This window comes from Cereibacter sphaeroides 2.4.1 (assembly GCF_000012905.2).
Classification (GTDB): Bacteria; Pseudomonadota; Alphaproteobacteria; order Rhodobacterales; family Rhodobacteraceae; genus Cereibacter_A; species Cereibacter_A sphaeroides.
The window spans coordinates 37501-150293 of sequence record NC_007494.2 but is presented as its reverse complement, the minus strand read 5'-3'; the positions used below and the strand labels follow the sequence as shown (position 1 = coordinate 150293).

Here is a 112793-nt window from a genome sequence, read left to right as displayed (position 1 = left end):
AATGCCGTCGGGCGCACCGCGCTCGAGCTGGTGCCGAACCTCGAGCGGCACTGGATCGAGATCTATGCCCGCGTGGGGCTGGGGGGCGAGACGCTGCGGTTCGAGCTGCCGTCGGATGCGATGGGCCGCTGGTTCAACGTCTTTGCCGCGCCGCTCGCAGCCCCCGGGCGGTTCGCGCTCGTGTTCAAGGATGTGACCGACCGCCGCCGCAGCGAGGAAGCGCTGCGCGAGAGCGAGGCGATGTTCCGCTCGCTCACCGAGGCCATGCCGCAGCTGGTCTGGTCCGCGCGGCCGGACGGCTCGTGCGACTTCTTCAACCGCCGCTGGACCGACTGCACCGGGGCCAGCACCGAGATGGCGATGGGCGACGGATGGCGGGCCTTCTACCACCCCGACGACCAGCCGGCCATCGACCGGCTCTGGCCGAAGGCCCTGCGCACGGGCGAGCACTACGAGATCGAATACCGGCTCCGCCACCGCGACGGCAGCTACCGCTGGATGCTCGGCCGCGGCGTGCCCGTGCGCGACGAGGCGGGCGGGATCCTGCGTTGGATGGGCACCTGCACCGACATTCACGACCTGAAGCTCGCCCATCAGCGCCAGCAGATCCTGCTGGGCGAGATGGAGCACCGCGTGAAGAACATCCTCGCGCTGGTGCAGGCGGTGGCGCGGCAGACCTTCGGCCGCATTCCCGAGGCATCGAGCGCGCTGGAGGCCTACGGCGGGCGGCTGCAGTCGCTGGCCGGCGCCTACAGCCACCTCAACCACGAGAACTGGGAGCGGGCCTCGCTCCGCCACATCGTCGCGACCTCGATCGGCGGCTGCGGCGCGCGGGCCGAAGCCTGGAGCCTCGACGGGCCCGAGGTGATGCTGCCCCCGCGCTCGGCGGTCCCCGTCTCGATGGCGGTGCATGAGCTCTGCACCAATGCGGTGAAATACGGCGCGCTCTCGGTGCCCGAGGGCCGGGTGACGATCCACTGGAGCCTCGGACCGGGAGACCGCCTCACGCTCGTCTGGGCGGAGGCGGACGGCCCGCATGTGGTGCCGCCTGCGCGCGCGGGCTTCGGGATGCGCATGATCGAGACGGTGCTGGCGGTCGAGGCGGGAGGCACCGTCCGGCTCGACTTCCGCCCCGAAGGGGTACGCTGCGAGATCGAGGTGCCCATCCGCCCCGAGCCCGGGCTGCGGGTGGAGTGAAGCGGGCGGCTGCGCCGCCCGCCTTCCGTCAGGCGCCGGTCAGGCCCGGCTTCAGCACCACCTTGGTCCACTCGTTCTGGTTGAAGCGGAAGTTCTCGTAGCCCCGCGCCGCCTCCTCGAGCGGCAGGCGGTGCGAGATCAGGAAGGTCGTGTCGATCTCGCCCTCGCCGATCCGGCGCAGAAGCTCCTCGGTGTATCGCTGCACATGGGTCTGGCCGGTCTTCACGGTCAGGCCCTTCTCCATCAGCGCGCCGAGCGGAAACTTGTCGAGGAAGCCGCCGTAGACGCCGGGCACCGAGACGCGGCCGCCCTTGCGCACCGCAAGGATCGCCTCGCGCAGCGCGTGGCCGCTGTCCGCGCCGATCCCCACGCGCTGCTTCATGTTGTCCATCAGCGTGTCGGGCATGAAGCCATGCGCCTCCATCCCCACGGCATCGATCACCGCATCGGGGCCGAGGCCCCCCGACATCTCCATCAGCGCCTCGAGCACCTTCGTGCGCCGGAAGTCGATCACCTCGGCCCCGAGCCTGCGCGCCAGCGCCAGCCGCTTGGGATATTCGTCGATGGCAATGACCTTGCCCGCCCCCATCAGCAGGGCCGACTGGATCGCGAAGAGGCCGACCGGGCCGCAGCCCCAGACGGCGACCGTGTCGCCCTCCTCGATCCCGGCATTCTCGGCGGCCATCCAGCCCGTCGGGAGAATGTCAGACAGGAACAGCACCTGCTCGTCCTCGAGCCCGTCCGGGATCACGATCGGTCCCACGTCCGAATAGGGCACACGCACATATTCCGCCTGCCCGCCCGGATAGCCGCCCGTCAGATGCGAATAGCCGAACAGCCCCGACACCGCATGGCCATAGAGCGGCTCGGACAGGTCCTGCTTCTCCGCGGGGTTGGAATTGTCGCAGGCGGAAAAGAGCTGATGCTCGCAGAAGAAGCACTGCCCGCAGGAGATCGTGAAGGGCACCACGACCCGCTGGCCCTTCTTCAGCGTGCTTTTCGGCCCGGTCTCGACGACGCGGCCCATGAACTCGTGCCCGAGGATGTCGCCCGACATCAGCCCCGGGATCACCCCGTCGTAGAGATGCAGATCCGAGCCGCAGATCGCCGTGGCCGTCACCTCGATGATCGCGTCGCGCGGATTGACGATCTCGGGGTCGGGATGGGTCTCGACGCGGACATCGTGCTTTCCGTGCCAGGTGAGTGCGCGCATCGATCAATCCTTCCGGTTGCGGGAGGTGGCGATCTCGCCGGCCTCCATCAGCATCTTGAAGCGGCGCAGCTCGCGCCGCCCCTGCATCGCGGGCGCGAGACGGAAGAGCCGCGCGATCAGCCGCCCGGCCTCGCCGCCCGCGGGGACATAGGCCACCACCGCCTCGACCTCGGTGCCGCGGCCCGCCGGGGCGTCGCGGAAGGTCACGGCGCCCTCGGCCCGCACGTCCGATCCGTCCGTCGAGCGCCAGGCGATCAGCCGGTCCGGCACTTCCTCGACGATCCGGGTCTCGAGCGTGATCTTGCGGCCGAAGGGCGCGGCAAGGGTCCAGCGGCTCACGTCGCCCACGACGGTGACATGCTCGACGCTCTCCATGAACTGCGGCAGGTTCGAGAAGTCGCGCCAGAAGGCGAAGAGCTCGGAGCGCGGCCGGTTGATGGTGACGGTGCGGCCGGTGGGCATGGTGGCCTCGGGATGGCGGGCGACCCGGTCGGGTGCGTCGTCGTTCGGGCGGAAGACGACGGGGTTCTCCCGCGACCGGCTGACCGCCCAGGCGGCGGCCCCGGCGGCAAGCCCGGCTCCGGCGAGGAGCGCGAGCGTCCGGGGCTCGGGGCCGGTCCGGGGGGTGCGGTGCAATGGCATGACGGATTTCCCTGACTGTGGCTTCGGCCGGCTTCCGCCGACGAGGCCCGCAACCGGAGAGCGCGGGATAGGTTCCCGCCGGCGGCCCCCGAAGAATCCTTGAGCTCGCGACCGGCCAGGCGCATCTTGCCGCGATGCGACCGGGCCCGGCCTCCTTCGGCACCACCCACAACAGGCTTTCGGCCTGTCTGGTCTCGCTGGTCCTCGCCGTCCTGCTGGTGCTGCTGCCGCCGCAGAGCGCGCGGCCTCTGCCCGGCGCTGCCGCCTCGCAGTCCGACACGCTCCGCGCGCTCCAGAGCCTCGAGCCCGCCCTCGCTCCCGCAGGGCGCAGCGACAGGCCGGTGCTGCCGGGCGGCGCTCAGCCGGCCCATGGCACGCCCCGGGCGGCGCTGCCGCCGCCGCCTCCCGGCCGCCGCGCCGCAGCCGTTCTCGCGCAGGCAGGCACCGCGCCGCAGCCGTTCGCCCGCGCCTTTCAGGCCCGTGCCCCTCCGAACCGTCCCTTCGCGATCTGACCGCGACCGGCCGCCCGCAAGGCGCGGCCCTTCCAGACGTTTCAGGAGTTGACCATGCTCAACAATATCGGCCTTCCCGGCCTTCTCGTCATCGCAGCCGCCATCATCGTCCTCTTCGGCAAGGGCAAGGTCTCGTCCATGATGGGCGAGCTCGGCCGCGGCATCTCTGCCTTCAAGCAGGGTCTGCAGGACCCGCCGGCCGAGCCCGCCGCAGCCGAGCCGCCGCGCGAGATCAAGGACGCCTGATCTCCGGCACCACGCCGATTTCCGATCTTCCACGGGCAGGCCGAGCCCTGCGCCCCAAGGGCGCAGGCCCGCGCATGCCCGGCTCAACGCACAGGACATGCCATGTCACTCGACCCCGCAGCCCTCGGCGGGCTGCTGCCGGCTGCCGGCGCCCTCACGCTGCTTTTCCAAGGCGGCAGGCGCAGCCTGCAACGCCGGGCCGACCGCCGCGCCGCGCGCTCGGCCGATCCTCGGGCCCCGGCGCCCCCCCCGTCCGACGCCCCGACCCCTGCTCCCGAGACCGAGGCTTCCCGCCGGGCGCGCCGGGAGGTGCTGCTGCACTGGATCCTTCTGGTGCTGGGCCTCGGCGCGATCTTCGCGCTCGGGAAACTGATCTGAAAGACGGCCGGCACCCGCCGGCCGATCCACCTTCCATCATCTTTCGTATGTAGTTTCACGGATTTCTTGAGCGCTCCGGCGGAATCGACGATGAACGCAGCACGTTCCCTGCAGGACGGTTCGGAGATCCGCCGGACGGGCCAGGCTGCCCGTTCCAGCCCCTCGACCGGCAGGTCAGCGGCGCCCGTGGGCCGTCAGGAGGTGAGTATGGACAAGCCCCGTGCGCCTGCCTCGTTCTCGGCGCAGCTTGTCGCGGCCATCCTGTTCGCCTGCCTCGTGGCCACGCTGTCGGTGCTCTTTCTGAGTTCCACGGCGGTGAACGCGGTCGATGCGGATGCCGAGGCCCGACAGATCCGCTTCGCCCAACGCGCCCTCCTGCGCGAGACCCGCGAGCTTCTCCAGCAGCAGCAGGCTTCGACGGTCTGGGACGAGTCGGTGGTTCATGTCCGCGCCGGCGACCGCGACTGGATCGACTCCAACCTCGGCACCTGGATGCATGAGGAATACGGGCAGGACGAGACCTACATCGTCGATCCGGCCTCGCGGATCGTCTATGTCGCGCGCGAGCGGGTGACCGGGCAGCCCGGCCCCCGGGCGACCCTGCCGCCGGCCGTCGAGGAGATGGTCGAGGAGATGCGGCCGATGATGCGCGCGGCGACCCGCAACCGGGCCGATTCCACGGCCGATGTGGCCGACCTGTCGCTCAGCCGCTTCGTGCTTCTGGGCGGCAAGCCCGCGCTGGTGAGCGTGGTACCCATCGTGCCGGACACGCCCGCGGTGGTGCAGGCGGCAGGCACGGAATATCTGCATGTCGCGGTTCAGATGGCCGATGCCGACATGGCCGCGCGCCTCTCGAACACCTATGAGTTCGACCGCGGCTCTTTCTCGGTTCAGCCCGGACCCGAAGACCGACTCTCCGTGCCGCTGCGCGACGGGGCGGGGCGGCCCATCGCCTGGTTCGTCTGGCGGGCAGACCGCCCCGGGCACCGGATCGTCGATGAGATGCTGCCCGTGGTGGGCCTGTTCGCGGCCTTCGGCGCCGCCCTTCTGACCTGGCTCCTGCGCACGCTCTGGACCGCGTCGCGGCGGCTGCACCAGAGCGAGGAGGAAGCGCGCTATCTGGCGATGCACGATCCGCTGGCGGGCATCCCCAACCGCACGCTGTTCGAGGACCGGCTGGATCAGGCGCTCAAGGCCGAACGACGCGGGGGTCCGCCGGTGGCCCTGCTCTGCCTCGACCTCGACCGGTTCAAGGCGGTCAACGACACGATGGGCCATCAGGCCGGCGACGAGCTCATCCGGCAGATGGCGGCGCGGCTGCGCTCGCATGTCCGCGAAACGGACACGGTGGCCCGGCTCGGCGGCGACGAGTTCGGCGTGATCCTGATCGGGATGGCCAGCGACGAGACGCTCGGACGCTATTGCAGCGGCCTCGTGCATCTGCTGGCGGCCCCCTGCGACCTCAAGTGCGGGCAGGTCCAGATCGGCGCGAGCATCGGCGCCGTGCGCGCGGCCAGCGTGGACGGCGGCAGGGAGGCCATCCTGCGCAGCGCCGACACGGCTCTCTACCGCGCCAAGGCCGAGGGGCGCGGACGCTACTGCATCGCCACGCCCGAGATGAACGACATCTTCCGCCGCCGCCACGAGATCGAGCGCGACCTGCGCGAGGCCGTCGCCGAGGGCGGGCAGATCCATGTGCTCTACCAGCCCATCTTCGATGCCGAGGAACGGATCGTGGCGGCGGAGGCGCTGGTGCGCTGGAACCACCCGATCCTCGGGCAGATGGGCCCGGAGACCTTCCTCTCCATCGCCGAGGAGACCGGCCTGATCGATCGGATCGGCCACCATGTCCTCGAACAGGCCTGCATCCTTGCCGCCACCTCGGGCATTCCGCGGGTCTCGGTCAATATCTCGCCGGTGCAGCTGCGCCAGGAGACCTTCGCCGACGAGGTTCTGGCGGTGATGGCGGCGCATTCCCTTTCGGGCGAACGGCTCGTGCTGGAACTGACCGAGAAATTCACGCTCGACGCGGGCCCTGCGACGCTGGCCAATCTGGCACGTCTGCGCGCAGCGGGCGTGTCGATTGCGCTCGACGATTTCGCGACCGGCCAGTCGCTCCTGCGCTATGTGCGCGACTACCAGATCGACACGATCAAGATCGACCGCTCCTATGTGGCGCGGCTCGGCACCGGCGACGGCACCGACCAGATCGTGCGCGCGATCCTCGACCTCGGCCGCGCCATGGGCATCGAGGTCACGGCCGAGGGGGTCGAGCGCGCGTCCCAGCGCGAGGCGCTTCTCGGCATGGGCTGCCACGGCTTTCAGGGCTATCTGCTCGGCCGGCCGATGGATCCGCTGCGGCTCGCGGCGCTGAGCGCGCGCAAGGGCGTCGCGCAGAAGAGCGCCTGACCGAAGCGCCGGAACCGCGGCCGTCCCCCGCCGTTCCCTTTCCGCGCGCGCTCGCCACGGGGAGAAGGACCAGGGATGACGGCAGGGACGGCAGTCCGGAGATCGGCGCGAGAGCAGGCGCCGAAGGCAGTCTGCGCATGATCGGTCTTCTCGAACCTGCGATTCCGCATCTCAAGGCGCTGCACATCGCCATGCTCGTCCTGTGGTGCGGCGGCCTCTTCGCCCTGCCGCTCATGCTGAGCCTGCATGACGATGCGATCGGGCAAGCCGACTATTCCCGCGTCCGACGCGCGACCCATTACGGCTATACGCTGGTGGTGACGCCTGCCGCGGTGGCGGCCATCGCCAGCGGCACGGCGCTGATCTTCCTGCGCGAGGTCTTCGTGGCCTGGATGTTCGCCAAGCTCGTCTTCGTGGCGCTGCTGGTGGCCTTTCACGCCTGGGTCGGCCACACGCTCGTCAGCGTGGCCGAGACCGAGGGCACCCATCGCCCGCCCGCGGCCCTGCTGCCGCTGTTCCTGCTCCTTGTGCCGGTGCTGGGGATCCTGACGCTGGTCCTCGCCAAGCCCGATCTGGGCCGGATCCCCCTGCCCGCCTGGCTCGAGACGCCGAGGGAGCTTCAGCTTCCCTTCGACGTCCCCAGCCGATAGTCGAACACGAGCTTGCCCCCATGCCAGCCCGCCGCCGAGACCATCACCACACCGAACGCCGAGAGGAGCAGGCCGTAAGGCAGCACCGCCTCCTCGTAGCCGCCGAGCCGGTAGCCCCAGTTCGCCCCGAGCACCGACAGAAGCGCCACCGCGATGACGAAGTGGGTCCAGGCGGCGGCGCGGGCGCGGATGCCCGGCACCATCAGAAGCTCGGTGGTGCCCGTGACGCCCGCGGCGAGGCCGAACAGGAAGGCGGTGCCCGCAGCCCAGAGCGCCGCCCGCGCCCAGAAGATGTCGCCGGACAGCCAGTAGAGCACGTCCGCGCCGAAGGTGCAGAAGGTCAGCGCCACCGGGAAGGCCACGGTCATGGCATGGGCCGGGTGGCCCCAGATCGCGATACGGCTCTCCGTCTGTTCGAAATCGGGGCTCGAGCTGATCGGATCGATCAGCGTATTGTCCTCGGTCTGCACCTGCTTGTCCGTCATCGGCTCCTCCGCGGCTGGCTGTTCCTCCTCACAACGCCGATCCTGCTCTCCGGTTGCGCCGAGGATCTGTCGGCCGTTCATCCCGCCGGGCCCGCGGCCGAAGTCATCGCGCGGCTGTGGTGGGTGATGCTCGCGGGCGCCACGGCCATCTTCCTCTTCGTGACGGGGCTTCTGGCCCTCGCCATGCGCCGCAGGCCGGGCGGCGGCAGCGACCGGCTCTGGCTGCAGGGGCTGGGGCTGGCTTTCCCGCTCACCGTGCTCGCGGCCCTTCTGGCTTACGGGCTGACGGTGGGCGAGGCGCTTCTGCCCCACGACCATCCCGAGCGGGTGACGGTGCGGGCCGAGGCACGGCAATGGGCCTGGCGCTTCGGCTACGAGGACCGCCCGGGCCTTCAGACCGAGGACATCCTCCATATCCCGGCCGGCCGGCCGGTGGACGTGCAGATCACCAGCGCCGACGTGATCCACAGTTTCTGGGTGCCGCGGCTGGCCGGCAAGATGGACGCCATCCCGGGCCATGTGAACCTGCTGCGGATCGAGGCGCGCGTGCCCGGCGACTATGCCGGCGTCAGCGCCGAATTCAGCGGACCCGGCTACCGCACCCACGCCTTCACGGTCCGCGCGCACGATGCCGCCGACTGGCAGGCCTTCCTCGAGGCTCCCTCTCCATGAATGCCCTGCGCCGACACCGCCTCCTCACGCGGATCTGGGCCTCCGAGCCCGGCTGGCGCGGCTGGTTCACCACCGTGAACCACACCGATCTTGGCCGGATGTTCCTCGGCGCGTCGGTCGTCTTCTTCCTGATCGGCGGCATCCTCGCCATGCTGATCCGGGCGCAGCTGGCCAGCCCCCGCTCGGCCTTCGTGGGCGCCGAGACCTATGCGCAGCTCTTCACGATGCACGGGACCATCATGATGTTCCTGTTCGCGATCCCGATGTTCGAGGGGCTCACGATCTATCTGCTGCCGAAGATGCTGGGGTCGCGGGATCTGGCCTATCCGCGGCTCTCGGCTTACGGTTTCTGGTGCTATGTGCTGGGCGGCTCGATGCTGATCGTGGCGCTGCTGGCCGGGATCGCGCCCGACAGCGGCTGGTTCATGTATCCGCCGCTGGCCTCGACGCTGGGCTCGCCCGGGATCAATTCCGATTTCTGGCTTCTGGGCATCACCTTCGTCGAGATCTCGGCCATCGCGGCCGCGGTCGAGATCGTGGTGACGGTGCTGCGCTTCCGCGCCCCCGGCATGTCGCTCGACCGGATGCCGATCTATGGCTGGTATGCGCTCGTCACGGCGACGATGATCCTCACGGGCTTTCCGCCGCTGATCCTCGGCTCGATCCTTCTGGAACTGGAGCGCGCCTTCGGCCTGCCCTTCTTCCAGGTGGCCGAGGGGGGCGACAGCCTGCTCTGGCAGCACCTCTTCTGGCTCTTCGGCCATCCCGAGGTCTATATCATCTTCCTGCCCGCCGCGGGGGCGATCTCGACCATCCTGCCCGTGATGGCGCGAACCGAGCTCATCGGCTATCGCTGGGTGGTGGCCGCCGCCATCTCGCTCGCGGTGCTGAGCTTCGGGCTCTGGGTCCACCACATGTTCACGACCGGCATCCCCCACATGGGGCTTGCGCTCTTCTCGGCCGCCTCGACGCTCGTTGCGGTGCCGACGGCGGTGCAGCTCTTCGCCTGGATCGGCACGCTCTGGCGCGGCACGCCCGAGATGCGGCTGCCGATGATGTGGATCCTCGCCTTCTTCGCCACCTTCGTGATCGGCGGGCTGACCGGCGTCATGGTGGCGGTGGTGCCCTTCGACTGGCAGGTGCATGACACGCATTTCATCGTGGCCCACCTCCACTACGTCCTCGTCGGCGGCTTCGTCTTCCCGATGCTCGCCGCGCTCTACTACTGGATGCCCCATGTCACCGGGCGGAAGCGGTTCTTCCGGGTGGGCGACGTGGCCTTCTGGCTGGTGACGGTGGGCTTTCACGCCACGTTCCTCGCCGTCCACTGGGTAGGGCTCCTCGGCCAGCGGCGGCGGACCGAGACCTACGAGCCCGGCCAGGGATGGGAGGTCATCAACCTCATCTCCTCGATCGGCGGCTTCGTCATGGCGATCGGCTTCGCGCTGGTGATCCTCGACGTGGCGATGAACGCGCTGGTGGCCGTCCGGGGCAGCCGCAATCCCTGGCGCGCGGGCACGCTCGAATGGGCGATGCCCACGCCCGCGCCCGCCTACAATTTCGCGAGCCTGCCGGAGGTGAGCGGCCGCGATCCGCTCCATGCCGATCCCGACCTCGCGGTGAAGATCGCCAGGGGCGCCTTCTACCTGGGCGAGCCCCGCAACGGGAGGCGCGAGACGCTGATGGTGAATGTGGCGACCGGGCGGCCCGCGAGCCTCGTCGTCTATCCCGGCAACAGCGCCCTTCCCTTTCAGCTCGCGCTCGTGACCGGGCTCTTCTTCCTGGGGATGCTCCTGAAGACCTACTGGCTGGTGCCGCTGGCGCTGGTCGGTGTGGCGGCGCTGGCCATCCGCTGGGTCTGGACCAATGCGCCCGGGCGCGACGAGGGTCCGCAGCCGGTGGGCCTCGGCCTCAGCCTGCCCCGCGACGTGGCGCAGAGCCCCGGCTGGTGGGGGTCGCTCTTCCTCTTGCTGGCGAACGGCACGCTCTTCGGCTCGCTCATGTTCGGCTATGCCTTCCTCTGGACGGTGGCGCCGAACTGGCCGCCGCCCGCATGGCTCGCGCCCTCGGGGCTGCAGGGCGCGCTCCTCCTCGCGGGGGCGGCGAGTGCGCCCCTCCTCGTGCGGCTGGCGGACCGCACACTCCGGCGGGGAGGCTCGCCGCAGGCGGGGCTTGCGGGGGCGGCACTGGCGCTCGGGGCACTTGCCGCGGCGGCGGGGATGCTCTGCCTCGCCCTGCCTGCGCCGCAGCGGCATGCCTATGACGCGACCGTCTGGGTCATCGCGGGCTATACGGGGTTTCATGCAGGCCTGGCCCTCCTGATGACGCTGGTCGTGATGGCGATGCAGGCCCGCGGCAGGCTCTCGGCCGCGCGGATCTCGCCCTTGCGCATCCTCCGGCTCTGGACCGACTGGGCGGCCTTCGCGGGCCTCGTCGGCGTTGCCGCCGCCCTCCTGCCGGGGCTCGTGGCATGAGCGCCATCCTCCGCATCGCCTTGCCCCTCACGCTCTGGCTCGCGGGCTTCAGCGCGGTCTACGCCCTGCATGGCCTCGTCTGCTCTGGCGGCTGGCCCGGCGGACGCCCGCTCCTGATCGCGGGCGGGGCCGCGGTCCTCGCGCTCCAGCTCGCGCTGCTCCTCGCGCTCCGCTCACGCCGCTTCGGCGATCCGACCCCTTTCGTGCGCAGAACCAGCCTCCTCCTCGCCATCGTGGGGCTTGCAGCGACCCTCTGGACCCTGATCCCGGTGGCCGTTACCTCGACCTGTCTGCCGCCCGGCTAAAAAACTTCGGATATTTTTCGCTCTCGCGGGATGAAGGGGCGGCGCGGCTCCGTATATCCGGCAAGATGCGCGAAACAGATGAGATCCTGGCCGAACTGACCCCGCTCCGGCGCTACGCCCGGTCGCTCACCCGCGACGAGGCGGAGGCCGAGGATCTCGTGCAGGAGGCGCTCCTGCGTGCGCATGAGCGGCGGGCGAGCTTCCGGCGCGGCAAGGGGCTCAGGGTCTGGCTGATGTCGATCCTGCACAACCTCTTCATCGATGCGCTGCGCAGCCGCCGCGCCCGCGAGCGGCGCGAGGCGGCGGCGATGGAGGCGGCGCCTCTGTCGCACCCCGCCTCGCAGGAGAGCGCGGTGCGGCTGGCCCAGATCCGCGAGGCCTTCGCGCGCCTGCCCGAAGAGCAGCGCTCGGCGCTGCATCTCGTGGCGATCGAGGGGCTGTCCTATGCCGAGGCCGCCGAGGTGCTCGGCGTGCCGCAGGGCACGCTCATGTCGCGGATCGGCCGGGCGCGTGCGGCGCTCCGGGCCTTCGAGAACGGAGAGGCGGCGCGCCAGCCGCTTCGGGTGGTGGGAGGACGCGATGCGGACGATGCATGAGCCGGTGACCGAGCTCGACCTCGTGGCCTATGTCGACGACCAGCTCGACCCGTGGCGCCGCGTGGCGGTGGAGCGGCATCTCGCGACCGATCCCGAGGCCGCGGCCCGGGTGATGGCCGATCTGCAGGCGCGCGACGAGCTGCGCCTCGCCTTTGCCGAGCCGCTGCCGCACGAGGCACCCGAGACGCGGGCCGCCGCACGGCGCCTCGCGCGCGGGCTGGGGCTCGACCGGATGCTGGTGCGGCTGGCGCCGATGGCGGCGGTCCTCGTGCTGGGCGGCATGATTGGTGCGGGCGTCGCCGGCCTCGGGCCGCTGCGCGTGCCGCAGGTGGTGGCCTCCGAGCCGCCGCCCGAATTCATCCAGGCCGCGCTCGAGGCGCACGAGGCGGGCAGGCTCCGGCTTTCGATGCAATCGCAGCCCGCGATGCCCCGGCTCGACGCGGCCGAGATCCGCGCCAAGACCGGCATCCTGCTGCCCGGCCTGCCCGGCGACTGGCAGGTGCAGGACGTGCAGATCTTCCCCTCGCCGCAGGGCCCCAGCGTCGAGATGGCGCTCGAGACGCCCGAGCTCGGGCGGCTGTCGCTCTTTGCGGTGCGGCCCGGCAGCTTCCGCGTGGCGCTGCCCGACGAGATGCAGGCGAGCGGCCTCGAGGTCGCCTGGTTCCAGATCGGCGAAGTGGCCCATGTCCTCGTGGCCGAGGCCGCCCCGCCGGATGCCCTGCGCGAGGCCGCCGAAGGCCTCTCGCGCACGCTTTACTGACCATCCCCAAGAGACGGAGATCCCCGGATGAATCCCGCCCCTCACGGCCGCAGCGCCGGTTTCGCGCGCTCCACCGCTGTCTATGACGACGGCCTGCGCGCGCATATGCTGCGCATCTACAACTACATGGGCCTCGGGCTCGCGCTGACGGGCCTCGTGGCCGTCCTCGTCGCGGCCACCCCCGCCATCTATGTGCCGATCTTCTCGACCCCGCTGAAATGGGTCGTGATGCTGGCGCCGCTCGCCTTCGTCCTGTTCCTGTCCTTCCGCATCGAGGCCATCTCGGCGGGCACCGCGCAGATGCTCTTCTGGGCCTTCTGCGGTGTCATGGGCCTGTCGCTCGCCTCGATCTTCCTCGTCTTCACCGGCACCTCGATCGCGCGCGCCTTCTTCGGGGCGGCGGCCATGTTCGCCGGCATGAGCCTCTACGGCTACACGACCAAGCGCGACCTGAGCCAGTTCGGCAGCTTCCTGATGATGGGCCTGATCGGCGTCATCCTGGCCAGCGTCATCAACCTCTTCCTCGGCTCGTCCGCGCTGCAGTTCGCGATCTCGATCATCGGCATCCTCGTCTTCGTCGGTCTGACGGCCTGGGACACGCAGGCGATCAAGCTGCAATATGCCGAGCATCAGGACAGCGAGACCTCGCAGAAGCTCGCCGTCATGGGGGCCCTGTCGCTCTACCTGAACTTCATCAACATCTTCCAGCTCCTGCTCTCGCTGACGGGCGAGCGCGAGTAACCCTGCCAGTCACAGAGGATCCTCATGGACCATAACGACCGTCAGGCCATCGAAGGCCTGTTCCAGAAGCTCGCGGCCGTCGAGCAGTCGGCGCCTGCCCGCGACGGCGAGGCGGACGCCTTCATCGCGGACCGGATCGGCCGTCAGCCCGGCGCGCCCTATTTCATGGCGCAGACCATCGTGGTGCAGGAACAGGCGCTCGAGCAGGCGCAGGCCCGGATCGAGCAGCTCGAGGCGCAGGTGCGTCAGGGCGGCGCGCAGCAGGGCGGCTTCTTCGGCAAGCTCTTCGGCGGCGCTCCGGTGCCGCCCGCGCCGCAGCGCCCGGCGGCCTCGCCCTTCGGATCCCGCGGGCAGGCTGCGGCCGGTGCGTCTCCCTTCGACAACCGCGCGCCGGGCGCGGGCTCGCCCTTCGGCAACCGGCCGGCGGGCGGCGGCTTCCTCGCCGGCGCGGCGCAGACCGCGATGGGCGTGGCGGGCGGCGTGCTGCTCGCCAATGCGGTGGGCAGCATGTTCGCGGGCGAGGCCGAGGCGGCCGAACCCGAACCCGAGCCGGAAGAGGACATGGGCTTCGACGACGCGGGTTTCGACGACAGCGAATTCTGACCTCCCCCCTTCGCGGGGCTTCGGGGCGCGGCCGGATCTCCGGTCGCGCCTTTTCCTTAGGGCCAGCCTCCGCGTCGATGCCGGGCGGGCGGGTTCCCCGCCGCAACAGGAGCCGCGCACGCAAGCGTGACGGCACGGCGGGGCGGTGGCGTTGACAGCCCCGTCGCCTGCCCGGACAGTCGGGATCCGGGCGCAGGCCGCCCCCGCCCAAGCCCAAGCCGGAGCATCCGATGCGCGCCCTTGTCCTTCCGCTGGCCCTGCTTCTGGCGCTTGCGCCGCATCCCGCCCCCGCCGAAGGGCCCGCGACCGATCCGCTGACCATCGCCAACACCTACGGGCGGGCGCTGGCGATCCTCGGCCAGCAGCAGGCAGTGGCGATGCTGGCCGCCGCCATCGAGGACTCGCGGCGTCAGGCGCTGGCCGAGGGCACCGCGGCGATCCCCGAGGCGATCCGGGCACGCCTTGCGGGCCATGTCCCCGCCCAGGATCTCGAGATGGTGCGCTGGCGGGTGGGCGGCGGCACCGACCTGTCGCTCCAGCGCAACGCGATCCTGCACGGCAATGCCTCGGCGATCACGCTGGGCGAGGTGGTGGTCTTCGCCGACGAGGGCGAGGCGCTGGCCAACGCCTCGCTCTGGGCCCATGAGCTGCGCCATGTGGGCCAGTATCGGGAGTGGGGCGTGCCGGGCTTCGCCCGCCGCTACCTCGCCGATCATCAGGCGGTCGAGGCCGATGCGGTGGCCTTCGCCGCGGCCTTCGCAGGCGGGCCTCCGCCCCTCACCCTGCCCGAGCGCGCCCGTCTCTCCCCGCCCCGCGCGCCGTGGTAAGGAGGCCCAGGAACCACCGCCCCCCGCAGAGACGGAGGGGCGTGGATCGGAACCGGCTCCGGCTCAGTCCGTAACCTTCTTCACGAACTGCGACTTCAGTCCGATCTGGCCGATGCCGGGGATCTTGCAGTCGATGTCATGATCGCCCGCCACGAGGCGGATGCCGCGCACCTTGGTGCCGACCTTGATGACCGAGGAAGAGCCCTTCAGCTTCAGGTCCTTGATGACCGTGACGGTATCGCCGTCCGCCAGCGGATTGCCCACGCTGTCGCGGATCTGCACCTCGGCGCCGGTCGCCTCGGGCGACCATTCGTGCCCGCATTCCGGGCAGGCGAGAAGCGCATCAGCCTGATAGGTGAAGCTCGAGGAACATTCGGGGCAAGGTGGCAGCATGTCGGTCATGACGCGCCTATAGACCCACGACGGCCGGCTGACCAGAGCCCCTCGCGCCGCAGGGGGAGAGGGGCGCCTCCGGGGTGCGCTCCCCGTCGCAGCTCGTCCCCTCCGAGCCCACCGGCGCCGGCATCGCAGCTTTGCGCCCCGGGCGCGCTCGCCGCACCACACTCGCAGCTTTGCGCCGCAGGACACTCTTGCTCACCGTCGCGGCTTTACGCTCCAACTCCGTTGGCACCGCCATTGCGTCCTTGCACCTCCGGGCCCCTCTCGCACTGCCGTCGCATGCCGCGCCTCGGGGCGCTCCTCCCCGCCGGCATATCCATCGCCACGTCGTGCCCTCTGCCGTGCTGCGGCCGGCCTGCCCCTGTACGGCACGCAGCCCCGGTCTATCTTCCGTCAAACGCTGGGGAGGAGGCGACATGGATCAGGTCACGGGCGGCTGCCGCTGCGGAGAGGTGCGCTTCGTCGCGCGGGGTCGGCCCTATCGCGTGGGCCTCTGCCACTGTCTCGACTGCCGGAAGCAGCATGGCGCGCTGTTCCATGCCTCCGCGATCTTCCCGGCCAGCGCCGTCTCGGTCGAGGGCACGCCTTCGGACTACAAGGGCCGCGCCTTCTGCCCGCGCTGCGGCTCGCAGCTCTTCGGCCGCTCCGAGGACGAGATCGAGATCAACCTCGGCGCCCTCGACGCCCCGGATCTCTTCCGACCCACCTACGAGCTCTGGACGATCCGGCGCGAAAGCTGGTTGCCACCCTTCCCGCTGGCCCATCACTACGAGCGCGACCGCCCCACCGCAGGCCGGCACGAGGAGTGAGCCCCGGCGCGGTGGCCGAACGAGCGCGACCGCTTCACGGCGGGCCGGCACGAGGAGTGAGCCCCGGCGCAACGGCCGAAGGGGTGCGGCCTCCCCGAGCGTCGGGCGGCCGGTCTTTCCCGCTGGCGCGACAGGCGCCGGCAGCGAAGCGCCCGGCCTGCGGCGCGCGGCCCGAGCGGCAGGCCAGCCGGATCCCGCAGGCGCCGCCTTCGCAGGCAGACCGTGCTCCTCCCCTTGACGCTGGCCGCCGCCTCGGCCCACCTAGACGCAACGAAGGAGGACGGGATGCGTATCCTGCTCGTCGAGGATGACCCCGGCCTGGGTGGGGCCATCCGCGACCAGATCAGCGCCGAGGGCCATGCGGCAGACTGGATGACGGGCGTCGAGGATGCCCTGGCCTCGGTCGCGACCACGGCCTACGATCTCGTGCTGCTCGACCTGAACCTGCCCGACGGGAGCGGGCTCGACTTCCTGCGCGGGCTCCGCGCCCGGAAGGAGACCATGCCCGTCATCATCCTCACGGCGCGCGACCGGGTGACGGAGCGGATCGCGGGGCTGAATGCGGGCGCCGACGATTACATGGTCAAGCCGTTCGACCTTTCCGAACTGTCCGCCCGGATCGGTGCCGTCTCGCGGCGCTATGCCGGCAATCCCAGCCCGCGCCTCGCGCTCGGCCCGCTGGAGGTCGACATCGCCGACCGGCGGATCGACGGGCCCGAGGGCGAGGTCACGCTCTCGCAGCGCGAATGGGCGATCTTCGAGGCGCTCGTGAAGCGGCCGGGATCGGTCGTCTCGAAGACCCAGCTCGAGGAAACGCTCTACGCCTTCGACGCCGAGGTCGAAAGCAACACGATCGAGGTCTATGTCAGCCGCCTGCGCAAGAAGCTCGGGCGCGACCGGATCGAGACGCGGCGCGGCATGGGCTACCGGCTGGTGCGGGAATGAGCCGACCGCGCAGCCTGCGGCGCGAGCTCGCGCTGGGGCTGTCGGGCGCGATCGTCCTGCTCTGGACGGTGGCCACCCTGTCGGCCGCCTATGTGGTGCGCGAGGAGATGGGCGAGACCTTCGACAGTGCGCTTCAGGAGACGGCCGAGCGTCTGCTGCCGCTTGCGCTGTCGGACGGGACCGACGACACGGCCCCGGTGCCGCGCCGGATCGCGCGCGCGGGCGAGCATGGCGAAAACCTGACCTGGGTGGTGCGGGATGCGGAAGGGACGGTGCGGCTCTGGTCGCCCGACGCCCGTGCCGAGACCTTCGCCCAGCCCGTGCCGGCCGGCTTCTCCACCAGCGGGCGTCACCGCTTCTACGCGGTCTCGGATCTCAGCGGACGCTGGACGCTCTCGATCGCCGAGCCGCTCTCGAACCGGCGCGAGGCGGTGCGCGAGACGCTGGTGGCCTTCGTGGCCCCGATGCTGCTCCTGCTGCCGCTGATCCTGGCGCTGGTGGTTTGGCGCACGCGGGCGGCTCTCGCGCGGCTGGGCGATCTCTCGCGCGAGGTGCAGGGGCGCGACGAGACCGACCTCAGACCTCTGGCCACGCAGGGACTGCAGGCCGAACTTCTGCCGCTCCGCGACGCGGTCGACCGGCTGATGGCCCGGCTCGGGCGCGCCATCGCCGCCGAGCGCGGCTTCACCGCCAATGCCGCGCATGAGCTTCGCACGCCCATGGCCGCGGCGCTGGCTCAGGCCCAGCGGCTGATCGTCGAGGCGCCCGAGGCGCTGCGGCCCCGCGCAGAGCGCCTCGAGCAGGAGCTGAAGCGGCTCGCGCGGCTGGCGGCCAAGCTCCTCGAACTGTCGCGCGCCGAGGGCGCCGCGGTTCTGGCGGAGACGCCGCAGGATCTGGCGCCGATCCTCGAGATCGTGGTCGACGATGCCCGTCACGGGCCGGAGGGCCTGCGGTTGCGCGACGAGATCGGCGCGCTCGAGGCCCGGATGGATCCCGACGCCTTCGCCATCCTCGCGCGGAACCTGATCGAGAATGCGCTGCGGCACGGCGAGGGCGCGGTCGAGGTGACGCTGGGAGCGGAGGGGCTGCGGGTGACGAACGGCGGGCCGGCGCTGGCGCCGGACCTGCTCGCGCGCATCCCGCAGCGCTTTGCCCGGGGCAGCAGCACGCGGGAAGGCTCGGGGCTGGGCCTCGCCATCGCCGCGGGCATCGCCCGGGGCGCGGGCTGGCGCCTCGCGCTGACCTCTCCGATCCCCGGCCGTCCCGACGGCTTCGAGGCGCGTGCGATCCCGCCTCAGCCGAGGATCGCGTAGGCGACGAAGGCCACGTTCGCCAGAATGAGGCAGAGAACGGCGAGCGAGCCCAGATCCTTGGCGTCGCGCGCGAATTCCGCCCAGCCGGGCGCCAGGTGATCGACCACCACCTCGATTGCGGTATTCAGCGCCTCGGCCGCCACCAGCAGCAGGAAGAGCACCGCGGCCCCGAGGATTTCGGGAAAGCTCGCGCGACCGGCAAGCAGCAGCGCGAGCCCCGCTGCCCCGCCGGCCAGCTCGTGCCGGAAGGCCGTCTCCTGCAGCAGCCGGCGCAGGCCGGCCAGCGAATGACGGGCCGAGGCGAGGAGATGGCGGGCGCCCTGAGCCTGCGGAGGCCGGGGCAGATCGATGCGGTCGGTCATGGGCGGGCCCTCAGGAAGCGGAAGCGCGGCAGGACGAGACACGGTCGAGGCTCGTGTCGCGCACCTCGGTGCGGATGTCCATCAGCCCGAGCACCGAATGGAACAGGTTGTCATGGCTTGCGGGCTCGGCCGCATGCGCCTGCAGGCAGCCCACATCGAGGCGCATGGTCGACCGGAACGCCTCGGAGAGCCACATCACCATCGGCACATGGGTCTGCGTGTCGGGCGCCATGAAGCGCGGCGCGCCATGCAGATAGAGCCCGTTCTCGCCCAGGGACTCGCCGTGATCCGAGACATAGACCAGCGCCGGGATCACGCGGTCCTGCGCGGCCAGCCGGTCGATCATCGCGGCGAGGATATGATCGGTGAAGGCCAGGCTGTTGTCATAGGCATTGCGGATCTCCTCGTCCGTGCAGCGCGAGAATTCCGCGCTCTGGCAGGCGGGCGAGAACCGCTCGAAGGCCTTGGGGTAGCGCAGGTGATAGGCGGGCCCGTGGCTGCCGATCTGGTGCAGCACCAACACCGTGTCGTCCTTCATGCCGGCGAGCGTCCGGTCGAGGAGCGGCAGGAAGGCCGCATCGGTGCATTCGCCCTCGCCGCAGGCATCCACCGTCTCGGGCACCCGCGCCGACGGCAGGCGCGCCGCGATGTCCTTGTCGCCCGTGTTGTTGTCCCACCACTCCACCGCCACGCCCGCATGGGCCAGCACATCGAGCAGGTTCTCCTGCGCGAGGCCCTTCTCGTGGCTGTAGCCCTTGCGCGTGAGGTTCGAGAACATGCAGGGCATCGACACGGCCGTCGCCGTGCCGCAGCTCTCGACGTCGGAGAAATTCACCACGCCGCGGGCGCGCAGCTTGGGCGTCGTGTCGCGCTCGTAGCCGTTCAGCCCCCAGTTCTGCGCCCGCGCGGTCTCGCCCACCACGAGGACGGTCAGAACCGGCTTCGGCGCCGCCGCGAGGAGCGGCCCCTTCTGCGCATCGGTGCCAAGCGCCGCCACCGTCAGATCGTGGGTGCGCACGCGCAGCTTGGCATAGCGCAGCGCCGAGCCGAGCGGCATCGCGGGCTGCCAGGCCGACACCAGCTCCTTGTGCTCGCGCAGGACCGCCGAGAGGGTCTTGAAGTCGGCCATCACGAGACCCGCCCCGAGGGCGAGCGCCATGACCGCCGAAAGCCCGCTGCGCGCCGCCGCCCGCCAGCCGCCCTCGCGCACGGGCAGGCGCAGCACGACCAGCGCGGGCAAGAGGCCGAAGATCGCCAGATGGATCAGGAAGCCCGGCGTGACGAGATGGCGCCCCTCGGACAGCGTCGTCGTCATCACGTTCTCGATCATGTCCCGGTCCATCGTCACGCCCAGCCGATCCTGGAAGTAACCGGTCGCGGCGCCCAGCAGCAGCAGCAGCGCCAGCATCGGCCGGCGCAGCGGCCCCGTCCCGAACAGGGCGACGATGAAGAAGGTGAGCGCCCAGATCGCCGTTCCGAACAGCAGAAGCTCTGCCCCCGGCCCGAAGATCCCGAGCGCACGGGCCCAGAAGGTCGCATTGTCCGCGATCAGCAGGAAGCTCGTCACCGCAAGATTGATCTGGAAGACGGAGGGAAGCGCGCGACCCCGTGCGGGAGCCGTTGCCGGAGCCCGGCCGACGCTGAGCGGAAATGGGAACATGTGCTGAGACCTCTTGCCCGTTGCGCCCCGGCTATCGGCGCAAGCTGACAACAGGCTGAAATGTCGCAGTGTCGCCCTGCGCGACCGAGGCCCTGGCTCGTCGGCCCCGCCGGGCGATGCGGCGGGGCCTTCCACAGCGGGGGCCGGAGGCATGCGACATGGATGAGCCATCATCGCGGCCGGACCCAGCGGCGGGCAATATGGCGGAGAGGAGAGAGCCCCCTGCGGAAGGACGGACGCAGTCCTGCGGGATACCTTCCGGCCGCGTCCGGATCCTCTCCATCGGGCGGAGAGCGTGAAGCGCCCTAAGCCTTCCGGCCAGGGCCTGCGGCAAGAGCTTTCAGCGGCCCAGCCGCCGCACGATCCAATGAAGCAGCCCGCGCCCGGAGGCGCACAGCCCCGCCGCGACCCCTCTGTGGCGCGAACCGGCGGCGGGCTCCTGCGGCGCGAGCGGCGGAAAGACCCTCAGCGCCTTCGCGCGCGCCCTATGAAGGGCATGCGCCGTCGTCCCGTTTCCGACCGGCATTCCGACACTATCACTCATCAAGGAATCCCTTATCAGTATGATAAGAAAGAGCCAGTTCCCCACGGCCGTCGCAACATGTCCATAAGTGGCGGCGGCGGCGCGGGCGCCTTCTGTTGCGAGATCCGGGGCGGCGTTGTGCCGATCCCCCTCAGCCCGGGCGAGGCTACTCAGCAGTTCCTTTCCGAGGCGGACCGGACGGAGCGCCACGCCACCGAGCGGGCGGGGCCTGCGCCAGGCGGCCCGGGAGGCGGAAAGACATGCCGCGCGGGCTGCCTGGCGCCGGCGCCGGCCCGTCGCTCCGCCGCGCGCGTCGGCCCGACGCCTCTCGGTCTGCCCGGGAACCGTGGCGGCTTGGCCCCGTCTCCTCCCTTCCGCACAGGCAGGGCAAAAATCCCCGAGGCAGCCTACAATTTTAAGGCTCTGGTGCCGTTACTCTTTCCGACCACCGCCGGATGAGGCGGAACCCCGGATGATGAAGGCCTCCATGAAACTGACCATAAAGATCAAGCTCGCCATGACCTTCCTTCTGGTGTTCCTGCTCATGGGGGCAGGCACCATCTTCGGGCTCCTGGACCTGCGCTCCGCGAACCAGACGCTGCGGTCCATCGTGGACGTCCAGGCCGCCCGGGTCGAGGCCGCCAGCCGGCTCGAGATCCAGCAGAGCGAGTTCAACGTGGTGCTGCGCGATTATGTGACCGCCCCGACGGCGACCGAGCGCGCCAAGCTCAAGCAGGACATCACCCGGATCCGCGCCGATATGAGTGCCAGCATCGAGCGGCTCCAGACACTCGCGGATGCCGAGGGAGAGAAGCTGATCGCCGCCTATGCCGATCAGCGCAAGGCCGCCGCCGCCTTGAACAATCGGGTCTTCGCGCTGGCGGACGCGGGCGATGTCGCCGGCGCCTCCCGCCTGCTGGCGGGCGAGTCCCGCGCGGGCATGGTGAAGCTCGCGGCGAACCTCGAGACCTTCCGCACGCTCTACAAGGACCAGATGACCGAGGCCACGGCCGAAGCGGATCGCGAGCTGACGGCGAGCCTTGTCAACCTGTCGGCGCTCGCGCTGGCGGGCATTCTCGCCGGAACCATCGCGGCTACCTTCCTCATCCTCTCCATCGGGCGCAGGCTCGGCCGGGCGCTGGCGCTGTCGCAGCGCGTCGTGCAGGGGGATCTGACCACCCTGGCCGAGGAGCGCGGCTCGGACGAGATCGCGCAGCTCCTCAAGGCCAACAACGCCATGATCGTGAAACTGCGCGAGGTTCTGGGGCGGGTGTGGCTCGCCACCGACCAGGTGGCGGCGAACAGCCAGACCATGGCCGCCACCTCCGAACAGCTGTCGCAGGGCAGCAGCGAACAGGCGGCCTCCACCGAAGAGGCCTCGGCCTCGGTCGAGGAGATGGCCGCCAACATCCGCCAGACCGCCGACAGTGCGGGTGAGACCGAACGGATCGCCGCAAAATCGGCCGAAGATGCGCGGGCCTCGGGCGATGCCGTGCGCGAGGCGGTGGCAGCGATGGCCTCCATCGCCGACCGCATCCTCATCGTGCAGGAGATCGCGCGCCAGACCGACCTTCTCGCCCTCAATGCCGCGGTCGAGGCCGCGCGGGCGGGCGAGCACGGGCGCGGTTTCGCCGTCGTGGCCAGCGAGGTCCGCAAGCTCGCCGAGCGCAGCCAGGCGGCGGCGGCCGAGATTTCCGCGCTGTCGGCGCGCACCTCCGGCGTGGCGGCCACGGCGGGCGAGATGCTCCAGCGGCTCGTGCCGGACATCGAGCGCACGTCCGGCCTCGTCTCCTCGATCTCCGTCGCCTCGCGCGAACTGTCGACGGGGGCGCAGCAGGTGGCGCTCGCCATCCAGCAGCTCGATCAGGTCACCCAGCAGAACAGCACCGCCGCTGAGGCTCTGGCGAGCGGGGCGGGTGAACTCTCCGTCGAGGCGGACCAGCTGAAGGAGGCGGTGGGCTTCTTCCGCACCGGAGAGACACAGGCCCCGGTCGCGCCGCAGACGCGCGCAGTTGCGCCGCACGCACGGCCTTCGGCGCGCGCCGTGCCTCAGCCGTCCCTGCGGCCGGTGCGGTCGTCCAAGGGCTTCGACTTCGACATCGGCGAGAGCGAGTTCGACGAGCTCGACGCGGCCTTCCAGCGCGCGGGCACCCGCTGAGGCCACCCGGTCCGGGGGGCCGCCCCGGTGGGCGGTCCGCTCCAGGCGATGCGCTTCGGGCCGGGCAAACGCCGCACGCCCGGCCGGTGCGGCCGGGCGCTCAGCTCGTCTTTTCGGAGGCCTTCCGGCGCGGCTTCGGCGCGGCGGGCTTCTTCTCGCCCTTGGCGGCCTTGTCTTCCCCCGACGTGCCCTCCCCGGCCTCGCCTCCCGCGGCCTCGGCCTTCGTCCGGCGGGCGCGCGGCGCCTTCGGGGTCGCCTCGTCACCGGCGGCCGGTTCGGCCTTCGCCTTGCGCGCCCGCGGCGCCTTCGCGGCAGGCGCCGGCTTGTCGTCCGCGATCTCGGCCTCGGCGCGCAGCCAGTAATCCTGATCGCGTCCGGCCGGCTGGCCCTCCGCTTCCCAAAGCTCGTAGGCCCGTTGGCGGATGCGGGCTTCGCGGTCGTCGCTCATCGTCTCTTCCCTCCGGTCATGGATCGTTCGAGGCTCCTGCCTCGGGGCTGGCTCGAGGCAGATTAAGAAGATTTCCGGCGCCCTGCCAAGCGCCGCGCCCGCTTCGGCCGCCCAAACGACGGACCGGGGGCGCGAGATCATGCAACTGCTTCGCAAAGCGGCGGTTCCCTCCGGGCCTGCGGGAAGAGCCTCCCGCGGGCCTCTGCGATCCGGCCTCCCGATCAGAGGTCACGTCCGGTCTTCCGGCTCCCGCCTCCCGATCAGACTTCCCGCCCGCCGTTCCGGCCTTCCCGCTCCAACCTTTCGCCCGGCCGCTCCGATCCGGCGTGCCCGGCCGGCCGCCTGTTCGAGCGGCACACTCTTTGCGGGGACGTCCCGGTTCAAGATCCGGCAGCCGCGCCGCGGTCAATCCCTCAGGAGGCCCACGCGGTGCGCAGGTTCTGGTAATCCGCGACGGTTTGGCGCATGGCTGGGACGCGCAAGCCCGTCGCCCGGCGCGCGGTCCTGTCCGGGCCGCGCCCTCCCGGCCCAGCCAGCCGCCCCCGTCCATTCCGCACGAAGGCTCCGAGATGCTCCGTGACTTCTTCACCTATTACCGGCCGTGGCTCGGCCTCTTCTGGCTCGACTTCGGCTGCGCCATAGCCTCGGGGCTGCTGGAACTTGCCTTCCCGCTTGCGGTGCAGGGCTTCATCGACCGTCTGCTGCCGCAGGGCGACTGGAGCCTGACCATCCTTGCTGCAGCGGGGCTTCTTGCGATCTATCTCGTGAACACCGGGCTCATGGCGATCGTGACCTACTGGGGCCACATGCTCGGGATCAACATCGAGACCGAGATGCGCCGGCGCGCCTTCGAGCATCTCCAGAAGCTCTCGTTCCGCTACTTCGACCGGGTGCGGACCGGCAAGCTCGTGGCGCGGGTGACGCGCGATCTCGAGGAGATCGGCGAGGTGGCCCACCACGGGCCCGAGGATCTCTTCATCGCGATCATGACCTTCATCGGCGCCTTCCTCCTGATGCTCGCGATCAATGTGAAGCTCGCGCTTCTGACCGCGCTGGTGGTTCCGGCCACGGTGGCGCTCGTCTCGATCTACGGCGGCCGCATGACCGCGACCTGGCGCGCGATCTATGCGCGGGTGGCCGACTTCAACGTGCGGCTCGAGGAGAATGTGGGCGGCATCCGCGTGGTGCAGGCCTTCGCCAACGAGAGCCACGAGAAGGCGCTCTTCGCCCGCGACAATGCCCGCTACCGCGACACCAAGCTCGCGGCCTACCGGGTGATGGCCGCCTCGCAGGCGCTGAACTACATGGGAATGCGCTCGGTGCAGGTGATCGTCATGGTCGCGGGCGCGGCCTTCGTGCTCTCGGGCGAGCTGACGACCGGGGGCTTCGTGGGCTTCCTGTTGCTCGTCAGCGTGTTCTTCCGCCCGCTCGAGAAGATCGCCGCCGTGATCGAGACCTACCCGCGCGGCATCGCGGGCTTCCGCCGCTACCGCGAGCTGCTGGACACCGAGCCGGAGATCGCCGATGCCCCCGGCGCCCGGCCCGCACCCGCCCTGACCGGCGAGATCCGCTTCGAGGGGGTGGGCTTCGGCTATGACCAGGGCCGCCCGGTGTTGAGCGGGATCGACCTCTCGGTGCGGCCCGGCGAGACCCTGGCCTTCGTCGGCCCCTCGGGGGCGGGCAAGACCACGCTTCTGGCGCTCGTGCCGCGCTTCTACGACCCCGAATGCGGCCGCATCACCATCGACGGCATGGACCTCACCGACATGACGCTCGAGAGCCTGCGCCGTCGGATCGGCATCGTGAGCCAGGATGTGTTCCTGTTCGGCGGCACGCTGCGCGAGAACATCGCCTACGGGCGGCTCGAGGCGACCGAGGCCGAGATCCGCCGCGCGGCCGATCAGGCGCAGCTCGGGCCGATGATCGCCGCCCTGCCGGAGGGGCTCGACACGGTGGTGGGCGAGCGCGGCGTGATGCTCTCGGGCGGGCAGAAGCAGCGCGTGGCCATTGCACGGGCCTTCCTGAAGAACCCGCCGATCCTGATCCTCGACGAGGCGACCTCGGCGCTCGACACCGAGACCGAGCGCGAGATTCAGGCGGCGCTCGACGCGCTAGCGGTGGGGCGCACCACCCTCATCATCGCCCACCGCCTGGCCACCATCCGCCACGCCGACCGGATCGTGGTGATGGAGGCGGGCCGGATCGTCGAGGTCGGCACCCATGCCGAACTCGCCACGAGCGGCGGGCGCTACGCGCGGCTCTCGGCCGCCTGAGCCGCCGCCGCCCGAGGTCCCGCACGACCCGGGCGGCGCAGGATCTGCGCGGGCTACCGGATGTTTCTGGATCACGCCGCCCCGCGGCTCGCCGCTCTCGTGGACCCGATCCGCCAGGGTCGCCCGGCTTCCGACATCCTGCGTGGTGCGAAGGGCTGACGGCGCGCGGGAGAGAATTCCATCCGCCTGCGGCAAAGGCCGCAAAGGCAGGCAAATCGTCTCCGCAAAGCCACTATTCCGGAAGGAAAGGCCAGCTACGCCAGAAAATTCCGGTCAGCCGGTAGACATTCCCCCCCGGTTCCGCCAGAAGAGCCGCCTTGCGGCGCGCTCCCTGCGTGCCGCGCCCTGCAATTTGCCCTGCGCGGGAACCGCGAAGCTGCGGCTGAGGTTCCCAGAGCTCTCGCGACGACATTCCGCGTGCCCGGGAGAATTGCGCGCCACCGGAGGGACCTCAGCGGGCTTTGGCCTCCGTCCCTTCGCACGACCGACATGACCGGAGGGACCGACCGATGGCCGATGCCACGATAAGAACCGAGCCGCTGCCCGAGGAGGCGATACCCGCCCCCGAAGGCCCCACCCAGATCATCGACACCGACTACGAGATCGGTCAGGACAACATCAGCTACCGACGACGCTTCGTCTTCGAACTCGACATCCACAACGTCGTCTTCAGCGTGTCGGCCCTGACCATCGTGGCCTTCACCTTCCTCACGCTGATGTTCCAGACCACGCTCGGTCCGGTCTTCGCCGCCGTCCGCGACGCGCTGACCTCGAACCTCGCCTGGTTCTTCCTGCTGGCGGGCAATGTCTTCGTCCTGCTCTGCGTCGTGCTGATCTTCCTGCCGCTGGGCCGGATCCGGCTGGGCGGACCCGACGCCACGCCCGACTACAGCCGCCTCTCGTGGTTCTCGATGCTGTTCGCGGCCGGCATGGGCATCGGCCTCATGTTCTACGGCGTGTCCGAGCCGCTGGGCAACTACACCGCCGCCTTCACCGGCCCGGTGTTCGAGAACGGCGTGCGCACCGACTGGTCGCCGCTCAACGGGGCGCCCGGCGATACCGAGGCCGCCCGGCGTCTCGCCATGGCGGCCACGATCTTCCACTGGGCGCTGCACCCGTGGGCGATCTACGCGGTCGTCGCCCTCTCGCTCGCGCTCTTTGCCTACAACAAGGGCCTGCCGCTGACGCTGCGCTCGGTCTTCTATCCGATCTTCGGCGAGCGCGTCTGGGGCTGGCCGGGCCATGTCATCGACATCCTCGCCGTCTTCGCCACGATCTTCGGCCTCTCGACCTCGCTCGGGATCGGCGCGCAGCAGGCGGGGGCCGGGCTCGACTTCCTGTTCGGCCTGCCCTCGACCGTCGGGGTGACCGTCTTTCTCGTGATCGTCATCACCGGCATCGCGACGGCTTCTGTCATCGCGGGCATGGACAAGGGCGTGAAACGCCTGTCCGAGGCGAACATGGCGCTGGCCTTCCTGCTGCTGATGTTCGTGATCCTCGTCGGGCCCACGCTGCAGATCGTGCGCGGCTTCTTCCTGAACCTTCTGGCTTATGTGGAATATCTGCCGGCGCTGTCGAACCCGTTCGGGCGCACCGACGACAACTTCCGCCACGGCTGGACCGCCTTCTACTGGGCCTGGTGGATCAGCTGGTCGCCGTTCGTGGGCATGTTCATCGCCCGTGTGAGCCGCGGCCGCTCGGTGCGCGAGTTCCTGATCGCGGTGCTGCTCATCCCGTCCATCGTCTCGACGATCTGGATGACCGCCCTGGGCGGCACCGCCATCAGTCAGGTGGTGAACGAGGGGCTGAGCTCGGTGCAGGATGCAGCCCTCGAGATCCAGCTCTTCGAGATGCTCTCGCACCTGCCGCTCACGCAGATCACCTCGATGATCGGGATCGTGCTGGTGATCGTCTTCTTCGTCACCTCGTCGGACTCGGGCTCGCTGGTGATCGACACGATCGCGGCGGGCGGCAAGGTCAATGCGCCGGTGCCGCAGCGGGTGTTCTGGGCCACCTTCGAGGGGCTGGTGGCCATCGCGCTCCTGCTCGGCGGGGGGCTGGCCGCGCTGCAGGCGATGGCGGTCTCAACCGGCTTCCCCTTCACCATCGTGCTGCTCGGCGCCTGCTACGCCCTGATCCGGGGTCTTGCGGCCGAACCGCGCTGACAGAAACCGGCGCGCCTTAAGGGGCGCGCCGGATGCTCTTCCGGGCGCCCGGCGCTCAGCCCTTCCCAAGCGCCGCGATGAGCTGATCGAGCACCGCGGTCATGGCCCGGTAGCCACCGCCCGCGACATAGACCTCGGCCGGATCGAGATAGATCACCTGACCCTTCTTCCAGGCCTTCGTGCCCGCCACCAGCGGATTGTCGAGCACGGCCTGCGCGGACGCGCCCTCGGCGCCGATGGCCGCGCCACGGTCCACCACCAGAAGCCAGTCCGGATCGGCCTCGGCGATGAATTCGAACGAGACCGCATCGCCGTGCGTCGCGGCGGCAAGGCCCGCCACGGCCTCCGGCAGGCCCGTCGCCTCGTGGATCCAGCCGAAGCGAGAGCCGCGCCCGTAGGCCGACAGCTTCGGCCCGTTGGTCAGCAAGACCAGCGCCGTCCCCTTCCCCTCCGCCGCGGCCCGCACCTCCGACAGCCGCGCCTCGAGCGCCGCATCGAGCTCCGCCGCCCTCGCTTCGCGCCCGAAGAGCCTGCCATAGGCCTGAAGGCGCGCGCGGGCGTCGGTCAGCAGATCCGGCCCGATGGTCATGTCGAGCGTGGGCGCCACCCGCTCGATCTGCGCGATCTGCGGGGCCGACCGTCCGCCCGCGATCACCAGATCCGGCGCGAGCATCGACAGCGCCTCGAGATCGGGCTCGAAGAGCGTGCCGACCGGCGCCGCCTCCTTCGCCGTCTCCTGAAGATAGGGCACGAGCACGCGCTCGGGCGTGCCGGCGGGCGTGATGCCCAGGGCCACCAGCGTGTCGAGCGCGGCCACGTCGTAGACGGCCACGGTCTCGGGAACGGCTGCGACAGAGACCGGCCCGCGGGCGGTGTCGATGGTGGTTTCGGCCACGGCGGGCAGGGCAAGGAAGAGGCCCGCAAGCAGGCCGGAGGCGAAGCGGATCACTGGGTCGATCTCCTGTTTCGGGGTCCGGCGTGTGGCTCGGCACATGGCTTCACGCTCTGCCGGAAGGCATAGGCGCTTGCGTCCGGCCGGTCCAGCCCGTACCAGATAGAAAAACTCAGGAATACTGCATGATCTCGACTGCCCGCCTTGAGACGCCCAACGCCTCGAAATATCTCCAGCAGCTCTGCAAGCATTTCGCCCACAAGGTGGAGGTCCGCTTCGACGAAACCGAGGGCCACTGCGCCCTGCCCCCCGGCCCGGCGGTCCTTCGGGCGGACGCGGACGGGCTGACGGTGCAGGTCGAGGCCGAGGATGCCAAGGGCCTGATCCAGGCGCGCTTCGTGATCGATTCCCACCTCGTGACCTTCGCCTTCCGCGAGGGCTTCACCGGGCTCGACTGGAGCCGACCCTGAGGCCCCGCGCCCGTCCCTGACGACAGGCGGCCTTGACCCGTCCCCCGCGGCCCCTAGCCTTTCCGGCCTGGGGCGCGCGCATCCGCCCTCGGAGGGCGGACAGGACGTGACACGGCTCATCCTCGTGCTGGGCGACCAGCTCAGCGACGATCTTCCGGCGCTGCGGGCGGCGGATCCGGCCGCAGATCTCGTGGTCATGGCCGAGGTGATGGAGGAGGGCACCTATGTCCCGCACCATCCGCAGAAGATCGCCCTGATCCTGGCCGCCATGCGCAAGTTCGCCCGCCGCCTGCAGGAACGCGGCTTCCGCGTGGCCTATTCCCGGCTGGACGATCCCGACACCGGACCCTCGATCGGGGCCGAGCTCCTGCGGCGGGCCGCAGAGACCGGCGCCCGCGAGGCGGTCGCGACCCGGCCCGGCGACTGGCGGCTGATCGAAGCGCTCGAGGCCATGCCCCTGCCCGTCCGCTTCCTGCCCGACGACCGGTTCCTCTGCCCGGCAGACGAGTTCGCCCGCTGGACCGAGGGACGCAAGCAGCTGCGCATGGAGTGGTTCTATCGCGAGATGCGCCGCAGGACCGGCCTCCTGATGGAGGGGGACGAGCCCGCGGGCGGGAAGTGGAACTTCGACACAGAGAACCGCAAGCCCGCGGCGCCCGACCTGCTGCGTCCGCGGCCGCTGCGGTTCGAGCCCGATGCCGAGGTGCGCGCGGTACTCGACCTCGTCGAGGCGCGCTTTCCGCGCCATTTCGGGCGGCTCCGCCCGTTCCACTGGGCCACCGACCGGGCCGAGGCGCTTCGGGCGCTCGATCACTTCATCCGCGAAAGCCTGCCGCGCTTCGGCGACGAGCAGGATGCGATGCTCGCCGACGATCCGTTCCTGAGCCATGCGCTCCTGTCCTCGTCGATGAACCTCGGGCTTCTCGGGCCGATGGAGGTCTGCCGCCGCGCCGAGACCGAGTGGCGCGAGGGCCGCGCGCCGCTGAACGCGGTCGAGGGCTTCATCCGGCAGATCCTCGGCTGGCGGGAGTATGTGCGGGGGATCTGGACGCTCTCGGGGCCGGATTACATACGCTCGAACGGGCTCGGCCACAGCGCCGCCCTGCCGCCGCTCTACTGGGGCAAGCCCACGCGGATGGCGTGCCTCTCCGCCGCGGTCGCCCAGACCCGCGATCTCGCCTATGCCCACCACATCCAGCGGCTGATGGTGACGGGCAATTTCGCGCTGCTGGCGGGCGTCGATCCCGCCGAGGTGCACGAATGGTATCTCTCGGTCTATATCGATGCGCTGGAATGGGTCGAGGCGCCGAACACGATCGGGATGAGCCAGTTCGCCGATCACGGGCTCCTCGGCTCGAAACCCTATGTCTCGTCCGGCGCCTATATCGACCGGATGTCGGATTACTGCCGCGGCTGCGCCTATGCGGTGAAGGACCGGACGGGACCCCGCGCCTGCCCCTTCAACCTGCTCTACTGGCACTTCCTGAACCGGCACCGCGCGCGGTTCGAGCGCAACCCCCGCATGGTCCAGATGTATCGCACCTGGGACCGGATGGAGGAGACCCATCGCGCGCGGGTTCTGACCGAGGCGGAGGCCTTCCTCGGGCGGCTCCACGCGGGCGAGCCGGTCTGAGCGCCCGCCGCGCGAAGGTGCGTGAAGCAGGTCTGCGCCGCCAGCGGGTTCTGACCGAGGCGGAAGCGTTCTTCTACCGGCTGCGGTTCGGCGGGCCGGTCCGAGCGCCCGCCGCGCGGAGGGGCGGGCCCTCAGGCGGGCTCGAGTACCGCCACGCCGAACTGCCGCCGGGCGTCCGTGAGAAAATCGGCCAGCCGCCATCCCGCCTCGGCCGCCCGCTCGGCAAAGCTCGTGGCCGAGAACTTGTGGCTGTTCTCGGTGTGGATCGTCTCGCCCGCCCTGAAGCGGATCCTGCGCGGGCCGATCTGCACCTCCTGATCCTCGAGGCTTTCCAGATGCATCTCGATCCGCGCCTTCTCGGCGTTCCAGATCGCGCGATGGGCAAAGCGGTCCGGGTCGAAATCCGCACCGATCTCGCGGTTCATCCGGTGCAGCAGGTTGAGGTTGAAGGCCGCCGTCACCCCCGCCGCATCGTCATAGGCGCGCACCAGCGTGTCTTCGTCCTTGATGAGATCGATCCCCACGATGAAGCCCCGGATGCCCGGCCAGTCGCGCACGCCGCGCATCAGCGCCCGTGCCCCTTCGGGGTCGAGGTTGCCCAGGGTCGAGCCGGGGAAGAAGCCCACGCGCGGGTGTCCCTCATCCGCCAGCCGCAGGGGCTTTGTGAAATCGGCCACGACGGGATGGATCGGCAGGTCGGGATAATCGCGGGCCAGAGCGCGCGCGGTCTCCTTGAGGAAGCTCGCCGAGATGTCGACCGGCACATAGGCCGAGAGACCGGTCAGACGGTCGAGCAGCAGCCGCGTCTTGACGCTCGCGCCGCTGCCGAGTTCGACCAGCTCCGCCCCCTCGGGCACATGGGCGGCCAGACGGTCCGCGCCCGCGGTCAGGATCGCGGTCTCGGTGCGGGTCGGGTAATATTCCGGCAGCTCCGTGATGCGCTCGAAGAGCGCGCTGCCCTCGGCATCGTAGAACCATTTCGGCTCCATACGCTTCGGGCTCTGCGACAGGCCGCGCAGCGCATCGGCCAGAAGCTCGGGGTTGCGGATGACAAGCGCGTCCATCACACGTCCCTCGCGAGCCGGAGGCCCATCATCTGCCACCTCTGGTGCGGATAGAAGAAGGTCCGGTAGGTCGGCCGCATCTGGGCCGCGGGCGTGGCGCAGGAGCCGCCGCGCAGCACATACTGGTTGACCATGAACTTCCCGTTATATTCGCCGAGCGCGCCTTCGGGCGGGCGGAAGCCGGGATAGGGGCTGAACGAGCTCTGCGTCCATTCCCAGACATCGCCCCAAGGGCTGCCGCTAGGCAGCGGCCTGAGCGCCCCCTGTTCGAGGAAATTGCCCGCAAGCGGACGGTCGCGGAAGGCCACCTCCCACTCGGCTTCCGTGGGCAGCCGGGCACCCGCCCAGCGGGCGAAGGCCTCGGCCTCGTAATAGCTCACATGGCACACGGGCGCGTCGAGATTGACCGGCTGCGGCCCGCGCAGCGTATAGGTCCACCAGACACCGTCCTGCTGCCACCAGTAGAGCGGCGCGTCCCAGCGCTCGCGCTCGCGCACGGCCCAGCCCTCCATCAGCCAGAGGGTCTGGGTGGCGTAGCCCCCCGCCTCCATGAAGGCGATCCAGTCGCGGTTGGTGACGGGCCGCTCGGCGATCTCGTAGGGATCGAGCCAGACGCGGTGGCGCGGCCCCTCGCAATCGTAGGCGAACCCGTCGCCCGCATGGCCGATCTCCATGAGCCCGCCCTCGTGGCGCATGAAGCGGAGCGGCTCCTCGGCGGTCACGGCCATGGGCTCGGGATCGCGGTAGGCGGGCAGCAGCGGGTTGTAGGAGAAGGCATGGAGCAGGTCGGTGACCAGAAGCTCCTGATGCTGCATCTCGTGATGGCAGCCGAGCTCGGCCAGCGTCGCCACCTCCGGGTCGTCGCTCCGCTCCAGAAGCGTCCCGAGCGCCTCGTCCACATGGGCGCGGTAGTCGAGCACCGCCTGCACCCCGGGGCGCGAGACGAGCCCGCGCTTGGCGCGGGCATGGCGGGGGCCGGCCTGCACATAATAGGAGTTGAACAGGAAGGCGAAGCGGTCGTCGGGCGAACGGTAGCCCGGCGCATGCGGCTTCAGGATGAATTCCTCGAAGAACCAGGTCGTATGGGCGAGATGCCACTTGGCCGGGCTCGCATCCTCCATCGACTGCAGCATCATGTCCTCGGGCGCGAGCGGCTGGGCCAGTCGGGCCGTCATGGCGCGGGTCCGCGCAAAGAGATCCTGCGCATGGGTCCGCGAGAGCGGCATGGCGGTTGTCTGCTGGGGCATCGGTTTCCTCCTGCTCCGGGAGCCTCCAGCTAGAGCGGCGGCAGGGCGGGTCCACCGCCGATCTTCTCTTTTCGCGGCGTCCGGCGCCCTCCTGCCGCCGGCGTGGAGCCGGGCGCCCGCCTTCACACGAACGTCACCGAGGCCGGTCTTTGCGCAGCTTTCCGCAAAGAAGGGTTGATTTTTCAGCACCAAAAGCGCAGTCGTCTGGCCCGAGAGTTGCCAGCCGGAAGGTCCAGACATGCCCGCATTTCGTTCCCGCACCAGCACGCATGGCCGCAACATGGCCGGAGCCCGTGGCCTCTGGCGCGCGACCGGCGTGAAGGACAGCGACTTCGGCAAGCCGATCATCGCCATCGTGAACAGCTTTACCCAGTTCGTGCCGGGCCACGTCCACCTCAAGGATCTGGGCCAGCTCGTGGCGCGCGAGGTCGAGGCCGCAGGCGGCATCGCCAAGGAATTCAACACCATCGCCGTCGATGACGGGATCGCCATGGGCCATGACGGGATGCTCTATTCCCTGCCCTCGCGCGAGCTCATCGCGGACTCGGTCGAATACATGGTCAACGCCCATTGCGCCGACGCGATGGTCTGCATCTCGAACTGCGACAAGATCACCCCCGGCATGCTGATGGCCGCGATGCGGCTGAACATCCCCGCGGTCTTCGTCTCGGGCGGGCCGATGGAGGCGGGCAAGGTCACGCTCGGCGACGGGCGCACCGTGAAGATGGACCTGATCGACGCGATGGTGGCCGCCGCCGACGAGAAAGTGTCCGACGACGACCTGACCCGCATCGAGCAGGCCGCCTGCCCCACCTGCGGCTCCTGCTCGGGCATGTTCACCGCCAACTCGATGAACTGCCTGACCGAGGCGCTCGGCCTGTCGCTGCCGGGCAACGGCTCGACGCTGGCCACGCACGCCTACCGCAAGGAGCTCTTCCTCGAGGCCGGGCGCCGCGCGGTCGAGCTCTGCCGCCGCTACTACGAGCAGGAGGACGAGGGCGTCCTGCCGCGCGCCATCGCTACCAAGGAAGCGTTCGAGAATGCGATGGCGCTCGACATCGCGATGGGCGGCTCGACCAACACGGTGCTCCATATCCTCGCCGCCGCCCAGGAAGGCGGCGTCGATTTCACCATGGACGACATCGACGCGCTCTCCCGCCGGGTGCCCTGCCTCTGCAAGGTCGCGCCGAACAAGGCGGACGTGCATATCGAGGACGTGCACCGCGCGGGCGGCATCATGTCGATCCTGGGCGAGCTCGACCGCGGCGGGCTTCTGCACCGCGACACCCGCACCGTCCATGCGCCGACCCTCGGCGCCGCCATCGACCAGTGGGACATCGGCCGCTCCAACGCGCCCGAGGCGCGCGAGCTGTTCCTCGCGGCGCCGGGCGGCGTGCCCACGCAGGTGGCCTTCAGCCAGTCCTCGACCTGGGACACGCTCGACACCGACCGCGAGACCGGCGTGATCCGCTCGGTCGCGACCCCCTTCTCGAAGGACGGCGGCCTCGCGGTGCTGAAGGGCAACCTCGCGCCCGACGGCTGCATCGTGAAAACGGCGGGCGTGGACGAGTCGATCCTCGTCTTCGCCGGGCCCGCCAAGGTGTTCGAGAGCCAGGACGCGGCCGTCTACGGCATCCTGAACGGCGGCGTGCAGGCGGGCGACGTGGTGGTGATCCGCTACGAGGGCCCGAAGGGCGGCCCCGGCATGCAGGAGATGCTCTATCCGACCTCCTACCTGAAGTCGAAGGGGCTGGGCAAAGCCTGTGCGCTCATAACCGACGGGCGTTTCTCGGGCGGCACCTCGGGGCTCTCCATCGGCCATGCCTCGCCCGAGGCGGCGTCGGGCGGCCCCATCGGCCTCGTGCGCGAGGGCGACCGGATCGAGATCGACATCCCGAACCGCACCATCACGCTGGCCGTGCCGGAGGCCGAGCTGGCCGCCCGCCGTGCCGAGCAGGATGCGAAGGGCTGGAAGCCCGCGGGCCCGCGCAAGCGCAAGGTCTCGCAGGCGCTGAAGGTCTATGCGCAGTTCGCCTCCTCGGCCGACAAGGGAGCCGTGCGCGTCCTGCCGGAGTGAGCCTTGCCCGAGGGCTGCGCCGGCGGGATCTGATCCGAGAGCAGGGACGCATCGCCAACGTCGTTGGCGATGCCGTCCGGCGACCTCCCCCGCCGATGCTCGGAAACGATTTCCGCCGAACCGCCAAGCCGGACGGACGCTAGCCGGCCCGCCCGGACCTGACCGCCCGTGCTTCGTCCTCACGCGACGGCCTCTGTCGGCCTGAGCAGGGTCCGCCTCAGATATCGGACGCTAGCCGGCCCGCCCGGACCTGACCGCCCGTGCTTCGTCCTCACGCGGACGGGCCTCTGTCGGCCTGAGCAGGGTCCGCCTCAGATATCCCCGTGACGAGTGGTTCGCCCGCATCTCACCGCCCCGCGCAGACCGGCCCGGGCCGGCCTGCGCGGGGCCCGTCGCCTCAGATCACCCGGACCTGCGTGCCGATCGGGCAGAGCTCGAACAGCTCCGCGATCTTCTCGTTGTAGAGCCCGATGCAGCCGTCCGACGAGGGGCGGCCGATCTTCCGCGTGTCGTGGGTGCCGTGGATGATGTAGGCGGGCCAGCCCAGATACATCGCATGGGTGCCGAGCGGGTTCTCGGGACCCGGGCCGACGGGCTTCCAGTCGGGATAGCGCTCCATCTGCGAGGGTGTGGGCGTCCACGACGGCCCGACCTTCTTGCGCACGATCTCGGTATAGCCGCGCTTGGTCAGCTCTTCCGAGATCGGCACCGAGGTCGGATAGATCCGGTAGTCCCGCCCGTCGCCGCTCCAGAAATGCAGCGCGCGCGACGTGGTGTCGGCCACGATGGCGCCCTTGCCGAGACTGTCGAAATGCTCTTCCCAGCTCTGCATCCGGAAGGACGAGACGTTGGCCCGATGCACCTGCGCCTGTCCCTGAGCCGGCAGGAGGAGGCCTCCCGCGGCGGCGATGCCCAGTCCCAGCGCGTTGCGTCGGCTGATGGTTCTCATGTCTCTGCTCCTGATATTGCCTTTGCGCCCGCTTCGGGGCCGGAGCTTAAGCCGAGCTTAAGGCGCGCCCCCCGCAGGCACGGAGCAGGCCCGCCTCACCGGAACTTGAACGGGCGGATCGGCTGGATCAAAGGCCTGCCTCTTCAGAAGAATAATGAGGATAAGGCATCAGCCATTTCATTTTACTGAATAATAGGCGCGATGCGCGCCTGTCGAACCCCTGCCGGGTATGCGCCTCTCCCGCTGGCCGGCCGGACAGCCGCGCGTCTCCGCAGCCCGGCAGGACACGGCTTGCGTGAAGCCGCACCCATACCTCTTCCGGGATTGACCGTCCCGCCGGCGGCGCTAGCCTTCGGGGAAAGCAAGAGGACAGCGAATGGATTTCCTGGCGCGTGCCACCGCCATCGTCGGCAATACGATGGTCCTGATGCGGCGGTTCGGATCGCCGGGCACCCAGGCGATCGGGCAGAGCCCGGCCATCCCCGAGGCCCAGAAGCAGGGCATCATGACCCTCAAGATGCCCGCGGCCAAGGGCTGGGCGCCGGGCCATCTGCCGACGCCCGCACCGGGCCTCAAGGTCAATGCCTTCGCCCGCGATCTGGAACATCCGCGCTGGATCGAGGTGCTGCCCTCGGGCGACGTGCTGGTTGCCGAGGCGCGCCAGCTTCCCACCCCGCCGAAGACCCTCCTCGACCGTGCGGCGCAGGCCACCATGCGCCGCATCCGCGCGCTCGGCGACAGCCCGAACCGCATCACCCTCCTGCGCGACCCGGACGGCCGGGGCGAGGCGCAAGAGCGCGAGACCTTCCTCGAGAACCAGAGCCAGCCCTTCGGCATGGCGCTGGTGGGCGACACCTTCTACGTCGGCAACACCGACGGCATTATGGCCTTCCCCTACCGTCCGGGCGCCACGCGGCTCGAGGGGCCGGGACGGCGCCTGACCACCTTCAAGCCCGGCGGGCACTGGACGCGCAGCCTGATCGTCTCGCCCGACGGGCGCCGGATCTATGCCGGCGTGGGCTCGCTCAGCAACATCGGCGACGACGGGATGGAGGCCGAGGAGGGCCGCGCCGCGATCTGGGAGCTGGACCTCGCCAGCGGTCAGGCCCGGATCTATGCCTCGGGCCTGCGCAACCCGGTGGGCCTCGCGTGGGAGCCCACGACGCGCGTGCTCTGGACCGTGGTCAACGAGCGCGACGGGCTCGGCGACGAGACCCCGCCGGACTATCTGACCTCCGTCGAGGAGGACGGCTTCTACGGCTGGCCCTATTGCTACTGGAACCGGATCGTCGACGACCGCGTGCCGCAGGACCCGGCGATGGTCGCCCGCGCGATCACGCCCGACTATGCGCTCGGCGGACACACGGCCTCGCTCGGCCTCTGCTGGGTGCCGGCGGGCACGCTGCCGGGCTTCGGCGACGGGATGGCCATCGGCCAGCACGGCTCGTGGAACCGTTCGAAACTCAGCGGTTACCGGCTGATCTTCGTGCCCTTCGCGAACGGCCGGCCCTCCGGCCCGCCGCGGGACATCCTGACCGGTTTCCTGTCCGACGACGAGAAGCTGGCCTACGGTCGCCCGGTCGGCGTGGCGGTGGGCCCCGACCGCCGCTCGCTTCTGCTCGCCGACGATGTGGGCGACGTGATCTGGCGCGTAACCGGCGCCTGAGCGCCAGAGCGCGCACCGGCACGGGCAGGACGCGGTGGCACCGCCTCCCGCAGGGGCACGCGGCGGGTTGATGCGCCCCTCCGCCTCCTGGAGAGGCATACGGCCCTGTGTCATGTGAGAGCTTCTGATCGGCCATGGCTGATCCGCCCCCTGCAGCAGCACGCGACCCTAAGTCTCCTTCCCGGCCGGCCCGCGCCTGCTAGGGTCGAGCGGCCCGCCTGCCCCGAGGAGTTCCGCCATGTCCGAGACCGCCCCCCTGCCTGCTCCGCGCCGGATCCTGATGCTCGGCGCCACCGGCACCATCGGGCAGGCGACGGCGAGGGCGCTGCTCGCGCGCGGCCATGAGGTCGTCTGCTTTCTCCGCCCCTGCGGCACCCGTCGGCAGGCGCGCCTGCCGGACGGCGCGGTCCTGCGCTACGGCGACGTGACCGACCCGCAGTCGCTCACCCGCGACGGCTTCTGCGGCGAGCGGTTCGATGCGCTCGTCTCCTGCCTCGCCTCGCGGACGGGCGTGCCGCGCGACGCCTGGGCCATCGACCATGCGGCCCATTCCCACGCGCTTGCCGCCGCCCGCGCGGCGGGGGTGACGCAGGTCGTGCTCCTCTCGGCGATCTGCGTGCAGAGGCCGCTTCTCGCCTTCCAGCAGGCGAAGCTCGCCTCCGAGGAAGAGCTCATGCGCTCGGGCCTCGCCTGGTCGATCGTGCGGCCGACCGCCTTCTTCAAGTCGCTCTCGGGACAGGTGAAGCGGGTGCAGGAGGGCCGGCCCTTCCTCGTCTTCGGCGACGGCACCCTCACCGCCTGCAAGCCGATCAGCGACGACGACCTCGGGCGTTACATGGCGCTCTGCCTCGAGGATCCCGCGCTCAGGAACCGGATCCTGCCCATCGGCGGGCCGGGGCCGGCGCTGACCCCGCGGGCGCAGGCCGAGATGCTGTTCCGGCTCATGGGCCGCCCGCCGAAGATCCGTCAGGTGCCGGTGGCGCTGCTCGATGCGATCATCGCGGTTCTCTCCCTCGGAGGCCGATTGCTGCCCTCGCTCCGCGACAAGGCCGAGCTCGCCCGGATCGGGCGCTATTACGCGACCGAGTCGATGCTGGTCCTCGATCCCGCCACGGGGCGCTACGATGCGGAGGCCACGCCCTCCTTCGGCACCGAGACGCTGGAGGACTTCTACCGGCAGCTCCTCGCGGGCGAAGCGACGGTCGATCTGGGCGAGCATGCGGTGTTCCGCGAGCGGGCCGTCACGGCAGAAGGATCGCCCGGAAATCGTTGACATTGGTGCCGGTCGGGCCGGTCACCACCTGCGCACCGGCGGCGGCGAAGAAGCTGTGGGCATCGTGTCCGGCCAGCGCCTCGGCCGGGTCGCGGCCCGCAGCCTGAAGCACGGCCGCCCCGCCCACCGCACCCGCCACCTCGGCGCCACCATCCACCCCGTCCGTGTCCGCGGCGAGCGCCCAGCCCGGCAGATCGCGCGCGGCCAGCAGATAGGCCAGCAGGAACTCGACATTGCGCCCGCCCACGCCGGCCGGGCCGCGGATCGAGACGGTGGTCTCGCCGCCCGACAGAAGCAGGCAGGGCCGCGCGAAGGGCTGGTCGCGCAGCACCACCTGCCGCGCGATCCCCGCCATCAGCCGCCCGGCCTCGCGCGCATCGCCTTCGAGCGCATCGCCGAGGATATGGGCCGCAACTCCCGCCGCCCGTGCCGCCTCGGCCGCCGCCTCCAGCGCCATCTGCGGCGAGCAGACGATGTGGCTCTCGACGCGCGCGAGCCGCGGATCGCCGGGCTTCACGCTCTCGGCCTCGGGCCGCGCCAGCGCGGCCGCGATCCGGGGCAGATCGAGGCCGAGGCGCCCGAGCACCGCCTGCGCATCGGCGACGGTGGTGGCATCGCCGTGGCAGGGCCCCGAGGCGATCACCGACGGATCGTCGCCCGGCACGTCCGAGACGAGGAGCGCCAGCACCCGCGCCGGGGCGCAGGCCGCGGCGAGGCGGCCGCCCTTCACGCGGCTCAGGTGCCGCCGCAGGCAGTTCATCTCCGAGATCGTGGCGCCCGAGGCGAGAAGCGCCCGGTTGAGCTCCACCTTGTCCGCGAGCGTGAGGCCCGCGAGCGGCGCCACCATCAGCGACGAGGCGCCGCCCGAGATCAGCGCGATCACCAGATCCTCGGGCCCGAGCCCCTGAGTCAGGGCCAGAAGCTCTTCCGTGGCGGCGATGCCGGCTTCGTCCGGGACCGGATGGGCTGCCTCACGCACTGCGATCCGGCCCGGAGCGGCCTCGCCCTGCCCGTGGCGGGTGATGACGAGGCCCGAGAGGCGCGGCGCATCGGCATAATGGGCCTCGACCGCCCGCGCCATGCCCGCGGCAGCCTTGCCCGCGCCGAGAACGAGGATCCGGCCCGCGGGCGGCGGCGGCAGCAGGGGCGCGATCCGCGCCTCGGGCTTCGAGGCCTCCACCGCCTCTGTGAAGAGATGGCGCAGGAATTCCGCGGCCGAGGCGTCCGTCCACTCCGTCATGCCGGTCTCCCTCCGCGGCCGCAATCGGGGCAGGACCGCCGGCGCGTCCCGGCGGAGGCGCCTGCCCCCATCCTGCCATCGCCTGACCTTTCCAGCTTCCTCGACGGGAGGCAATGGGGCGCGGCCCCTGGCAAAAGAGCTTTGCGCAGGCGGCGCTCTCCGCCGCCGAAGGTGGGGCGCCCCGCGGCGCGCGACCGGGACCGTCGCCGTCGGGCTCTAAGGGGCCGGCTCGTGGGGCATGGGTTCCCCGAGCGCGCCGGGCAGGCCTTATCAGGAAACGGCCTTCCCGCACCGCCTCGTGATCCCCGTCCATGGCCTCTCGCCAATCCCCGCCTCTCCGGTCAGAGTGGGGCGGCCGGGGCGGGTCAGGCGCCTCCGGACAGGGACAGGAAGGACAGGGATGACACGCATCTTCGGACTGGCAGGCAGCCTCCGGCGGGCTTCGTTCAACGCGGGCCTCCTCCGGGCCGCGGCCGAACTCGCGCCTGCGGGCGTCGAGGTGGAGGTCCACTCCATCGCGGACGTGCCGATCTACGACGGCGATCTCGAGGCCGAGACCGGCCTGCCCGAGGCGGTCGTGCGCCTGCAGGAGGGGCTCGCCGCGGCGGATGCGCTTCTCCTCGTGACGCCGGAATACAACAACGGCATTCCGGGCGCCTTCAAGAACACGATCGACTGGATGAGCCGGCCGCCCGCGGGCCGCACCCTGTTCCGCGGCAAGCCCGTGGCGATCATCGGCGCCTCGCCGGGCAACTTCGGCACCACGCTCGCCCAGACCCACTGGCTGCCGGTGATCCGCACGCTCGGGATGGAGCCCTGGTTCGAGGGCCGCCTCATGGTCTCGCGCGCGGGCGAGCTGTTCGACGGCAACGGCACCCTCACCGACGAGGCCACGCGCGCCCGGCTGACCGAATTCCTCGCAGGCTTCGCGCGCTTCCTCGGCCGTCCGCGCGACTGACGGGCGGGACGGGCCGTGCCGCCGAGGCAAGGCATGCCGAGGCACTGACATCAACCGGAAAGCCTCGACCCGCCGCAGGAAGGGGCCCTCCGGACAAAACCGCCGGTCGCACTGATCCGGGTGTCAGCCCACCATAGCATGGCGGCCGACCCGTGGATCGAGCAACCACGGGATCCGGCGCTGCGGGGGCTGGCCGGGTCACGCGCCTTCAGTTGACAGCCGCAACTCGGCCAGACGGGCGGCGTCGAGCATGTAGATCTCGCGCGCGGGCGTCTCCATCCCGTGCATCATCAGGCGCGGGTCCACGCCCATTTCGTCGAGATAGCGCATGACCTCGGCCTGCCCGCGCTGCACATCCTCAACGGCAAGAAAGGCGGGCAAGAGGCTGTTCTCGCCGAAATAATGCTGATGCACGCCCACGAGCCCGCCCTCGGCGACCCGCCGCTCGACCCCGCCTGCGAGGAGATAGGGGCAGGCCGAGAGGCAGACGGCGCCCGCCTCCACCTCGGTCGCGGCCCCGAGCGCGCGGATCTGGCGGCCGATCAGCAGGGCCTCGGACACGACGCCGCCCGAACTGTCGAGCTCCACCACCTCGGGCCGCTCGCCCCGCTGCTCCAGAAGGGCCGAAAAGCGTGCCGCATCCCCCGCCGCGATCTGGCCCGTGAGGGTGACGCGCGCGCCCTCGCCGCCGAATTCGAGCCGGGCGGGCATGGGGCGCATCTGCGGCCCGTCGGTGCCCGGCGCGGGGCGCAGATCGGGGCGGTAGGGCCGCATCTGCGGCACGCTCGCCGGCGCGAAGAGATCGGCCGGCGAGGGCGGCGCGGGGCGCGCCAGATCCATGCCGATCAGCGCGGCCCCGATGCCCACCTGCAGGATCAGCATGGCCCAGATGGCCCGCCGGGGCGCGGCCTCGGCGCTCATGGCGACCTCGGATCCCTCTGCGGCTCGACCTCCTGCAGAAGCCGCGCGGCAGCCAGCGCGGCGCGCAGCTCGGCCACGGTCATGGTTTCCTCGGCCCCGCCCTCGCCCCGGCCCGCGCGGATGGCGGCCTGCGTGACCATGACGATGAAGACGAGGACGGCCGGCAGAAGGTCGATCGCGATGGCCCCCGCCCAGCTCGGCACGAAGTTCCCGGCATAGCGGATGACGGCATCCGCGGCCGAAATGGGGGTATAGACCGTCTCCTCGGCGGGAGGCAGCGCCTCGACCTCGGCCGCGGCCCCGCGCAGGGTCTCGGCCCGCTGGCGCAGCAGCGACAGGACCGAGTCGATGGTGCTGGCCTGGCTCGAGCGGGCGAGATCGGAGCGGCCGTCGAGCTCGGGCAGCACCACGGACTCGGCCAGATCCTGCGCCGCACGCGCGACGAGCGGCGCCACATTGAGCTGCCGCAGCTGCGCCACGATGCCCGCGAGCCGCACCGCCTCTTCCGAGAAGCGCACCGAACGCTGCTCGACCGGGCCCGCCTCGACCGTGAGGGCCCGCATCCGGCTGAGGATCGCATTGCCCTCGGCGAAGGCGGCCGACAGCGGCGCATCCTGCGCGGCGATCTGCTCTTCGAGCGCGCCGAGCTCGGCCGCCTTCTGGGTCAGGACGCGGAACACGGCGCCGCGCCCGGCGAAGCCCGAGAGATCGCCCGTGGCCTCCTGCTCGGAGAGATCGCCGAAGCTCTGGCGCACCCGTGCCACGTCGCGCGCGAGGCTCTGGCCCGCGATGGCATTGGCGTGCGCACGCTCGAGCGAGGCCTGATAATCCTGCACCGTCTCGGCCAGATGCTGCTCGACCGCCGCCGCCCCCGCCAGCGCCGCGGCATTGAGCCACGAGGACATGGCGATGATGGCGAGGCTGCCGAGCGCCATCGAGCAGAGGAGCCCGATCCGCGAGGCGGCGCTGCGCATCGCCGGCAGAAGCCGCATCATGTAGGACCAGAAGACGAAGATCCCCACCGAGACGGCGATGGAATAGGAGAGCGCGGCAAAGGTCGTCCAGGCGCCGGTATCGTCGAGGAGGGTGCGGACGCCGAGATAGGTATAGATGCCCGAGGCCGCCGCCAGCACGCCGAGCGCCACGCCGGTGAAGCTGTCGAGCCAGCCCAGATGCCGCTCGAGTTCGCGCGCGTGGCGGGCGCCCGACCGTTCGGCGGGCTCGGCCCGGAGCGGCGGCACCTCGCGCGGCGGCAGACCCTGCGGCATGTCGGGGCTGGGTTCGTTCATGCGCTGGACCTTCGCTGCAGGACGGCATTCGGGACAAGGCGGCGTGCCGGAACGGTCCGCGCCCCGTCTATCTGGAGATGCCGTCCGTCCCGGCGAAGGCGCGCGGCCCTCACGCCCTATCAAGATCCTGCGAGGGCATCAGTTCCTCGCCACGATGCGCGCCGTGGCGGGCACCAGCGCCATCAGGAGCGCGAGCATCCAGAAGGCGAGCGGCAGGCTCGTCGCATGAGAGACGAAGCCCATGAGCGCCGGGCCGGCGAGGATGCCCGCATAGCCCGTGGTCGTCACCGCCGCGATGGCCAGCGCGGGCGGCATGACCGTCTGGCGCCCGGCGAGGCTGAAGAGGACCGGCACGATGTTCGAGGCGCCGCAGCCGATCAGCACGAAGCCCGCGAGCGCGCCCGGCCGCCAGTCGGACAGGAGGAGCAGCGCAAAGCCCGCGAGTGTGAGGAGCCCGCCGTAGAAGAGCACCCGCCGGTCGCCGAGCGCCATCACGATCCGGTCGCCGGTGAGACGCCCCACGGTCATCGCGACCGAGAAGAGCATGTAGCCGAGGCCGCCCTGCGCCGGCTCGACCAGCGCGCGGCCGACGAGGAGAAGCGCGCCCCAGTCGAGCAGCGCCCCCTCGACGAGGAAGGTCACGGCGGCGAGGCCCGCGAGCAGCAGCACCGCCGCCCGCGGCACCGCGAGCTTCGGCGGCTCGCCCCCCTGCGCGCGCAGAAGCCGGGGCCCGGCCGCCAGCACCGCGGCCAGCGCCACCGCGCTGCCCACAAGCGAGGCCGCGAAGGGTGACAGGCCCTGCCAGAGGAGAAGCGTCATCAGCCCCGCCCCCGCGAAGCCGCCCACGCTGAAGAGGGCGTGAAAGCCAGACATCAGCGGCCGGTCCGAGGCGCGCTCGACCGCGACCGCATGAACGTTCATCGCCACGTCGAGGGTGCCGAGCGAGGCGCCGAACAGAAGGAGCGCCAGCGCGAGCAGCCAGGCCTCGCCCGAGGCGGCAAGGAGCGGCAGGCAGAGCACCATCCCCGCGCCGCCCAGCAGGATCATCGGGCGCGAGCCCGTCCGCGCACTGATCCAGCCGGTCACGGGCATGGCCACCAGCGAGCCGATCCCGAGGCAGAGGAGGAGCAGCCCCAGCTCGGCCTCGTCGACGCCGGTGCGCGCCTTGGCGAAGGGGACGAGCGGCGCCCAGCAGGACATGGCGAAGCCCGCCGCAAAGAAGGCCAGCCGGGTGGCAAGGCGGGTGGCGGGCGTATCGGCGGAAGGCGGCATGGGAGGTCTCGTATGCGGGAGGGGGACGGGCGGAAGGGGAAGGGACTTGCGGGGACCGGCTTGCGGGGACAGGCGGAAGCGGACGGGACTCGTGGGGACAACAGGCTGACGGGACAGACTTGCGGGGAAGGGTTGAGGGGAACGGCTGGAGGGGACAGGCTGCGAGAGATCGGGCTGAGGATGGACGGTCTGTGGGAGATCGGGCCGAGGGAGACGAGCGGAGAGAGATCGGGCTGAAGGAGAGGCAGGCCGAGGGAGATCGGGCCTTCTCAGGCGGGCGGGGCCGCGCGGAGCACGGTGGCGCCGGTCCGGCGGAGCCGCAGCTCCATCTCTGCGGGCGCGTCGGCCTCGAGGATGTAGTGGCCGATCTCGTCCGCGCGGGCGATGGCGAAGGGAGCCTGCGTGCCGAGCTTGCCGTTCGTCATCATCAGCACGCTCGTCCGGCTCTGCCGCAGGAGCTGGCGCTTGAAGGCGACATCGTCCATCTCGAAGCCCGCGAGCCCCTCTTCGGGAGACAGGGCGCAGGCGCCGAGGAAGCAGAGGTCGATCCGCAGGCGTGCGAGCTCGGACAGAGCCTGCGCATCGACGGCTCCGCCGACGCTCATGGTGACGCCGCCCCCGATCAGGACCAGCGCGATGCCGCTGCGCCCGATCAGGGCGGCGGCGGCCGGGATGGAATTGGTGACGACGCGCAGCCCCTGCCCTTCGGGCAGCAGCCCGGCCAGCGGCACGAGCGTGCTGCCCGCATCGAGGAACAGGGTCTGGTCCGGCCGGATGAGATCCACCGCGCAGCGGGCCAGGGCGTGCTTGCGCGCGGCCTCCTCGCCCAGCCTTGCCCCGATGGGGGTCGAGGCCGGCGAGAGCGGCAGGGCGCCGCCGTAGACGCGCTGGCAGAGCCCCTCCTGTGCGAGGGAGCGGAGATCGCGGCGGATCGAATCCTCGGAGACGCCGAATTCCTCGGCCAGCGCGGCGGCCACGACGGGCTGGCCCGCGCGCAGGCGCTCGGCGATGAGGGTGCGCCGGGCGCGGGGAAGATCGGGGGAAACGTGCATGAACGTGCAATATCATGCGAGACTGTGCAGCGCCAGACAAACCCGGTGGTCTCGGCACAAGTCCGCCGCAACGGAAGGAGCCGTCGGGAGACTTTCGCCGCAGGATCAGGAAACGCGCCTGGGGCGGCGGCGGGGTCCGGTGGCGGGGTCAGCCCCGCTTCTGCTTGAACCGCTCGGTCGTCAGCGCCTCGGCCACGATCTCGATCTTCTGGGGGATCTTGTAGGGTTCGAGCCGCCCGGCGAGCCCGCGCCGCAGGGCCGTGCGCTGCTCGGCCGGGGCGAGCCCGGCTTCGGCCATCCGCACCCGGGCCACGACGACCGCGCCGAGGATCGGATGCGGCGCGCCATGGACGGCCGCCTCGGCCACGCCCGGCAGCGCCAGAAGCGCGCCCTCGACCTCGGCGGGAAGCACCTTCTGGCCGCCCACGTTGATCGTGTCGCCCGCCCGGCCGAGGAACCGCAGCCGGTCGCCCTCCACTTCGACCAGATCGCCGGTTCGATACCAGCCGTCCGCGGTGAAGGGATCGGGCGCGTTCAGATAGCCCAGCATCGCGGTTGCGGTGCGGATCTCGAGCCGGCCCTCGACCACGCGCCAGGCGGTCCCTGCCCCCTCGAGCCGGATCCAGAGCGACCGCCCGCCCTCGGAGCGCGAGCGCAGGGCGCCGAGCTCGGAGGTGCCGTATTTCTGGGTCAGCTGCACGCCGGGCAGTGCGTCGGCCAACCGCTCGAGCAGCGCCTGCGGCATGGTCTCGGCGCCGTAGGTCACGATGCGCAGGCTGGGCAGCGACAGGCCCTCGCCCGCGTTCAGGAGCAGGAGATTGAGGAACGAGGGCGCGGTGGGCAGCACCTCGACCCGATGGCGGCGGATGCGGTCCATCACCGTGGGCACGGACCGGTCGGGCAGGCAGACGAGCGTCGAGCCATTCGACAGCGCATAGAGGAGCGTGTCGATCCCGGCGATATGGTCGAAGAGCAGGAAGGCCAGCGTCACCAGATCCTTGCCGGGAGCGGCGAACTTGCCGAGGAGGCGGCGCATGTCATGGACGGCGCCCTTGGGCGCCCCGGTCGTGCCGGAGGTGAAGATGACGAGCCCCGGCGCCCCCTCGGCGCGGAGCCGGTCGAGGAGCGGATGGTCCGAGCCGCCGCCGAGCCGCTCCAGCCCCTCGTCCGCGGCCTCGATCCGCCAGCTCGCCCGGGCCACGGCGGCGAAGTCCGCGCGCCGCTCGAAGCTCGTGGGCGCCACCGGCGAGACGCAGGCCCCGTGCCGCCAGAGCGCGAGCAGCCAGACCACGGAGGCCGCGCCGAAATCGCCGCAGAGCTGGACCGAGGCGCCGCGGGGCACACCCTCGCAGGCCAGTCGCGTCAGGGCCTCCTCCACCCGGCGAAGGAGCGCGGCATAGGAGACCGCCGTGCCGTCGGCCTCGATCAGCGCGGTCTTCCCCTCCGCTGCGGCCATCCGGGCGAAGAGCGTGGCGAGCGCATCGGCCATCTCAGACCCCTCCGAGATAGATCGTCTGGCCGGTCACGAAATCGGATTCGTCGCGCAGGAAGAAGTCGCAGACGTTGAGCACATCCTCCATCTTGCCGTAGCGCGGAATGGCCTGCCGGGCGATCAGCGCGCGCATCTTCTCCTCGGGCACGGCGCCGACGAGGTCGGTGGGCACCGGGGTCGGCCCCACGGCATTGACGGTGATGCCCATGGGCGCCAGCTCGCGCGCCAGCACCTCGGTCAGCGACACGACCGCGGCCTTGGAGGCGGCATAGACCGCCTCGCCCTCGAGCTTGAGCGGCGTGGCCACGGTGGCGAAGTTCACGATCCGGCCGGTGCGGCGGCGGCCCATCAGCTTGGCGGCCTCGCGGCAGAACAGGAAGGTGCCGAAGACATTGGTCGCGAACACCCGCTCGACCGTGCTGCCGGGGGTCAGCAGCGCATGGTTCATCGAGGCGATGCCGGCATTGTTCAGAAGCGCGTCGAGCCGTCCATGCGTCCGGCGCACATCCTGCATCATGCCCGCGACCGCCCGCTCGTCGGCCACGTCGAGCGTGTAGTGGCGATAGGCCGGGTGCGTGAGGTCGCTCGCATCGCGCGAGCAGCCGACGACGGTCCAGCCGCGCGCGAGATAGGTCTCGGCCAGCGCGCGGCCGATGCCCTTGCGCGTGCCGGTGATGGCGATGACGCGGCTCATGCCTGCTGCGCTCCGGCGGCGCATTCGGCCGCATAGTCGGCGAGGCTGCGCAGGCTGCGGTAGGGGCTGCGCTTGCGCGACATGGCCGCTTCCGAGGCCAGCACAATGTCGAGGCCGGTCGCGTCGCCCACATGCTGCTCGGCCGCCATCACGAAATTCACGAGGCCCAGCGAATCGAGCGGGCTGCCCTCGCCATAGAGCACGGCATCCGGATCGGTCGCGATCTGGCGCTCGGGCGGCAGCGAGAGGTTCACCTCGGCCACAGCCTCGTGGAGCGCGGCGAGAAGCCGGTTCGGGTCGGTCGTCATCAAAATTCCTCCGTTGAAAATAAAGGTCAGGCGGTCGCCGGGCGCGCCTTGGGCAGCACGCGCGGCGGCGGCAGGAAGAGCGTGCAGTCCGGCGCCACGTCGGACGAGATCACGCAGTTCGGCCCCACGGTCACCCGGTCGCCGATGGTGACGTTGCCCATCACCACCGAGCCCACGCCGAAGCGCACGCCGTTGCCGATCACCGGCCCCTTGCCCTCGATCCAGTCGGTGCCGACGCCGAAGGTCACGCCCTGCCGGATGACGCAATTGTGGCCGATGGTGGCGTGGCGGTGGATCACGATGCCGCTCTGGTGGCCGATCTCGAGCCTGCGGCCCACGCGGACGCTGCGCTCGATCTCGATGCCGTAGAAATTGCGGCAGAAGAGCTGGCCCAGCCTGTGCACGGCCCGCGCGATCTGGCGCAGCGGCGGGCGCAGATTGTCGGCATGAACCCCGATACGGTGGATCCAGAGCGTGTGGAGACCGGGGGCGAAGGGGTCGCGCTCATGCGTGCGGAAATCCTCGCCGATCAGGAAGCGGAAGCCCACGGCGCGGATCATCGCCGCCTCGTCGCCGTCGAAGGGCGCCTCGAGCATTCGTTCGAGAAGGATCTCGCGCGCGGGCGAGACCGCCTCGGGCCGCGGATCCGCGGCGGAAGAAACAGGTTCGAAAGTCTTCGTCATGAATATCCTGGCAAGCGTCATGTTCCATCGATCGGAAGACCACGCGACATGTCAGGGCACCCGCGGCTGCGGGACGGGATCGTCGGAGAGGGTCGTCAGATCCCAGCGCCTCGGGACCGGCTCCGATAATGGAACCGCCGCCGTGGGCTGCATGCAATGTCGGGCTCACATCTTCGGATCGAAGAGGGTCGAGCGTGGTCCGGCGGATCAGCGGCCGGAAGAGCCACCCGGAATCACACCGGGTCCTTGCGATGGATTAAAGCGTAACGCGTCCGGGCAGCATGACAAGCCTCAAAAGGCCGATCGCTCCAGGTTGCAGAGGTGACGTAACGCACTCGTGCGGCGCCCGAAAAACCTCAGATTGAGCCGTGCGGGATTCCGCTCGCGCCTGGGTCGCGTCCGGCGGGTGGCAGAAGACAGGCCGGCCGGTCGCGCGGCGACAGGGGCGGAGGGGCCTGTCACGCAACGGGTTGCACCGGCTCGATGTTTCATTTACGACATGGCCTGTCGGTTTCGGCATATTCTTGCGCACCGCCCTGCGGGGCGTGTTCATCCTTCGCCGGACGCAGCGCGCGTCCATCCCCTTTCGGGCGCTCGTACGCCCACACTGCCGGGTGCATCCTGCGCCCGCAGCCGCGGCGCTCTGCGTCGGCGGAGCTTTGAGTGCGATTGCGGCGCAGGCCTTCGGCCCGCCGCCCGCGCTCGACCCACCGGATGCCCTGCATCCGGGGCCCGCGGGCCGCTCCGGCGGCCCGGCATGGCCAACAGCCCCGCGCCTTCCGGTGCATCGAGCGGGCTCAGACAATCCACAGGATTTCCGGTGTCCGCGGCACGCCGGCGATCGTCTCATGCGTGCCGCAATGACAGGAGAACGTCCATGACGAAGCGCCTCGCTTCCGGTTGCCTCGCCGTATCCTTCGCAGCCCTCGCGGCTCCCGCCTGGGCGGCCGAAGACTGCGGCCGGATCAGCATCGCCGAGATGAACTGGGCCTCGGCCGGCGTCGCGGCCCAGGTCGACAAGATCATCCTCGAGGAAGGGTTCGGCTGCACGGTCGAGCTGGTGGCCGGCGACACGATGCCCACCTTCACCTCGATGAACGAAAAGGGCGAGCCCGACATGGCGCCCGAACTCTGGGTCAATGCCGTGCGCACCCCGCTCGAGGCGGCGGTCGAGGAGGGGCGCATGGTCGTCGCGGCGCAGATCCTGAAGGACGGCGGCGTCGAGGGCTGGTGGATCCCGCGTTACCTCGCCGAGGCCCACCCCGAGATCGACAGTGTCGAGAAGGCGCTGGAGCATCCCGATCTCTTCCCCGCCCCCGAGGATGCTTCGCGCGGCGCCGTCCACAACTGCCCCTCGGGCTGGAACTGCCAGGTCTCGACCGAGAACCTGTTCCGGGCGCTCGGCGCCGAAGACCACGGCTTCGATCTCGTGGACACGGGCTCGGCCGCGGGGCTCGACGGCTCGATCGCCAATGCCTACGAGCGCGAGGCGGGCTGGCTCGGCTATTACTGGGCGCCGACGGCGATCCTCGGCAAATACGACATGGTGCGCCTGCCCTTCTCGGTGCCGCACGACAAGGCCGCCTGGGATGCCTGCACCGCGGTGCCGGACTGCGCCGATCCCGAGGTGAACTCCTATCCGGTGTCCGAGGTCTTCACCGCCGTCACGCCCTCCTTCGCCGAGAAGGCCGGTGTGGCCATGGACTATGTGAAGGCCCGCAGCTGGAGCAACGAGACGGTGGGCCAGATTCTCGCCTGGATGGACGAGAGCCAGGCCACCAACGAGGATGCGGCCTACCATTTCCTCGAGACCTATCCCGACCTCTGGCGCGCCTGGCTTCCGGCCGACGTGGCCGACCGGGTCGCCGCGGCGCTCTGACCGCCCGACCCGAAGCCGGGCAGTCCCTGCCCGGCTTCGTTCATTGACCTTACCCGAGAGGAACAGGATGGCCTCCGCCTGCTGGAGCTTGCCCGAAGCCTTCTGCCAGTTTCCCGCGCTGGACGGCAGAACCCTGCGCATGATGCGCAAGACCATCGACGGAAGCTTCCGCGACCTCGTGCGCAGCTTCTCCGACGCGATCGACACGGCCACCGCGCCGCTTCAGCTGGCGCTGAACGCCATCGAGCGCGCCTTCACCTCCACCCCCTGGATCGTCGTGCTCGCGGTGCTCCTCGCCATCGTCTGGGCCGGATCGCGCAGCTGGCGGATCGTCGCGGGCTCGGCGGTGGCCATGTGCGCCATCGGCTGGTTCGGCCTGTGGGAGGACACGATGGTGACGCTCGCCATGGTGTCGGTCTGCACCGTCGCCGCCGTCATCATCGGCCTGCCCATCGGCATCCTCGCGGCCCGCTCCGACCGGATGCAGCGCCTCGTCAATCCCGTGCTCGACGTGATGCAGACGCTGCCCTCCTTCGTCTATCTCATTCCCGTCGTGGTGATCTTCGGCATCGGCAAGGTGCCGGGCATGATCGCCGTGGTGATCTATGCCGTGCCGCCCATGATCCGCCTGACCAATCTCGGCATCCGGCTCGTCGATGCCGAGGTGCTGGAGGCGGCCGAGGCCTTCGGCTCGTCAGCGCGCCAGAAGCTCTGGAACGTGCAGCTGCCGCTGGCGCTGCCCGCGCTGATGACCGGGGTGAACCAGACGATCATGATGTCGCTTTCGATGGTCGTCGTGGCCTCGATGGTGGGCGTGGGCGGTCTCGGCAAGAACGTGCTGCAGGCCATCAACAACCAGTTCTTCACGCTGGGCTTCATGAACGGCTTCGCCCTCGTGGCCATCGCCATCGTCTTCGACCGCACGAGCCAGGCCTTCGGCCGGCGGCTGCAGAAACACCGGGAGGCCGCGCATGACTGACCAGACCCTCGTGCAGATCGAGGACGAGGACGAGGCCCCCACCCTCCCGGGCCTCGAGATCCGCAACCTCTACAAGATCTTCGGGCCCGACGGCGCCTCTCATGTCGAGGCCGTCCGGCGCGGGCTCACCAAGGGCGAGCTGAACCGCCGCCACGGCCATGTGCTGGGCCTGACCGACATCTCGCTCGAGATCCCGCCCGGCAAGATCACTGTCATCATGGGTCTGTCGGGCTCGGGCAAATCCACGTTGATCCGGCATATCAACGGGCTCATTGCCCCCACCGCGGGCGAGATCCTGTTCGACGGGGCCGACGTCTGCAAGATGACCCCGACCGAGCTGCGCGCCTTCCGCCGCACGCGCACGGCGATGGTGTTCCAGAAGTTCGGGCTGCTGCCGCACCGGACCGTGCTCGAGAATACCTGCTACGGGCTCGATATCCGCGGCATGTCGCGGTCCGAGGCCGAGCCGGTGGCCCGGCGCTGGATCGACCGTGTGGGACTGAAGGGCTATGAGGAGAGCTATCCCTCGCAGCTCTCGGGCGGGATGCAGCAGCGCGTGGGGCTCGCGCGGGCGCTGGCCACGGACGCCGACATCCTGCTGATGGACGAGGCCTTCTCGGCGCTCGATCCGCTGATCCGGCTCGACATGCAGGCGGTTCTCCTTGAACTGCAGGAGGAGCTGCACAAGACCATCGTCTTCATCACCCACGATCTCGACGAGGCGCTGCGCCTCGGCGACCGGATCGCCATCCTGCGCGACGGGCGGCTCGAGCAGGTGGGCACGGGACAGGACATCGTGATGCGGCCCGCGAACGACTATATCGCGGCCTTCGCGCGCGAGGTGAACCGCGCCCGCGTGATCCGCATCGACGCGGTGGCGGAGCCGCTGGGGGACGAGCGCCCCGCACTCGAGCTGCCGGGGCGGCTCGTGCTGGAGGAGGCCGCGCGCCGCATGACCGAGGCGGGCGCCGACCGGGCGCTGGTGGTGGGCCCGCGGCAGCGGCCGAAGGGGATTCTGACGCTCTCGACCCTCCTCGCGGCGATGGTCCGACCGCTGGAGGAGGGGCCGCCCGCCCACCGCTGATTGACGCCGAATGTCCCGCGCCGGGCGCATGACCCGGCGCCGTCCGGTGCGCAGGCGGCAAAGCAAGTGCCGGTTGGGACGCCGCAACCGGAGCATTCGCCCGGTGCGGAAAGGGCACCGGGCTGGAGCCGGCCGTTCACTCGGCAGGTCAGATCGGAGCTGGTCTTCTGGGCGTCGGCTGCCGGGGCAGCCCGCGCGCCTCTCCTTCGGTCGACCAAAGCCGGACGACGTTGAGGAGGTCGGCCGCGATCCCCCCTCCGCTGCGGGCCGCGCGAGGGCACAGCGCCCTCGTCTTCGCGCCGAAGGGGACGCCGCACGGCGGAACCTCTGTCTGCTGGGTCGGTAAGCATCGCTGTGCCCTTGCTCACACTCCTGCCGACTCCTTTCGGAACCGCCAGGCCGCCCCTCTTAACATGCGATTGCATCTAACGGAGCGTCCCGCTAAGGTGCCATGAAGCCAGGTTTCCCCAGCGCGCATCCGTTTCGCATCAGCTGACCCTGGAGACCCATGTCCATCCTGTCGCCCCGAACGATCCGGCTTCTGGCCGGGAGCGCCGCCCTGAGCGGGTCCTGCGTCGCCGCCCATGCGCAGGATCTGGCCTTCTCGCTCGATCCCATCGTGGTGCAGGCGCGCGACGATTTCGCCGAAGCCGCCGACCGCGCCACCTCGATGTATGTCGCCGATGCCGAGCTGGAGCGCGCGCGCACCGGAGACCTCAAGGACGTCTTCGCGGGCATCGCCTCTGTCTCGGTCGGAGGGGCGCTGCCTCTCACGCAGAAGATCTTCGTGAACGGCGTCGACATGCTGAATCTCGGCGTCAGCATCGACGGGGCCGCGCAGAACAACCGCGCCTTCCACCATGTCTCGGCCAATGCGATCGATCCGGGGCTGCTCAAGCAGGTGCGCGTGGATGCCACGATCTCGCCGGCCGATGCCGGGCCCCATGCGCTCGCGGGCTCGGTCGTGTTCGAGACGGTCGATGCCGCCGACATCCTCGGCGAGGTGCAGCGCTTCGGCGGCACCCTGCGGCTGAGCTACGGCGACAACGGCAAGACGGCGCAGGGCGCCCTGACCCTCGCCGGGCGCGAGGGCGGCTTCGAGTGGCTGGCTTACGCCAAGCGCGCCACGGGCGACGATTACGAGGATGGAGACGGGGCCACGCGGCTCGGGACGGCGGCCAATCTCAAGAGCGCGCTGGGAAAGCTCGCCTATGAGAGCGACGGCGGCCACCGGTTCGAGCTGTCGGCGCTGCGCCTGAGGGACGACGAGCTGCGCCAGTTCCGCGCGAATTTCGGCGGTCTGGGCGGGGTGGTCGATCAGCTGCGCGTCTACGACACGACGCGGGAAAGCTGGTCGCTCTCCTACGAGAACACGCAAGGCGAGGGGATGTGGGATCCGAGCCTCCGGCTCGGCTATTCGGAGAGCGACGTCGTCATTCCCCTGCCCTACGACAGCAACGGCCTGTCGGGCACATGGTCGGCCACGCTGCAGAACGATTTTCACCTGAACGCCACCGACCGGATCTCGGCCGGCCTCGACTGGCAGCGCCGGTTCGGGGAATATTCGAGCCCGACCTTCGGCGAGTTCCTCGATGAGACATCGCACAACCTCGGCCTCTTCGTGCAGGCCCGGCTCGAGCCCACCGATCGCTGGCGCCTTTCGTTCGGCGGCCGCCTCGACCGGCAGGAGTTCGAGGGCGTCGATGGCAGCGACCTCGGCCACTCGGGGCCCTCGGGCAACCTCTCCGCAAGCTACGCCCTGACCGAGCGCCTCACGTTGCGCGGCGGCCTGTCCTCGATCTTCGGCGGCATCGACATCGAGGACAATTACATCTTCCGGCCGAGCTGGAGCTACGACAGCCTCCGGCCGTCGCGGGCGCGGAACGCGAGCCTCGGCTTCGACTGGGACGTGGGCGCCTTCAAGGTCGGAGGCGAGCTCTTCCTGACCGAGATCAACCGCGCGCGCAGTGCCACCGAAATGTTCGACTTCGAGAGCCGCGGCTTCAACCTCGGCGCGACCTACGGCTGGGACGGTGGCTTTGCGCGCGTCACCCTCTCCCACAGCGAGGTGAAGGTGGACGGCGCAAAGGCCGCGGGCTACGAGGCGCTCGACTTCGGCGCCCCTCTGGGCACGGTGGCCGCGGTCGAGCTTCAGCAGGACACGGCAGTTGCGGGGCTGCGGCTCGGCGGCGGGCTCGATCTCGCGCTCGACCACGACATGCCCGCTACGGCCGAACGGGATCTCGCGGGCTATTCGGTGGTGAACCTCTTTGCCGAATATGTGCCGCCTGAGGCGCAGAACCTCACGCTCCGGCTGCAGGTCGACAACCTATTCGACAAGACCTATGCGGACCGCGCGACCTACGGCGCGGAATACAGCGACGTCACCTCGCTGAAGGAGCCGGGCCGGACGATCACGCTCAGCGCGGTCACGCGCTTCTGAGGGCGGCGGTCGCGGCCGTCAGGGATAGAGCCGGATCAGCAGCGCCGCCAGCGCATAGCCCTCTTCATGGCTGAGGCGGGCGCCGAGCTCTTCGTGGATGGCTTCGCGGTAGATCTGCCAGATCCGGTCGTGCAGTCCCCGGCCCGCCGGGGTCAGCGAGAGGATCTGCCCCCGGCCCTGCCCCGGCGCGCGCCGCCGGGCGATCCAGCCGCGCGCCTCGATGCGCGCGACATGGCGCGACAGGGCATATTGCGCCACGAGAAGCCGCCGCTCGATCTCGGCCATGGCGAGGCCGGAGGGCTCTGCCCGCTCCAGTTCCAGAAGGATCTCGTACCAGACGACATCCTCGACCCCCTCCGCCTTCAGCCGGCGCGCGACCTTCGGCATCAGGCTGCGCTGGACGCGCAGCAGATTGAACCAGGCCCGGTTCAGGCCCATGGACGGGTCGGGATCGTTCTGGAACGGGATCGGACGGGAAGTCAGGGACAAGACAGGAACCTATCGGTCGGGAGGGTGCACGATCTTCCTCGCCCGGCGCAGGAACGGCAAGGTGCCCTTCTTCGGCTGCTCTCTCCAAAGCGCTCCCCCGCTCGCAGCCCGGGCGTCGTCTCCGGCGCTGTGCGGCACCGGCAGCGGGTGCTTGGGCGCGATGGGGGGAGGACCGGCAGGCGGCGGCACCGTGCCTGCGGAGGCCGGTTGCCACGGGCGGAAATCTCGGTCACATCGGGGGCCGGATCGTCCTGCAGCCCCCGAAGACCCGAGGTGACCCATGCATCGACTGCTCTTTCCCGTCTTGGCCGCGATGCTGGCCCTTGCCGGCTGCGCGGGAAGCCCGGGCGGACAGGTGGTCGTCGAGCGTGCGGGCGACGAACTCCTGAAGCTCCGCGCCGGGCCGGGGCTCGGCTACCGTGTCCTCCTCGGCCTGCCGGACGGCACGGCGCTCCGGCGTCAGGGCTGCGTGACGGAGATGGGCCAGCTCTGGTGCCGGGTGTCGCCGGTCAGTGCGCCGCGGATCGTGGGCTACGTCTCCGCCGACTACCTCTCGGAGCGCTGAGGGCGGGTTCTTCGGTGCCGACGCCTCCTTCGCGACATGACGCGGCGGAGAGAGGCATGGAGGCTTCGGCCCTTGCCGACCGCGGCCCGGTGCGGGCCGCGGCGCGAGAGGCGGTTAGTGCGCCGCAAGCCATTCCGTCGTCAGATCGAGATCGCGCTGGGTCGGCCCGTGGCCCGCAGGCAGGGTGCGGTGGGTGAGCGCCGCGCCCGCCTCCGTCAGCCGCTCTGCCAGTCGGGCGGCGTTCTCGGCCGGCACGATCGGATCGGCGCTGCCGGAGAGGATCAGCACCGGCCGCCCCTCGAGGCGGCCCGACGGGGGCCTCGCCAGCGGCACCATCGGCCGGAGCAGGACGGCGCCCGCCAGCACCTCGGGCCGGAGCCAGAGGAGCGCCGCCGCAATGTTGGCGCCGTTCGAGAAACCGAGCGCCACCGGCGCTGCGAGGCCGTAGCGGGCCTGCGCTTCGTCTATGAAGTCGGCGAGATCGTGGGCGCGGCGCTCCACATCGGCCTCGTCGAAGACGCCCTCGGCGAGCCGGCGGAAGAAGCGCGGCCGCCCCTGCTCGAGCACCGCGCCGCGCGGCGACAGGAGCGCCGCCCCGGGCGCGACCGCCCGTCCCAGCGGCACGAGGTCGGATTCGTCGCCGCCGGTGCCGTGCAAGAGCAGGAGCGGCGGGCGGCCGGGATCGGTCGCGGGCACGAAGAGGTGGCGGTGGGACAGGGTGTCGGTGGACATGGCATCTCCTTGAGTCTGCGGCGGGCAGCGTCGGGGCCCGGCTGCGCCGCCGCGGGTCCGCGGACAGCAGGCCGACGCGTCCTGACCGCGCGGGGCGGGTCGGGAATGGAGCGGGCGCAGCGGTGGTCCGCTGCGGGTGCCCGGGCCGGAGGGGGCGCGCCCCGCACAGAAGCGGTGCGGCGAGGTCGCCCGATCGCGCGGGCCGAAGCGGGATACATCAGCGGGCGACGCGCGAGGCTGCGGCAGTCCCGCGCGCGACCGCGGCGAGTCCTCCGAAGGCGCCGCAGCGCCTCCGGATCGCGTCAGTCGGAGGCGCGGTAGCGCCTCCGGGTCGCTTCAGTCGGTCAGGGCCGGCAGCCGGGCCTCGATCTCCTGCCGGTAGGGCTCGTACTGCGCCGGCAGCTTCAGCCCACGGCCGAGATCGGCCAGCGGCTCGTCGACCGTGAAGCCGGGGCCGTCGGTCGCGATCTCGAACAGCACGCCACCCGGCTCGCGGAAATAGAGCGAGCGGAAGTAGTTCCGGTCCTGCTGCTCGGTCGTCCGCAGCCCGTGGGTCTCGGCCAGCCGCGTCCGCATCGCCGCCTGCTCCGCATCGTCGGCGGCGCGGAAGGCGATGTGATGGACCGACCCCGCTCCCATGCGGCCCGGAAGGAACTCGCCCGCCTCGCGGATGTCCACGAGACCGCCGATCCCGCTGCCCGAGCGATAGCGCAGGACGGTGCCCTCGCGCCCGGCCTCGGCGAAGCCGAGGACGTCGGTCAGGATCGCGCCGGTGGCGCCCGCCTCGCGCAGGAGGAGGCTCACGCCGTGCAGGCCGCGGATGGCGGCCTCGGCCGGAATCGCATCGGTGCCCGCGGCAGGCTCGCCCTCGATCCCCGGCACGCCCACGAGCGCGAGCCGCATGCCGTCCGGGTCGCGGAAGGCCAGCACGGTCTCGCCGAAGAGCCGGACGGGCGCCTCGTGCGGCACGGCCTCGGCGATCAGCCGGTGGGTCCAGAAGCCGATGGCGGCCTCGGGCACGCGGAAGCGCGTCTCCTGCGTTTCGCCGATGCCGGCCCGGCCGGGAGCCGCGTGTTCCCACGGGAAGAAGGTGAGCAGGCTGCCGGGTCCGGCTGCGTCATTGCCGTAATAGAGGTGGTAGCTGCCGGGGTCGTCGAAGTTCACCGTCTTCTTGACGAGGCGCAGCCCGAGCGTGCGGGTATAGAAGTCGAGATTGCGGCGGGCCGGGCCGGAGATGGCGGTGACATGGTGCAGGCCTTGGGTCATTTCGATCCTCCTCGGGGCCGGGGCGGCCCCTTCGCGTTGACAGGAAGATGGGGAAGGCCGGCCGCCGCGTCACCCCGCTTCCCATTGCATCCATGCAAGACTAACCTTGCACCGATGGCGCGCTTCTTGCGCCGGAGCACAGACCGCGAGGGCATTCTCCATGGCCGATCCCTTCCGAACGCTGGCGTGGGACGATTTCCGGCTGGTGAAGGCCGTGGCCGCGGCGGGCGGCCTGACGGGGGCGGCCGCGGCCCTCGGCATCGCCCATTCCACCGCCTTCCGGCGTCTGGGCCAGATCGAGGAGCGCCTCGGCACCCTCCTCTTCGAGCGCCACCGCACCGGCTACGCGGCCACCCCCGCGGGCGAGGAAATGGTGGCGCTGGCAGAGCGGGTCGATGGCGATATCGCGGCCTTCACCCGCCGCCTCGCCGGGCAGGAGATCCAGCCCGCGGGCGAGTTGCGGGTCACGACCAGCGAGGCCCTGCTCGTGCATCTCCTGACGCCGATCTTCGCGGCCTTCCAGCGCAAGTGTCCCGAGGTGCGGCTCGATGTGGTGATCGCCGATGCGGCGCTGAACCTCTCCAAGCGCGACGCGGACGTGGCGATCCGCGCCACCGACACGCCGCCCGAGGCTCTGGTCGGTCGCCGGGCCGCCCGCATCGGCTGGGCGCTCTACGGCCCGCGGGGGGCCGAGGCCCCCGTCCCCTGGGTCTCGCTGAACGAGAGCTTCGCCGCGCTGCCGGTGGTGAAGGCCGAGCGTGCACGCGTGCCGGCCGAGCGGGTGGTCTACCGGCTGAACAGCCTGAGCGGCCTTGCGGAAGCCATCGCAGCCGGGATCGGCCAGGGCCACCTGCCCTGCTTCATCGGCGATAAGCGCGAGGATCTCGTGCGGCTGTCGGCCCCGCTTCCGGAGTTGGCGGCCGATCTCTGGCTTCTCACGCATCGGGAATTGCGCCACTCCGCCCGGGTGCGGGTGTTTCTGGACTTCGTCGCGGCCGACCTGCGCACGCGAAAGCCGTTCATCGAGGGGGAGGCTTGACCGCGAAGGAATGCCGTCATCGAGGTATCGGCGCGGCACGGGGCCACGCGCCTCCGGTTTGAGCCAGTAGCCGCTCGCAGCGGCGACGACCGCCTGTCAGCGCGAGACGAGCAAATGGGGGTGCGCTGCTTCGGTTGGGCAGACATCGCCGATCTGGATTTTCTCTCCGGCGGCTGCGCTGCGCCTCCGGGGGAGGCGCAGATCGCGAGGACCCTCCCGGGACGTTGCTTCTGCCGGACCGGAAGAGGCGGGCCTTCGGGCCCGCCTCCGTCTCTGGTCAGCCGGGCCTCCGGCGTCAGCCGATGCGGCCGCCGCCCTGCCGGGTGATCGCCACGACGGCCGGGCGCACCGGCATGTCGTCCTTGAAATCCGGCCAGCGGGTGGAGAGATCCTCGTAGTAGGACAGGCGGCCGTGGCCCTCCCAGTCCTCGCCGCCGTCGCCCGGATGCTGGACCGCAACGAAGAAGGTGCTCATGTCCTCGGTCGGGCAGGGGCCGCAGAGTTCGGCCCCGACCGGCACCCGGTAGAAGAGGCGCGAGGTCCCGCGCGCATCGCCCTCGGTGTCCACCGCCCAGAGGCCGTCGGTCCGGCCGGTATCGGCCATCGAGTTGCCGTCGGTCGAGACCCAGAGGCGGCCGTCGGCATCCACCGCGGCATTGTCCGGCATGCCGAACCAGCCGTTCTTCGTGGTCTCGGTCGAGAAGGTCGCGCCCACCTCGGCCACCGCCGGGTCGCCGCACTGGAGCAGGATCTCCCACCGGCCGGTCGTGGCCGTGAAATCTCCGTCGGCCTCGAGGATCTCGATGATATGGCCGAAGGCGTTCTTCACGCGCGGGTTGGCGGCATCGGCCTCGGTGCGCTTGGTGTTGTTGGTCAGCATGACATAGGCGCGGCCGGTCTGCGGGTTGGGCTGGATGTCCTCGGGCCGGTCCATGGGCGTGGCCTCGAGAAGGTCCGCCGCGCGCCGCGTCTCGATCAGCACGTCGGCCTGGCTTTCGAAACCGTTCTCGGCCGTGAGCGGACCCTCGCCATGGACGAGCGGGATCCACCGCATCGAGCCGTCGGCCTCGAACCGGGCGACATGGAGCGTGCCCTCGTCGAGGAGGTCCATGTTGGCCGCGCGGTCGTCGGGGTTGTAGCGGCCGTTGGTGACGAACTTGTAGACATAATCGAAGCGCTCGTCGTCGCCGAGATAGAAGACGACGCGGCCGTCCTTGGCCACGACGCTTTCAGCGCCCTCGTGCTTGAAGCGTCCGAGGGCCGTCCGCTTCTTCGGCACCGAAGTGGGGTCCATCACATCGACCTCGACGATCCAGCCGAAGCGGTTCGGCTCGTTGGGCTCCTGACCCACGTCGAAGCGCTTGTGGAACCTGCCCCACTGGTAGGAGGCGCCGGGCACGCCCAGCCGCTCGTGGTTGCGCGCCTCCGGATGATCGGCCGGCAGGTCGCCCAGGAAGTAGCCGTGGATGTTCTCCTCGGCCATGATGTAGGTGCCCCACGGGGTGACGCCGCCCGCGCAGTTGTTGATCGTGCCGAGCACTTCGGCGCCCGACGGATCCTCCGAGGTCTTCAGCCGGTCATGACCCGCCGCCGGGCCCGTGAGCTGCATCCGGGTCTTGGCGGTGATGCGGCGGTTCAGGCGCCCGTCGAGCACCGGCGCCCACTTGCCGTCCACCTTGCGCAGTTCGATCACGGTGCCGCCGTGGGCGGCCATCTCGATGTCGGCCCGGTCCGCGGTGGCATCGGCCACCACCATCTCGCCGTCCTTCAGGGTGACGACGTTCGGGAACATCAGATGTTCGTTGGTATATTCGTGGTTCACGACCAGAAGGCCGCGGTCGGTCGCCCCGTCGAGCGGAATGAACCCCACGAAGTCGTTGTTGTAGCCGAACTGGCGCTCCTGCGCCGCCTCGCTCTGGGCCCGCGGATCGAACTCCGGCGCATCGGCGAAGACCTTGTCGCCCCAGCGCAGCAGGACATCGGCATCGTAGCCCTCGGCCACATGGTGGTCGGCATCGACGCCGGCCTCGACCTCGGGGAAGCTGAAGGCGGAGCTGCCCTGCGCACGCGCCTCGCCCGCGGCAAGGAGCGCCACCGGAGAAACGGTCGTCGCGATGGCGGCGGAGGCCATCGAGCCCTTGAGGAAGCCGCGGCGCGAGAAGCGCGCGGCGATGATGTCGCCCATCGTGGGAGTGGCGGTCGGATTGAGGCCCGGCCCGTCGGCCTCCTCCAGCTTCGAGGTGCGGAAGATCTGGCTCTGACGCAGATCGGTCATCGGTCTTCTCCTGGCCGTTGCTCGGTCAGGACCGGTGCTACGCGCGAAGCGCAACAGAAACATGTCACTGCGACATTTTGCGCGCGCTGCCACGCGGGCTCCAGCAGGCGGACAGCGTGGGTCGGAAAGCGCCGGTAAAGGGCGGGCCGGGTCCGCCCCGCCTGCCGCCCCTCTCCGATCAGCCGCCGGTGTGGTTCATGCCGCGCGCCATCGCGCCCTGCACGCCGCCCGCGAGGTAGCCGAAGGCGTGGCCCGCAGGTTTCAGGCGCAGCGCGGTCTGAATGGCCGCATAGAGCCCGAGCCCCGCCTCGCCGTCGCGGAGCGCCGGGCGCAGGTCGCTCGACCCTTCGGTGCCGAGGCAGGTGTAGAGCTCGCCCCGGCAGCTCAGGCGCACGCGGTTGCAGGTGGCGCAGAAATTGTGGCTGAGCGGGCGGATGAAGCCGATCGTCTGGCCGGTCTCCGCGACCCGGACATAGGAGGCGGGGCCGCCGGTCGAGAGCGCCGTGTCGGCGAGCCGGTAGCGGGTCTCGAGTTCGGCGCGCAGCTCGCTCAGCGGCCAGAACTGCGAGAGCCGGTCCTCGACCCCGAATTCGCCCATCGGCATGACCTCGATGAAGGTGAGATCGCAGCCCTGCTCGGCGCACCAGTCCACGAGACGGAAGAGCTCGTCGTCATTCTGCCCGCGCAGCGCCACCGTGTTGATCTTGACCCGGAGGCCCGCGGCCTGCGCCGCGGCGATGCCCCCCAGCACATTCTCCAGCCGGCCCCAGCGGGTGATCCGGCCGTATTTCGCGGGATCGAGCGTGTCGAGCGAGACATTGACCCGCTTCACGCCGCAGTCGGCCAGTTCGGCCGCATGGCGGGCGAGCAGCGTGCCGTTCGTGGTGAGCGTAAGCTCCTTCAGCGCGCCCGAGCGCACATGGCGCCCCATCGCCTGAAAGAAGGTCATGATGCCGCGCCGCACGAGCGGCTCGCCCCCGGTGACGCGCAGCTTGCGCACGCCCAGATCGACGAAGGCGCTCACCAGCCGGTCGAGCTCTTCCAGCGTCAGGAGCTCGCGCTTCGGCATGAAGCTCGTGTGTTCGGACATGCAGTAGGTGCAGCGCAGGTCGCAGCGGTCGGTGACCGAGACGCGCAGGTAGGTGACCGTGCGGCCGAAACTGTCGCTGAGCGGGACAAGGGGATCATGAAGCATGGCGACATCCTTGGGGATCGGCGGGCGGAAGAAAGGCGGGCAGGGCGATCACGGGATCAGCCCCGCCCGCAGGCGAACCGGTACCAGTGGAGCCGGTCGCCGGTGCGAATGCGGTCGAGGTGGGACGGAACGAGAGCGAGACCGTCCGCCTCGGCCAGGGGATAGAGCGAGCCGGAGCCGCCCTCGCCCAGCCGGCGCAGGATCGGCACGCCCTGCACCTGACCGTGGCCCATCCGCACCGGCACGACCTCGGCACGGCCCGGCTTGCGGAGGCCGTCGAAGCCGGACCGCGCGGGCTCGGTGAAGAGGGGCGTCCAGGGCAAGCGCAGCATCTGCGCGATCTGGGCCGCGACGAAGAGATGGAAGGTGACGAAGGCCGCGAGCGGATGGCCGGGCAGCGCGGTGACGGCGGTCGGGCCGAGGCGGCCGAACAGCACGGGCTTGCCCGGCTTCAGCGCCACGCGCCAGCCCTCGACCGTGCCGCCCGCCGCTTCGAGTGCGGGGCGCAGATGGTCGCGACCGCCCATCGAGACGGCGCCGGACGTCACCAGCAGATCGTGACGCCCGCCGAGCGCCTGCAGCCGCGCCACGAGGGCGTCGCGGTCGTCGGGGAGGATCCCCAGATCCTCGACCTCGGCGCCGGCGGCCTCGGCCAGGGCGATCAGCATGGGGCGATTGCTGTCCGGGATGCCCTCGGGCCCCTGCCCGTCCCGGCCGAGTTCGTCGCCGGTCGACAGGATGCCCAGACGCGGACGGCGCACGACGGCCAGCGCGCCGATCCCGTTCGCGGCCAGCAGACCCACATGCTGCGGACGGACCCGCGCGCCGGACCGCAGGAGCGTGCCCCCTTCGGGCTGCTCGCTGCCGGCGCGGCGGACATGGTCGCCGGCCTTTGCGGGATGGCGGAGGCGGAGGCGGCCGCCCTCCTCGATGCAGTCCTCGAGGGGCACGACGGCATCGGCACCCTCGGGCAGGAGGGCCCCGGTGAAGATGCGGAGGCTCGCGCCCTCGGACAGGGCGCGGCGCGGCTCTCCGGCGGCAATGGTGCCCGCCACGGGCAGTGTGCCGCCCTCGCCCGGATCGCCCGCGCGCAGGGCGAACCCGTCCATGGCGGAGCGGTCGGCGGCAGGCAGGGCCCGCGGCGCCGAGATCCTGCGCGCGGCGACCCGGCCCGACGCCTGCGCCAGCGGCACGGTCTCGGCCTCGGCGATCGGAGAGACGAGCGCGCGGGCGAGCCGGGTTGCGGCTTCGATGTCGAGCAGCGGCGGAGGCGTGGTCTCGGCGGACACCGGCTTGTCTCCTCGGGTGCGGCGGCGGCTGTCGCCACCGAAGCGGGTGATGTCAGAAGTCCCGGCCCGGCAGCGGGTGCGGGCCGGGAAGGTGAGGCGGCGGCGGAACCGCCGCCCCGGCCGGGGCGCCTCAGGCGTCCTTCGGCGTGTCGAACACGGTCACCGTCACCGGCGCGCCCGCATATTTCTCGACATCCGCGAGGATGGTCTGGCCGCAGTTGCCCTGCGCCAGCTTCGAGGTGCCGACGTCGAGCGACAGCACGTTCACGTCGCCGTATTTGTCGAGCGTGCCTTCCTCCGAGGGGTCGAGCGGGTCGTACCAGCCGCCCTCGTAGACCTGGATCGCGCCCGGCATCACCGCGTCGCTCACCTTCGCGCCCACGAGGATCTGCCCGCGGTCGTTGAACACCCGCAGCACATCGCCGTCCGCGATGCCGCGCGCGGCCGCATCGTCGGGGTTGATGAGACAGGGCTCGTGCCCCGCCACCGCATAGAGGTCGCGCAGCGAGGTGCCGTTCAGCTGCGAGTGCAGCCGCGAGTTCGGGTGGCTCGCCACCACATGGAGCGGATATTTCGCCCCCGGCCCGCCGAGACGCTCGGCCGGTTCCATCCAGGTCGGATGGGCCGGGCAATCGTCATAGCCCATCTTCTCGATGTTCTTCGAGTAGATCTCGATCAGGCCCGAGGGCGTGCCGAGGGGGTTGAACAGCGGATCCTCGCGGAAGTCGGCATAGCGAACGAAGTTCGCGCCCTCGGTGATCGGGAACTCGACGATCCCTTCCGACCAGAAGTCCTCGAACGACGGCATCTCCATCTGCTTGAACTCGGCCTGCTTCACCGCCGCCTCGTAGAACGAGCTGATCCAGCCCATCTCGTCGCGGCCTTCGGTGAATTCCTTGCCCTTGCCCAGACGCTCCGTCAGGGCTGCGAAGATGTCGTAGTCCGACCGGGCCTCGTAGAGCGGATCGACCACCTTCTTCATCGCGAGGATGGCGCGGTTCGAATAGTCGCCCACCGACTCGATGTCGTTGCGTTCGTAGGAGGTCGTCGCCGGCAGGACGATGTCGGCGTGGCGCGCGGTGGCGGTCCACTGGAAGTCCTGCACGATGAAGGTCTCGAGCTTTTCCCAGGCCTTGAGCATCCGGTTGCGGTCCTGGTGGTGCGCGAAGGGGTTGCCGCCCACCCAGTAGGCCAGCTTCACGTCGGGATAGGTCGCCGTGGCACCGTTGAACTGGAACTCGCCGCCCGGATTGAGCAGCATGTCCACCACGCGGGCGCAGGGGATCGAGGCCGCGCCGCTCGCCGACAGCCAGGCCGCACCTTCGACCGGCTTGCCGCCGTCCGAGATACCGCCCAGCGCCGGGCCGTCGCTCGTGGGCGAGCCACCGTTGGAGTAGTGGTAGCTGAGGCCGAAGCCGCCGCCCGGAAGACCGATCTGGCCGATCATCGAGGCCAGCGTGACGAGCATCCAGTGCGCCTGTTCGCCATGGTGCATCCGCTGGATCGACCAGCCCGCGGCGAGCATCGTCCGGCCGCCCACGAAGCGGCGGGCGAGTTCCTTGATCTGCTCGGCCGGCAGGCCGCAGATCTCGGCGGCCCATTCGGCCGTCTTGGGCGTGCCGTCGCTCTCGCCGGTCAGGTAGGCCGCGAAGATGTCGAAGCCCGAGGTGCAGTTCTCGATGAAGTCCTTGTCGTGCAGATCCTCGCTGTAGAGCGTGTGCGCCATGCCGAGCATCAGCGCCACGTCGGTCTGCGGCCGCGGCGACACGAGTTCGGCGCCGAAATAGTCGGCCGTCTCGGTGCGCACGGGGTTGATGCAGATGACCTTGGTGCCCTTTTCCTTCATTGCCTGCATGCCCGCGAAGGCGCCATGGTCGGGGACCACCCAGCCGATCTGGTTGGTCTTCACCGGATCGGCGGCCCAGAAGACCATCAGTTCGGTGTTGTCCACCACCACGGGCCAGGCGGTCTGCTGCTCGTAGACCTCGAGCGTGCCCATGACATGCGGCATGATGATCTGCGCGGCGCCGGTCGAATAGTCGCCCGACGAGTTCACGAACCCGCCCGCGAGATTCAGCGCGCGGCGCATGAGGACCTGACAGTTGTGCAGCCGGCCCGGGCTCTTCCAGCCGTAGGAGCCGCCGAAGGTGCCGGTGGGCCCGTAGCTTTCCTGAACGCGCTTCAGTTCCTTGGCCACGAGGTCGAGCGCCTCATCCCAGGTGACGCGGACGAAGTCGCCGTTGCCGCGGGTGGAGCGGTCGGCGTTCACGCCCTTCTCGAGGAATTCGCGGCGCACCATCGGATATTTGATCCGCGTGGGCGAATAGATCGAATCGAGCACGCCCGGCAGCTGGTGCGACGGCGCGGGGTCCTTGTCCCAGGGCTCGAAGGCCACGGCGCGGCCGTTCTCGACCCGGGCCTTGAACACGCCCCAGTGGCAGCCCGACATGACCTCGCCGTTGGCGAGACCTTCCGCGCGGGCTCCCTGCGCGAGGAGCGAGGTGCCGCAGAGACCGAGAGCCCCCACAGCCGCCGTATAGCTCAGGAAGGCGCGCCGCGAGAGTTCGGCATGCAGCTCCTGACCTGACAACTTAGTCATCTGGCTTTCCTTTCTTCCGTATGACGGTCTTGCCGGGCTTCGTCCCGGGCGGGGCATGCGGCCACCGCGGCGGTCAGGAGACGCGCGGCGCCTCCCCAGAAGCCCGTCGTATCCTCTTCGAGGCAACGTGCGCAGAAGGCCGGGATCCAGCCCTGCAGGCGTTCTTTCATGGCGCTAGTGCCGGGATCCCCGCTCACGAGCAGGAAGGACAGGAGCGCGAGCTCGACCGAGATGTGGTCGGGCGGCTCGACGCAGCCTGCGCCGAGCGAGAGGTCGGCCCGGGCGAGGAGATGCTGCATCTCGGCCGCCGGGGCCTGATAGAGCCGCCCGTTTCCCCGCCAGGCGGATTCGCACGGCACCACCGTGCGGCGGCCGCCGAAGCCGAGGAACAGCCGGTTGAAGGCCGTCCCGAGCCGGGCTGCGAGGGCTTCGTCGCTGCCCTCCCCGGCCAGCGCCTGCCGCATGGCGGCGGCGCCGGGGGCGAAGTCGGGGTCGGCCGCAAGGCTGGCCAGCCAGGCCGCGGCTTCCCCGCGGCGATAGGCGCCGATCTCGGGGGCCGACGGCGGGGCGATGAACACTTCGGCCAGCCAGGCACAGAGCGGGGCGATCTCGCCGGCCCCGGCGGCAGGCGCCGGGACGGGCATGTGGGCGCTGGGGAGGGAATGCGCGAGGGTCATTCCGCAGCTCCTTCCGGTTCCACGTCCTTCGCATGCATCTGGACGTAGCGCTGCACGAGGCGGAACTGTTCGTCATCGAGCGGCGCCCGGCTCTTCATGGCGTTGAGCGTGCCGATCCACTGGTTGGCGAGGAAATGCTCGGTGTGGGGCAGGACGTGACACATGCCGCAGGCACCGTTGAACATCTGCTTGCCATACTGCCAGAGCGCTTCCTGGTCGTCGGTCAGGTCGCGGTTGCGCACCCAGGCCGTCAGCGAGACATCCGTCCAGGTCTGTTCGGTGTCCGGATCGACCATGGACGCGCCCGCCACGATCGAGCCCGTGGCCGTCGGCGCCAGTGCGGCGTTGAAGATCCGCTTGCCCTGCTTCTCGTAGATGACCCGCTCGGCGCCTTCCTGCTGCCAGCCCTTCACCGCGACCTGCACCCACTCACCCTTCACGTCGACCACCTGCATCGGCGTCGCGGCCAGAAGCCGGCCGTCGGCCTTCGCCTTGTCGCCCGAGGGCCGCTCGAGATAGGCCTCGATGGTCTGGAGCGGATAGAGCGTCTCGCCCTTGCTGGGCTTGAGCGACTGCGAGGCCTTCTCGAGCTTCGAGAACAGCGCGCGGTAGCCGCTGGCCATGTCGGGCAGCTTGTGGGCGATGCCCTTGTGGCAGTCGATGCAGGTTCCGCCCTCGTTCATCGCCTGCTGCATCTGCTTCGAGGCCTCGGGCTTCTGGTGGGCGAAGTCCATCGCGTTGAACGAGTGGCAGGTCCGGCAGGTGGCCGAGTCGTTGGCCTTCATGTCGGCCCAGACGGTCTCGGCCATCTCGAGCCGGTGCGCCTCGAACTTCTCACGCGTGTCGATGGTGCCCTGAATTTCGCCCCAGAGGTCCTTCGCGGCGAGGAGCTTCGCGCGGTAGAGCTTCCAGCCGGATTTCGGGACGTGACAGTCGGCGCATTCCGCCCGCACGCCCGAGGTGTTCTGGTAGTGGATGGTGGTCTTGTATTCCTCGTAGTTGTTGTCCCGCATCGAGTGGCAGCTGATGCAGAATTCCGTCGTGGTGGTCTTTTCCACCACATAGTGGAACCCGTTCCATCCGACCGCACCGGCGATGCCGCCGGTCACGAGCAGGACGCCGAGCCCCCATTTCGTGCTCGGTCGCCAGAAAGCCTTCCAAATCCTGCTGATCACTTTTGCCTCCGAAGCCCGGCCGCGAGAACGCCCCCATGCCGCAGGAATGCGGCGGGCGCGCCGGTCCTTCCCCGAAGGTCCACCGGCTTGCTGCCTCTGTTGAAAGCCAAGGTGGAGGAGCGGTGTGAACCGCGTTGCGTCAGATTGTTAACCTGGCGTAAAATGATGTGAACAGGATGTTAACAGCGGCCAAGTGAATGAGTTGCCGTTGAAATCGGGGCGCGAAAGGGTGCATTAGGTCCAACCGGCCGCAGGAGACCTCGCGCGTCATGAAGAAGAACTACCACATGCTTGTCGTCGAGGACGATCCGGTCAGCCGCCAGACGCTCGCGATGTATCTGCGCAAGGAAAATCACGAGGTCAGCGAGGCGCGCGACGGCGAGCAGATGCGCCGCGTCTTCGCCAAGGGCGACGTGGATGTGGTGATGCTCGACATCAACATGCCGGGCGAGGACGGGCTGTCGATTCTGCGGGAACTGCGCCGGCAGTCCGAGGTCGGCATCATCATGGTGACGAGCCGGAAGGAGGATGTGGACCGGATCGTGGCGCTGGAGCTCGGCGCGGACGATTATGTGACCAAGCCCTACAACATGCGCGAGATCCTGCCGCGGGCAAAGAATCTCGCCCGGCGGGTGGCGGCCCTGCGGCTGGTGCGGCCGGACCAGCCGGCGACGACCTTCGACGGCTGGACCCTCGACGCGGCCCATTGGGCGCTGACCGATCCCGCGGGCAATCATGTCAAACTGACACGGGCCGAGTTCGAGCTGCTGGCCACCTTCGTGGCCCATCCCGGGCAGGTCCTGACCCGCGACCAGCTGATGAACCATGTCGGCCGCCGCGGGCACGAGACCTTCGACCGGACCATCGACGTGCTAGTGCGCCGCATCCGCCGCAAGATCGAGGCGGACCCTTCCGACCCGCGGCTGATCGTGACCGTTCACGGCATCGGCTACGTCTTCCAGGCCTGACGCCGGAAGAGACCGCCTCAGCTCTCGGCCACTCCGGCACTGGCTTCGGCCCAGGCGAGATCGGCCAGCGCCGGAGCGGCGCGGCAGTCGGAGACCAGCTCGAGCACCAGAGCGGCCTCGCAGCCGTCCGCCGCGGCCGCGGTCTCGACCTGCTCTGCCTTGTCGGAGAGACCCCTGAAGCCCAGATGCCGCGCCGCCCCCTTCAGCCGGTGGGCCAGAGACGTCACGGACCGCATGTCGGCCTCATCCATCGCCAGTTCCAGCGCACGGGCCGTCTCGAGCACGCTCTGCCGGAAGGTCTGGACGATCCGTGCGGCAGAGGTACGTCCCAGCGCCTCGGCATGACCCCGCAGCACGCAGAGATCCACCGACTGCAAGGCGCGCCGGGCCGGCGCGGCCTTGCCCAGCGGCGTGGGCGAGGAACTTCCGACCAGACGGGAGAGGATCTCTTCAAGACGCGCGAAATGGAAGGGTTTGCCCAGGAAGGCGTCGATCCCCGCCTCGGTCAGCGCCGCCGGATCCACACCCGGGCCATGCGCGGAGAGCGCCACCAACGGCAGCTCCGCCGTGTGCCTGTCGGCGTGGCGGCGGATCGTGCGGGCCAGCTCCAGCCCGTCCATGTCCGGCAGGTTGAGGTCCGTCAGCACGAGGTCGAAGCGGTGCTCGCCGAGGGCGACGAGCGCCGCCTCGCCGGTGCCGGCGACCCGGACGCCGTGGCCGGCAGCCGAGAGCAGGCTCTGCGCCACCAGCGCATTCACCTCGTCATCCTCGACCACCAGCAGATCCAGCGCCCGTGCCGGCGGAGGCGCGTCGGCCGTCGCATCGCCCGGGGGCTCGCTCCCGCCCGGAGCGAGCGCCACTTCCAGCGTGAAGCGGCTGCCGAAGCCGGGCGTGCTGCGCACGTCGAGGCGCCCCCCCAGATGTCCGGCGAGCCTCCGGCAGATCGCGAGACCGAGGCCGGTGCCGCCGTGGCGGCGCGAGATCGAGCTGTCGGACTGGATATAGGGTTTGAAGATCTCCTCGAGCTTCTCGGCCGCGATGCCCGGCCCGGTATCGCTCACGGTGAAGCGGAAGCGATGGCCGCCGGCGAGGCGCTCGGCCCCGATCACAACGGTTCCCTCCGGGGTGAACTTCACCGCGTTGCTCGTGAGATTGATGAGGATCTGCCGCAGCTTGCCTGCATCTCCCAGGACCGGCGGCAGGTCCGTCCGCTCGATCACGATGCGAAGCTGCGGCTTGCGGCGCACCAGCGGCTGCATCATCCGCGCCACATCGTCGAGGATCTGGTCGATCGAGAAATCCACCTGCTCGAGCTCGACCAGCCCGGACTCGATCCGCGCGTAATCGAGCACGTCGCTCACGATCGAGGCGAGCACCTCGGTCGACCGCTCGATCGCATCAACATAGCCGCGGTCGCGGGAGGCAAGCTCGGACTGCTTGAGAAGTTCGGTGACCCCCCCGATGCTGTGGATCGGGGTGCGGATCTCGTGGCTCATCGTGGCGAGGAAGTCGGTCTTGGCGCGGGCCAGCGCCTCGGCCTGTTCGCGCGCCCGCCGCGCTTCGGTCACGTCGTGGAAGGTGACCACGATGCCCACGAACTTGCGGCTGACGTCCAGCATCTCCTGCGCCGTGATCGAGTACCAGCGCTCGCCGATGCAGGTCAGCACATCGCCCGCCTCGCCGCGCAGCTTCACCGCCTCGAGGTCGAAACCCGCGAGATCGGCGAACCTGAGGTTCGCCTCCGGCCCGTAATAGACCGAGCCCGGCAGGGCATCCTGCAGGAAGAGACGCGCGGCGGCGAAGTTCATGTTCTCGATGCGCCCGCCGTCATCCACCAGCAGCACCGGATTGTTCATGCTTTCGAAGATGGTCAGATACTTGTTCTTCTCGTTGACGAGCGCCCGGTTCACCGAGAGCAGCTGGTCGTGATCGAGAGTGCCCAGCTCGCCGCTCCAATGGGCGCAGATCCCAATCTCGGCCCGGTCGAAGAAACCCCGCAGGAGGCGCAACCAGCCCTCGCGCATCGCGGCGGGAACCCGCGCCTCGGCGGTGACATTCAGATAGACATCGCGATAGCCCTTGAAGGCGCCGATGAAGGTCTCGAGCGAGATGCCCCGCAGGCGGTGGCGGAGACCGGCCTCGATGCCATAGGCGGTGCTGGGATCGGTGCCGATATCTGCGTCATAGTCGATGGCGGCTTCGGCCGACTGGTGGTCGAGCATGAGGATGACGGAGTCCGTCAGCCCCTGAACGGACGAGCGCCAGGCCTCGGGCAGCGTCGAGACGAGGTGGCTGTAGCTGCGGGTGCTGGCGTAGGCGACAACGCGTTCGGTCAGAAGGGTCTCGCTCGACTCCAGATAGTCGGCAAGCGCGCTCCGTTCGGCCGCCGAGACGCCCACGGGCGCAAGTTCCGCACTGACCGCAAAGGGGAAGAACCGCTCCGACTTCTCGGCTATCATCGACCAAACTCCTTCCAAGGCGCATGAAGTGGGGCTCCGGGGCGCGAGCCCCTTGCCCGTTCCGCGCGCCCGGCACGTCCATCTCCATGATCCGCCGCCTTCGACTGCGGCAGACCGTCTCGGCCGATCTGATAGGTTAATGCGGGACAATCCTTGATTGACGTCAAATGCGGACTTCTCAAAATGAATTTTTTGGCCGATCCGCGAGGTCCCTGGCACGCTTCCGCCGGCGCTCCTTCGGCAGGTCGGCCATCGATCGCTCCGATGACGGGGAGAGATCGGACCGGCGACCAATCGGCGGTCGCGGACCGACAGTCGGGTGTCCGGCGCTTTTCGCGGGAAGGACGTGCCTGCGCGAAAGAGGCGGCCATCCCGTCGAACGTCCCGCGCCCTGAGGTGCGGCGGCCAGATGCGGCGCGGCAGAGCCCGAGCGGCCGCTCAAGCGCGGGGCGCTGCGATGGATGCAGAGCCCGCGAGGCGGAGGAGGCTGGGAAAGCTGGCCTGGGCCTGATCGACGAGTTCGGGTTCGTCGTGCAGCCCCGGATTGCGGGGCACGGTCCCACCTGTTGGCGGAGCCCACGAGATACGTCGAGTTGACCCTCGTCGGCCGGAAGGAGCTCAGCTGCGGTGCCGTCGCGCTCCGCTACGCGTCGAGACGCTGACGGGCGGCCCGCCACCTGATCACGAGGGCGACGGGCAGCGGTCTGGCGGTGCGGGTCTCCCGCGGCGATGCGCCCGCCGACGAAGGTGAGGCAGCGCGCCCGACCGCGGCGCAGCCCCCATCATGCATCAGACCGCTTCCCGCCCATCGCGTGGTTCGCCGGATCGGCCGCTCCGGAAGATCGCTACGGTGAGATCCCCGCCAGAAAGCGCGCGAAGAGCTCGCGCTGCGAGGATATGCCCAGTTTCGCGTAGATGTTGCGACGGTGGATCCGGACCGTGCCGGAGGCGATGCCCAGTTCCTGGCCGGTCGCCTCGGCGGAGTAGCCCTTGAGGATCCAGCCGGTGATCTCGCGCTCGCGCGGGGTCAGCCGGTCCAGCCCGTCGCCTGTCAGCGCCGGACGGGGCGTGGACCGCGTCGCGAATTCCCGGGAGAGATCCGCCCAGTGCCGCCGCATCAGCGCCGTCACGATCGGCGCCACCCCGGTGAGCTTGCGGAATTCCGGCGCGGAGAACGGCTTCTCCTCGCGCATCAGCGAGAAGACCACATGGCAATCGCCCGGCATTTCGGCAAAGCAGCCTATTTCTTCGGCGATCTCCGTCCGCATGTAATAGCTCCGGAAATATTCTCCCTGATAGAACCGGTCCGGCGCGAGGCTCCTGAGCCGGTGGAAACCCGGCTCCACGGGACGGATCGCCCCCTGACAGAAGGGGTCGAGCAGATAAGGCCCTTCGAGATAGTCCGTCACGAAGACCTTGCGGCGATGGCTGGGGAAATCGTCATAGAGATCAATGGGTTTCGCCTCTCCGCGATAGCCGAAGACCACGGTGAAGGAATAGGGCGCGACGGTCTGAAGCCAGGCTGTCAGGGCGGGGCAGAATCCTTCCGTGCCGATCGCATCGATCACGGCGCCGACCAGCGCGGCTGCGGAAACCTCTGGCATGGCTGGCGATGACATGACGCGATCTATGCCCTTTGTGATATATACAGCCTTTGGCCGTTTTTCTACGCTTTACCCAGATACATGCAATAGATGGTCGGGCACCGCATGCAGAGTCAACCGATTGCCGAACTCAGGAACGTGACCAAGCGCTACGGGCTGGTCACGGCGGCGACGAACCTGACTCTGGCCATCGAACCGGGCGAGTTCCTGTCCTTCCTCGGCCCGTCCGGCTGCGGCAAGACCACCGCGCTGCGCATGCTGGCCGGCTTCGAGCAGGCCTCCGAAGGGCAGGTGCTGATCGACGGACGGGACGCCACGGCCCTGCCCGCCTGGCAGCGCCCGGTGAACATGGTGTTTCAGCAGTATGCGCTGTTCCCTCATCTGACCGTCGCGCAGAATGTCGGCTACGGCCTGAACCAGCGGCGGCCGAAACCGCCCAGGGCCGAGGTCGCCGCCGCCGTCGATGAGGCGCTTGCGCTGGTGCAGCTCTCGGGCTTCGGCGCGCGCCGGACGTGGGAATTGTCGGGCGGCCAGCAGCAGAGGGTCGCGCTGGCCCGCGCAATCGTCAACAAGCCCAAGATCCTGCTGCTCGACGAGCCGATGGCCGCGCTGGACAAGAAGCTGCGCCACGACATGCAGATCGAGTTGAAGTCGCTGCAGCGCGAGCTCGGCATCACCTTCGTCCTCGTCACCCACGATCAGGAGGAGGCGCTGTCGATGTCGGACCGGATCGTGATCATGGACCATGGCCGCATCGCCCAGATCGGCGGCCCGGAAGAGCTCTACGACCGGCCGCAGAGCCGTTATGTCGCGGATTTCGTAGGCCGCTCCAACTTCATCGGCGCCACGGGCCGGGGCCGCGAGGCCGAAATCCTCGTCGCCGAGGCCGGCGGCCTGATCTTCCACGCCCGCGGCGGCGAGAAGATCGGACCGGGAAGCCCCGTGACCCTGTCGCTGCGCCCCGAGGAGATCCGCCTTGCGCCTTCGGGCGAGGGTCATCGCATGGTCGTCACGCACCGGATCTTCCTCGGCGAGCATACCGAATACCACCTGACCTCCGGAGCCCTCCCGCATCTGGTGGCGGTCGTCCCGCGCACCGCCGAGGCAGGGTCGGCGCTGCTGGCCCCGGGCGCCGAGGTCATGGCCTCCTGGCGCGACGGCGCCGCTCTGGCGCTCGACGCCGGCTGACTTCAACGACCGGGCCGGCAAGGTCCCGGCGCCACTCCGACAACAACAGGGGAATCGAGATGACGCAGCACCGTGACCACATCCCGGCGAAAGAGTTTCTTCAGCGGCTGGAAAGCTACCGCAAGGGCTCGATCTCGCGCCGGCACTTCCTGAACGTGACCGGCCTCGGCGCCGCGACCATGGCGATGGCGGGTGCGATGCCGGGCTTCGCCCGCCGCGCGCAGGCCCAGGGCGCGATCGGCGACCGCGTCGTGATCGCCACCTGGCCGAACTACCACGACCCGGCCGACCTCGACGCCTTCCGGGCCGCCACCGGCGCCGCGGTCGACGTCAACGTCTTCGGCTCCAACGAGGAGATGCTCGCGAAGCTGCAGGCGGGCGGCACGGGTTGGGACGTGGTGGTGGCCACGAACTACACGATCTCGACCTATGTCGAGGCGGGGATCATCGAGGAGCTCGACCTGTCGCGCATCCCGAATTTCGACAGGGCTTCGACCGACCCGCGCTTCGCCGATCCGGGCGTCATCGACGGCAAGACCTACGCCATCCCGCGCAACATCGGCACGACCGGCTATTGCATCAACACCGCCGAGATCGACGGCGAGACGCCGACCACCTGGAAGGAATTCTGGGATCTGGCGCGCGACCGGCTGTCGGGCCGCGGCATAGTGCATGACTATCAGCTGACCGCCATCGGCAACGCACTGAAATACTACGGCTATTCCTTCAACTCGGTCGATCCGGCGGAACTCGCGAAGGCGGAGGAGCTGCTGATCGACGCCAAGCCGCATCTCTTCGCGATCACCTCGGATTACCAGCCCTCGATGCGTTCCGGCGATGCGGCTCTGTCGATGTGCTGGACCGGCGACGCGGTGCAGCTTCAGCGCGACATCCCCGAGATTGCCTATGTGCTCGGCCGCGAGGGCGGCGAGCTCTGGTCGGACTTCTTCACCATCCCCGCCTCGGCCCCGCACAAGGATGCGGCCTATGCGCTGATCAACTTCCTGCTCGAGCCGAAGATGGCCGCGCAGGAGGCCATGTTCCACGGCTATCCGACCGGAGACGCCCGGGTCGACGCGATGCTGCCCGCCGAGATGCGCGACAGCCCGATCCTGTTCCCGGCTGCGGATCTCCTGAATGCGCTCGAGTTCGGCGCCGCCGTCACCCTGACCAACCCGGAACGCGCCGAGGTCATGGCGCGCTTCAAATCGGCGTAAGGGACGGAGTCGATGCGATCCTCGGTGCGCACCACCCTGTTCCTCGCGCCGGCCACGGCCTGGCTCCTGTGCATGCTGGTGCTGCCGCTGGTGGTCGTCATCGTCTTCAGCTTCGGCGAAAGGGGGGCCGCGGGCGGCTACGTCCCGGCCTTCACCCTGGACAATTACGCCAACCTCGGCTCCCGCTGGGGCGCCTTCCGCAACACGCTCACCCTCGCCCCGCTGGGCACGGTGCTCTGCCTGGTCATCGCCTGGCCGCTTGCCTATTTCCTGGCGCTGAAGGCCGACCCGCGCTGGCGGACCCTGCTGCTGATCCTCGTGATCGTGCCGTTCTGGACCTCGATCCTGATCCGCTCCTATGCCTGGATCCAGATCCTCGGCGGCAACGGCCTGCCCTCGATCATCGCGAGCCTCGGTCTGCCGCGCCCCCGCCTGATCAACACGCCCTTCGCCGTGATGGTGGGCATCGTCTACGGCTATCTGCCGCTGATGGTCTTCCCGATCTATGTCGCTCTGGAAAAGCTCGACCGGCGGTTGCTGGAGGCCTCGGCGGATCTCGGCAGCCCGCCCTGGCGCACCTTCCTGCAGGTGACGCTGCCCCTGTCGATGGCGGGCGTGGCGACAGGCTCCATGCTCGTCTTCATCCTGCTGATGGGCGAATTCCTGATCCCGCAGATCCTCGGCGGCGGCAAGGTGTTCTTCGTCGGCAACGCCCTGGTGGACCTGTTCCTGCAATCGAGGAACTGGCCCTTCGGCGCCGCGGTCGCCGCCGTGCTGGTGATCGTGATGCTGATCGCCGTGACGCTCTATCTGAAGGCCATCAAGCGGGTCTCGGGCGGGCGTGACGATGTCGCCCTGATGTGAGGCCTTCGATGCGGATCTATGCCATCGCCGTCTACCTGTTCCTCTACATTCCCATCGGCATCATCGCGCTGTTCTCGCTGAACGCCGGGCGGCACGCCACCCAGATGACCGGCTTCTCGCTGCAATGGTATGCCAGGGCGCTGGACAATCCCTTCGTCCTCGAGGCGCTGAAGACCAGTTTCACCGTGGCGCTGGCCTCGGCGCTCTGCGCCACCGTCGCCGGCACTCTGGCTGCGGTCGCGCTGCAGGGTGTCAGGGGGCGGTTGCGCACGCTCTACGATGCGGCGCTCTACATGGCGGTGATGGTGCCCGGCATCGTGATCGGCATCGCCACCCTGATCGCTCTGGTCACGGTCTTCGATCTCCTGAACCCGGTGCTGACCGGTCTCCTTGGAGACGGCGCGCCGCAGCTCGGGCTCGGCAAGGGCTCGCTGGTCGCCGCGCACGGGCTCTTCACCATGGCGCTGGTGGTGGTGATCGTCCGTGCCAGATTGCAGGGCATGGACGCGAGCCTGATGGAGGCCGCCGCCGATCTGGGCGCGCCGCCCTTCCGCAGCTTCCTGCAGATCACCCTGCCCCAGATCGCGCCCGCGGTGCTGGCAGGCTTCCTGCTCGCCTTCACCTTCAGCTTCGATGACTTCATCATCGCCTTCTTCGTCGCCGGGTCCGAGACGACGCTGCCGATCTATGTCTTCTCCTCGATCCGCCGCGGCGTGACCCCCGAGATCAATGCCATCGGCACGATGGTGCTCCTCGCCTCGCTCGTCCTGCTGATCACCGCCCAGGTGATCCTGCGCCGCCGCGCGCGCTGACCCCTACCGGAGTGAACTTCATGGACCTCAAAGACCGCACAGCCTTCGTCACGGCGGGGGGCGCGGGGATCGGCCGGGCCGGCGCGCTCGCCATGGCCCGCGCGGGCGCGACCGTGGTCGTCACAGATCTCGACGCTTCGCGGGCGGAGGCGGTCGCTGCCGAGATCGCCGCGGCCGGTGGCCGGGCGGAAGGTCTCGGGCTGGATGTCGGCGACGATGCCGCTCTCGAGGCGGCCATCCTCTCGGCGGCCGCGCGACACGGCAGGCTCGACGTGCTGCATTCCCACGCCGGCGCACAGGTGCCCGGCCGCCTCGATCAGGTGAGCGTCGCCGACATGGATCTGTCCTGGCGGCTGAACGTGCGGGCGCATTTCGTCGCGGCCAAGGCCGCCATGTCGATCATGGCCCCGCGCAGACAGGGCTCGATCATCGTCACCTCGTCGAATTCCGGCGTGCAGTACGATCGCGAGATGATCGCCTATTGCACCACGAAGCACGCGGTCATCGCCATGGTTCGCCAGATCGCCGTCGATTATGCCCGCCACAACATCCGCTGCAACGCGCTCTGTCCGGGCTTCGTCGACACCGTCTTCAACGCGGGCTTCGAGGCGCAGATGGGCGGCCGCGCGGCGCTGGAGAGCTACGTCGCCGAGACCATCCCGATGGGCCGCTTCGGCACCCCGGAGGAAATCGGCGAGGCGGTGCTCTACCTCGCCTCGGATCGCTCCGCCTTCATGACCGGCCATGCCCTCGTCATCGACGGGGCGGAAAGCCTGTGATCGGACAGCCATGGCCGCGGGCCGGCCGCCGCCCTGCTGCCATCCGGGGTCACGACGCAGATCGCCGGGCGTGATCGGTCGGAGCGCGCCATCCCGGGGCACGAACCATGGCCGCCGCCCCTGTTCCGGCGGCGGCCATCGGGTCAATAATCGATCCGATGCAGCCAGTTGCGGGCAAAGACCTTCTCATCGCCCTCGAAGGCCTCGTAGTGCGAGGCAAGGACCATGCGGCCGTCCTGCCAGCTGACTTCCGAGCTCGATTCAAGGCGGATCTTCCAGCCCAGGGCCTCGCGCTCGTAGGTCTGAACCGAGAAGAAGCGTGCCCGGGCCGATGCGCCGTCATCGGGCATGACGGAATAGCTGTGGCCGCCATAGCCGCCCATGACCAGACCGCCCAGTTCCCATGTCGCGCGGTGCGAGGTCGAGACCAGCTCGACCTTGCCGCCGGCCAGATCCTGATGGACCTTGCGGCTGATCTCGCCCGGGACCAGCACCTGCGAGGGCACTGGGCAGGCGTGGATCGCCGGGCCGAAGGCCGGCTGGTCATGGCTGGCCTCGGGCGGCATGCCCGGCAGATCGAACCGCAGCGAGGCGGGATCGAGGGTGATCGCGTTCAGCCGCGGTTCCGGCCAGACCAGCGGCCAGTAGCTGGTCGAGATCGCCAGCCGGATGCGGCGGCCCGGGCTGAATTCATGCGCGACGCCCTTCAGCGGCAGTTCCACCTCGTGCATCTCGCCCGGCGCGACGCCTTCGGGGCGGGCAAGGCGGCGAATGCCATAGGTGACGCGGCCCGACAGTCCGTCCGGCCAGACCTCGTTCAGACGCAGGACGATCAGCGCATGGTCGCCCTCGAACGCGAGCCGCAGGCGCAGCACCGGCATGCCGACCAGATGGAAGGCCTCGGCCAGCGGAGTGGTGTCGAAGCAGAGCGACATGCCGTCATCCATCCGCGCATCGCCGGCGAATTCCGGGCCGTTGCCGCCGCCATCCAGCGGGCACCATTCGCCCCCCTGGGTGCCGAGCGACAGCGGACTGTCGACGACGATCTCTGGCTCGACCGGCCCCGGCGCGGAGGCCAGGCGGCGATCGTCGGCAAAGAGCGTCTGTGCCGGCGCGGCAGGCGGCCAGGCCGGCAGGCCGATCCAGCGGCCGCCGATATCCGGCGCGCGGGTGTCGGGCTTCGGATCCTTGCCCAGCCACAGGGTCAGCTGCGGCTCGTCCATGATGCCGGTGTCCTCGTCCATCAGCCAGTGGCGCCACCAGCGCATCGCCTCCTGCAGGAAGCCGATCTGCGGGCCGGGCTGGCCCCAGGTCGGATACATATGCGTCCAGGGCCCGATCAGCGCCTTCTTCGGGACGCTGAGCTTCTCCATCAGCCGCAGGATCGGGTCGGTATAGCCGTCGACCCAGCCGCCGACTGCCCAGACCGCGCATTGGATCTCGTCGTAATCCTCGCAGACCGACCCGTGCTTCCAGAAGTCGTCGTAGGTCGTGTGCTGCATCCAGGTGGCCAGCGGCGGCTCCTTGATGCCTTCCAGCCGGTTCATCCACATCTCGCGCCAGCGGTCGCCCACATGCTTGGGATCGGCGGGCCGGCCCAGCTGCGCGAACAGGCCGCTGCCCCATTGCATGCCGTCCGACAGAAGGGCGCCGCCCATGTAGTGGACGTCATCGGTATAGCGGTTGTCGGTGGAACAGGCGGTAATGATGCATTTCAGCGCCGGCGGCCGGCGCGCCGCGATCTGCAGCCCGGCGAAACCGCCCCAGGAAATGCCGATCAGCCCGACATTGCCGTTGCACCAGTCCTGCCGAGCGAACCAGGCGATGACCTCGCAGGCGTCATCCTGTTCCTGTTTCAGATATTCGTCGTGCAGAAGTCCGTCGGAATTGCCCGATCCGCGGATGTCGACGCGGGCGGCGGCGATGCCCTGTTCGGCGAAGTAGCCATGCATCATGCTGTCGGCCAGCGCGGTGCCGTCGCTCTGGCGATAGGGGATCCATTCGAGGACCAGCGGCACCCTGTCGGCCAGCGGCGTCTGCGGCAGCCACAGCCGGGCGTGCAGCACCGTGCCATCGGCCAGCGGGATGGTGATCTGCTGGAAGGGCGCCGGCCTGTCACTGGTGACGCTGACGGAATAGTTCTGCATATCGGGGTCCTTTCAGGAGGCGCGGGCGTGGAGGGAACTCAGGCCCGCGACGCGGAAGAGGGGTCAGGATCGGCGGCCATGAGGTCGGGGCCGGGATACCGCCGGCGATGCCAGGCGGCAGCAAGGGCTGTGGCTGCGCAGAGCGCGCCGCCCAGGATGAAGACCGACGGCATACCGATGCGGGCGGCCAGCGCCCCGGCGATCAGCGATCCGACGGGCACGGTGCCCAGCATCATCATCGCATAGAGCGCCATGACCCGGCCGCGGTATCCCGGCGGCGCGAAATGCTGCAGCAGGGTGTTCGAGGCGAGGTTCTGCGACAGGATGGCGAAGCCCATCGGCAGGGCGAGGGCCGTGGTCAGCGTGACGCTGGTCGACAGGCCCATTCCGATCAGCAGCACCCCCAGCAGGAAGGCCGAGGCAACCGGCCAGAGCGCCATGGCGTTCAGACGGTCGCCGAAGGTCAGCATCAGCCCCGCCGCCATCGAGCCGATGCCGGTGACGCTCATGAGCAGGCCCGCAAGGCTCGCGTCGGCGCCCAGCATGTCATCGGCGAGGACCGGCAGGAACGAGAAATAGGGCACGGAGGTCAGCGAACAGATGCCGACCAGGATCAGGATGCGCGCGACCTCCACATGGCTGCGGGCAAAGCCGAGGCCCGCGCGCATGTCTTCGAAGAACCGGCCCCGGCTGCGCGGCTCGGGCGCGCGCAACCGCATGGTCGCGAGGACATAGGCGGCCGGCAGCAGCGCCAGCGCCTTGAGGACGAAGGCCCAGCCCTCGCCCGCCCAGGCGGCGACCAGACCGCCGATGGCCGGCCCGATCAGCCGCGCGGTGTTGAAGAGCAGCGAATTCAGCGCCAGCGCATTGCGCAGATCGGCCGGTGCCACCAGTTCGGCCACCAGAGCCTGACGCGCCGGGCTCTCGAAGGCCGCGATGATGCCGATGCTCGGGGTCAGGATCAGCATGGCCAGAACGGTGATGCTGTCGGTGATCGCCAGCGCGGCCAGCGTGCAGATCAGCACGAAATTGATGCAGATGAGGCCGAGCAGCAGCCTGCGCCGGTCGACCCGGTCCACCAGCGTCCCCGTGATCGGCCCCAGAAGCAGGGTCGGGCCCAGATCGCAGAGGGCCAGCACGCCCAGCATCATCGGCGAGGCGCTGAGCCGCCACATCAGCCAGCCGAGAGCGATGGAATGGATCCAGGTGCCGATGACCAGCGGCACCTGCGCCAGAAAATAGCGCCGGTAGGCCGGTTCGTTCAGCGCGCGGGAGGCGTGGCGCCACCGTTGGATGGCAGGGCTCGGGGCGGACAAGACGATCTCCCTCCGGCGCGGGCAGAGGCGGGCGGCCGGTTCGTGCAACTGAGACAGGGGGGCCGGGCGTGCGATGGCAGGCCCGGATCGTGGTGCCGGCCCCCGCAGGGGCCGGGCCGGATCACACGGCCGCGAAGTCGCGCAGCAGCGCCCATTGCGCATCGGCGCTGTAGGCGGTTCGGATCCCGGGCTTCGAGATCCAGGCATTGACGCCATGCATCAGGAAGACATAGGCGCCGGTCTCTTCCAGCTGGTTCTGCAGATCGACATAGGTGGCGGCGCGGCTGGTCGGGTCGCTCTCCTCGGCCGCGGCGGCATTCCTGCTGTCCCACTCTTCCGAGCAGGTGCGCTGGAAGTTCCAGTCGCCGATCTGGGCGCAGGTGAACCATTCGGTGACCCAGCTGGGATCGGGGGCCGTGGTGAAGGTCGAGAAGAACAGCTGGATGTCCTTGTAGGTGCCGCCTTCGCTGTCCTGCTGCTGCGCGGTCAGCGTCGCACCATCCATCGCGCGGATCTCCAGCGTGATGCCGACGGCGGCCAGATGCGCCTGAATGACCTGAGCGGCGATCATCATGTCAGGATCGCCGTTGAAGGACAGGGTCAGCTGCAGCGCGGGCACCCCGGCCTCGGCCAGCAGGGCACGGGCGGCGTCGGGATCGTAGCCGTAGAGATTGGCCTCGCGTGCGCCGAGCAGCGGCGGCGGGATCAGGCCATGGGCCGGAGTGACCGCCTCGCCGAAGGTGCCTTCGACGACCTCCCGGGTGTTGATCGCATGCTGGATCGCGCGGCGGATGCGCAGATCCAGCAGCACCTCGTTCTCGATGTTCATGCCGAGCCACGTGTAGGCCAGCGCCGGCTTGACCACCAGATTGTCGGCCTCCGCATCGCGCACGGCGATGGAGTTGACCGCGATCTGCGTGACGTCGATGTCGCCGGCGTCGAAGGCGGTCTCGGCCGAGATCAGGTCGGTCAGCGGCAGCAGGCGGATCTCGTCGAAATGGGGCGCGGGCCCGACCCAGCCGGGGTTGCGCACCAGATGGATCAGCTCGCGCGGGCGCCATTCCGCGATCTGATAGGGGCCGGAACAGGCCAGAGGATCGGTGTCGATCACCGACCTGCCCGCGGCCTCCATCGCGGCCCTGGACAGGATCAGCCCCGAAGCATGCGGCAGGGTCGAGGTGAACAGCGGCGCGAAGGGGCGGCTGAGGTGGATGATGCCGCTATGGGTGCCGGTGACCTCGACATGGTCGAGAGCCGCCCAATCTGCGCCATAGACGGCATTGACGTCGGGATCCCGGAAGCGCTCGTAGGAGAATTTCACATCTTCGGCGGTCATCTCGCCGAAACCGCCGGTGAACTGGATGCCGGGGCGCAGGGTGAATTTGACATGCTGCGGATCGCTGTCGTCGATGCTCTCTGCGGCGTCCAGCTCCCATCCCCACGCGTCGCCGGCCTTGTAGCGCACGAGACCGGAGAAGATCGAGAACATCACCGTCTCGTCATACCAGCCGCCGCGGGTCGCCGGGTCGAGGCGGCGCATGTCGCCGTCGTTACGGATCCGCAGGATCCGGCCCTCCTGCGCGAACGCGGCACCGGGGACAAGGCCCGCGGCGGGGATCAGAAGACCCGCGGCGGCGGCGGTCTGGACGAACCTGCGTCGGCTCAGGGGGAGTCCGGTCATGATGATGTTTCTCTGCTGTTGGGAGGTGTTGTTGTGGTTATTGCGGGGCTGCCATCAGCTCTTCGGCCCGATGGCAGGTCACGAGGCGGCCGCGGGCCGGGCTGCGCTGCTCGGGTGCTGCGGCGCGGCAACGGTCGGTGGCGAGCGGACAGCGGGTGTTGAACTCGCAGCCCCTCGGGCGGCGGGCGAGGCTCGGCACCTCGCCCTCCAGCGGTGGCTGGGCCCGGTCGGGCCGGCCGCGCGCCCCAAGGAGGGCGCGGGTATAGGGATGCGCGGGCCGAGCGAACAGCTCCGCCGTCGGGCCGGTCTCGACGATGCGCCCCAGATACATGATGGCGATACGGTCGGTGACATGGCGCGCCACGGCAAGATTGTGGGTGATCATCAGAAAGCTGATCCCGAGCCGCGCCTGCAGATCGTTGAGCAGGTTCAGCAGCTCTCCCTGCACCGACAGATCGAGGCCGGCGGTCGGCTCGTCCGCGATGACGAGCGCCGGTTTCAGGGCCAGCGCCCGCGCCACCGTCGCGCGCCGCGCCTGCCCGCCGGACACTTCATGCGGATAGCGGTCGGCAAAGCCCTCGGTCAGCCCGACCTGCGCCAGCAGCTCGACCGCCTTGGCGCGGCGGTCGCCGGTCAGCGCACCATGGATGACGAGCGGTTCGGTGACCGAGCGGCCGATCTTCATCCGCGGGTTCAGCGCCGCGACCGGGTCCTGGAACATCAAACCGACGCCGCGGCGCATCCTGTCCCAGATCCTGGCCCCGGCCATCGAGGTGACATCCTGACCGATGCGGATATTGCCGGCCGAGATCGGCGTCAGCCCGATGGCCGCGCGGCCGAGCGTGGTCTTGCCCGACCCGCTTTCGCCGATCAGGCCCAGGGTTTCGCCCGGGCCGATGCGCAGGCTGGTGCCGGGCAGGACGCTGACCTCGCGCGGGCCGCCCGCCAGCCGGCTGAGCAGCGAGCCGACCGGATAGCGCACCTGCAGGTCGTTGATCTCGAGCAGGACGGGCTGCGGGAGTGTGGCCTCGCTGCTCATGCCGCGGCTCCGGTCAGATGGCAGGCGGCGGCGCGGCCGGGCCCGACCTCGGTGCGCTGGGGGCGCGTTCTGTGGCAGATCGCCAGCGCCCGATCGCAGCGCGGCGCGAAGATGCAGCCGGGCGGCAGATCGGAGGGGGCCGGAACGGTGCCGGGGATCGTCGGCAGGTTGCGGCTGGGTTCGGCAATGCCGGCCGGGTCGCAGGCCAGAAGAGCGCGGGTGTAGGGGTGACGCGGTGCGGCAAAGACCGCATCGACCGGGCCCGCCTCGACCAGCTCGCCGGCATAGAGGATGGCAACCTTGTCGCACAGCCGGCGCACCACCCCCATGTCATGGGTGATGAAGACGACGGCCCCGTCCATTTCGGCGCGGGCGGCGCGGATCAGGTCGATGATCTGATCCTCGGTGGTGGCATCGAGCGCGGTCGTCGGCTCGTCCGCGATCAGCAGGCGCGGATTGACCAGCAGGGCCGCGGCGATGGCGACGCGCTGGCGGATCCCGCCCGACAGCTGATGCGGATACTGCCGCATGCGGAGTTCGGCGTCCGACAGGCCGACGCGGGCCAGCATTTCGGCGGCGCGGGCCCAGCGGGCGGCCGCAGACAGATCTCGCCGCCAGTGCTGGAACTCGACCAGTTGCCGGCCGATGCGCACCACCGGGTTCAGCGAGGTGAAGGGGTCTTGCGCGATGGTGGCGATCTTGGCCCCCCGCAGCCGGCGCTGCGCGGAGGCATCCATCGCAGCCATGTCGACGCCGTCGAAGGTCACCCGGCCCTCGGTCGCCGCCTGCCGGGGCAGCAGACCGGCGATGGCCGCGGCAAGGCTCGACTTGCCGGATCCGCTTTCGCCGACAAGGCCCAGGGTCTCGCCCGGATGAACCTCCAGCGTCACATTGCGCACGGCGAGCGCTGCGGCGGGATCGGGATCGTAGCGGATGCCGACCTCTTTCAGCGACAGAACAGCGGTCATTTGCGGCCTCTTGCGGCGCGGGGATCGAGGGCGTCCCGCAGCGTTTCGCCAAAGAAGGTGAAGGCGATTGTGGTCAGGATGATCGGCAGGCCGGCGGTCAGCGCGATATGCGGGGCCTGGCGCAGATAGGTGTAACCCTCGGACAGCATGGTGCCCCAGCTCGACTCCGGCGGCTGGACGCCCTGCCCGAGGAAGGACAGACCGGATTCGATGCCGATCACCGCCGGGATATCCATTGCGACCAGCACCAGAAGCGGCCCCACCAGATTGGGCAGCAGATGGCTGACCGCGACCCGCAGCCGCGAGGCCCCCATCGCGCGGGCGGCGATGACGTAATCCGCATTGCGCAGCACCAGGGCCTGATTGCGCACGACGCGGAAATAGCCCGGCGCCATCGAGAGGGTGATGATGGTGACGAGGATCGCCAGCGACGGCCCGTAGATCGACACCAGCACCAGCGCGAACAGCACCAGCGGCAGCGCCTTGAGCGAGTCGTTGATCAGCACCAGCGCGCTGTCGATCCAGCGCGTCCCGAGCGCCGCGGCAAGGCCCAGCACCAGCCCCGCCGACAGCGCCCCGACCGTGCCGGTGATCGCCACCTTCAGCGCGGTGCGGGCCCCGAAGATCAGCCGGCTGAGCACGTCCCGCCCCAGCTGGTCGGTGCCCAGCCAATGGCCCGGCCCGGGCGGCTGCATGCGCAGGCGCGGCGCGATGGCGGTCGGATCGTGGGGCGCAATCCAGGGCGCAAACAGCGCAACCGCGATCAGAGCCAGGATGAAGGTCAGCGACAGCGCGCCCACCGGGTTGCGCCGGACGGTCCGCAGATGCCCCAGAGCTGTGGCGATCCCGGGCGACGCCGCCGGCAGCCGGACGAGGGGAAGGTCGGACATCTCAGCTCTCCTTGGCCACGCGCGGATCGAGCGCGGCGATCGCCGCATCGGCGAGGAAATTGGCGGTGACATAGAGCGCGGTGGTCACGACGACCGAGCCGAAGAGAACGGGAAAATTGCGGCTGATCACCGCGTCATAGGCCAGCGCGCCGAGGCCGGGCCGGGCGAAGACCACCTCGACCAGCACGGCACCCGACAGCAGATTGCCCATCCCGACGCCGATCACCGACAGCACCGGCGCGACGGCGATGGGCAGCGCGAAGCGCATCGCAATCCGCAGGTCCGAGACCCCGAAGGCGCGATAGGTCCGGACGTGGTTCTCGGCCAGAACCTCCAGCATCGAGACCCGCACCAGCCGGGCGATATAGCCGACCCAGGCAATGCCGACCGCGAGCGCCGGCAGGACGAGGTGCCGCGCCTGGCTTGCGTAATGGCCGGGCTCTCCGGCGCCGATGGCGGGAAACCAGCCCAGCGTCACCGAGAACAGCATCAGCGCATAGATCGCCATGAGAAAGGCCGGCAGGGCCACGACACTGGTCGAGATCACGCCAACGATGCGGTCGATCAGCGTATTGGGCCGCAGGGCCGAGACGACGCCCAGCGGCAGGCCGAGGGCCACCGCCCAGCCCAGTCCCACCACCGCCAGCAGCACTGTGCGCGGCAGCGCGGCCAGCACCAGATCGGCCACCGGCCGCTGGCTGAGCAGGTCGACCCCCATGTCGCCGCGCAGCAGCAGTCCAAGGTAGGTGATGGCCTGCACCACGATCGGGTCATCGAGCCCCATCCTCTCGCGGAAGGCGATCTTCTGGGCCTCGGTGGCCCGCGGGCCGAGGGCAACGGTCGCCGGATCGCCCGGCACCGCATAGACCAGACAAAACAGGATCAGCAGCGCGACGGCCAGAACCAGCATCGCCAGCAGGAATCGCCTGAACAGGTAGCTTGCCACGGAGAGCGATCCCTCTTGATGCATCTCGTGATATATCAGTGCGCATATTCTCAATTTGAAAGCACCTCGGGCCGTGCTAAGGGGGATGAAGGCCTCATGGTTCGGCTTGCGTAAGATTTGATCGCCCAGAGGGAGGGGATGGCTTGATTATCAGCACACGGACGATCGTCCCGGTGTTCCAGACCGAGTCGGCGGGCGCCGAGCGGGCGCGCGCACCGTCGCTGACCGCTCGCGCCTACGAAGCGATCCGCCACCGCATCCTCACCTGCCAGATGCCGCCCGGGCTGACCTTCACCGAGGCCGATCTTCTTGCCGAGATGGAGATGAGCAAGACGCCGATCCGCGAGGCGCTGTTGCGGCTGCAGGTCGAGGGGCTGGTCGAGACCATTCCGCGCCGCGGCTATGTCGTCTCGGTGCTGCATGTGGCCGACATCGGCGAGATCTTCGACGTCCGCGCCATGGTGGAGGGCACCTGCGCCGAGGTGGCGGCCCAGCGGGCGACGCCCGAGGATCTGGAGCGGATCGTGAGCCTGGCCCAGAGGTCGTCGGCAGCCTATGACCGGGTCGTGGATCCGGATCTGCGGCTCCTGCGGGAGCAGGCGGTGCTGAACAACGCCTTTCACGAGGCGATAGCCATCGCCACCGGCAACGCGCGGCTGCACCGCATCGCCGTGCAGATCATCCGCGAATACGAGCGGTTCTTCTTCCTCGAATGGCGGTCGGAGCTGCGCTATCCGCCCGACCACAAGGACCATGCCGAGATCGGCCGACTGATTGCAGCGGGCGATGCCGCCGGCGCGCGCGGGGCGATGGTCGCCCATGTCGAGGGTGCGCGCGCGACCCTGCTGGCTGCGGTTGCCGGGAGCGCCCGGTAAGGAGCGGCCTTCCGCAGTCCCGCCCTCTGTCCCGGGAGCGGGCATGAGACAGGCTCCGGCGGCATCGGCGTTTGGCCAGGACGGGACGCCGGGAAGAGCGGCCATCCGGACGACCAAGCTGTCGACGCAGGCACGGCGCGTCCACGGCTTCGGGGGATGCCGGATCAAGGCGATCTCTCCGGCCGAGAGGATGACGGCGCCGGATCCCGCAGCGCCTGTCCGGGTGCCCTCCGCGACGAACACGCCGTCCTTGCCGGATCCGATGGCGTGTCTTCCGGCACCCGGGTCCGTTGCGCATGGCCGGCGGGCGAGAGCGCTTCGATCCCGCGCAGGCGCCGGCCACGGGACCGAGAGCCGGTGGTGGCTCCTGCCTAGGCAGCCCGCCTCGACATGGCCCATCCGAGATCCCGGCCAACGGCGAGGAGCGCCTCGACCAGTGCCTCCATGTGAGACGTCGTATGGAAGGGCGTCGGCGTCAGCCGAAACCGCTCCTGCCCCCGAGCCACGGTCGGATAGTTGATCGGCTGGACGTAGATGGCGTGGCGGGCGAGCAACGCCTCGCTGATGCTGCGGCAGAGATGCGCCTCGCCCACCATCACGGGAAGGATGTGACTGGGCGTGTCGAGAACCGGGAGACCGGCCTTCTGCAGCAGGACCTTGAGGCGCACCGCATTCTCCGCCTGCCGGCGGCGCTCGTCGGGATGAGCCTTCACATGCCGGACCGCCGCGAGGGCCCCCGCCGCGAGGTGCGGGCAGATCGAGGTGGTGAAGATGAAACTGTCGGACATGCTGCGGATCACATCCATCAGCAGGGACGGGCCGCTGACATAGCCGCCCATCACGCCGAAAGCCTTGGCGAGCGTGCCCTCGATGATCGTCACCCGATCCGCCAACCCGTCGCGGTCGCTGATGCCGCCGCCGCGCGGGCCGTAAAGTCCGACCGCATGAACCTCGTCGAGATAGGTCAGCGCACCATGCCGCTCGGCCACGTCGCAGATTTCGGCGATGGGGGCGATGTCGCCGTCCATGCTGTAGACGCTTTCGAAGGCCACGATCTTCGGGCGCGCCGGATCGACGGACGAAAGCAACCGGTCCAGATGGACGGGATCGTTGTGGTGGAAGATGAAGCGCTCGGCGCCGGACCGGCGGATGCCCTCGATCATCGAATTGTGGTTCAGCGCATCCGAGAAGATCGCGCATTCGGGCAGAATCTTGCCCAGCGTGCCCAGAGCCGCGAGGTTGGAGATCCACCCGGAGGTGAAGATGAGCGCGGATTCCTTGCCGTGCAGGTCCGCAAGTTCCGCCTCGAGGGCGACGTGCTGCCGGTTGGTCCCCGAGATGTTGCGGGTGCCTCCGGTGCCGGCGCCCGACAGATCGATCGACCGGTGCATCGCGGCCAGCACTTCGGCGTTCTGGCCCATGCCCAGATAGTCGTTGCTGCACCAGACCGTCACGCGTCTGGCCTGCCCGTCCGGACCATGCCAGAGCGCGGTCGGAAACTCCCCGGCGATGCGCTCGAGTTCCGCGAACGTCCTGTACCGCCCGTCCAGTCGCATGTCGTCAATGAGCTTCTGGAAGTGCTGAGAGAACTCCATGGGGATCACCTTCTGTTGGAGCGACACGCATCGCGGCAGGCATTGCCGAGCCGCCTATCGGCCATTTGTATGGCTTACAATCTGGATGAATCAACGGACATTTTGCCGCTGACACTCCTGACGCACGCGTGATGCGCGGCGAAACGTGCCGACACTTCCCTGGACATTGTTAGAGAATAGGGGGCCACCCTTCTTCCCCACGAAGACATGAACCATACATTGAACAGAGATTTGTATGGGTGTAGGTACGGCGCGTGCCGTGAGTCTCTGTTCAACCTGACGCGCTCGATGGGCCAGTCTTCCCTTGCGTCCGGTCTCCGTTCCCGATGCGCCGTCTCTTCTGGCGTGGCACCCGATCCTCCGCCGGCGTTCCGAACGATCCGGCCGCACCGAGAAGCGAACCATGAGCGAGCCCCTCTACGCCCCGCGAACACCCATCTTTCCGCGCCAGATCTCCGGCGCCTTCCGAACGGCCAAATGGTGGATCCTGGCGGTCAGCCTTGGGATCTACCTCCTCACGCCCTGGCTGCGCTGGGACAGGGGCCCGAACCTTCCCGACCAGGCGGTGCTGATCGACATTGCCGGCCGACGCTTCTTCCTCTTCGGAATCCAGATCTGGCCGCATGAATTCTACTTCGTCGCCGGGTTGCTGATCATGGCCGGCCTCGGGCTGTTCCTGTTCACCTCGGCCGCCGGGCGCGTCTGGTGCGGCTATGCCTGCCCGCAGACGGTGTGGACCGACCTCTTCCTGCTCGTCGAACGCCGCATCGAGGGCGACCGGAACGCCCAGATCCGGCTGCATCGGCAGGCATGGACCGCCGAGAAGGTCTGGAAGCGCCTTCTGAAGTGGAGTGTCTGGGCCGCGATCTCGCTGCTGACCGGCGGCGCCTGGGTCTTCTACTTTGCCGATGCACCGACACTGCTGAACGGCCTCGTGACCCTGACGGCGCATCCCGTCGCCTGGATCACCATTTTCGTCCTGACGGCCACGACCTTTGTCTTTGCCGGTTTCATGCGCGAGCAGATCTGCATCTACGCCTGTCCCTGGCCGCGCATTCAGGCAGCGCTGATGGACGAGGAAACGATCACCGTCGCCTATCGGGACTGGCGCGGGGAGCCGAGAGGCAAGCGCAGCGAGACAGGGCGCGGGGACTGCATAGACTGCATGGCCTGCGTCAACGTCTGCCCCATGGGCATCGACATCCGCGAGGGCCAGCAGATGGCCTGCATCACCTGCGGCCTGTGCATCGACGCCTGCGACGACACGATGGACAGGATCGGGCGGCCCCGCGGGCTGATCGGCTATCTCGCCCTGAGCGACGAGCATCTGGAGCGGGCGGGTGACACCCCGAAACCCGCCTGGAGGCGGCTCTTCCGCTTGCGGACGTCGCTTTATGCGGTGCTCTGGGCAGGGGTCGGGGTGACGTTGATCGCGGCGCTGCTGCTCCGCCCCGCCGTGGATCTCGCCGTCACTCCGGTGCGCAACCCCCTCTTCGTAACCCTGTCCGACGGCAGCATCCGCAATGCCTACGAGCTGCGGCTGCGCAACATGAGCGGCGAGGATCGCCGGTTCCGGCTGGCCGTCGACGGGAGCGCAGGGCTTCGGCCCAGCATCGAAGGCAGCGCCGGGCTGGATGTGCCCGTTGCGGCCAACGCCACCGGGCTGGTGCGGCTCTACCTCACCGCACCGCAGGGATCGGACCCGGCAACGGGCGCGCTGACGGATCTCCGGATCCGGCTGGATGACGCCGGAGGCCCGGAGGGCGGTCCGGTCGCCGCCGTGAAGGCCGCGTTCCACGGCGCCCGATCCTGATGCCTCGCGCGCGCGGACGGGCAGCCCCTGCCCGTCCGCCCCGTGCGGCGCTGCGGCATCCCGGCACCGGATTGCCCGACATCCGGCTTAGGGCGTAGGGTCGATCACCCGACAACAGGAGGCGCACATGTGGCGGCCGCATCTCGTCGACACGGCGCGACTGAAATATCTCGGCATCGTCGATGCGCTCGAGGCCGACATCCGCGCCGGACGGGTGACGCCGGGCGAGAGGCTTCCACCCCAGCGCGCCATTGCCGAGGCCCTGGGCGTGGACCTGACCACGGTCACGAGAGCCCTCAACGAGGCGCAGCGCCGCGGGCTCGTCTCGGCGCAGGTCGGCCGCGGGACCTTCGTACGCGACGAACCCGCCGGCGACGAGGGCGGCGGCACTCCTCTCGATCTCAGCATGAACATTCCGCCGCAGCCCGCCGAGCCCGATCTGAGGCGGATCCTGCCTCAGGGCATCGCATCCATCCTGACGAGCCCGCGCGGCACGCTCGCCATGCACTATCAGGAAAGCACCGGCGCGCCCGCGGATCGCACGGCCGCCGCCTCCTGGCTGGCCGGACGCGTGGCCGGAGCCTCGGCCGACAGGATCGTCGTGACCAGCGGCGCGCAGGCCGCACTCTTCGCCCTCTGCGCGCTGCTGCTCGGGCGCGGCGATGTCGTGGCGGCCGGGGCCGTGACCTATCCCGGCCTGAAGGCGGTCGCGGCGCAGCAGCACCTCGAGCTGGCGCCGGTGGCGATGGACGAACAGGGCATCCTCCCCGAGGCGTTCGAGGCGGTCTGCCGCGAGCGGGCGCCGAAGCTCCTCTATCTCATCCCGTCGATCGACAATCCGACGACAGCGACCTTGCCGGCCGACCGTCGCCGGGAGGTTGCCGCCGTGGCCCGCCGCCACGGTGTCCTGCTGATCGAGGACGACCCCTACGCACCGCTGCGCTCCGAACGCCTTCCGGCTCTGGCGGAGCTGGCGCCGGAGCTGACATGGCATATCGCCACCCTCTCGAAATGCTCCACGCCGGCGCTGCGCATCGCTTATGTCCTTGCGCCCAATGCCGCGGCCGCCGTCCGGCTGGCGACGGTCCTGCGGTCGAGCGTGCTGATGGCGCCGCCGATCTTCGCGGCCCTCGCCACCCGCTGGATCACGGACGGCACGCTGACGGCTCTTGCCTCTGCGATCCGCGCCGAAAACCGCCAGCGCCAGAGCTCCGCCGCGTCGATCTTCTCGGGGCTCGATTTTGCCGCCGATCCTGACGGGCACCACCTCTGGCTGCACCTGCCCCAGCGCTGGCGCGCCGCCGAATTTGCCGACCACGCCGAGCGGGCGGGCCTCGCCATCGTCCCGGCCTCGGCCTTCGCCGTCTCCCCTCACCCGGCCGAGGCCGTTCGGATCTCTCTCGGCATCGCCCCGGACCGCGGGATGCTCGAGGAAGGGCTTACGCAGCTCTCGGGTCTTCTCACCCAGCCGGCGGTCGGGTCCCGGGCCGTCGTCTGACCTCTCTCGCGGAGGGTTCCGCACCCCGGCCGAACGGCGCAGTTGCGGGGCCGGTCGCCACCGGGAGGCGAGGACGGCCGAGCGCGGCACGAAACTGGCGATCGTTCCTGCCTGCGGGTTCTGCAACGCCACTCTGCCCGCCCGCCAAGAGGGCCTGGCCAATCTGCAGAGCTCTGAGCGCTCCATGGGGGCGCGGGCGGCAGGCGTCGACGAAGCGTTTCCGGCAGACGTCACAGACCGCTGGCCGAGCGGGAAAGGCCCGCTCCGCGTCTGCCGCGGCCTGTGCCAACTGACGCAGAGGCGCTGGCCTGCGCGCACAGTTCGCGGCGCCCGGGGCCACTCTGCATTCCAGCTTGGAGGGTGCCACCCGCGCATCTTGATGCGCAACTTGGAGATTGTATCGGCCGTGGTCGCCGTCCGCCATGCGCAGAGTGCGGACATCGCGGCCAATCGCCGCCGCAGCCGGATCGAGATCGTGCTCGGCCGCCTCACGGGCTGGAGGCGCGTCGCCACCGATACGACATGTGCGCCCGGACAGTCCTCGGTCGCCCCGCCGCAACCGTCATGTTCTGGCTTTGACGATCGATGAGTCCGGAGCCTAATGGTGACGCAGTATCCATCATACTCGAAACCGAAGGCCCCATGACCGCTGCTCCCAAGACCGTCCGTTCTGTCGAGCGGACCCTGCAGATCCTCGAACTGATGAACCGGGCCGCTGTCGTGCGGGTCCAGTATCTCGCGGAACAGATAGGGCTGCCCGCACCGACCGTCGTACGCCTGCTCGAGACGCTGGTGGCCGCCGGCTATGTGCGCAAGATCGGGCGGCAGGCGGGCTATTGCGTGACCGAGAAGGTCGCGGCGCTCGGCGCGGGGCATCACGGTCTGCCGCAGGTCTTCGATGTGGCCCGCGAGGCGGCCGAGGACCTCACGCGGCGCACGCTCTGGCCCACGGCGCTGGCGACGCTCGACGTGGATGCGCTGGTGATCCGCTTCAGCACGATACCGATGAGCCCGCTTTCGCATTACCAATCGACGATCAATCGCCGCATGACCCTGCTCGACTATGCCCATGGCCGCGCCTATCTCGGCTTCTGCCCGACGGAAGAGCGACAGCATCTCGTGGCCCTGCTTCAGCAGACGGCCGGCTCGGTCGAAGAGGCCAGGGCCATCGGAGAGCGGGCCCAGTCCGTCGTGGCTCTGACGCGGGCCAGCGGCTTCGGCGAGCGCACGGGCAACATTCAGCCGGAGACCCATTCCCTCGCCCTGCCCCTGCGGATGGGCGCGAAACTCGTGGGCACGCTGGGCATCACCTATTTCGCCAAGGCAAAGGTCGATGTCTCTGCCCTGAAGTCAGACCTGCGCGCTGCGGCGGAGGCCTGCACGAGCGGGACGGCCTATCGCGCGCCCGCCTCCAGCGGATAGACGGTCCGGGCACGGTCATCGTCCCTGCCCGAGGCAAGGATGCGCGGCTTTGCGGTGCGCACATGATCGAGATAGGCCCGGGCGGAGGCTGCAACCGCGGCGTCATCGCATTCGCGGACGCCGGTTAGGGTGAAGGGCGGCAGGTAGTGCATCCCGGTGTGACGTGCCATCAGCTCGAACGGGACCGTCACGTCCTCGAGCGTCCTCCCGTAGCGTCCGTCGGGCTGGTAGTCCCGCCCGTTCGACCCGGTCGAGAGGGCGACGCCCAAGGTCTTCAGCCGGAGCGCACGGCCTCCCGGTCCATAGGCCCAGCCGCGCGTCAGGATGGCGATCTGCCAGGCCGACAGGATCGGCGGACAGGAATACCAGGTCAGGGGAAACTGCAGGATGATCCGGTCGTGCGCCTCAAGGAGCGACCGCTCGACGGCGCCGTCGATCATGCCGTCCGGGTAGAGGGCGGAAAGATCGCGCAGGGTGATGTCCCCGGCGCGGCGCAGGGCCTCGGCCCAGGCGGCGTTGACCCGGCTCCGGGCCATGTCGGGGTGCGCGATGATGACGAGCGTCTTGGTCATGATCTCCTCCTGCCGGAACGGTGGCGCACGCGAGGGCGGATCGACAAGCCGCGAAAAGGGGAATTCCACGGTACGGAACGAAGCCGCATTTCCCGTGCAGCGCCGGCGCGGTCATGCGACCTCCGGGGGAGGTTCGAAGGAGGAGACGCCCATGTTCGACGACAGTGATCCGCGCAAGACGCTTGCAGGCAAGGCAGAGCAGAGCTTCTCCGGCCCCTTCTGTCTTCCGGCGACAGGCCAGTTCGCCGACGCGCCGCCGCAGGATGCAGGCCCGGGCTGGCGCGCCTGGACCATGCGGTCGACGAACGTGGTTCTGCGGCTGGTGGAGCTGGACGGCGCGGCGGACTTCGCGCGGACGGCGCAGCTCGACGAATACATGGTCTTCTCCACCGATCCGGAGATCCGCTTCACGATCACCACCGCCCGCGGTGCGGTGACGGATCATCCCGGCAATCACCTGTTCATCCTTCCGCCCGGCGACAGTCGGGTGCGGATCGCCGGCAGGGGCAAGGTGGCGTTTGTCTACACCACGCGCTCTGCCGATCTGGTCGCGGCCTGCAGCAACCCGTCGGTCGCCGCGAATCCGGTCATCCCGCCGTTCCAGCCATGGCCGGACCCGGTCGGCGGCTTTCGGCTGCGCGTCTACGATCTCGAGGTACCCGACAGTCCGGGGCGCTTCGGACGGCTCTTCCGCTGCACGACGATGATGGTGAACATCCTGCCGCGCTTCACCGCACCGCGGGACCGATCGAAGGTGTCACCGCATTATCATGCCAGCTTCGAGCAGATCAGCCTGACGCTGGAGGGCGACTTCGAGCATTTCCTGCGATGGCCCTGGACGCCCGACATGGCCGAGTGGCTGCCCGACATGCACATCCGCTGCGCCAGCCCTTCGGTCACGGTGCTGCCACCGCCGGCGATCCACACCACGCTCTGGGTGTCGGAGGCAACACAGATCGTGGACATCTTCTCGCCGCCGCGGATGGATTTCTCGCAGAAGGACGGGTGGGTGCTGAACGCAGAGGATTACCCGGTCGCGCGGACCGTCATCGAGTAGCTCAGTCCGATATGTCGCCGAGCGCCGGCATCGAGGCGATGACGATGGTGTCATGCGCGATCGCGGGCAGCGCGGGCAGCGGGCGGCGCGAGACGTCGCGCGCGGCCGAACGCGACATGCCGAAGGCCATCAGGACATGCTCCGAGATCTGCTCGGGGTAGTCGCTGGATGTGGTGCCGCTGGTGACCGACACCATGGCCGAGGCCACCGCCCCCATGAGGATGTCGCGCCCGATCTCGGCCGTGGGAATGTGGAACAGCCCTTCGTCCACGCCGCGCCGGATCGTCACCAGAGAGTTGTGCCACACCATCTCGCCGAAAGTGTGCCCCGGCGCGGAGGAATGGATCATGGCCCAGCCCCAGGCGCGGTTCTTTTCAGCCGCATGCAGATAGTAGCGAATGGCGACCGCGGATTGCTCGGCGGCATTTTCCAGCGCACCGAACATGTGGTGCACGGCGCGGTCGAATTCCCCGGTCAACTCTTCCAGCAACTGGTAGCGCAACGCTTCGAGATCGCCGAAGTGATTGTAGAACGTGCCGCGGGCCACGCCCGCTGACTTGCATATATCCTCGATGCGGACGAAGCGTCCGTTCTCGCGACCGTAGCAGTCGAACGCGGCCGCCATGATCGTGTTGCGCGACTTGGCCCGGCGTGCAGCGCCGATCTCGGCGCGTCTGCCGTTCCCTGCCGTGCGATACCCCATGCGGGCGATGGCCTCGTCAGGTGTCTCGGTGCTCTCTCCCATGCGCGAAGCGGGCCTTTGCCTTGCGTCCTCCGAAGCGGGACACCCCAGATATGCCGCGGTTGCGATCCGGGAACCAGACCGCAACCGCGCCACGTTTCCAATTCCACGCAGCGAAATTTGTAAAATGACTATTTGTTCAAATTACAGTCTCGCATAGGATCGGGACAGGGCAGCAGGAGGGCTGCCATCGCTCAGGGCTGGGGAGAGCCCGCAGGGAGGACTACCGTGACACCAAGACCACGACCGGACTGACCGGTGACATGGCGCCCCGACGCGCCCTGACCTGACCCATTCCTGACCCTCGCACGCGACGTGACGGACGCTTCGGTCCGAACGGCTTCGTCGTGCCCGGTTCCCGGCAGCGCGTCTCGCGGCTGCCTTGGCGTGCCGCCTCCGCGGTGGCCGTCCCAGACAATTTCGCCCGTAGAAAAGGATCACATCATGGGGATCAACCGGATAGACCACGCCGCGGTCCAGGTCGGCGACCTCGGCAAGGCTCTGGCCTGGTACGAGGACGTGCTCGGCCTCACCGTCCTGTCGCGTGACGACACCACCGTCCATCTCGCCTGCCGCGGCGAGGCCGCCGACATCACGCTGGTCAAGGGCAGGCAGTCGCTCGAGAATTTCGCTTTCGGCGTCGACGATCAGGAGGATCTGGACCGGGTCGAGAGCATCCTGAAGCAGGAAGGCGTCGCCTCCGAGCGTCTGAACGGCGACAGCCGCCCCGGCGAGGGCGCGACGCTCAAGTTCCACCTGCCCTCGGGCCACGAGCTGCGGCTCTGCACCGGCGGGGCGGAGCGTCGCGCCGGGATCTCGGACTTCGACGCGCGCGGCAGCCATGTGCCCTGCGACATGGATCACATCAACCTGCTGGGCGCGGTCGATCCGTCGGTGATGCGCGACTTCCTGATGATGATCGGCTTCAAGTCATCGCTCAACATTTCGGTCGGGGGCCAGCTGGCGGGCGTCTGGCTGCGCGGCTCGGCCTATGACCATGACATCGCCTACATGCGGGCCGTGCGTCCCGGGGACCGGCTGCATCACGTGGCTTTCGCGGTCGAGGACGGCAACCACTACTTCCGCCTCTCCGACCGGCTGATGGACACCGGTCATCGCTGGGAGTTCGGGCCGGGCCGTCACAACGGGGGTCTGGGCAAGTCCACCGGCTTCGGCACGAACAACTACGCCTATGCCTTCGATCCCTTCGGCAACCGCAACGAGTTCTCCTCGGGCATGGAGCAGTTCTCCGACGACACCCCGCCCCTCGACTGCCACATCGCGCCGGAGCAGCTGACGGAGGTGATGAACGGCTGGGGCTACGAGATGGCCGAGACCTTCATGACGGTGGGGTCATGAGCCTTCGGTCGCAGGCCTTCCCCGAGGTGCAGGATCTCGTCCTGCGCTTCTGGGCGGTGGTGGACGAGACCCTCGACACCGCCGGCGCCACGCTCTTCACCGCCGATGGAGCCCTGGCGATCGAGAGCTTCCGTGCCGAGGGGACGGAAGAGCTGACCCGCTACTTCGCCGCCCGCCGCGCCCTGTCGGCCGAGCGCCAGCGGCGCACCCGGCACCTCTGCACCAACCTGCGGAGGCTGCCCGGCGACGGGATGCGGGTCGCCGCGACGATCACCGTCTTCTCCGGCTCGGGCGCAAGCCCCCTGCCGCTGGAGGCCCCGTCCTCGCTTGCGGATTTCACCTTCGACTGCGTCGAGACGCCCGACGGCTGGCGATTCCGCGACGTGCGCGGCGCCCTGATCTTTGCCGGGGCAGACACGCCCGATCTGAAGGCGGCCGCAGAGGCCGCCCGGGGCGTTCCGGCATGAAACGGGTGGCGCTGATCCACGGCTGGGGCGGGTCGTTCGCGGCCACCTGGGAGGCCGATGGCTGGAGCGATGCTCTGCGCGCGGCGGGCTTCGATCCGGTCGGGGTGACGATCGCGGGCCACGGGCCCGAGGGCGGCTCGCATGACCCTGCCGACTATGCCGACCTCGCCGGGGACCTTGCGGCGAAGCTGCCCGCGGGGCTGCATGGCGCCATCGGCTTCTCGCTCGGCACCAAGCTGCTGCTGGAGCTGGAGGCGCGCAGCCCCGGACGCAACGGGCGTCTGGTGCTGGGCGGCATCGGCGACAACCTCTTTGCCCCGGAAGCCGCCGGCCCCGCCCTTGTCGCGGCACTGCGGGGCGAGGCGACGACCCCTCCGCCGCAGGTCGCGGCCCTGCTGGCCTATGCGGAAAAAAGCGCGAGCGATCCGGCCTGTCTCGCCGCCATTCTGGAACGTCCCGCCAACCCGGTGCTGACCGAAGACCGGCTCGCCACCGCGCAGGCGCCGATCCTGATCTTCAACAGCCGCGACGATGCCGTGGCGCAGCCCGATACGCGCCTCTGCCGGGCGATGCCCCACGCGAGCCACCGCCTGATCGAGGGCCCGGGCCATGTGGCCCTCACATCCGATGCCCGCTTCCGCGAGGCGGCCGTCGAATTCCTGTCCAAGTGACGCCTCCAGGGAGGAGAAACCCCATGTTCGACGATACCACCCCGATGATCGAGCGCGTCCGCGCGATCCTTCCCCGGATTGCGGCGAATGCCTCCAGAGCGGAGGAGATGCGCGAGGTGCCGAAGGAGAACATCGACCTGCTCAAGAGCACCGGCCTGCACCGCGCCTTCCAGCCGAAGGCCTATGGCGGGCTCGAGATGCCGTTGCCGGACTTCGAGAATTGCATCGCGCTGATCGCCACCGCCTGCGGGTCCACCGCCTGGGCCTTCTCGCTCCTGGCCGAGCACGCGCACCAGATCGCGCTCTATTCGAAGCAATTGCAGGACGAGATCTGGCAGGACGATCCCGACACGGTCTGCTCCTCTTCGATCGCCCCTTACGGAAAAGCCCAGGACGTCGAGGGCGGCGTCCGCTTCTCGGGCGAGTTCGGCTGGTCGTCGGGCTGCGATCACGCGCAATGGGCGATCCTTGGCTTCCTGCGCGACACGCCCGAAGGCGGCAAGGTCTACAGCTTCGCCATCCTTCCCCGCAGCGACTATGAGATCAAGGACACCTGGTTCACCGCCGGGATGCGGGGCACCGGCTCGAAGACCCTCGTGGTCAGGGACGCCTTCGTGCCCGAGCACCGGATCGAGACCGTGCCGGCGCTGATGACTCTGACCTCGGCGGGCGGCGGCCTCTATCCCGGAAGCACCACCTATCATGTGCCCTTCATCTACGTCTTCGCCAGCTGCTTCTCCGCCGTGTCTCTGGGCATCGCGGAGCGGATGATCCAGCTTTACACCGAGCGGACACGGAACCGCGTCCGCGCCTACACCGGCGCCAAGGTGAGTCAGTCCATTCCCGCCTGCATGCGTCTGGCGGAAAGCACGCATCAGGTGGCCGCGGGCCGGGCCTTCCTCGAGAAGACCTGGGAGGACATGCGCGACCACGCCGAGCGCCGCGTCTTTCCGGACGAGACCAGGATGGCCTTCTGGCGGACCAATCAGGCCTATGCGGTGAAGATGTTCGTCGCTGCGGTGGACCGGCTGTTCGAAGCGTCCGGCGGATCGTCCTGGTTCGACGATGCCGAAGGGCAGCGCCTGTTCCGCGACGCGCACATGACTGCCGCCCACGCCTACACCGACTACGACATCTGCGCCCAGATCCTCGGGCGGGCGCTGATGGGGCTGGAGCGGGATCCCTCCCTGTTCTGAAACACCCGCCGCCCGGCCCCGCCCCCGGGCCGGGCCGCTCTCCCCTTGCCTCAACCAAACCGCAGAGGTCCCGATGACCGATACCTTCCCCGCCGCCAAGGGGTTCGATCCGCGTGCCTTCCGCGCCGCCATGGGCTGTTTCGCCACCGGCGTCACCGTCATCACCGCCCAGGCAGACGGCCGCCGCGTGGGGGTCACCGCCAACAGCTTCACCTCGCTGTCGCTGGAGCCGCCGCTGATCCTCTGGAGCCTCCTGAAGGCCTCGTCCAGCTACCCGGTCTTCGAGGCCGCGAGCCACTTCGCCGTCAATATCCTCGCCCATGACCAGATCGCCCTGTCGAACCGCTTCGCCTGTCGCACGGCGGACAAGTTCGACGGGCTCGAGGTCACCGAGGGCGCGGGCGGCTGCCTGCTTCTGCCGGACACCTGCGCCTCGATCCAATGCCTGCGCGAGACCATCCTCGACGGCGGCGACCACTGGATCCTGATCGGCCGCGTCAGCGCCTTCGACAGTACGGATCAGGCACCGCTGCTGTTTCACCGGGGCGCCTATTCCATGGCACGGCCGCATCCGCAGGTCGCAGCCTCCTGAACCACCACCGTCAACGACAACAGGGAGGAGACCTGAATGACGACGACGCGCATCCTTGGGCTCGCGGCACTCGCGCTGAGCCTTGCGGCCCCGGCCCGGGCCATCGATGTCGGCCCGGCGGATTACACGATCCTGCCCGGCGGCACCACGCTGGGCATGGTCTACTGGCAGCACCTGAGCTCCGACACGCTGCGGCTGGACGGAGCAGAGGTGCCGGGTTCCTCCTTCGAGGCCAACATCGGCATCCTGCGCACGCTGAGCTACTTCGACATGGGCGAGACCCCGGCCGTGTTCCATGTGGTCGCGCCCTTCGCCGGCCTCGACGCCGACATAGGCGGCGTCGGGCAGCGCACCAGCGACGGGCTGGGCGATCTGACGCTCGGCCTGACCGTCTGGCCCGTGCAGCCGGACAGCCCCGAGACCGGCACCACGCTGGGCCTGTCGCTCTTCGCGACGCTGCCGACGGGCGACTACGATCCGGCCCGCATGGGTCTTGGCGAGGGCACCTGGACGATCACCCCCCAGATCGGGCTGATCCAGGGCCTCGGCCACGGTTTCTACTTCGACGGCGCGCTGGACGTCGCCCTCCAGCGCGATCACGACGAGGATGGCATGAACCATGAGCGCACTCCGTCCTGGCAGCTTCAGGCCATGCTGCGCAAGCAGTGGGGGTCCACCACCTCGCTCGCGGTGGGCTATTCCGGCCAGCGCGGCGGCGCGCAGAGCATCGGCGGCACCGAGACCGGTCTCAAGACTCACCGCGACCAGCTCCGGATCTACGGCAGCCACTTCGTCACCCCCACGGTGCAGGTGCAGGGCATGTATGGCCGCGACCTGAAGGTCGAGGGCGGCTTCGACTACGACAGCGTGGCCCAGATCCGGATCGTCAAGGTGTTCTGACATACGCCTGGCCCGGCACTGCTCCGGGCCAGGCCCTTTCAACAAGGCCGTGCCTTCATGAAGAAGACCATCATTTCCTGCGCCGTCACGGGCTCGATCCACACGCCCTCCATGTCGCCCCACCTTCCGGTGACCGCCGAGCAGATCGCCGAGAGCGCGATCGGCGCTGCCGAGGCGGGGGCTGCCATCCTGCACCTGCACGCCCGCGTGCCGGACACCGGCGCGCCCAGTCAGGAGCCCGCCCACTATGCCGCGTTCCTGTCGCGCCTCCGCACCGCGACAGATGCCATCGTGAACATCACCACGGGCGGCGGGCTCGGCATGTCGATGGACGCCCGCATCGCTCCTGCGCTGAAATACGCTCCGGAACTCGCTTCGCTCAACATGGGGTCCTTCAACTTCAACATCTCCGCGGCAGAGAAAGGGTGCCACGATCCGCAGCCGTGGGAGGTCGACTATCTGCGCGGCACCCGTGACCTCATCATGTCGAACACCTTTTCTCAGATCGAAACGGTGCTGACACGGCTCTCGGCACAGGGCACGCGCTTCGAGTTCGAGTGCTACGACACCGGCCATCTGTATAATCTCGCGCATTTCGCGGATCGCGGGCTGGTGAAGCCGCCCTTCTTCGTGCAGGCGATCTTCGGCGTGACCGGCGCGCAGGGGACGGATCCGGAGAACCTGATGCACATGCGCGCGACGGCCCAACGGCTGTTCGGCAGCGACCATCTGCTGTCCGTTCTCGGGGCGGGGCGGTCGCAGTTCCCGCTGGTGACGATGGGCGCGATCCTGGGCGGGCATGTGCGCGTGGGTCTGGAAGACAACCTCTACATTGCCAGAGGGCAACTGGCGGAAAGCAACGCCCGGATGGTCGCCAAGGTGCGCCGCATCCTCGAGGAGCTGGGCCATGAGATCGCCACTCCCGACGAGGCACGCAGGATGCTCGGCACCAAGGGCGCAGGCGAGGTGGCTTTCTGATGCCCGGCGATCGCACCGGTTTCCGTGCCCGCCTGCGGGCGCCCGAGCCGATCCTCGGCACCTTCCTGAAGATCCCCTCGACCCAGCCGGCCGAGATCCTCGCGACGCTCGGCTTCGACTTCGTCGTGATCGACGAGGAACATGCCCCCTTCAACCCGGAAACCACCGATGCGATCCTGCTGGCCTGTCGCGCACACGGGATGGCCGGGCTGGTACGCGTGCGGCAACCGGCCGACATCCTGCGGGTGCTCGACTGCGGGGCGGATGGGGTGCTCGTGCCGCATGTGGCATCGCCCGAGGCCGCCCGCGAGGCCGTCGCCCTCGCGCGATACAGCGGAGCGCGCGGCCTGTCGCCCGCGACCCGTGCCGGCGCGTTCGGCGCGACGGATGTCGCGCAACACATGAGACGGCAGGATCGACGCTGTGCCGTCATCGCGATGATGGAGGACAGGGAGTGCCTCGACAGGCTCGATGCGATCCTCGCCACCGACGGACTGGACGCGATCTTCATCGGACGGGCGGATCTCGCCGCCAGCATGGGACCGGCAGCCGCAGACGGAGGGATAGAGCGCGCGGTGGATCTTGTCCTCGCCAGCGCACGGGATGCCGGGATGCCTGCTCTTGTCCTCAGTTCCAACCGCAGCGAGGCGGAGGAGTTTCGATCCAGAGGCGCGACCGGCTTCCTGAGCATGTCGGACCAGGGCTTCCTTCGAGAACAGGCCGCCCGTATCCGCGCCATCTTTTCGGGATAGGTTTGAACAGGCCCACGTCCGCATCCGACCAGCGCTCGCCCTGCCCGGGAAGGATGGCATAGGACACATCCGCTCCCATGGGTCCGACCCGCTACGAGTGGCGGATGATGCGACTTGGGCTCCGGACGCATCGATCGTCAAAGCCAGAGCATGGCGGGCATCCCGAACAACGAACTCTGCATCGGGCGGCGGATCTGGAACCGGCTGCGCTATTCGAAGGACCCGAGCACGGGGCGCAAGATCTCGCGACTGAGATCGCACCACTGCGGCGCGTTGGTCAGGTCGAGGGTCAGCATGGCAGGCTTTCTCAATAGGTTGCGACGGTGTTGACGAGAACGGCGGTGCACATCCGGGCGGGGCTGGTGGCCTTGGCCGCCTGCCAATCGAAGGTGGCCTGGATGCCCTGCGGGCCCGGGATCTCGATCCGAGGGCGCGGCAGGTAGACGGCATGCGCGGTGAAGGTGAAGCTGGCGTTGGCGCCGAGGTCCAGGCGAAGACCAGCTCGCAGGGCGTGCCATCAATGGCCTGCGTGATCAGCGCGGTGTCGGCAAAGCGCACCTCCACCCGGCCGGTAAGCGCGGCCATGCCGGGATCCGCTCCCTCGATGCGCCCGTCCGAGCGGATGGTCTCGATCCGGTCGAGGCCATTGGAATAGGTCACCTCGGCCGAAATGACATTGCCGAGCGGCGTGCCGTTCCGCGTGATCGCCCCGTTGAAATGCCCGAACCGCTGCAGCGCCAGCGAGGTGGGCGTGCCTGCGGCCGTGGCGGCTGCGACGCTCTCGCCCTGCGCCACTAGCCGCGCGGTGGCGGTCAGCAGCCCCGACCGGGCCATCTGCCAGGAAAGCTGGTCGCAGACGCAGCCGGTGTACATCGTATGCGCCGTTTCCGTCCCATTGATTTCGCCGGTTCACAGGCGCTGACAGGGAGACGAGTTTCGTTTTGATGGTTCAGAAGGAGATGACGATGCCGGATGATGGCGACGGGTTCGACGGCCGGATCGATGTTGTCCGGCGCACACGGGGCTATCGGCATTGGCCGGACGAGGTGAAGGCAAGGATCATGGCGGAAAGCTTCCGGACTGGCGTCCGCGTGACGGATGTCGCGCGGCGCCACGGAGTGCTTGCCCATCAGCTTTCGGCTTGGCGACGGCAAGACCGGAAGGGGCTGCTCGCTCTGCCCGACGATGCCGTGGAGGGCCTTGAGATCGCGTTTGTCCCTGTGGCGGTAGAGCCGGATCCGGTGGCGGCGCCCGAAGCTAGCAGCTCTTCTGGGACGGTCACCATCGAGATCGGCACTGTGGTCCTGCGTGTTCCGGGCGATGTCCCGGCCGAACGGGCGGCCGCGCTGGTGCGGGCGCTGCAGGAGACACCATGATCGTCGCTGGCCAGCGGTTGCCGATCGTGGTGGCGACCCGGCCCGTCGACTTCCGCTGCGGTCACCAAGCTCTGGCGCTGATCGTGCAGGACCAGCTGAAGCTCGATCCGCATTCGGGCGTGACGGTGATTTTCCGCTCGAAGCGGGGCGACAGGCTGAAGATTCTGGTCTGGGATGGCAGTGGCCTGGTGCTGATCCACAAGCGGCTCGAGCAGGGGAACTTCGCCTGGCCGAAGGTTCAGGACGGGGTCATGCGGCGGTCCCGGGCGCAGTACGAGGCGCTGTTCGACGGGCTGGAGTGGCGTCGGGTGGTGGCGCAGCGGGTGGCTCCGCCGGCTGCGGCTGGGCGACTCAGGCGGCCGTTTCCGACCTTGTTTTGTTGGCCCCACAGCCCGGATCGGGTAGGAAGGCGCATGTCGCAACTCCTCGATCTCAGCCAGTTTCCCGACCTTCCGCCCGAGGTGGTGAAGGCGTTCGAAGCCGCAGAGTTCGAGTTGTCCGTCGAGCGCGCTGCGCGGCTGCACGAGCAGGCGGTGGTGGCCGAGAAGGACGCCTTCATCGCCGAGCTCAAGGAGCTGATCGGGAAGCTGGAAGGCCAGGTCGCGCAGTACCGGCAGGCGAAGTTCGGGCCGAAATCCGAGAAGCTCGATCCGGCCCAACTGGAACTGGCCTTCGAGGATCTGGAAACCGCCATCGCCGAGACCGAGGCGCGCATCGCCGCGGTCGAGGAGAGGATAGCGGCCAGCGCTCCCGATGCGGAGAAGAAGCCCCGCAAGGCCCGTTCCCTGCCGGACCACCTGCCGCGGGTCGAACGGGTGATCGAGCCCGAGCGCATCGCCTGCCCGTGCGGCTGCGGGGACATGGTCCGGATCGGCGAAGACCGGACCGAGCGGCTCGACATCATTCCGGCCCGGTACCAGGTGATCGTCACGATCCGACCGAAGTGCGCCTGCCCGAAGGGGCGGACAGGGGCAGTGCAGGCCAGGGCTTCGGCGCACCTGCTGGAGGGGAGCTGGCCGACCGAGGCGCTGCTCGCCCACATCGCGCTGGCCAAGCACTCGGAGCACATGCCGCTAACCGGCAGGCCGTGGTCATGGCGCGGCTCGGCGTGCCGATCGACCGCTCGGTGCTGGCCGACTGGATGGGGCGCACCGGTGCGCTGATCGCGCCGGTGGTCGATCGGATGGCGGTGCTGCTGAAGGCGGGCAGCACGCGGCTCTACATGGACGAGACAACAGCGCCGGTGCTGGATCCCGGCCGCGGCAGGACCAGGACCGGCTATCTTTGGGCGATGCTCCGCGACGATCGGGGATGGGGCGGCCCCCTGTCGCCCGGAGTGGTCTTCCACTACCGCCCCGGCCGCAGCGGCGAGACCGCCGCAACGCACTCTTCGCGGGTCACGACGAGGGCGGAAGGTCCTGGGCACGCTTCGCCAGCCTGATCGGCACCTGCAAGATGAACGGGGTCGAGTCCCCTGGCTACCTCGTTCGTCTCTTCACCCGGCTCGCCAACGGCCACCTCGACAAGGACATCGACGCGCTGATGCCCTGGGCCTAAATCCCGACGGTCCAACCCCAGGCCGCATCACAATAGGTGAAATGACCTCATCCGTGAGTACCCTGTGAGCTCGAATGAGCTCAGACAGCTAGCGGACGCCGGACGCCGGCGCCGCCGGCGAGAGTGCAAGCGAAACCACAATGGGGCGGAGACGCCGCTTACACTCAATGGGTAGGTTGAGGATGCGAACCGACAACCTCAGCTGATCGTGCTCCGCCAGATAGACCAGATCGACCTCGGGCATCGACCAGCGGACGAGGACTTCCGGCAGGGTGAAATACGCCTGAACATTCCTTCGAGATTGGACTTGAGAGCAGCGTTCATTTCTTTTCTAGGTCGAGCAGCGGTCCATTCGCAGAGGCGGGTCACGGCAGGAGCGACGGCATTGTCTGATCGCTTCAGGAGGCTGACCGCCGCGCCATCGCTCGCCAGCAGAATTGAGACAGGTGTCTGGAGCTTCATCGCCGACAGGCGGAAGCGTTCGACCGCGTCGCGTGCAGTGAGGAAGTAGGTTTCGTTGGCAAACTTGTCCACTTAACCTTCTTTCCGTGCTAATCTTGGGAAGGAGGATCGGTTCATGGACCAGTCGACGAAGGCTCCGAAGGCGCGGAAGCGCGACCCGGACACGAAGCTGGCTCAGCACCGCTTGAGCGTGCTGGAGTTGGCGAAGGAACTCGGCAACGTCGCGGAGGCCTGTCGGCAGCGGGGGTTGGACCGGACCAGCTTCTACGAGTGGAAGCGGCGGTTTCAGACTCAAGGCTTCGAGGGGCTCAAGGACCTGCCGCCGATCCACAAGAGCCACCCGCAATCGACGCCCCCGGAGACGGTGGCGCGGATCAAGACTCTGGCGCTCGCCCATCCGGCCTATGGCTGCAACCGGTTCGAAGCGATGCTGGCGCTGGAGGGCATCCGGGTCTCGTCGATCACCATCCAGAAGATCCTGAACGAGAACGGTCTGGGCACGAAGTCCGACCGCTGGCTGGCGCTGGAGCAGGCCAACGCTGAAAAGAGGATCGAGTTGACCGCGGAGCAGGCCGCCTTCATCGAGAAGCTGAACCCGTGCTTTCGGGAAAGGCATGTGGAATCAAGCGCCCCCGGCGAACTCCTCTCCGCCGATACCTTCTTCGTCGGCGCGCTCAAGGGGATCGGTACCGGATAACCGGCGTGACCCCGGCTCCATCCGCCAGGGCTACGCATGCGATTCCGCCAAGGCTCTTTCCGAACACGGCATCTTGGCAAGCACCGCGCCGATCCTCTTTGTTCCGCCCCGCGACAGCCGCAAAAGCGAGTTTCCTGCTCACACGCTGGCCCATGCGGCCACCGGATCGAGGTCAACTTTATTGCCTGGCACAGATTGCGAAACCCGTCCGACTGAAGCACTGAGCCACAGGAAGAATTGACCGAATTCCAAGCCCTTCAGCTTCAATGGGGGCCGACCGCCAGACAGCTTTGCAAGTTCGTTCATATCGGCATCTTTGCCGATGCCGATGGCGAACACTGCTAGTTTCTTCTCCCGCACAAGATCATCGACCAAACGACTAGCCTTGGAAATATTGTCCGTTGGCGCACCGTCGGTCATAATCACGAGCCAAGGCTGGTAGTAGTCCACCCCGGCACGCTTGTACTCCTCCTTGCGAGTATGCAGGAGTTCAAGCGCCGTCTCCACCGCTTCGCCCATGGGGGTCATTCCACCAGCTGTCAAAGACGGGACTGTCTGCCTTGTGACCGCAGCGAAGTCGACAGCCATGTCGACATTGCCGCCAAATGTGACAACAGCTACTTCTGCGGAGTACTCGGCCACATCATCGGCCAACAGTTGCGCAAAGAAGGTGCTAACGCCCTCCTGAAGTTCCGTGATCGGCGCGCCGGTCATCGAAGCGCTCGTATCGAGTACAAGACACACTGGAAGACGCGCTGTTGGATTTTCAACTAGTGCTTCCTGACGCAGGATTAGGTCATCATTCATACTTCTCTCTCCACTATCAAGGAACTTTGCCGCCCAGCAGACCGATGATCACCACCGCGACCAAGACCGCGGGTACGATCCACCATGCAACCTTCCAAGCCAGAACAAGTAGCACAGCGAAGAATATTATCGCCCACTTCGCTCCAGGCTTCTTCGTCGTAGCCTGCTTTTTGACATTGGCCTGCGCGGTGCCGAATCTTTGAGATGAACTAGAGATCGACGGATTTGCTTGGCCGCTCGGCGTCTTCTTGCTTCGTGTTGCAAAGGGTGCGTGCCAACTGGTCTATGGCGCAATCCTCTTTTCGTTCCTATTGTTAGCAGCGGTAGAGTTGCGCGCCAGTCGCTCGAGCTCCATTACGCGAAGACAATCAGGGCATATCGGCGATTGCCCTTTTGCGGTGATTTCAGCAAACTTGTCGCGGTACATCTCAAATTGCTTTCCGCAACCCTGCCTCGCACAGCTTACGTTAACGCCTTGCCCTTTTGGCACCTTAAAGCCTGCAGGAAAGATGTCGTTCGACAGGTAGCCTTTTCCGAGATCATTCTGGTAAGCACGAAGTGCATCAATCCATTCGGAGATTGCAATTCGCTGATTTTCTCGGAACGCCTTATGGAACAGCTCTTTCAGTTTGTACGGAAGATGGCTCCAGATGTATCGCCACGGGCCTTGTGATACATTCCTCCCCTTATGATCGTCGCCTAAAGGATATGGAAAGTTCGCATCGACAATATTCTGCTCCGGAGATTCGCCGCCTTGCTGTGATTAGGGTGGCTTCCCTGGAACAACGATCATGAATAGCATTGTCGCAACTGCAAATAGTTCATCGTCCTCAGTTCGAAGTATGGACCTGAAATTCTTGTGCTGCAGGTTCGGAGGGTGAGAAGTTCACCGTTCTGACCGGACAGGGAAAACCCTCAACTTGATAACTGTCTGCGTCGACGATGAAGACACTAGTCCCGTCACCATCGACCAGCACATTCATTGGATTGATGTCGCCAACGAGGACGTTCAATGCGTGTAGATACTGAAGGTGTTCCAGAAACGAAATGCAGACGTTGACCAGATTTTGCCTCTGCCACTGAGGAAACCGCTGTGCGAGAAGTGGTTTGACAAACAAGGACTTTTGCAGCGGGTGCCCATGCGCGCGCTGCATCACGTAGCCCACGGCAGCGCCCTTGGACGCGTACACCAACTGTTCTGGCCAGCAGATGCCCCGGCGCGAAACCTCGCGAGATGCCATCAGCTGCAACTTTGCGATCCTATTAGCCGACAGCTGATCCGCGTGGTAAATCTTAGCGACCCGACCGTCCCCGACCAGCTCATAGACCTGCCCCTCACCACCTGCGCCGAGTTGCTTTCCGAGTCTGATTGACGGACCCGACAAACCCAGTTTGACAGTGTCGCCCTCACCTGGAGGCGTCACTTGGGGCAGAGCCATGCCTGCCTCCTGCACAACTGATGTGGCTCGCTTGAAGGGCAGGACTGGTGGTCTTGATGGGGCTGGCAGCACGCGACCCGTGCCCTGTCTTCTTGTCGGCGACGTCCACACAGTCGCACGAATTCCATCAAGATCGGCTAGAGTTTTGTTCCCGCCATCTTCTGTGACAAGGATCAGGTCGTAGTCTTTCGCCACCTCTCGTATTGTAGCATCGTTGAAAGCATTGATGTCATTGAAGTCGGAACGCTTTGTGCGGTATTGATTTCAGCTTATTACAAAGATGGGCGCACCATCAAACTCGTACTTATAGAACGCATCTCCGTCCAAGAGGACTTTTCCGCACGGCAAGGAGCCCTGCTTTTCTGGGGTTTGGTGCTTTATCTTGCGGAAGATCTGGCTGGCATTCTTCGCAGTATCGACGTTGGCATTCTCTTCGTTATAATCTACTTTGTCCAAGACTGTTTTTGTGAGTATCGGAAAGCCTAAGTTGGCTGCACGAACAAGAACTGCTGGATCAGAGAGAAGAACGCATGTGTCTATTATCGCGCATTGCTTCTGCATTAATCAGTCCTGATTTTTGATCTTTTGGGCAACATCGATGGCCGCAGCGCAGCCTAGCACTGTCCACGAGCGGCAAGCAACGCCTCACAACGCTTGTCCTTCCACGGATCGCCAAGAAGCTTTCGGCGGTCCCTTCACCAAACACTAAAACCGACATCGGACAGGTCGGTTGACCAGGTCCGCTGTCGTTTGAACATCAACGGTGAGACGGTTGGTATGTCTCAGCAGAGGCCAAACCCATTCGGGTCGGAGCGGATTTCGCTTTGCCGCGAAGGACTTCGACCTCTCTTGCTTCCACAGTGCTTCCACGGGTGTTGGAAACGCAAACGCCGCCCCGAGGGCGGCGCTCAAGCGCTTGATGACGCGCGTTAATTTGGTTGCGGGGGCAGGATTTGAACCTGCGGCCTTCAGGTTATGAGCCTGACGAGCTACCGGGCTGCTCCACCCCGCGTCCGGGTGTTTTGTATCGTTTGGAGGGATGTTCGTTTCTTTTCAGGTCTGGCGGCGACCTACTCTCCCACGTCTTGAGACGCAGTACCATTGGCGCGACGGCACTTAACTGCCGAGTTCGGGATGGGATCGGGTGTTTTGCTCGTGCTATGGCCACCAGACCGGAGAAGAAACGACAACATCAGGCTTTTGCTTGTTCCGGGTCTATTGCTTCTGATCTGGGGTAGAGCGTTGGCTTTTGAGCCTTGCTGTTACCGGGTCAGATCAAGCCTATCGGGCAATTAGTACCAGTCAGCTGAACGCATTGCTGCGCTTACACCTCTGGCCTATCGACGTGGTGGTCTTCCACGGCCCTCAAGGGAGACCTTGTTTTGAAGGGGGCTTCCCGCTTAGATGCCTTCAGCGGTTATCCTGTCCGATCATAGCTACCCAGCACTGCCGTTGGCACGACAACTGGTCCACCAGTGGATCGTTCACCCCGGTCCTCTCGTACTAGGGGCAACTCTTCTCAAGTCTCCTACACCCACGGCAGATAGGGACCGAACTGTCTCACGACGTTCTAAACCCAGCTCACGTACCTCTTTAAATGGCGAACAGCCATACCCTTGGGACCTGCTCCAGCCCCAGGATGAGATGAGCCGACATCGAGGTGCCAAACGATGCCGTCGATATGGACTCTTGGGCATCATCAGCCTGTTATCCCCAGAGTACCTTTTACCGTTGAGCGATGGCCCTTCCACTCGGGACCACCGGATCACTATGGCCGACTTTCGTCTCTGCTCGACTTGTCAGTCTTGCAGTCAGGCGGGCTTCTGCCATTGCACTCGACGACCGATTTCCGACCGGTCTGAGCCCACCATCGCGCGCCTCCGTTACTGTTTGGGAGGCGACCGCCCCAGTCAAACTACCCACCACGCAGGGTCCCGGACCCGGATAACGGGCCGCGGTTAGACATCAAGATGGCGAAGGGTGGTATCTCAAGGTTGGCTCCACGGGAACTGGCGTCCCCGCTTCGATGCCTACCACCTATCCTGCACATCACAATCCTGATGCCAGTGCGAAGCTATAGTAAAGGTTCATGGGGTCTTTCCGTCTAACCGCGGGAAGTGTGCATCTTGACACACAGTTCAATTTCGCTGAGTCCACATCAGAGACAGCGGGGAGATCGTTACGCCATTCGTGCAGGTCGGAACTTACCCGACAAGGAATTTCGCTACCTTAGGACCGTTATAGTTACGGCCGCCGTTTACTGGGGCTTCAATTCGGAGCTTGCACTCCTCCTTTTAACCTTCCAGCACCGGGCAGGCGTCAGACTGTATACGTCGCCTTGCGGCTTCGCACAGCCCTGTGTTTTAAGTAAACAGTCGCCACCCCCTGGTTTGTGCCCCCCGCCCATAGTTGCCTACAGACGGGGCCTCCTTCTCGCGAACTTACGGAGGCATTTTG

At 68.9% G+C, this 112793-nt stretch carries 97 protein-coding genes, 1 tRNA gene, 2 rRNA genes, 4 pseudogenes and 1 other annotated feature (2 of these 105 only partly in view); of the genes and pseudogenes, 56 read left to right on the top strand and 48 right to left on the bottom strand.

The window, feature by feature from the left end; all coding sequences use genetic code 11:
* Window positions 1-1197, top strand: the 3' portion of a protein-coding gene (locus RSP_RS16170; RefSeq protein ID WP_011339043.1) for a PAS domain-containing protein. Its footprint begins 990 nt before the window's first position; the window shows 1197 of its 2187 coding nt (coding positions 991-2187); its start codon lies off the left edge, out of view; it ends in the stop codon at window positions 1195-1197.
* Window positions 1198-1225: 28 nt separating this feature from the next.
* On the opposite strand, the gene RSP_RS16165 is transcribed toward RSP_RS16170, so the two are convergent.
* Both RSP_RS16165 and RSP_RS16160 read right to left on the bottom strand, forming a co-directional pair.
* A complete protein-coding gene (locus RSP_RS16165; RefSeq protein ID WP_011339042.1) occupies window positions 1226-2410 on the bottom strand; it encodes a zinc-dependent alcohol dehydrogenase in 1185 nt (394 codons plus the stop codon).
* Between the two features lie 3 nt (window positions 2411-2413).
* Window positions 2414-3052: an SRPBCC family protein gene (locus RSP_RS16160; protein WP_011339041.1), complete on the bottom strand. Its 639-nt coding sequence runs from the start codon at window positions 3050-3052 to the stop codon at window positions 2414-2416.
* A 134-nt stretch (window positions 3053-3186) separates the two neighbouring features.
* On the opposite strand from RSP_RS16160, the gene RSP_RS16155 reads away from it, so the two are divergent.
* The 5 genes from RSP_RS16155 to RSP_RS16135 all read left to right on the top strand — a co-directional run bounded on the left by RSP_RS16155 (window position 3187) and on the right by RSP_RS16135 (window position 7247).
* Entirely contained in the window at window positions 3187-3564 is a 378-nt protein-coding gene (locus RSP_RS16155; RefSeq protein ID WP_017140321.1) for a hypothetical protein, read from the top strand.
* Between the two features lie 54 nt (window positions 3565-3618).
* Window positions 3619-3810, top strand: a complete 192-nt coding sequence (locus RSP_RS16150) for a twin-arginine translocase TatA/TatE family subunit (RefSeq protein ID WP_009561292.1) — start codon at window positions 3619-3621, stop codon at window positions 3808-3810.
* Window positions 3811-3912: 102 nt separating this feature from the next.
* The gene (locus RSP_RS16145) at window positions 3913-4188 is read left to right on the top strand and encodes a hypothetical protein (protein ID WP_011842683.1); all 276 of its coding nucleotides are present in this window, start codon (window positions 3913-3915) and stop codon (window positions 4186-4188) included.
* 90 nt (window positions 4189-4278) lie between these two features.
* Entirely contained in the window at window positions 4279-6597 is a 2319-nt protein-coding gene (locus tag RSP_RS16140) for a putative bifunctional diguanylate cyclase/phosphodiesterase (RefSeq protein WP_011339040.1), read from the top strand.
* Between the two features lie 137 nt (window positions 6598-6734).
* Complete coding sequence (locus RSP_RS16135) at window positions 6735-7247, top strand: CopD family protein (protein ID WP_011339039.1); 513 nt, start codon at window positions 6735-6737, stop codon at window positions 7245-7247.
* Here the strand turns inward: RSP_RS16135 and RSP_RS16130 are convergent.
* Window positions 7217-7732, bottom strand: coding sequence for a DUF2231 domain-containing protein (locus tag RSP_RS16130; RefSeq protein WP_023004192.1), 516 nt, complete (start codon window positions 7730-7732; stop codon window positions 7217-7219). The genes RSP_RS16135 and RSP_RS16130 overlap by 31 nt on opposite strands.
* Here RSP_RS16130 and RSP_RS16125 point away from each other — a divergent pair.
* The 8 genes from RSP_RS16125 to RSP_RS16090 all read left to right on the top strand — a co-directional run bounded on the left by RSP_RS16125 (window position 7700) and on the right by RSP_RS16090 (window position 14710).
* Entirely contained in the window at window positions 7700-8404 is a 705-nt protein-coding gene (locus RSP_RS16125; protein WP_030002938.1) for a cytochrome c oxidase subunit II, read from the top strand. The two genes, RSP_RS16130 and RSP_RS16125, sit on opposite strands and share 33 nt — an antisense overlap.
* Complete coding sequence (ctaD, locus tag RSP_RS16120) at window positions 8401-10878, top strand: cytochrome c oxidase subunit I (protein ID WP_011339037.1); 2478 nt, start codon at window positions 8401-8403, stop codon at window positions 10876-10878. The genes RSP_RS16125 and ctaD overlap by 4 nt, the downstream gene beginning before the upstream one ends.
* Complete coding sequence (locus tag RSP_RS16115; protein ID WP_011339036.1) at window positions 10875-11183, top strand: hypothetical protein; 309 nt, start codon at window positions 10875-10877, stop codon at window positions 11181-11183. The genes ctaD and RSP_RS16115 overlap by 4 nt, the downstream gene beginning before the upstream one ends.
* A 65-nt stretch (window positions 11184-11248) precedes the next feature.
* Window positions 11249-11779, top strand: coding sequence for a sigma-70 family RNA polymerase sigma factor (locus RSP_RS16110; RefSeq protein ID WP_011339035.1), 531 nt, complete (start codon window positions 11249-11251; stop codon window positions 11777-11779).
* Window positions 11763-12539 (top strand): anti-sigma factor family protein, encoded by a 777-nt coding sequence (locus tag RSP_RS16105; RefSeq protein ID WP_017140319.1) that lies wholly within the window; start codon window positions 11763-11765, stop codon window positions 12537-12539. The genes RSP_RS16110 and RSP_RS16105 overlap by 17 nt, the downstream gene beginning before the upstream one ends.
* A gap of 27 nt (window positions 12540-12566) precedes the next feature.
* Complete coding sequence (locus RSP_RS16100) at window positions 12567-13280, top strand: Bax inhibitor-1/YccA family protein (RefSeq protein ID WP_002723575.1); 714 nt, start codon at window positions 12567-12569, stop codon at window positions 13278-13280.
* A 24-nt stretch (window positions 13281-13304) separates the two neighbouring features.
* The gene (locus tag RSP_RS16095; protein ID WP_002723572.1) at window positions 13305-13883 is read left to right on the top strand and encodes a DUF2076 domain-containing protein; all 579 of its coding nucleotides are present in this window, start codon (window positions 13305-13307) and stop codon (window positions 13881-13883) included.
* A gap of 230 nt (window positions 13884-14113) precedes the next feature.
* Window positions 14114-14710: an eCIS core domain-containing protein gene (locus RSP_RS16090; RefSeq protein ID WP_002723569.1), complete on the top strand. Its 597-nt coding sequence runs from the start codon at window positions 14114-14116 to the stop codon at window positions 14708-14710.
* 63 nt (window positions 14711-14773) lie between these two features.
* On the opposite strand, the gene RSP_RS16085 is transcribed toward RSP_RS16090, so the two are convergent.
* Window positions 14774-15112 (bottom strand): zinc ribbon domain-containing protein YjdM, encoded by a 339-nt coding sequence (locus RSP_RS16085; RefSeq protein ID WP_009561276.1) that lies wholly within the window; start codon window positions 15110-15112, stop codon window positions 14774-14776.
* Window positions 15113-15525: 413 nt separating this feature from the next.
* Between RSP_RS16085 and RSP_RS16080 the strand changes: the two genes are divergently transcribed.
* From RSP_RS16080 to RSP_RS16070, 3 genes are all read left to right on the top strand, one after another.
* On the top strand, window positions 15526-15918 hold the full coding sequence (locus tag RSP_RS16080; RefSeq protein ID WP_002723565.1) for a GFA family protein: 393 nt from the start codon (window positions 15526-15528) through the stop codon (window positions 15916-15918).
* A gap of 285 nt (window positions 15919-16203) precedes the next feature.
* A complete protein-coding gene (locus RSP_RS16075; protein WP_011339032.1) occupies window positions 16204-16863 on the top strand; it encodes a response regulator transcription factor in 660 nt (219 codons plus the stop codon).
* Entirely contained in the window at window positions 16860-18176 is a 1317-nt protein-coding gene (locus tag RSP_RS16070; RefSeq protein WP_011339031.1) for a two-component sensor histidine kinase, read from the top strand. Before RSP_RS16075 ends, RSP_RS16070 begins: the two co-directional genes overlap by 4 nt.
* Here RSP_RS16070 and RSP_RS16065 read toward each other — a convergent pair.
* Together RSP_RS16065 and RSP_RS16060 are read right to left on the bottom strand one after the other, a co-directional pair.
* Window positions 18158-18538 carry a diacylglycerol kinase gene (locus RSP_RS16065; protein ID WP_002723560.1) on the bottom strand — a complete coding sequence of 127 codons (381 nt, stop codon included), beginning with the start codon at window positions 18536-18538 and terminating at the stop codon, window positions 18158-18160. The two genes, RSP_RS16070 and RSP_RS16065, sit on opposite strands and share 19 nt — an antisense overlap.
* A 10-nt stretch (window positions 18539-18548) precedes the next feature.
* Window positions 18549-20198, bottom strand: coding sequence for a phosphoethanolamine transferase (locus RSP_RS16060; RefSeq protein ID WP_011339030.1), 1650 nt, complete (start codon window positions 20196-20198; stop codon window positions 18549-18551).
* A 995-nt stretch (window positions 20199-21193) separates the two neighbouring features.
* Between RSP_RS16060 and RSP_RS16055 the strand changes: the two genes are divergently transcribed.
* Window positions 21194-22879, top strand: coding sequence for a methyl-accepting chemotaxis protein (locus RSP_RS16055; protein WP_011339028.1), 1686 nt, complete (start codon window positions 21194-21196; stop codon window positions 22877-22879).
* A 100-nt stretch (window positions 22880-22979) separates the two neighbouring features.
* Here the strand turns inward: RSP_RS16055 and RSP_RS16050 are convergent, their stop codons facing one another.
* Window positions 22980-23468, bottom strand: coding sequence for a DUF2934 domain-containing protein (locus RSP_RS16050; protein ID WP_227590659.1), 489 nt, complete (start codon window positions 23466-23468; stop codon window positions 22980-22982).
* 428 nt (window positions 23469-23896) lie between these two features.
* On the opposite strand from RSP_RS16050, the gene RSP_RS16045 reads away from it, so the two are divergent.
* Together RSP_RS16045 and RSP_RS16040 are read left to right on the top strand one after the other, a co-directional pair.
* Window positions 23897-25600, top strand: coding sequence for an ABC transporter ATP-binding protein (locus RSP_RS16045; RefSeq protein ID WP_011339026.1), 1704 nt, complete (start codon window positions 23897-23899; stop codon window positions 25598-25600).
* A gap of 509 nt (window positions 25601-26109) precedes the next feature.
* Window positions 26110-27765 carry a BCCT family transporter gene (locus RSP_RS16040; RefSeq protein WP_002723553.1) on the top strand — a complete coding sequence of 552 codons (1656 nt, stop codon included), beginning with the start codon at window positions 26110-26112 and terminating at the stop codon, window positions 27763-27765.
* 55 nt (window positions 27766-27820) lie between these two features.
* Here RSP_RS16040 and RSP_RS16035 read toward each other — a convergent pair whose 3' ends face one another.
* On the bottom strand, window positions 27821-28714 hold the full coding sequence (locus RSP_RS16035) for a siderophore ABC transporter substrate-binding protein (protein ID WP_017140316.1): 894 nt from the start codon (window positions 28712-28714) through the stop codon (window positions 27821-27823).
* Window positions 28715-28842: 128 nt separating this feature from the next.
* On the opposite strand from RSP_RS16035, the gene RSP_RS16030 reads away from it, so the two are divergent.
* The gene (locus RSP_RS16030; protein WP_011339024.1) at window positions 28843-29127 is read left to right on the top strand and encodes a DUF2218 domain-containing protein; all 285 of its coding nucleotides are present in this window, start codon (window positions 28843-28845) and stop codon (window positions 29125-29127) included.
* 106 nt (window positions 29128-29233) lie between these two features.
* Complete coding sequence (cryB, locus tag RSP_RS16025; RefSeq protein ID WP_011339023.1) at window positions 29234-30760, top strand: cryptochrome/photolyase CryB; 1527 nt, start codon at window positions 29234-29236, stop codon at window positions 30758-30760.
* A 131-nt stretch (window positions 30761-30891) separates the two neighbouring features.
* Here the strand turns inward: cryB and egtD are convergent, their stop codons facing one another.
* Together egtD and egtB are read right to left on the bottom strand one after the other, a co-directional pair.
* Window positions 30892-31824 carry an L-histidine N(alpha)-methyltransferase gene (gene egtD, locus RSP_RS16020; RefSeq protein WP_011339022.1) on the bottom strand — a complete coding sequence of 311 codons (933 nt, stop codon included), beginning with the start codon at window positions 31822-31824 and terminating at the stop codon, window positions 30892-30894.
* Window positions 31824-33071, bottom strand: coding sequence for an ergothioneine biosynthesis protein EgtB (gene egtB / locus RSP_RS16015; RefSeq protein WP_011339021.1), 1248 nt, complete (start codon window positions 33069-33071; stop codon window positions 31824-31826). Before egtB ends, egtD begins: the two co-directional genes overlap by 1 nt.
* A 238-nt stretch (window positions 33072-33309) precedes the next feature.
* On the opposite strand from egtB, the gene ilvD reads away from it, so the two are divergent.
* Window positions 33310-35148, top strand: coding sequence for a dihydroxy-acid dehydratase (ilvD, locus tag RSP_RS16010; RefSeq protein WP_011339020.1), 1839 nt, complete (start codon window positions 33310-33312; stop codon window positions 35146-35148).
* Window positions 35149-35545: 397 nt separating this feature from the next.
* Here ilvD and RSP_RS16005 read toward each other — a convergent pair whose 3' ends face one another.
* Complete coding sequence (locus tag RSP_RS16005; protein ID WP_002723538.1) at window positions 35546-36097, bottom strand: L,D-transpeptidase; 552 nt, start codon at window positions 36095-36097, stop codon at window positions 35546-35548.
* Between the two features lie 376 nt (window positions 36098-36473).
* Here RSP_RS16005 and RSP_RS16000 point away from each other — a divergent pair, with 376 nt between their 5' ends.
* Together RSP_RS16000 and RSP_RS15995 are read left to right on the top strand one after the other, a co-directional pair.
* Window positions 36474-37763 (top strand): PQQ-dependent sugar dehydrogenase, encoded by a 1290-nt coding sequence (locus tag RSP_RS16000; protein ID WP_011339019.1) that lies wholly within the window; start codon window positions 36474-36476, stop codon window positions 37761-37763.
* Window positions 37764-38001: 238 nt separating this feature from the next.
* Window positions 38002-39036: an NAD(P)H-binding protein gene (locus RSP_RS15995; protein WP_011339018.1), complete on the top strand. Its 1035-nt coding sequence runs from the start codon at window positions 38002-38004 to the stop codon at window positions 39034-39036.
* Here RSP_RS15995 and RSP_RS15990 read toward each other — a convergent pair.
* Window positions 39005-40276, bottom strand: a complete 1272-nt coding sequence (locus tag RSP_RS15990) for a glycerate kinase type-2 family protein (RefSeq protein WP_011339017.1) — start codon at window positions 40274-40276, stop codon at window positions 39005-39007. The genes RSP_RS15995 and RSP_RS15990 overlap by 32 nt on opposite strands.
* Window positions 40277-40676: 400 nt before the next feature.
* Here RSP_RS15990 and RSP_RS15985 point away from each other — a divergent pair, with 400 nt between their 5' ends.
* The gene (locus RSP_RS15985; RefSeq protein WP_011339016.1) at window positions 40677-41234 is read left to right on the top strand and encodes an NADPH-dependent FMN reductase; all 558 of its coding nucleotides are present in this window, start codon (window positions 40677-40679) and stop codon (window positions 41232-41234) included.
* A 198-nt stretch (window positions 41235-41432) separates the two neighbouring features.
* Here RSP_RS15985 and RSP_RS15980 read toward each other — a convergent pair whose 3' ends face one another.
* The 8 genes from RSP_RS15980 to RSP_RS15945 all read right to left on the bottom strand — a co-directional run bounded on the left by RSP_RS15980 (window position 41433) and on the right by RSP_RS15945 (window position 48945).
* A complete protein-coding gene (locus tag RSP_RS15980) occupies window positions 41433-42155 on the bottom strand; it encodes a COG3904 family protein (protein WP_011339015.1) in 723 nt (240 codons plus the stop codon).
* Window positions 42152-43444 (bottom strand): hypothetical protein, encoded by a 1293-nt coding sequence (locus tag RSP_RS15975; protein ID WP_011339014.1) that lies wholly within the window; start codon window positions 43442-43444, stop codon window positions 42152-42154. The genes RSP_RS15980 and RSP_RS15975 overlap by 4 nt, the downstream gene beginning before the upstream one ends.
* Window positions 43445-43582: 138 nt before the next feature.
* Complete coding sequence (locus RSP_RS15970) at window positions 43583-44716, bottom strand: MFS transporter (protein ID WP_009561250.1); 1134 nt, start codon at window positions 44714-44716, stop codon at window positions 43583-43585.
* A gap of 269 nt (window positions 44717-44985) precedes the next feature.
* The gene (locus tag RSP_RS15965; protein ID WP_011339013.1) at window positions 44986-45768 is read right to left on the bottom strand and encodes a DeoR/GlpR family DNA-binding transcription regulator; all 783 of its coding nucleotides are present in this window, start codon (window positions 45766-45768) and stop codon (window positions 44986-44988) included.
* Window positions 45769-45916: 148 nt separating this feature from the next.
* Window positions 45917-47257: an ANL family adenylate-forming protein gene (locus RSP_RS15960; protein ID WP_011339012.1), complete on the bottom strand. Its 1341-nt coding sequence runs from the start codon at window positions 47255-47257 to the stop codon at window positions 45917-45919.
* Between the two features lies 1 nt (window position 47258).
* Window positions 47259-47954 carry an SDR family NAD(P)-dependent oxidoreductase gene (locus RSP_RS15955; RefSeq protein ID WP_011339011.1) on the bottom strand — a complete coding sequence of 232 codons (696 nt, stop codon included), beginning with the start codon at window positions 47952-47954 and terminating at the stop codon, window positions 47259-47261.
* The gene (locus RSP_RS15950) at window positions 47951-48262 is read right to left on the bottom strand and encodes a hypothetical protein (RefSeq protein WP_002723515.1); all 312 of its coding nucleotides are present in this window, start codon (window positions 48260-48262) and stop codon (window positions 47951-47953) included. The genes RSP_RS15955 and RSP_RS15950 overlap by 4 nt, the downstream gene beginning before the upstream one ends.
* Before the next feature lie 26 nt (window positions 48263-48288).
* Entirely contained in the window at window positions 48289-48945 is a 657-nt protein-coding gene (locus tag RSP_RS15945; RefSeq protein WP_002723512.1) for a serine O-acetyltransferase, read from the bottom strand.
* Between the two features lie 193 nt (window positions 48946-49138).
* Window positions 49139-49194: a sequence feature (sul1 is cis-regulatory element that is thought to sense ions involved in sulfur or methionine metabolism; They are found in Alphaproteobacteria), on the bottom strand.
* Window positions 49195-49822: 628 nt separating this feature from the next.
* Between RSP_RS15945 and RSP_RS15940 the strand changes: the two genes are divergently transcribed.
* The 4 genes from RSP_RS15940 to RSP_RS15925 all read left to right on the top strand — a co-directional run bounded on the left by RSP_RS15940 (window position 49823) and on the right by RSP_RS15925 (window position 55330).
* On the top strand, window positions 49823-50824 hold the full coding sequence (locus RSP_RS15940; RefSeq protein ID WP_011339009.1) for an ABC transporter substrate-binding protein: 1002 nt from the start codon (window positions 49823-49825) through the stop codon (window positions 50822-50824).
* Between the two features lie 67 nt (window positions 50825-50891).
* Window positions 50892-51803: an ABC transporter permease gene (locus tag RSP_RS15935; RefSeq protein ID WP_002723508.1), complete on the top strand. Its 912-nt coding sequence runs from the start codon at window positions 50892-50894 to the stop codon at window positions 51801-51803.
* Window positions 51796-52887, top strand: coding sequence for a quaternary amine ABC transporter ATP-binding protein (locus tag RSP_RS15930; RefSeq protein WP_011842650.1), 1092 nt, complete (start codon window positions 51796-51798; stop codon window positions 52885-52887). Before RSP_RS15935 ends, RSP_RS15930 begins: the two co-directional genes overlap by 8 nt.
* A 508-nt stretch (window positions 52888-53395) precedes the next feature.
* The gene (locus RSP_RS15925) at window positions 53396-55330 is read left to right on the top strand and encodes a TonB-dependent receptor plug domain-containing protein (protein ID WP_011339007.1); all 1935 of its coding nucleotides are present in this window, start codon (window positions 53396-53398) and stop codon (window positions 55328-55330) included.
* Between the two features lie 18 nt (window positions 55331-55348).
* On the opposite strand, the gene RSP_RS15920 is transcribed toward RSP_RS15925, so the two are convergent.
* A complete protein-coding gene (locus RSP_RS15920; RefSeq protein WP_011339006.1) occupies window positions 55349-55819 on the bottom strand; it encodes a MarR family winged helix-turn-helix transcriptional regulator in 471 nt (156 codons plus the stop codon).
* 280 nt (window positions 55820-56099) lie between these two features.
* Here RSP_RS15920 and RSP_RS15915 point away from each other — a divergent pair, with 280 nt between their 5' ends.
* Window positions 56100-56384: an SH3 domain-containing protein gene (locus RSP_RS15915; RefSeq protein ID WP_011339005.1), complete on the top strand. Its 285-nt coding sequence runs from the start codon at window positions 56100-56102 to the stop codon at window positions 56382-56384.
* A gap of 114 nt (window positions 56385-56498) precedes the next feature.
* Here RSP_RS15915 and RSP_RS15910 read toward each other — a convergent pair whose 3' ends face one another.
* Window positions 56499-57116, bottom strand: a complete 618-nt coding sequence (locus tag RSP_RS15910) for an alpha/beta hydrolase (RefSeq protein WP_011339004.1) — start codon at window positions 57114-57116, stop codon at window positions 56499-56501.
* Window positions 57117-57452: 336 nt separating this feature from the next.
* The gene (locus tag RSP_RS15905; RefSeq protein WP_011339003.1) at window positions 57453-58382 is read right to left on the bottom strand and encodes a ring-cleaving dioxygenase; all 930 of its coding nucleotides are present in this window, start codon (window positions 58380-58382) and stop codon (window positions 57453-57455) included.
* Window positions 58383-58542: 160 nt separating this feature from the next.
* Here RSP_RS15905 and RSP_RS15900 point away from each other — a divergent pair, with 160 nt between their 5' ends.
* Window positions 58543-59421, top strand: coding sequence for a LysR family transcriptional regulator (locus RSP_RS15900; RefSeq protein WP_011339002.1), 879 nt, complete (start codon window positions 58543-58545; stop codon window positions 59419-59421).
* A 295-nt stretch (window positions 59422-59716) separates the two neighbouring features.
* On the opposite strand, the gene RSP_RS15895 is transcribed toward RSP_RS15900, so the two are convergent.
* The 6 genes from RSP_RS15895 to torC all read right to left on the bottom strand — a co-directional run bounded on the left by RSP_RS15895 (window position 59717) and on the right by torC (window position 68631).
* Window positions 59717-61696: a PhoX family protein gene (locus RSP_RS15895; RefSeq protein WP_011339001.1), complete on the bottom strand. Its 1980-nt coding sequence runs from the start codon at window positions 61694-61696 to the stop codon at window positions 59717-59719.
* 178 nt (window positions 61697-61874) lie between these two features.
* Window positions 61875-62891 (bottom strand): GTP 3',8-cyclase MoaA, encoded by a 1017-nt coding sequence (gene moaA, locus RSP_RS15890; protein WP_011339000.1) that lies wholly within the window; start codon window positions 62889-62891, stop codon window positions 61875-61877.
* A gap of 56 nt (window positions 62892-62947) precedes the next feature.
* The gene (locus tag RSP_RS15885; protein ID WP_011338999.1) at window positions 62948-64180 is read right to left on the bottom strand and encodes a molybdopterin molybdotransferase MoeA; all 1233 of its coding nucleotides are present in this window, start codon (window positions 64178-64180) and stop codon (window positions 62948-62950) included.
* Between the two features lie 130 nt (window positions 64181-64310).
* Entirely contained in the window at window positions 64311-66779 is a 2469-nt protein-coding gene (gene torA / locus RSP_RS15880) for a trimethylamine-N-oxide reductase TorA (RefSeq protein ID WP_011338998.1), read from the bottom strand.
* Window positions 66776-67456 (bottom strand): TorD/DmsD family molecular chaperone, encoded by a 681-nt coding sequence (locus tag RSP_RS15875; protein WP_011338997.1) that lies wholly within the window; start codon window positions 67454-67456, stop codon window positions 66776-66778. The genes torA and RSP_RS15875 overlap by 4 nt, the downstream gene beginning before the upstream one ends.
* Entirely contained in the window at window positions 67453-68631 is a 1179-nt protein-coding gene (torC, locus tag RSP_RS15870; protein ID WP_011338996.1) for a pentaheme c-type cytochrome TorC, read from the bottom strand. The genes RSP_RS15875 and torC overlap by 4 nt, the downstream gene beginning before the upstream one ends.
* Before the next feature lie 269 nt (window positions 68632-68900).
* Between torC and dorR the strand changes: the two genes are divergently transcribed.
* Complete coding sequence (dorR, locus tag RSP_RS15865; protein ID WP_002723488.1) at window positions 68901-69599, top strand: two-component system response regulator DorR; 699 nt, start codon at window positions 68901-68903, stop codon at window positions 69597-69599.
* A 17-nt stretch (window positions 69600-69616) separates the two neighbouring features.
* Here the strand turns inward: dorR and dorS are convergent, their stop codons facing one another.
* Both dorS and RSP_RS15855 read right to left on the bottom strand, forming a co-directional pair.
* Window positions 69617-72058, bottom strand: coding sequence for a two-component system sensor histidine kinase DorS (gene dorS / locus RSP_RS15860; RefSeq protein ID WP_011338995.1), 2442 nt, complete (start codon window positions 72056-72058; stop codon window positions 69617-69619).
* 845 nt (window positions 72059-72903) lie between these two features.
* Entirely contained in the window at window positions 72904-73677 is a 774-nt protein-coding gene (locus RSP_RS15855; protein ID WP_011338992.1) for a helix-turn-helix transcriptional regulator, read from the bottom strand.
* Window positions 73678-73767: 90 nt separating this feature from the next.
* On the opposite strand from RSP_RS15855, the gene RSP_RS15850 reads away from it, so the two are divergent.
* Genes RSP_RS15850 through RSP_RS15830 form a run of 5 tightly spaced genes read left to right on the top strand, consistent with a single transcriptional unit; the run spans window position 73768 to window position 78522 of the window.
* Entirely contained in the window at window positions 73768-74850 is a 1083-nt protein-coding gene (locus tag RSP_RS15850; protein ID WP_030002927.1) for an ABC transporter ATP-binding protein, read from the top strand.
* Between the two features lie 59 nt (window positions 74851-74909).
* Entirely contained in the window at window positions 74910-76067 is a 1158-nt protein-coding gene (locus RSP_RS15845) for an ABC transporter substrate-binding protein (protein WP_011338990.1), read from the top strand.
* 12 nt (window positions 76068-76079) lie between these two features.
* Window positions 76080-76931, top strand: coding sequence for an ABC transporter permease (locus RSP_RS15840; RefSeq protein WP_002723477.1), 852 nt, complete (start codon window positions 76080-76082; stop codon window positions 76929-76931).
* Between the two features lie 8 nt (window positions 76932-76939).
* The gene (locus tag RSP_RS15835; protein ID WP_002723474.1) at window positions 76940-77743 is read left to right on the top strand and encodes an ABC transporter permease; all 804 of its coding nucleotides are present in this window, start codon (window positions 76940-76942) and stop codon (window positions 77741-77743) included.
* Window positions 77744-77763: 20 nt separating this feature from the next.
* Complete coding sequence (locus RSP_RS15830) at window positions 77764-78522, top strand: SDR family NAD(P)-dependent oxidoreductase (protein ID WP_011338989.1); 759 nt, start codon at window positions 77764-77766, stop codon at window positions 78520-78522.
* Between the two features lie 143 nt (window positions 78523-78665).
* Here the strand turns inward: RSP_RS15830 and RSP_RS15825 are convergent, their stop codons facing one another.
* The 7 genes from RSP_RS15825 to RSP_RS15795 all read right to left on the bottom strand — a co-directional run bounded on the left by RSP_RS15825 (window position 78666) and on the right by RSP_RS15795 (window position 87533).
* Window positions 78666-80669 (bottom strand): CocE/NonD family hydrolase, encoded by a 2004-nt coding sequence (locus RSP_RS15825; RefSeq protein WP_011338988.1) that lies wholly within the window; start codon window positions 80667-80669, stop codon window positions 78666-78668.
* A gap of 38 nt (window positions 80670-80707) precedes the next feature.
* On the bottom strand, window positions 80708-81985 hold the full coding sequence (locus RSP_RS15820; RefSeq protein WP_011338987.1) for an MFS transporter: 1278 nt from the start codon (window positions 81983-81985) through the stop codon (window positions 80708-80710).
* A 121-nt stretch (window positions 81986-82106) separates the two neighbouring features.
* The gene (locus RSP_RS15815; protein ID WP_011338986.1) at window positions 82107-83666 is read right to left on the bottom strand and encodes an ABC transporter substrate-binding protein; all 1560 of its coding nucleotides are present in this window, start codon (window positions 83664-83666) and stop codon (window positions 82107-82109) included.
* A 37-nt stretch (window positions 83667-83703) separates the two neighbouring features.
* Window positions 83704-84705 (bottom strand): oligopeptide/dipeptide ABC transporter ATP-binding protein, encoded by a 1002-nt coding sequence (locus tag RSP_RS15810; protein WP_011338985.1) that lies wholly within the window; start codon window positions 84703-84705, stop codon window positions 83704-83706.
* Window positions 84702-85673, bottom strand: a complete 972-nt coding sequence (locus RSP_RS15805; protein WP_011338984.1) for an ABC transporter ATP-binding protein — start codon at window positions 85671-85673, stop codon at window positions 84702-84704. The genes RSP_RS15810 and RSP_RS15805 overlap by 4 nt, the downstream gene beginning before the upstream one ends.
* Complete coding sequence (locus tag RSP_RS15800; protein ID WP_011338983.1) at window positions 85670-86563, bottom strand: ABC transporter permease; 894 nt, start codon at window positions 86561-86563, stop codon at window positions 85670-85672. Before RSP_RS15800 ends, RSP_RS15805 begins: the two co-directional genes overlap by 4 nt.
* A gap of 1 nt (window position 86564) precedes the next feature.
* Window positions 86565-87533 (bottom strand): ABC transporter permease, encoded by a 969-nt coding sequence (locus RSP_RS15795; protein WP_023004188.1) that lies wholly within the window; start codon window positions 87531-87533, stop codon window positions 86565-86567.
* A 119-nt stretch (window positions 87534-87652) separates the two neighbouring features.
* Between RSP_RS15795 and RSP_RS15790 the strand changes: the two genes are divergently transcribed.
* The gene (locus tag RSP_RS15790; RefSeq protein WP_017140313.1) at window positions 87653-88384 is read left to right on the top strand and encodes a GntR family transcriptional regulator; all 732 of its coding nucleotides are present in this window, start codon (window positions 87653-87655) and stop codon (window positions 88382-88384) included.
* Window positions 88385-88755: 371 nt separating this feature from the next.
* Here RSP_RS15790 and hemT read toward each other — a convergent pair whose 3' ends face one another.
* A complete protein-coding gene (hemT, locus tag RSP_RS15785) occupies window positions 88756-89979 on the bottom strand; it encodes a 5-aminolevulinic acid synthase HemT (RefSeq protein ID WP_011338981.1) in 1224 nt (407 codons plus the stop codon).
* 403 nt (window positions 89980-90382) lie between these two features.
* On the opposite strand from hemT, the gene ccoG reads away from it, so the two are divergent.
* The 3 genes from ccoG to RSP_RS15770 all read left to right on the top strand — a co-directional run bounded on the left by ccoG (window position 90383) and on the right by RSP_RS15770 (window position 94712).
* Complete coding sequence (gene ccoG, locus RSP_RS15780) at window positions 90383-91792, top strand: cytochrome c oxidase accessory protein CcoG (RefSeq protein WP_011338980.1); 1410 nt, start codon at window positions 90383-90385, stop codon at window positions 91790-91792.
* 127 nt (window positions 91793-91919) lie between these two features.
* Window positions 91920-93290, top strand: coding sequence for an aminotransferase-like domain-containing protein (locus RSP_RS15775; RefSeq protein ID WP_011338979.1), 1371 nt, complete (start codon window positions 91920-91922; stop codon window positions 93288-93290).
* A gap of 642 nt (window positions 93291-93932) precedes the next feature.
* Entirely contained in the window at window positions 93933-94712 is a 780-nt protein-coding gene (locus RSP_RS15770; protein WP_017140312.1) for a DNA-binding transcriptional regulator, read from the top strand.
* On the opposite strand, the gene RSP_RS15765 is transcribed toward RSP_RS15770, so the two are convergent.
* A complete protein-coding gene (locus tag RSP_RS15765) occupies window positions 94685-95284 on the bottom strand; it encodes an NAD(P)H-dependent oxidoreductase (RefSeq protein WP_011338977.1) in 600 nt (199 codons plus the stop codon). The two genes, RSP_RS15770 and RSP_RS15765, sit on opposite strands and share 28 nt — an antisense overlap.
* 151 nt (window positions 95285-95435) lie before the next feature.
* Between RSP_RS15765 and RSP_RS15760 the strand changes: the two genes are divergently transcribed.
* Window positions 95436-96341, top strand: a complete 906-nt coding sequence (locus RSP_RS15760) for a cupin domain-containing protein (RefSeq protein ID WP_011338976.1) — start codon at window positions 95436-95438, stop codon at window positions 96339-96341.
* A 1-nt stretch (window position 96342) separates the two neighbouring features.
* Here RSP_RS15760 and RSP_RS15755 read toward each other — a convergent pair whose 3' ends face one another.
* A complete protein-coding gene (locus RSP_RS15755; protein WP_017140311.1) occupies window positions 96343-97086 on the bottom strand; it encodes a TetR/AcrR family transcriptional regulator in 744 nt (247 codons plus the stop codon).
* 441 nt (window positions 97087-97527) lie between these two features.
* Between RSP_RS15755 and RSP_RS15750 the strand changes: the two genes are divergently transcribed.
* From RSP_RS15750 to RSP_RS15715, 8 genes are all read left to right on the top strand, one after another.
* Entirely contained in the window at window positions 97528-98442 is a 915-nt protein-coding gene (locus RSP_RS15750; protein ID WP_011338974.1) for a VOC family protein, read from the top strand.
* Window positions 98439-98909 carry a nuclear transport factor 2 family protein gene (locus RSP_RS15745; RefSeq protein WP_002723438.1) on the top strand — a complete coding sequence of 157 codons (471 nt, stop codon included), beginning with the start codon at window positions 98439-98441 and terminating at the stop codon, window positions 98907-98909. Before RSP_RS15750 ends, RSP_RS15745 begins: the two co-directional genes overlap by 4 nt.
* Window positions 98906-99580 (top strand): alpha/beta fold hydrolase, encoded by a 675-nt coding sequence (locus RSP_RS15740; RefSeq protein ID WP_011338973.1) that lies wholly within the window; start codon window positions 98906-98908, stop codon window positions 99578-99580. Before RSP_RS15745 ends, RSP_RS15740 begins: the two co-directional genes overlap by 4 nt.
* A 23-nt stretch (window positions 99581-99603) precedes the next feature.
* Complete coding sequence (locus RSP_RS15735) at window positions 99604-100776, top strand: p-hydroxyphenylacetate 3-hydroxylase oxygenase component (protein ID WP_011338972.1); 1173 nt, start codon at window positions 99604-99606, stop codon at window positions 100774-100776.
* A gap of 73 nt (window positions 100777-100849) precedes the next feature.
* Window positions 100850-101368 (top strand): flavin reductase family protein, encoded by a 519-nt coding sequence (locus RSP_RS15730; RefSeq protein WP_002723432.1) that lies wholly within the window; start codon window positions 100850-100852, stop codon window positions 101366-101368.
* Window positions 101369-101404: 36 nt separating this feature from the next.
* Entirely contained in the window at window positions 101405-102268 is an 864-nt protein-coding gene (locus RSP_RS15725; RefSeq protein WP_011338971.1) for a transporter, read from the top strand.
* Window positions 102269-102325: 57 nt separating this feature from the next.
* Window positions 102326-103246: a BKACE family enzyme gene (locus tag RSP_RS15720; RefSeq protein WP_011338970.1), complete on the top strand. Its 921-nt coding sequence runs from the start codon at window positions 102326-102328 to the stop codon at window positions 103244-103246.
* Window positions 103246-103998 carry an HpcH/HpaI aldolase family protein gene (locus tag RSP_RS15715; RefSeq protein WP_011338969.1) on the top strand — a complete coding sequence of 251 codons (753 nt, stop codon included), beginning with the start codon at window positions 103246-103248 and terminating at the stop codon, window positions 103996-103998. Before RSP_RS15720 ends, RSP_RS15715 begins: the two co-directional genes overlap by 1 nt.
* A 307-nt stretch (window positions 103999-104305) precedes the next feature.
* On the opposite strand, the pseudogene RSP_RS22455 reads toward RSP_RS15715, so the two are convergent.
* Window positions 104306-104871 (bottom strand): annotated as a pseudogene (locus RSP_RS22455) (phage tail tube protein); the annotation flags it as partial.
* Window positions 104872-104942: 71 nt separating this feature from the next.
* Here RSP_RS22455 and tnpA point away from each other — a divergent pair.
* The 4 genes and pseudogenes from tnpA (at window position 104943) to RSP_RS22815 (ending at window position 106931) form a co-directional block, all read left to right on the top strand.
* Complete coding sequence (gene tnpA, locus RSP_RS15710) at window positions 104943-105374, top strand: IS66-like element accessory protein TnpA (RefSeq protein WP_020477358.1); 432 nt, start codon at window positions 104943-104945, stop codon at window positions 105372-105374.
* Window positions 105371-105673: pseudogene (gene tnpB, locus RSP_RS15705) on the top strand (IS66 family insertion sequence element accessory protein TnpB); the annotation flags it as partial. The gene tnpA and the pseudogene tnpB, both read left to right, overlap by 4 nt.
* Before the next feature lie 114 nt (window positions 105674-105787).
* Window positions 105788-106755 (top strand): annotated as a pseudogene (tnpC, locus tag RSP_RS15700) (IS66 family transposase); the annotation flags it as partial.
* A gap of 74 nt (window positions 106756-106829) precedes the next feature.
* On the top strand, window positions 106830-106931 hold the full coding sequence (locus RSP_RS22815) for a transposase domain-containing protein (RefSeq protein WP_017140308.1): 102 nt from the start codon (window positions 106830-106832) through the stop codon (window positions 106929-106931).
* Between the two features lie 198 nt (window positions 106932-107129).
* On the opposite strand, the gene RSP_RS15695 is transcribed toward RSP_RS22815, so the two are convergent.
* Window positions 107130-107465 (bottom strand): protein phosphatase 2C domain-containing protein, encoded by a 336-nt coding sequence (locus tag RSP_RS15695; RefSeq protein ID WP_080588228.1) that lies wholly within the window; start codon window positions 107463-107465, stop codon window positions 107130-107132.
* Between the two features lie 43 nt (window positions 107466-107508).
* Between RSP_RS15695 and RSP_RS15690 the strand changes: the two are divergent.
* Window positions 107509-108081 (top strand): annotated as a pseudogene (locus tag RSP_RS15690) (IS481-like element ISRhsp3 family transposase); the annotation flags it as partial.
* Window positions 108082-108228: 147 nt separating this feature from the next.
* Here the strand turns inward: RSP_RS15690 and RSP_RS15685 are convergent.
* The 5 genes from RSP_RS15685 to RSP_RS15665 all read right to left on the bottom strand — a co-directional run.
* Window positions 108229-108897, bottom strand: coding sequence for a vWA domain-containing protein (locus RSP_RS15685; RefSeq protein ID WP_011338966.1), 669 nt, complete (start codon window positions 108895-108897; stop codon window positions 108229-108231).
* Between the two features lie 830 nt (window positions 108898-109727).
* Complete coding sequence (locus RSP_RS15680) at window positions 109728-110336, bottom strand: protein kinase (RefSeq protein ID WP_011338964.1); 609 nt, start codon at window positions 110334-110336, stop codon at window positions 109728-109730.
* Between the two features lie 935 nt (window positions 110337-111271).
* Window positions 111272-111348, bottom strand: a tRNA-Met gene (locus RSP_RS15675).
* Window positions 111349-111393: 45 nt separating this feature from the next.
* Window positions 111394-111508, bottom strand: a 5S ribosomal RNA gene (gene rrf / locus RSP_RS15670).
* A gap of 99 nt (window positions 111509-111607) precedes the next feature.
* Window positions 111608-112793, bottom strand: a 23S ribosomal RNA gene (locus tag RSP_RS15665); it runs 1697 nt beyond the window's last position.

Bases quoted from the DNA above. Each gene is read 5' to 3' on its own strand.
- RSP_RS15950 (WP_002723515.1), bottom strand. From the start codon at position 48,262: ATGACGACCGACCCGAACCGGCTTCTCGCCGCGCTCCACGAGGCTGTG.
- RSP_RS15930 (WP_011842650.1), top strand. From the start codon at position 51,796: ATGACTGACCAGACCCTCGTGCAGATCGAGGACGAGGACGAGGCCCCC.
- dorS (WP_011338995.1), bottom strand. From the start codon at position 72,058: ATGATAGCCGAGAAGTCGGAGCGGTTCTTCCCCTTTGCGGTCAGTGCG.
- RSP_RS15940 (WP_011339009.1), top strand. From the start codon at position 49,823: ATGACGAAGCGCCTCGCTTCCGGTTGCCTCGCCGTATCCTTCGCAGCC.
- RSP_RS15985 (WP_011339016.1), top strand. From the start codon at position 40,677: ATGACACGCATCTTCGGACTGGCAGGCAGCCTCCGGCGGGCTTCGTTC.
- RSP_RS16155 (WP_017140321.1), top strand. From the start codon at position 3,187: ATGCGACCGGGCCCGGCCTCCTTCGGCACCACCCACAACAGGCTTTCG.
- ccoG (WP_011338980.1), top strand. From the start codon at position 90,383: ATGAGCGAGCCCCTCTACGCCCCGCGAACACCCATCTTTCCGCGCCAG.
- RSP_RS16070 (WP_011339031.1), top strand. From the start codon at position 16,860: ATGAGCCGACCGCGCAGCCTGCGGCGCGAGCTCGCGCTGGGGCTGTCG.
- egtB (WP_011339021.1), bottom strand. From the start codon at position 33,071: ATGCCCCAGCAGACAACCGCCATGCCGCTCTCGCGGACCCATGCGCAG.
- RSP_RS15740 (WP_011338973.1), top strand. From the start codon at position 98,906: ATGAAACGGGTGGCGCTGATCCACGGCTGGGGCGGGTCGTTCGCGGCC.
- RSP_RS16040 (WP_002723553.1), top strand. From the start codon at position 26,110: ATGGCCGATGCCACGATAAGAACCGAGCCGCTGCCCGAGGAGGCGATA.
- RSP_RS15935 (WP_002723508.1), top strand. From the start codon at position 50,892: ATGGCCTCCGCCTGCTGGAGCTTGCCCGAAGCCTTCTGCCAGTTTCCC.
- RSP_RS15795 (WP_023004188.1), bottom strand. From the start codon at position 87,533: ATGCATCAAGAGGGATCGCTCTCCGTGGCAAGCTACCTGTTCAGGCGA.
- RSP_RS16075 (WP_011339032.1), top strand. From the start codon at position 16,204: ATGCGTATCCTGCTCGTCGAGGATGACCCCGGCCTGGGTGGGGCCATC.
- RSP_RS16055 (WP_011339028.1), top strand. From the start codon at position 21,194: ATGATGAAGGCCTCCATGAAACTGACCATAAAGATCAAGCTCGCCATG.
- hemT (WP_011338981.1), bottom strand. From the start codon at position 89,979: ATGGAGTTCTCTCAGCACTTCCAGAAGCTCATTGACGACATGCGACTG.
- RSP_RS15915 (WP_011339005.1), top strand. From the start codon at position 56,100: ATGCATCGACTGCTCTTTCCCGTCTTGGCCGCGATGCTGGCCCTTGCC.
- RSP_RS16090 (WP_002723569.1), top strand. From the start codon at position 14,114: ATGCGCGCCCTTGTCCTTCCGCTGGCCCTGCTTCTGGCGCTTGCGCCG.
- RSP_RS16030 (WP_011339024.1), top strand. From the start codon at position 28,843: ATGATCTCGACTGCCCGCCTTGAGACGCCCAACGCCTCGAAATATCTC.
- RSP_RS16080 (WP_002723565.1), top strand. From the start codon at position 15,526: ATGGATCAGGTCACGGGCGGCTGCCGCTGCGGAGAGGTGCGCTTCGTC.
- RSP_RS22815 (WP_017140308.1), top strand. From the start codon at position 106,830: ATGAACGGGGTCGAGTCCCCTGGCTACCTCGTTCGTCTCTTCACCCGG.
- RSP_RS15845 (WP_011338990.1), top strand. From the start codon at position 74,910: ATGACGCAGCACCGTGACCACATCCCGGCGAAAGAGTTTCTTCAGCGG.
- RSP_RS16105 (WP_017140319.1), top strand. From the start codon at position 11,763: ATGCGGACGATGCATGAGCCGGTGACCGAGCTCGACCTCGTGGCCTAT.
- RSP_RS16050 (WP_227590659.1), bottom strand. From the start codon at position 23,468: ATGATCTCGCGCCCCCGGTCCGTCGTTTGGGCGGCCGAAGCGGGCGCG.
- RSP_RS15825 (WP_011338988.1), bottom strand. From the start codon at position 80,669: ATGCAGAACTATTCCGTCAGCGTCACCAGTGACAGGCCGGCGCCCTTC.
- RSP_RS15855 (WP_011338992.1), bottom strand. From the start codon at position 73,677: ATGTCATCGCCAGCCATGCCAGAGGTTTCCGCAGCCGCGCTGGTCGGC.
- RSP_RS15755 (WP_017140311.1), bottom strand. From the start codon at position 97,086: ATGGGAGAGAGCACCGAGACACCTGACGAGGCCATCGCCCGCATGGGG.
- RSP_RS15980 (WP_011339015.1), bottom strand. From the start codon at position 42,155: ATGAGCGCCGAGGCCGCGCCCCGGCGGGCCATCTGGGCCATGCTGATC.
- RSP_RS15830 (WP_011338989.1), top strand. From the start codon at position 77,764: ATGGACCTCAAAGACCGCACAGCCTTCGTCACGGCGGGGGGCGCGGGG.
- RSP_RS15945 (WP_002723512.1), bottom strand. From the start codon at position 48,945: ATGACGAAGACTTTCGAACCTGTTTCTTCCGCCGCGGATCCGCGGCCC.
- moaA (WP_011339000.1), bottom strand. From the start codon at position 62,891: ATGCTTCATGATCCCCTTGTCCCGCTCAGCGACAGTTTCGGCCGCACG.
- RSP_RS16065 (WP_002723560.1), bottom strand. From the start codon at position 18,538: ATGACCGACCGCATCGATCTGCCCCGGCCTCCGCAGGCTCAGGGCGCC.
- RSP_RS16100 (WP_002723575.1), top strand. From the start codon at position 12,567: ATGAATCCCGCCCCTCACGGCCGCAGCGCCGGTTTCGCGCGCTCCACC.
- RSP_RS16005 (WP_002723538.1), bottom strand. From the start codon at position 36,097: ATGAGAACCATCAGCCGACGCAACGCGCTGGGACTGGGCATCGCCGCC.
- RSP_RS16165 (WP_011339042.1), bottom strand. From the start codon at position 2,410: ATGCGCGCACTCACCTGGCACGGAAAGCACGATGTCCGCGTCGAGACC.
- RSP_RS15955 (WP_011339011.1), bottom strand. From the start codon at position 47,954: ATGAGCCGCGTCATCGCCATCACCGGCACGCGCAAGGGCATCGGCCGC.
- RSP_RS16140 (WP_011339040.1), top strand. From the start codon at position 4,279: ATGAACGCAGCACGTTCCCTGCAGGACGGTTCGGAGATCCGCCGGACG.
- RSP_RS15995 (WP_011339018.1), top strand. From the start codon at position 38,002: ATGTCCGAGACCGCCCCCCTGCCTGCTCCGCGCCGGATCCTGATGCTC.
- egtD (WP_011339022.1), bottom strand. From the start codon at position 31,824: ATGGACGCGCTTGTCATCCGCAACCCCGAGCTTCTGGCCGATGCGCTG.
- RSP_RS16060 (WP_011339030.1), bottom strand. From the start codon at position 20,198: ATGTTCCCATTTCCGCTCAGCGTCGGCCGGGCTCCGGCAACGGCTCCC.
- RSP_RS15730 (WP_002723432.1), top strand. From the start codon at position 100,850: ATGACCGATACCTTCCCCGCCGCCAAGGGGTTCGATCCGCGTGCCTTC.
- RSP_RS15960 (WP_011339012.1), bottom strand. From the start codon at position 47,257: ATGGCCGATGCGCTCGCCACGCTCTTCGCCCGGATGGCCGCAGCGGAG.
- RSP_RS16160 (WP_011339041.1), bottom strand. From the start codon at position 3,052: ATGCCATTGCACCGCACCCCCCGGACCGGCCCCGAGCCCCGGACGCTC.
- RSP_RS15680 (WP_011338964.1), bottom strand. From the start codon at position 110,336: ATGGCTCTGCCCCAAGTGACGCCTCCAGGTGAGGGCGACACTGTCAAA.
- RSP_RS15685 (WP_011338966.1), bottom strand. From the start codon at position 108,897: ATGAATGATGACCTAATCCTGCGTCAGGAAGCACTAGTTGAAAATCCA.
- RSP_RS15805 (WP_011338984.1), bottom strand. From the start codon at position 85,673: ATGACCGCTGTTCTGTCGCTGAAAGAGGTCGGCATCCGCTACGATCCC.
- RSP_RS16000 (WP_011339019.1), top strand. From the start codon at position 36,474: ATGGATTTCCTGGCGCGTGCCACCGCCATCGTCGGCAATACGATGGTC.
- RSP_RS15760 (WP_011338976.1), top strand. From the start codon at position 95,436: ATGTTCGACGACAGTGATCCGCGCAAGACGCTTGCAGGCAAGGCAGAG.
- RSP_RS16135 (WP_011339039.1), top strand. From the start codon at position 6,735: ATGATCGGTCTTCTCGAACCTGCGATTCCGCATCTCAAGGCGCTGCAC.
- ctaD (WP_011339037.1), top strand. From the start codon at position 8,401: ATGAATGCCCTGCGCCGACACCGCCTCCTCACGCGGATCTGGGCCTCC.
- RSP_RS15800 (WP_011338983.1), bottom strand. From the start codon at position 86,563: ATGTCCGACCTTCCCCTCGTCCGGCTGCCGGCGGCGTCGCCCGGGATC.
- RSP_RS16095 (WP_002723572.1), top strand. From the start codon at position 13,305: ATGGACCATAACGACCGTCAGGCCATCGAAGGCCTGTTCCAGAAGCTC.
- RSP_RS15835 (WP_002723474.1), top strand. From the start codon at position 76,940: ATGCGGATCTATGCCATCGCCGTCTACCTGTTCCTCTACATTCCCATC.
- RSP_RS15770 (WP_017140312.1), top strand. From the start codon at position 93,933: ATGACCGCTGCTCCCAAGACCGTCCGTTCTGTCGAGCGGACCCTGCAG.
- RSP_RS16085 (WP_009561276.1), bottom strand. From the start codon at position 15,112: ATGACCGACATGCTGCCACCTTGCCCCGAATGTTCCTCGAGCTTCACC.
- RSP_RS15925 (WP_011339007.1), top strand. From the start codon at position 53,396: ATGTCCATCCTGTCGCCCCGAACGATCCGGCTTCTGGCCGGGAGCGCC.
- RSP_RS15875 (WP_011338997.1), bottom strand. From the start codon at position 67,456: ATGACCCTCGCGCATTCCCTCCCCAGCGCCCACATGCCCGTCCCGGCG.
- RSP_RS15910 (WP_011339004.1), bottom strand. From the start codon at position 57,116: ATGTCCACCGACACCCTGTCCCACCGCCACCTCTTCGTGCCCGCGACC.
- RSP_RS15970 (WP_009561250.1), bottom strand. From the start codon at position 44,716: ATGCCGCCTTCCGCCGATACGCCCGCCACCCGCCTTGCCACCCGGCTG.
- RSP_RS15715 (WP_011338969.1), top strand. From the start codon at position 103,246: ATGCCCGGCGATCGCACCGGTTTCCGTGCCCGCCTGCGGGCGCCCGAG.
- ilvD (WP_011339020.1), top strand. From the start codon at position 33,310: ATGCCCGCATTTCGTTCCCGCACCAGCACGCATGGCCGCAACATGGCC.
- RSP_RS16110 (WP_011339035.1), top strand. From the start codon at position 11,249: ATGCGCGAAACAGATGAGATCCTGGCCGAACTGACCCCGCTCCGGCGC.
- RSP_RS15850 (WP_030002927.1), top strand. From the start codon at position 73,768: ATGCAGAGTCAACCGATTGCCGAACTCAGGAACGTGACCAAGCGCTAC.
- RSP_RS16045 (WP_011339026.1), top strand. From the start codon at position 23,897: ATGCTCCGTGACTTCTTCACCTATTACCGGCCGTGGCTCGGCCTCTTC.
- RSP_RS15765 (WP_011338977.1), bottom strand. From the start codon at position 95,284: ATGACCAAGACGCTCGTCATCATCGCGCACCCCGACATGGCCCGGAGC.
- RSP_RS15905 (WP_011339003.1), bottom strand. From the start codon at position 58,382: ATGACCCAAGGCCTGCACCATGTCACCGCCATCTCCGGCCCGGCCCGC.
- tnpA (WP_020477358.1), top strand. From the start codon at position 104,943: ATGGTTCAGAAGGAGATGACGATGCCGGATGATGGCGACGGGTTCGAC.
- RSP_RS16145 (WP_011842683.1), top strand. From the start codon at position 3,913: ATGTCACTCGACCCCGCAGCCCTCGGCGGGCTGCTGCCGGCTGCCGGC.
- RSP_RS16150 (WP_009561292.1), top strand. From the start codon at position 3,619: ATGCTCAACAATATCGGCCTTCCCGGCCTTCTCGTCATCGCAGCCGCC.
- RSP_RS15840 (WP_002723477.1), top strand. From the start codon at position 76,080: ATGCGATCCTCGGTGCGCACCACCCTGTTCCTCGCGCCGGCCACGGCC.
- RSP_RS15720 (WP_011338970.1), top strand. From the start codon at position 102,326: ATGAAGAAGACCATCATTTCCTGCGCCGTCACGGGCTCGATCCACACG.
- dorR (WP_002723488.1), top strand. From the start codon at position 68,901: ATGAAGAAGAACTACCACATGCTTGTCGTCGAGGACGATCCGGTCAGC.
- RSP_RS15900 (WP_011339002.1), top strand. From the start codon at position 58,543: ATGGCCGATCCCTTCCGAACGCTGGCGTGGGACGATTTCCGGCTGGTG.
- RSP_RS15815 (WP_011338986.1), bottom strand. From the start codon at position 83,666: ATGACCGGACTCCCCCTGAGCCGACGCAGGTTCGTCCAGACCGCCGCC.
- RSP_RS15735 (WP_011338972.1), top strand. From the start codon at position 99,604: ATGTTCGACGATACCACCCCGATGATCGAGCGCGTCCGCGCGATCCTT.
- RSP_RS15895 (WP_011339001.1), bottom strand. From the start codon at position 61,696: ATGACCGATCTGCGTCAGAGCCAGATCTTCCGCACCTCGAAGCTGGAG.
- RSP_RS15725 (WP_011338971.1), top strand. From the start codon at position 101,405: ATGACGACGACGCGCATCCTTGGGCTCGCGGCACTCGCGCTGAGCCTT.
- RSP_RS15990 (WP_011339017.1), bottom strand. From the start codon at position 40,276: ATGACGGAGTGGACGGACGCCTCGGCCGCGGAATTCCTGCGCCATCTC.
- torA (WP_011338998.1), bottom strand. From the start codon at position 66,779: ATGACTAAGTTGTCAGGTCAGGAGCTGCATGCCGAACTCTCGCGGCGC.
- RSP_RS16115 (WP_011339036.1), top strand. From the start codon at position 10,875: ATGAGCGCCATCCTCCGCATCGCCTTGCCCCTCACGCTCTGGCTCGCG.
- RSP_RS16130 (WP_023004192.1), bottom strand. From the start codon at position 7,732: ATGACGGACAAGCAGGTGCAGACCGAGGACAATACGCTGATCGATCCG.
- RSP_RS15810 (WP_011338985.1), bottom strand. From the start codon at position 84,705: ATGAGCAGCGAGGCCACACTCCCGCAGCCCGTCCTGCTCGAGATCAAC.
- RSP_RS15775 (WP_011338979.1), top strand. From the start codon at position 91,920: ATGTGGCGGCCGCATCTCGTCGACACGGCGCGACTGAAATATCTCGGC.
- RSP_RS15965 (WP_011339013.1), bottom strand. From the start codon at position 45,768: ATGCACGTTTCCCCCGATCTTCCCCGCGCCCGGCGCACCCTCATCGCC.
- RSP_RS15745 (WP_002723438.1), top strand. From the start codon at position 98,439: ATGAGCCTTCGGTCGCAGGCCTTCCCCGAGGTGCAGGATCTCGTCCTG.
- RSP_RS15975 (WP_011339014.1), bottom strand. From the start codon at position 43,444: ATGAACGAACCCAGCCCCGACATGCCGCAGGGTCTGCCGCCGCGCGAG.
- RSP_RS15750 (WP_011338974.1), top strand. From the start codon at position 97,528: ATGGGGATCAACCGGATAGACCACGCCGCGGTCCAGGTCGGCGACCTC.